Annotated in this window: 109 protein-coding genes, 1 tRNA gene and 1 pseudogene (2 of these 111 cut by a window edge); 63 read left to right on the top strand and 48 right to left on the bottom strand. The window is 73.3% G+C overall.

Annotated elements, in window-relative coordinates; genetic code table 11:
* A protein-coding gene (locus SM452_RS05065; protein WP_355508556.1) for a glycosyltransferase family 4 protein crosses the window boundary here: on the bottom strand, positions 1–439 show its start. The gene continues 821 nt to the left of window position 1, outside the view; 439 of the gene's 1,260 nt are visible here — the first part of the coding sequence; it begins with the start codon at positions 437–439; its stop codon lies off the left edge, out of view.
* Positions 440–519: 80 nt separating this feature from the next.
* Between SM452_RS05065 and SM452_RS05060 the strand changes: the two genes are divergently transcribed.
* The 5 genes from SM452_RS05060 (at position 520) to SM452_RS05040 (ending at position 5,990) form a co-directional block, all read left to right on the top strand.
* Positions 520–1,380: an Fpg/Nei family DNA glycosylase gene (locus SM452_RS05060; protein ID WP_355508553.1), complete on the top strand. Its 861-nt coding sequence runs from the start codon at positions 520–522 to the stop codon at positions 1,378–1,380.
* A 324-nt stretch (positions 1,381–1,704) separates the two neighbouring features.
* On the top strand, positions 1,705–3,213 hold the full coding sequence (locus tag SM452_RS05055) for a sugar transferase (protein WP_355508551.1): 1,509 nt from the start codon (positions 1,705–1,707) through the stop codon (positions 3,211–3,213).
* Positions 3,214–3,246: 33 nt separating this feature from the next.
* Positions 3,247–4,470, top strand: a complete 1,224-nt coding sequence (locus tag SM452_RS05050) for a histidine kinase (protein ID WP_262012984.1) — start codon at positions 3,247–3,249, stop codon at positions 4,468–4,470.
* Positions 4,467–5,234, top strand: coding sequence for a LytR/AlgR family response regulator transcription factor (locus SM452_RS05045; RefSeq protein ID WP_013289288.1), 768 nt, complete (start codon positions 4,467–4,469; stop codon positions 5,232–5,234). Before SM452_RS05050 ends, SM452_RS05045 begins: the two co-directional genes overlap by 4 nt.
* Before the next feature lie 93 nt (positions 5,235–5,327).
* A complete protein-coding gene (locus SM452_RS05040; protein WP_262012983.1) occupies positions 5,328–5,990 on the top strand; it encodes a DUF5701 family protein in 663 nt (220 codons plus the stop codon).
* 42 nt (positions 5,991–6,032) lie between these two features.
* Here the strand turns inward: SM452_RS05040 and SM452_RS05035 are convergent, their stop codons facing one another.
* Entirely contained in the window at positions 6,033–7,226 is a 1,194-nt protein-coding gene (locus SM452_RS05035; RefSeq protein WP_355508548.1) for a WD40/YVTN/BNR-like repeat-containing protein, read from the bottom strand.
* Positions 7,213–7,740, bottom strand: a complete 528-nt coding sequence (locus SM452_RS05030; RefSeq protein WP_355508545.1) for an RNA polymerase sigma factor — start codon at positions 7,738–7,740, stop codon at positions 7,213–7,215. Before SM452_RS05030 ends, SM452_RS05035 begins: the two co-directional genes overlap by 14 nt.
* A gap of 346 nt (positions 7,741–8,086) precedes the next feature.
* On the opposite strand from SM452_RS05030, the gene SM452_RS05025 reads away from it, so the two are divergent.
* Positions 8,087–8,437, top strand: a complete 351-nt coding sequence (locus tag SM452_RS05025; RefSeq protein ID WP_262013029.1) for a hypothetical protein — start codon at positions 8,087–8,089, stop codon at positions 8,435–8,437.
* Positions 8,437–10,077, top strand: coding sequence for a sodium/solute symporter (locus tag SM452_RS05020; RefSeq protein WP_262012980.1), 1,641 nt, complete (start codon positions 8,437–8,439; stop codon positions 10,075–10,077). The genes SM452_RS05025 and SM452_RS05020 overlap by 1 nt, the downstream gene beginning before the upstream one ends.
* A 45-nt stretch (positions 10,078–10,122) precedes the next feature.
* On the opposite strand, the gene SM452_RS05015 is transcribed toward SM452_RS05020, so the two are convergent.
* Together SM452_RS05015 and SM452_RS05010 are read right to left on the bottom strand one after the other, a co-directional pair.
* Positions 10,123–10,977: a hypothetical protein gene (locus SM452_RS05015; protein ID WP_357210221.1), complete on the bottom strand. Its 855-nt coding sequence runs from the start codon at positions 10,975–10,977 to the stop codon at positions 10,123–10,125.
* Positions 10,970–11,470, bottom strand: a complete 501-nt coding sequence (locus tag SM452_RS05010; RefSeq protein WP_262012978.1) for a SigE family RNA polymerase sigma factor — start codon at positions 11,468–11,470, stop codon at positions 10,970–10,972. The genes SM452_RS05015 and SM452_RS05010 overlap by 8 nt, the downstream gene beginning before the upstream one ends.
* Positions 11,471–11,621: 151 nt before the next feature.
* On the opposite strand from SM452_RS05010, the gene SM452_RS05005 reads away from it, so the two are divergent.
* From SM452_RS05005 to SM452_RS04995, 3 genes are read left to right on the top strand one after another with little or no spacing between them, the layout of a single operon-like run.
* Positions 11,622–12,386, top strand: coding sequence for an ABC transporter ATP-binding protein (locus SM452_RS05005; protein WP_135242523.1), 765 nt, complete (start codon positions 11,622–11,624; stop codon positions 12,384–12,386).
* A complete protein-coding gene (locus tag SM452_RS05000) occupies positions 12,371–14,059 on the top strand; it encodes an ABC transporter permease (RefSeq protein WP_463839357.1) in 1,689 nt (562 codons plus the stop codon). Before SM452_RS05005 ends, SM452_RS05000 begins: the two co-directional genes overlap by 16 nt.
* Positions 14,059–14,550: an SRPBCC family protein gene (locus SM452_RS04995; RefSeq protein WP_355508538.1), complete on the top strand. Its 492-nt coding sequence runs from the start codon at positions 14,059–14,061 to the stop codon at positions 14,548–14,550. The genes SM452_RS05000 and SM452_RS04995 overlap by 1 nt, the downstream gene beginning before the upstream one ends.
* A gap of 21 nt (positions 14,551–14,571) precedes the next feature.
* Here the strand turns inward: SM452_RS04995 and SM452_RS04990 are convergent, their stop codons facing one another.
* A complete protein-coding gene (locus SM452_RS04990; RefSeq protein WP_262012975.1) occupies positions 14,572–14,829 on the bottom strand; it encodes a hypothetical protein in 258 nt (85 codons plus the stop codon).
* Here SM452_RS04990 and SM452_RS04985 point away from each other — a divergent pair.
* From SM452_RS04985 to SM452_RS04930, 12 genes are all read left to right on the top strand, one after another.
* Positions 14,819–15,415 (top strand): flavin reductase family protein, encoded by a 597-nt coding sequence (locus SM452_RS04985; protein WP_355508536.1) that lies wholly within the window; start codon positions 14,819–14,821, stop codon positions 15,413–15,415. The two genes, SM452_RS04990 and SM452_RS04985, sit on opposite strands and share 11 nt — an antisense overlap.
* A gap of 247 nt (positions 15,416–15,662) precedes the next feature.
* Positions 15,663–16,031 (top strand): DUF485 domain-containing protein, encoded by a 369-nt coding sequence (locus SM452_RS04980; protein ID WP_013289297.1) that lies wholly within the window; start codon positions 15,663–15,665, stop codon positions 16,029–16,031.
* Positions 16,009–17,682, top strand: a complete 1,674-nt coding sequence (locus SM452_RS04975) for a solute symporter family protein (RefSeq protein WP_262012973.1) — start codon at positions 16,009–16,011, stop codon at positions 17,680–17,682. Before SM452_RS04980 ends, SM452_RS04975 begins: the two co-directional genes overlap by 23 nt.
* 67 nt (positions 17,683–17,749) lie before the next feature.
* Positions 17,750–18,727, top strand: a complete 978-nt coding sequence (locus tag SM452_RS04970; RefSeq protein ID WP_355508534.1) for an NAD-dependent epimerase/dehydratase family protein — start codon at positions 17,750–17,752, stop codon at positions 18,725–18,727.
* Positions 18,728–18,801: 74 nt separating this feature from the next.
* The gene (locus SM452_RS04965) at positions 18,802–20,049 is read left to right on the top strand and encodes an LCP family protein (RefSeq protein ID WP_355508532.1); all 1,248 of its coding nucleotides are present in this window, start codon (positions 18,802–18,804) and stop codon (positions 20,047–20,049) included.
* 203 nt (positions 20,050–20,252) lie between these two features.
* Positions 20,253–21,464: an LCP family protein gene (locus tag SM452_RS04960; protein ID WP_463839356.1), complete on the top strand. Its 1,212-nt coding sequence runs from the start codon at positions 20,253–20,255 to the stop codon at positions 21,462–21,464.
* 239 nt (positions 21,465–21,703) lie between these two features.
* Positions 21,704–22,579 carry an LCP family protein gene (locus tag SM452_RS04955; protein ID WP_463839355.1) on the top strand — a complete coding sequence of 292 codons (876 nt, stop codon included), beginning with the start codon at positions 21,704–21,706 and terminating at the stop codon, positions 22,577–22,579.
* A 28-nt stretch (positions 22,580–22,607) separates the two neighbouring features.
* Complete coding sequence (locus SM452_RS04950; RefSeq protein ID WP_262012969.1) at positions 22,608–22,943, top strand: rhodanese-like domain-containing protein; 336 nt, start codon at positions 22,608–22,610, stop codon at positions 22,941–22,943.
* A gap of 15 nt (positions 22,944–22,958) precedes the next feature.
* Positions 22,959–23,750: a glycerophosphodiester phosphodiesterase gene (locus SM452_RS04945; RefSeq protein ID WP_262012968.1), complete on the top strand. Its 792-nt coding sequence runs from the start codon at positions 22,959–22,961 to the stop codon at positions 23,748–23,750.
* A 76-nt stretch (positions 23,751–23,826) separates the two neighbouring features.
* Positions 23,827–25,281: a sensor histidine kinase gene (locus SM452_RS04940; protein WP_262012967.1), complete on the top strand. Its 1,455-nt coding sequence runs from the start codon at positions 23,827–23,829 to the stop codon at positions 25,279–25,281.
* 31 nt (positions 25,282–25,312) lie between these two features.
* Positions 25,313–25,762 (top strand): ATP-binding protein, encoded by a 450-nt coding sequence (locus tag SM452_RS04935; RefSeq protein WP_355508526.1) that lies wholly within the window; start codon positions 25,313–25,315, stop codon positions 25,760–25,762.
* An 86-nt stretch (positions 25,763–25,848) separates the two neighbouring features.
* Entirely contained in the window at positions 25,849–26,733 is an 885-nt protein-coding gene (locus SM452_RS04930) for a DUF5926 family protein (RefSeq protein ID WP_463839354.1), read from the top strand.
* Between the two features lie 10 nt (positions 26,734–26,743).
* Here SM452_RS04930 and SM452_RS04925 read toward each other — a convergent pair whose 3' ends face one another.
* Entirely contained in the window at positions 26,744–27,958 is a 1,215-nt protein-coding gene (locus SM452_RS04925) for an arginine deiminase (RefSeq protein ID WP_262012964.1), read from the bottom strand.
* Positions 27,959–28,120: 162 nt separating this feature from the next.
* Between SM452_RS04925 and SM452_RS04920 the strand changes: the two genes are divergently transcribed.
* The 4 genes from SM452_RS04920 to pheA all read left to right on the top strand — a co-directional run bounded on the left by SM452_RS04920 (position 28,121) and on the right by pheA (position 31,028).
* Positions 28,121–28,858, top strand: coding sequence for a hypothetical protein (locus SM452_RS04920; protein ID WP_194800337.1), 738 nt, complete (start codon positions 28,121–28,123; stop codon positions 28,856–28,858).
* A 144-nt stretch (positions 28,859–29,002) separates the two neighbouring features.
* Positions 29,003–29,452 (top strand): hypothetical protein, encoded by a 450-nt coding sequence (locus SM452_RS04915; protein ID WP_013289310.1) that lies wholly within the window; start codon positions 29,003–29,005, stop codon positions 29,450–29,452.
* Between the two features lie 72 nt (positions 29,453–29,524).
* A complete protein-coding gene (locus tag SM452_RS04910; RefSeq protein ID WP_262012963.1) occupies positions 29,525–30,061 on the top strand; it encodes a hypothetical protein in 537 nt (178 codons plus the stop codon).
* 10 nt (positions 30,062–30,071) lie between these two features.
* Positions 30,072–31,028 carry a prephenate dehydratase gene (gene pheA / locus SM452_RS04905; RefSeq protein ID WP_262012962.1) on the top strand — a complete coding sequence of 319 codons (957 nt, stop codon included), beginning with the start codon at positions 30,072–30,074 and terminating at the stop codon, positions 31,026–31,028.
* A 43-nt stretch (positions 31,029–31,071) separates the two neighbouring features.
* Here pheA and SM452_RS04900 read toward each other — a convergent pair whose 3' ends face one another.
* The 3 genes from SM452_RS04900 to SM452_RS04890 form a co-directional block, all read right to left on the bottom strand.
* On the bottom strand, positions 31,072–31,791 hold the full coding sequence (locus SM452_RS04900; protein ID WP_262012961.1) for an AIM24 family protein: 720 nt from the start codon (positions 31,789–31,791) through the stop codon (positions 31,072–31,074).
* Positions 31,792–31,886: 95 nt separating this feature from the next.
* The gene (locus SM452_RS04895; protein WP_262013027.1) at positions 31,887–32,231 is read right to left on the bottom strand and encodes a metallopeptidase family protein; all 345 of its coding nucleotides are present in this window, start codon (positions 32,229–32,231) and stop codon (positions 31,887–31,889) included.
* Positions 32,232–32,320: 89 nt separating this feature from the next.
* Complete coding sequence (locus tag SM452_RS04890; protein WP_013289315.1) at positions 32,321–32,749, bottom strand: OsmC family protein; 429 nt, start codon at positions 32,747–32,749, stop codon at positions 32,321–32,323.
* Positions 32,750–32,912: 163 nt separating this feature from the next.
* On the opposite strand from SM452_RS04890, the gene SM452_RS04885 reads away from it, so the two are divergent.
* The 3 genes from SM452_RS04885 (at position 32,913) to SM452_RS04875 (ending at position 35,403) form a co-directional block, all read left to right on the top strand.
* On the top strand, positions 32,913–33,602 hold the full coding sequence (locus SM452_RS04885; protein WP_262012960.1) for a hypothetical protein: 690 nt from the start codon (positions 32,913–32,915) through the stop codon (positions 33,600–33,602).
* Between the two features lie 167 nt (positions 33,603–33,769).
* The gene (locus tag SM452_RS04880) at positions 33,770–34,591 is read left to right on the top strand and encodes an HAD family hydrolase (protein ID WP_355508516.1); all 822 of its coding nucleotides are present in this window, start codon (positions 33,770–33,772) and stop codon (positions 34,589–34,591) included.
* Complete coding sequence (locus SM452_RS04875) at positions 34,591–35,403, top strand: HAD family hydrolase (protein WP_262012958.1); 813 nt, start codon at positions 34,591–34,593, stop codon at positions 35,401–35,403. Before SM452_RS04880 ends, SM452_RS04875 begins: the two co-directional genes overlap by 1 nt.
* Before the next feature lie 36 nt (positions 35,404–35,439).
* Here the strand turns inward: SM452_RS04875 and SM452_RS04870 are convergent, their stop codons facing one another.
* On the bottom strand, positions 35,440–36,030 hold the full coding sequence (locus SM452_RS04870; protein WP_135242545.1) for a bacterial proteasome activator family protein: 591 nt from the start codon (positions 36,028–36,030) through the stop codon (positions 35,440–35,442).
* Between the two features lie 57 nt (positions 36,031–36,087).
* On the opposite strand from SM452_RS04870, the gene SM452_RS04865 reads away from it, so the two are divergent.
* The gene (locus tag SM452_RS04865) at positions 36,088–36,915 is read left to right on the top strand and encodes an alpha/beta hydrolase family protein (RefSeq protein ID WP_355508514.1); all 828 of its coding nucleotides are present in this window, start codon (positions 36,088–36,090) and stop codon (positions 36,913–36,915) included.
* A 49-nt stretch (positions 36,916–36,964) separates the two neighbouring features.
* Positions 36,965–38,188: an ABC transporter substrate-binding protein gene (locus SM452_RS04860; RefSeq protein WP_463839353.1), complete on the top strand. Its 1,224-nt coding sequence runs from the start codon at positions 36,965–36,967 to the stop codon at positions 38,186–38,188.
* Positions 38,189–38,265: 77 nt separating this feature from the next.
* On the opposite strand, the gene ddaH is transcribed toward SM452_RS04860, so the two are convergent.
* Positions 38,266–39,099 (bottom strand): dimethylargininase, encoded by an 834-nt coding sequence (gene ddaH, locus SM452_RS04855; protein WP_262012955.1) that lies wholly within the window; start codon positions 39,097–39,099, stop codon positions 38,266–38,268.
* Between the two features lie 59 nt (positions 39,100–39,158).
* Here ddaH and SM452_RS04850 point away from each other — a divergent pair, with 59 nt between their 5' ends.
* Together SM452_RS04850 and SM452_RS04845 are read left to right on the top strand one after the other, a co-directional pair.
* Positions 39,159–39,617 (top strand): Lrp/AsnC family transcriptional regulator, encoded by a 459-nt coding sequence (locus SM452_RS04850; protein WP_013289323.1) that lies wholly within the window; start codon positions 39,159–39,161, stop codon positions 39,615–39,617.
* 61 nt (positions 39,618–39,678) lie between these two features.
* On the top strand, positions 39,679–40,635 hold the full coding sequence (locus SM452_RS04845) for a zinc-binding dehydrogenase (protein WP_463839352.1): 957 nt from the start codon (positions 39,679–39,681) through the stop codon (positions 40,633–40,635).
* Positions 40,636–40,642: 7 nt separating this feature from the next.
* Here SM452_RS04845 and SM452_RS04840 read toward each other — a convergent pair whose 3' ends face one another.
* The 3 genes from SM452_RS04840 to mobA all read right to left on the bottom strand — a co-directional run bounded on the left by SM452_RS04840 (position 40,643) and on the right by mobA (position 42,902).
* A complete protein-coding gene (locus tag SM452_RS04840; RefSeq protein WP_355508507.1) occupies positions 40,643–41,797 on the bottom strand; it encodes a T3SS (YopN, CesT) and YbjN peptide-binding chaperone 1 in 1,155 nt (384 codons plus the stop codon).
* A 65-nt stretch (positions 41,798–41,862) separates the two neighbouring features.
* The gene (locus SM452_RS04835; protein WP_013289326.1) at positions 41,863–42,120 is read right to left on the bottom strand and encodes a DUF6457 domain-containing protein; all 258 of its coding nucleotides are present in this window, start codon (positions 42,118–42,120) and stop codon (positions 41,863–41,865) included.
* A complete protein-coding gene (gene mobA, locus SM452_RS04830) occupies positions 42,117–42,902 on the bottom strand; it encodes a molybdenum cofactor guanylyltransferase (protein ID WP_463839351.1) in 786 nt (261 codons plus the stop codon). Before mobA ends, SM452_RS04835 begins: the two co-directional genes overlap by 4 nt.
* A gap of 281 nt (positions 42,903–43,183) precedes the next feature.
* On the opposite strand from mobA, the gene fdhD reads away from it, so the two are divergent.
* Positions 43,184–44,038: a formate dehydrogenase accessory sulfurtransferase FdhD gene (gene fdhD / locus SM452_RS04825; RefSeq protein WP_463839350.1), complete on the top strand. Its 855-nt coding sequence runs from the start codon at positions 43,184–43,186 to the stop codon at positions 44,036–44,038.
* Between the two features lie 74 nt (positions 44,039–44,112).
* Here the strand turns inward: fdhD and SM452_RS04820 are convergent.
* The 3 genes and pseudogenes from SM452_RS04820 to SM452_RS04810 all read right to left on the bottom strand — a co-directional run.
* Positions 44,113–44,400, bottom strand: a pseudogene (locus tag SM452_RS04820) (DUF4192 family protein); the annotation flags it as partial.
* A gap of 151 nt (positions 44,401–44,551) precedes the next feature.
* Positions 44,552–44,998 (bottom strand): hypothetical protein, encoded by a 447-nt coding sequence (locus SM452_RS04815; RefSeq protein WP_262013452.1) that lies wholly within the window; start codon positions 44,996–44,998, stop codon positions 44,552–44,554.
* Complete coding sequence (locus tag SM452_RS04810) at positions 44,980–45,639, bottom strand: HNH endonuclease family protein (protein WP_262013451.1); 660 nt, start codon at positions 45,637–45,639, stop codon at positions 44,980–44,982. Before SM452_RS04810 ends, SM452_RS04815 begins: the two co-directional genes overlap by 19 nt.
* Positions 45,640–45,747: 108 nt before the next feature.
* Between SM452_RS04810 and SM452_RS04805 the strand changes: the two genes are divergently transcribed.
* Entirely contained in the window at positions 45,748–47,187 is a 1,440-nt protein-coding gene (locus SM452_RS04805; protein WP_463839349.1) for an MFS transporter, read from the top strand.
* Positions 47,188–47,211: 24 nt separating this feature from the next.
* Here the strand turns inward: SM452_RS04805 and leuA are convergent, their stop codons facing one another.
* The 3 genes from leuA to SM452_RS04790 form a co-directional block, all read right to left on the bottom strand.
* Positions 47,212–48,957 (bottom strand): 2-isopropylmalate synthase, encoded by a 1,746-nt coding sequence (gene leuA, locus SM452_RS04800; protein ID WP_262013449.1) that lies wholly within the window; start codon positions 48,955–48,957, stop codon positions 47,212–47,214.
* Positions 48,958–49,195: 238 nt separating this feature from the next.
* Entirely contained in the window at positions 49,196–49,936 is a 741-nt protein-coding gene (locus tag SM452_RS04795; RefSeq protein WP_463839348.1) for an MFS transporter, read from the bottom strand.
* Positions 49,903–50,469, bottom strand: a complete 567-nt coding sequence (locus tag SM452_RS04790; RefSeq protein ID WP_463839347.1) for an MFS transporter — start codon at positions 50,467–50,469, stop codon at positions 49,903–49,905. The genes SM452_RS04795 and SM452_RS04790 overlap by 34 nt, the downstream gene beginning before the upstream one ends.
* 71 nt (positions 50,470–50,540) lie before the next feature.
* On the opposite strand from SM452_RS04790, the gene SM452_RS04785 reads away from it, so the two are divergent.
* Positions 50,541–51,527 carry a helix-turn-helix domain-containing protein gene (locus SM452_RS04785; protein ID WP_262013447.1) on the top strand — a complete coding sequence of 329 codons (987 nt, stop codon included), beginning with the start codon at positions 50,541–50,543 and terminating at the stop codon, positions 51,525–51,527.
* A gap of 10 nt (positions 51,528–51,537) precedes the next feature.
* On the opposite strand, the gene SM452_RS04780 is transcribed toward SM452_RS04785, so the two are convergent.
* The gene (locus SM452_RS04780; RefSeq protein ID WP_262013446.1) at positions 51,538–52,299 is read right to left on the bottom strand and encodes a hypothetical protein; all 762 of its coding nucleotides are present in this window, start codon (positions 52,297–52,299) and stop codon (positions 51,538–51,540) included.
* A 238-nt stretch (positions 52,300–52,537) separates the two neighbouring features.
* Here SM452_RS04780 and SM452_RS04775 point away from each other — a divergent pair, with 238 nt between their 5' ends.
* Entirely contained in the window at positions 52,538–53,803 is a 1,266-nt protein-coding gene (locus tag SM452_RS04775; RefSeq protein ID WP_135242401.1) for an aspartate kinase, read from the top strand.
* A gap of 6 nt (positions 53,804–53,809) precedes the next feature.
* Positions 53,810–54,871 carry an aspartate-semialdehyde dehydrogenase gene (locus SM452_RS04770; RefSeq protein ID WP_463839346.1) on the top strand — a complete coding sequence of 354 codons (1,062 nt, stop codon included), beginning with the start codon at positions 53,810–53,812 and terminating at the stop codon, positions 54,869–54,871.
* 33 nt (positions 54,872–54,904) lie between these two features.
* Here SM452_RS04770 and SM452_RS04765 read toward each other — a convergent pair whose 3' ends face one another.
* Complete coding sequence (locus tag SM452_RS04765) at positions 54,905–56,089, bottom strand: M23 family metallopeptidase (RefSeq protein WP_463839345.1); 1,185 nt, start codon at positions 56,087–56,089, stop codon at positions 54,905–54,907.
* A gap of 79 nt (positions 56,090–56,168) precedes the next feature.
* Entirely contained in the window at positions 56,169–57,626 is a 1,458-nt protein-coding gene (locus SM452_RS04760) for a GGDEF domain-containing protein (protein WP_355510938.1), read from the bottom strand.
* Between the two features lie 178 nt (positions 57,627–57,804).
* On the opposite strand from SM452_RS04760, the gene SM452_RS04755 reads away from it, so the two are divergent.
* The 5 genes from SM452_RS04755 (at position 57,805) to SM452_RS04735 (ending at position 63,280) form a co-directional block, all read left to right on the top strand.
* Positions 57,805–58,584, top strand: a complete 780-nt coding sequence (locus SM452_RS04755; RefSeq protein WP_355510941.1) for a phosphodiesterase — start codon at positions 57,805–57,807, stop codon at positions 58,582–58,584.
* Between the two features lie 12 nt (positions 58,585–58,596).
* Positions 58,597–59,211 (top strand): histone deacetylase, encoded by a 615-nt coding sequence (locus tag SM452_RS04750; protein WP_463839344.1) that lies wholly within the window; start codon positions 58,597–58,599, stop codon positions 59,209–59,211.
* Between the two features lie 81 nt (positions 59,212–59,292).
* Complete coding sequence (locus SM452_RS04745) at positions 59,293–59,805, top strand: SigE family RNA polymerase sigma factor (RefSeq protein WP_262013440.1); 513 nt, start codon at positions 59,293–59,295, stop codon at positions 59,803–59,805.
* Position 59,806: 1 nt separating this feature from the next.
* Positions 59,807–61,072: a hypothetical protein gene (locus SM452_RS04740; protein WP_357209493.1), complete on the top strand. Its 1,266-nt coding sequence runs from the start codon at positions 59,807–59,809 to the stop codon at positions 61,070–61,072.
* A gap of 465 nt (positions 61,073–61,537) precedes the next feature.
* On the top strand, positions 61,538–63,280 hold the full coding sequence (locus SM452_RS04735; protein ID WP_262013438.1) for a bifunctional metallophosphatase/5'-nucleotidase: 1,743 nt from the start codon (positions 61,538–61,540) through the stop codon (positions 63,278–63,280).
* Between the two features lie 94 nt (positions 63,281–63,374).
* On the opposite strand, the gene SM452_RS04730 is transcribed toward SM452_RS04735, so the two are convergent.
* Positions 63,375–64,661 (bottom strand): MFS transporter, encoded by a 1,287-nt coding sequence (locus SM452_RS04730; RefSeq protein WP_262013437.1) that lies wholly within the window; start codon positions 64,659–64,661, stop codon positions 63,375–63,377.
* Positions 64,662–64,771: 110 nt separating this feature from the next.
* On the opposite strand from SM452_RS04730, the gene SM452_RS04725 reads away from it, so the two are divergent.
* Positions 64,772–65,245, top strand: a complete 474-nt coding sequence (locus SM452_RS04725; RefSeq protein ID WP_463839343.1) for a hypothetical protein — start codon at positions 64,772–64,774, stop codon at positions 65,243–65,245.
* A gap of 37 nt (positions 65,246–65,282) precedes the next feature.
* On the opposite strand, the gene SM452_RS04720 is transcribed toward SM452_RS04725, so the two are convergent.
* The 4 genes from SM452_RS04720 to SM452_RS04705 all read right to left on the bottom strand — a co-directional run bounded on the left by SM452_RS04720 (position 65,283) and on the right by SM452_RS04705 (position 68,320).
* Positions 65,283–66,386 carry a calcium:cation antiporter gene (locus tag SM452_RS04720; RefSeq protein WP_262013435.1) on the bottom strand — a complete coding sequence of 368 codons (1,104 nt, stop codon included), beginning with the start codon at positions 66,384–66,386 and terminating at the stop codon, positions 65,283–65,285.
* Between the two features lie 76 nt (positions 66,387–66,462).
* The gene (locus SM452_RS04715) at positions 66,463–67,137 is read right to left on the bottom strand and encodes an HAD family hydrolase (RefSeq protein ID WP_262013434.1); all 675 of its coding nucleotides are present in this window, start codon (positions 67,135–67,137) and stop codon (positions 66,463–66,465) included.
* 82 nt (positions 67,138–67,219) lie between these two features.
* Positions 67,220–67,296, bottom strand: a tRNA-Pro gene (locus tag SM452_RS04710).
* Positions 67,297–67,426: 130 nt separating this feature from the next.
* Entirely contained in the window at positions 67,427–68,320 is an 894-nt protein-coding gene (locus tag SM452_RS04705; RefSeq protein ID WP_350815437.1) for a metallophosphoesterase, read from the bottom strand.
* A gap of 25 nt (positions 68,321–68,345) precedes the next feature.
* Here SM452_RS04705 and SM452_RS04700 point away from each other — a divergent pair, with 25 nt between their 5' ends.
* Positions 68,346–68,801 (top strand): GatB/YqeY domain-containing protein, encoded by a 456-nt coding sequence (locus SM452_RS04700; RefSeq protein ID WP_091330623.1) that lies wholly within the window; start codon positions 68,346–68,348, stop codon positions 68,799–68,801.
* Positions 68,802–68,877: 76 nt separating this feature from the next.
* On the opposite strand, the gene SM452_RS04695 is transcribed toward SM452_RS04700, so the two are convergent.
* Positions 68,878–71,322 carry a transglycosylase domain-containing protein gene (locus tag SM452_RS04695; RefSeq protein ID WP_463839392.1) on the bottom strand — a complete coding sequence of 815 codons (2,445 nt, stop codon included), beginning with the start codon at positions 71,320–71,322 and terminating at the stop codon, positions 68,878–68,880.
* Positions 71,323–71,724: 402 nt separating this feature from the next.
* Here SM452_RS04695 and SM452_RS04690 point away from each other — a divergent pair, with 402 nt between their 5' ends.
* Complete coding sequence (locus tag SM452_RS04690; RefSeq protein WP_043327856.1) at positions 71,725–72,045, top strand: WhiB family transcriptional regulator; 321 nt, start codon at positions 71,725–71,727, stop codon at positions 72,043–72,045.
* 9 nt (positions 72,046–72,054) lie between these two features.
* Here SM452_RS04690 and bagB read toward each other — a convergent pair whose 3' ends face one another.
* The 3 genes from bagB to SM452_RS04675 are packed head-to-tail and all read right to left on the bottom strand — an operon-like array spanning position 72,055 to position 74,860.
* Positions 72,055–73,203: an ArsA family ATPase gene (gene bagB / locus SM452_RS04685; RefSeq protein ID WP_355510960.1), complete on the bottom strand. Its 1,149-nt coding sequence runs from the start codon at positions 73,201–73,203 to the stop codon at positions 72,055–72,057.
* A 54-nt stretch (positions 73,204–73,257) separates the two neighbouring features.
* The gene (gene bagA, locus SM452_RS04680; RefSeq protein WP_030273789.1) at positions 73,258–74,232 is read right to left on the bottom strand and encodes an ArsA-related P-loop ATPase; all 975 of its coding nucleotides are present in this window, start codon (positions 74,230–74,232) and stop codon (positions 73,258–73,260) included.
* A 49-nt stretch (positions 74,233–74,281) separates the two neighbouring features.
* A complete protein-coding gene (locus tag SM452_RS04675; protein ID WP_262013429.1) occupies positions 74,282–74,860 on the bottom strand; it encodes an Rv0361 family membrane protein in 579 nt (192 codons plus the stop codon).
* Between the two features lie 337 nt (positions 74,861–75,197).
* On the opposite strand from SM452_RS04675, the gene SM452_RS04670 reads away from it, so the two are divergent.
* From SM452_RS04670 to SM452_RS04640, 7 genes are all read left to right on the top strand, one after another.
* Positions 75,198–75,638 (top strand): hypothetical protein, encoded by a 441-nt coding sequence (locus SM452_RS04670; RefSeq protein ID WP_355510964.1) that lies wholly within the window; start codon positions 75,198–75,200, stop codon positions 75,636–75,638.
* A 62-nt stretch (positions 75,639–75,700) separates the two neighbouring features.
* Positions 75,701–75,856, top strand: a complete 156-nt coding sequence (locus SM452_RS04665) for a DUF4177 domain-containing protein (protein WP_013289021.1) — start codon at positions 75,701–75,703, stop codon at positions 75,854–75,856.
* Between the two features lie 5 nt (positions 75,857–75,861).
* Positions 75,862–76,323 (top strand): RidA family protein, encoded by a 462-nt coding sequence (locus SM452_RS04660; protein WP_135242382.1) that lies wholly within the window; start codon positions 75,862–75,864, stop codon positions 76,321–76,323.
* A gap of 117 nt (positions 76,324–76,440) precedes the next feature.
* The gene (locus SM452_RS04655; RefSeq protein ID WP_436798900.1) at positions 76,441–77,235 is read left to right on the top strand and encodes an MBL fold metallo-hydrolase; all 795 of its coding nucleotides are present in this window, start codon (positions 76,441–76,443) and stop codon (positions 77,233–77,235) included.
* The gene (locus SM452_RS04650; RefSeq protein ID WP_463839342.1) at positions 77,232–80,813 is read left to right on the top strand and encodes an adenylate/guanylate cyclase domain-containing protein; all 3,582 of its coding nucleotides are present in this window, start codon (positions 77,232–77,234) and stop codon (positions 80,811–80,813) included. Before SM452_RS04655 ends, SM452_RS04650 begins: the two co-directional genes overlap by 4 nt.
* A 134-nt stretch (positions 80,814–80,947) precedes the next feature.
* On the top strand, positions 80,948–81,406 hold the full coding sequence (locus SM452_RS04645) for a hypothetical protein (RefSeq protein WP_194801984.1): 459 nt from the start codon (positions 80,948–80,950) through the stop codon (positions 81,404–81,406).
* A 30-nt stretch (positions 81,407–81,436) separates the two neighbouring features.
* Positions 81,437–82,909, top strand: a complete 1,473-nt coding sequence (locus SM452_RS04640; RefSeq protein ID WP_355510969.1) for a serine/threonine-protein kinase — start codon at positions 81,437–81,439, stop codon at positions 82,907–82,909.
* Here SM452_RS04640 and SM452_RS04635 read toward each other — a convergent pair.
* The gene (locus tag SM452_RS04635) at positions 82,896–83,360 is read right to left on the bottom strand and encodes a hypothetical protein (RefSeq protein WP_262013425.1); all 465 of its coding nucleotides are present in this window, start codon (positions 83,358–83,360) and stop codon (positions 82,896–82,898) included. The two genes, SM452_RS04640 and SM452_RS04635, sit on opposite strands and share 14 nt — an antisense overlap.
* A 235-nt stretch (positions 83,361–83,595) precedes the next feature.
* On the opposite strand from SM452_RS04635, the gene SM452_RS04630 reads away from it, so the two are divergent.
* The gene (locus SM452_RS04630) at positions 83,596–85,374 is read left to right on the top strand and encodes an alpha/beta hydrolase (protein ID WP_463839341.1); all 1,779 of its coding nucleotides are present in this window, start codon (positions 83,596–83,598) and stop codon (positions 85,372–85,374) included.
* 218 nt (positions 85,375–85,592) lie between these two features.
* Here the strand turns inward: SM452_RS04630 and SM452_RS04625 are convergent, their stop codons facing one another.
* From SM452_RS04625 to SM452_RS04585, 9 genes are all read right to left on the bottom strand, one after another.
* Entirely contained in the window at positions 85,593–86,756 is a 1,164-nt protein-coding gene (locus SM452_RS04625) for an acyl-CoA dehydrogenase family protein (RefSeq protein WP_262013423.1), read from the bottom strand.
* Positions 86,753–88,729 (bottom strand): acetyl/propionyl/methylcrotonyl-CoA carboxylase subunit alpha, encoded by a 1,977-nt coding sequence (locus tag SM452_RS04620; RefSeq protein WP_463839340.1) that lies wholly within the window; start codon positions 88,727–88,729, stop codon positions 86,753–86,755. The genes SM452_RS04625 and SM452_RS04620 overlap by 4 nt, the downstream gene beginning before the upstream one ends.
* Positions 88,730–88,797: 68 nt before the next feature.
* Entirely contained in the window at positions 88,798–90,405 is a 1,608-nt protein-coding gene (locus tag SM452_RS04615) for an acyl-CoA carboxylase subunit beta (protein ID WP_262013421.1), read from the bottom strand.
* Positions 90,402–91,541, bottom strand: a complete 1,140-nt coding sequence (locus tag SM452_RS04610) for an acyl-CoA dehydrogenase family protein (protein ID WP_013289010.1) — start codon at positions 91,539–91,541, stop codon at positions 90,402–90,404. Before SM452_RS04610 ends, SM452_RS04615 begins: the two co-directional genes overlap by 4 nt.
* Complete coding sequence (locus tag SM452_RS04605) at positions 91,538–93,214, bottom strand: acyclic terpene utilization AtuA family protein (protein WP_463839339.1); 1,677 nt, start codon at positions 93,212–93,214, stop codon at positions 91,538–91,540. The genes SM452_RS04610 and SM452_RS04605 overlap by 4 nt, the downstream gene beginning before the upstream one ends.
* Complete coding sequence (locus tag SM452_RS04600) at positions 93,211–94,005, bottom strand: TIGR03084 family metal-binding protein (RefSeq protein WP_262013418.1); 795 nt, start codon at positions 94,003–94,005, stop codon at positions 93,211–93,213. The genes SM452_RS04605 and SM452_RS04600 overlap by 4 nt, the downstream gene beginning before the upstream one ends.
* Positions 94,006–94,038: 33 nt before the next feature.
* Positions 94,039–94,650 carry a TetR/AcrR family transcriptional regulator gene (locus SM452_RS04595; RefSeq protein ID WP_013289007.1) on the bottom strand — a complete coding sequence of 204 codons (612 nt, stop codon included), beginning with the start codon at positions 94,648–94,650 and terminating at the stop codon, positions 94,039–94,041.
* Positions 94,651–94,756: 106 nt separating this feature from the next.
* Positions 94,757–95,500 carry a metallophosphoesterase family protein gene (locus SM452_RS04590; RefSeq protein WP_463839338.1) on the bottom strand — a complete coding sequence of 248 codons (744 nt, stop codon included), beginning with the start codon at positions 95,498–95,500 and terminating at the stop codon, positions 94,757–94,759.
* A 158-nt stretch (positions 95,501–95,658) separates the two neighbouring features.
* Positions 95,659–96,336, bottom strand: coding sequence for a Crp/Fnr family transcriptional regulator (locus tag SM452_RS04585; RefSeq protein ID WP_007466162.1), 678 nt, complete (start codon positions 96,334–96,336; stop codon positions 95,659–95,661).
* A gap of 219 nt (positions 96,337–96,555) precedes the next feature.
* Between SM452_RS04585 and SM452_RS04580 the strand changes: the two genes are divergently transcribed.
* From SM452_RS04580 to SM452_RS04555, 6 genes are all read left to right on the top strand, one after another.
* Positions 96,556–97,284, top strand: coding sequence for an adenosylcobinamide amidohydrolase (locus tag SM452_RS04580; protein ID WP_463839337.1), 729 nt, complete (start codon positions 96,556–96,558; stop codon positions 97,282–97,284).
* Between the two features lie 106 nt (positions 97,285–97,390).
* Positions 97,391–98,611, top strand: coding sequence for a CapA family protein (locus tag SM452_RS04575; protein ID WP_355511559.1), 1,221 nt, complete (start codon positions 97,391–97,393; stop codon positions 98,609–98,611).
* Entirely contained in the window at positions 98,608–99,450 is an 843-nt protein-coding gene (gene nth, locus SM452_RS04570; protein WP_463839391.1) for an endonuclease III, read from the top strand. Before SM452_RS04575 ends, nth begins: the two co-directional genes overlap by 4 nt.
* Positions 99,447–100,052: a TlpA family protein disulfide reductase gene (locus SM452_RS04565; RefSeq protein WP_402813603.1), complete on the top strand. Its 606-nt coding sequence runs from the start codon at positions 99,447–99,449 to the stop codon at positions 100,050–100,052. The genes nth and SM452_RS04565 overlap by 4 nt, the downstream gene beginning before the upstream one ends.
* Positions 100,049–100,741: an NUDIX hydrolase gene (locus tag SM452_RS04560; RefSeq protein ID WP_262013413.1), complete on the top strand. Its 693-nt coding sequence runs from the start codon at positions 100,049–100,051 to the stop codon at positions 100,739–100,741. The genes SM452_RS04565 and SM452_RS04560 overlap by 4 nt, the downstream gene beginning before the upstream one ends.
* A gap of 76 nt (positions 100,742–100,817) precedes the next feature.
* Complete coding sequence (locus SM452_RS04555; RefSeq protein ID WP_262013412.1) at positions 100,818–101,996, top strand: MarP family serine protease; 1,179 nt, start codon at positions 100,818–100,820, stop codon at positions 101,994–101,996.
* A gap of 15 nt (positions 101,997–102,011) precedes the next feature.
* On the opposite strand, the gene SM452_RS04550 is transcribed toward SM452_RS04555, so the two are convergent.
* The 4 genes from SM452_RS04550 to eccCa all read right to left on the bottom strand — a co-directional run bounded on the left by SM452_RS04550 (position 102,012) and on the right by eccCa (position 108,940).
* The gene (locus SM452_RS04550; protein ID WP_463839336.1) at positions 102,012–102,737 is read right to left on the bottom strand and encodes a phosphatase PAP2 family protein; all 726 of its coding nucleotides are present in this window, start codon (positions 102,735–102,737) and stop codon (positions 102,012–102,014) included.
* A gap of 30 nt (positions 102,738–102,767) precedes the next feature.
* Complete coding sequence (locus SM452_RS04545) at positions 102,768–103,559, bottom strand: phosphatase PAP2 family protein (protein ID WP_463839335.1); 792 nt, start codon at positions 103,557–103,559, stop codon at positions 102,768–102,770.
* 40 nt (positions 103,560–103,599) lie between these two features.
* The gene (mycP, locus tag SM452_RS04540; RefSeq protein ID WP_355511569.1) at positions 103,600–104,913 is read right to left on the bottom strand and encodes a type VII secretion-associated serine protease mycosin; all 1,314 of its coding nucleotides are present in this window, start codon (positions 104,911–104,913) and stop codon (positions 103,600–103,602) included.
* Positions 104,914–105,001: 88 nt separating this feature from the next.
* Positions 105,002–108,940 (bottom strand): type VII secretion protein EccCa, encoded by a 3,939-nt coding sequence (eccCa, locus tag SM452_RS04535; RefSeq protein WP_463839334.1) that lies wholly within the window; start codon positions 108,938–108,940, stop codon positions 105,002–105,004.
* Positions 108,941–109,045: 105 nt separating this feature from the next.
* Here eccCa and eccD point away from each other — a divergent pair, with 105 nt between their 5' ends.
* Entirely contained in the window at positions 109,046–110,428 is a 1,383-nt protein-coding gene (gene eccD, locus SM452_RS04530; protein WP_463839333.1) for a type VII secretion integral membrane protein EccD, read from the top strand.
* Positions 110,429–110,483: 55 nt separating this feature from the next.
* Here the strand turns inward: eccD and SM452_RS04525 are convergent, their stop codons facing one another.
* A complete protein-coding gene (locus tag SM452_RS04525) occupies positions 110,484–110,990 on the bottom strand; it encodes an inorganic diphosphatase (RefSeq protein WP_013288994.1) in 507 nt (168 codons plus the stop codon).
* A gap of 427 nt (positions 110,991–111,417) precedes the next feature.
* Here SM452_RS04525 and dacB point away from each other — a divergent pair, with 427 nt between their 5' ends.
* Together dacB and SM452_RS04515 are read left to right on the top strand one after the other, a co-directional pair.
* The gene (gene dacB, locus SM452_RS04520; RefSeq protein ID WP_436798911.1) at positions 111,418–112,932 is read left to right on the top strand and encodes a D-alanyl-D-alanine carboxypeptidase/D-alanyl-D-alanine endopeptidase; all 1,515 of its coding nucleotides are present in this window, start codon (positions 111,418–111,420) and stop codon (positions 112,930–112,932) included.
* A 66-nt stretch (positions 112,933–112,998) separates the two neighbouring features.
* Positions 112,999–113,031 carry the beginning of a zinc-dependent metalloprotease gene (locus SM452_RS04515; protein ID WP_120574100.1) on the top strand. The gene runs 1,035 nt beyond the window's last position, so 33 of the gene's 1,068 nt are visible here — the first part of the coding sequence; it begins with the start codon at positions 112,999–113,001; the stop codon falls past the right edge of the window.

The following is a 113,031-nucleotide window of genomic DNA, read 5'->3' as shown; positions in this document are numbered from 1 at the left end:
AGCGGTGCACGATCGCCGGCACGCCCAGCGCCCGGCCCCGGCAGTCCTGGCAGATCACGCCGTCGCGGAAGTACAGCCCGGAGGAGCAGACCTGCCGGTAGTTGTGCACCGTCTGCACCACCGGCACCCCGCGCTTGTGCGCGGTCCGCACCACCCAGGGCGAGAGCAGAGGATACGGGTTGTGCAGGTGCAACACGTCCGGCCGATGCTCGGTCAGCAGGCGGTCGAGGTCGTGCTGGGCCTTCGGTGCCCAGATCGGCGAGATCGGCAGCAGCGCCTTGGCCGGCTTGGACATCGACGGGATCTCGTCCGAGCTGCGCAGGAACGGCAGCACCTCCACGCCGGCGGCGGTGAGCTGGGCGATCTCCGCGTCGACGATGGTGTTCTCGCCGGAGGGCTGGGCTTCCCGGTACCGGTTGTGCGCCACCACGATTCTCACAGAGCTCGCCTTTCGTTCGCGACTGCGGGACTCGCAAGCTCATTCCTCGCGCTCACGGGAAAGAAGGCTACCGTTGGACGATGCCCGAACTACCGGAGGTGGAAGCGCTCGCCGGTTACCTGCGCGAGCGTGCGGTGGGCCGCCGCGTCGAGCGGTTCGAGGTCGCCGCGATCAACGCGCTGAAGACGTACGACCCGCCGCCGAGCGCGGTCGCCGCCCGCACCGTCACCGGCGCCGGCCGGTACGGCAAGTTCCTGGACGTCCGGTTCGACGAGGGACTGCACCTGGTGGTCCACCTGGCGCGGGCGGGCTGGCTGCACTACCGGGAGGCGTTCCCGTCGGCGGCCCCGCTGCGGCCCGGCAAGGGGCCGATCGCGGTGCGCGTACGCCTCGACGACGGCTCCGGCTTCGACCTGACCGAGGCCGGCACCCAGAAGAAGCTGGCCGCCTACCTGGTCACCGATCCGGCGCAGGTGCCCGGAGTGGCGAAGCTCGGGCCGGACGCGCTGGAGGCGGATCTCCCGACCTTCGCCGAGCGGCTGCGCAGCCGTAAGGGCCAGGTGAAGGGCGTGCTGACCGACCAGTCGGTGCTGGCCGGCGTCGGTAACGCGTACTCCGACGAGATCCTGCACGCGGCGCGGCTCTCGCCGTTCGCGATCACCGACCGGCTCACCGACGACCAGCTCGCCGGTCTGCACGCGGCGACGCGCACGGTCCTCGGCGACGCCGTACGCCGGTCGATGGGCCAGCGGGCCGCGGAGCTGAAGGGCGAGAAGCGCTCGGGCCTCAAGGTGCACGCCCGGAAGGGGCTGCCGTGTCCGGTCTGCGGCGACACCGTGCGGGAGGTGTCGTTCGCCGATTCGAGCCTGCAGTACTGCCCCACCTGCCAGACCGGCGGCAAGCCCTTGGCTGACCGAAGGTTGTCCAGGCTCGTACGGTGAGTAACCGGATTCGCCGGTTACCGAGCGGAATCGACCGGCGATCGCCTAAGGTCCGGTCCGCCCCTCTACCCGAGCCGTCATCCATCGGTATAGTGGCTCGGTCCCCGGCTTCACAACTGATTCGGAGCCGGCCAGATCTCACCGAGCACCAGCGGAACGGCTTCCTCGCGGGGGCCGGTCCAGGCCGGGCCCGCGTGGGAGACTGGGACGGTGAGCGACCCGGGCCCTCACGGCGAGTGAGGACGCGGGTCATGCGGGAGGACATGGGTTGAGGTGACGACAAGCCTCCAGCGCCCGGTAACCGACAGAGGCCGGAGCAAGAGCGTGCGGCACGTCGACAGCTTTGAGATCCAGCCGCCGACTCCGCCGTCGCACAACGGCGTACCGCGGTCGGCGTGGGCCCGCGCCCGCCGGCGGGTGTCCCGGTGGCACCGGCCCTACATCGCCCTCCTGCTGCTGCTGGACTTCGGTGCGGCCGCCCTGGCCAGCTTCCTGGCCGTGCAGATCTTCGAACAGGCCGACTCCGGCTTCCGCAACTCGCCGCAGGCCTGGTTCTACACAGTGGCGTTCGTGCTCCTGCCGCTCGGCTGGCTGCTCTTCCTCTGGGGCAACCGGGCCTATGACCGGCGCTACCTCGGTCTCGGTCCGGACGAATTCAAGCGGGTGATCCGGGCCGGCGTCGCGGTGGCGGCGGCGGTCTCGTTCATCGCATTCGCCACGAAGACCTACTCCCTGTCCCGGTGGACGGTCGGCTTCGCGCTGCTCGGCGCGATGATGCTGATCCTGCTCGGCCGCATGATCGCCCGGGCCTCGCTGCACGCGCTGCGCCGCCGCGCCGGCCACGCCGGGCACCGGATGGTGCTCGTCGGCACGCTTCCGGAGTGCCTGGAGGTCTACACCACTGTCACCCGGAACCCGTCCGTCGGCCTGGTGCCGGTGGCCATCCACCTCACCGACGGGTACGCCGCCGCGCGCGGCCTGGAGACCCCGGTGCCGGTGTACGCGGGCCGGGACGTCCTGGCCCTGGTACGTGAGGTCGGCGGCGACACCATCGCGGTCTGCGGCTCGGCCAGCGCCGAGCCGGGTGAGCTGCGCCGGCTGGCCTGGCAGCTGGAGGGCTCCGGCGTCGACCTGGTGGTCGCGCCCCAGCTCACCGACATCGCCGGTCCCCGGGTGCACATCCGCCCGATCGAGGGCCTGCCACTGCTGCACGTCGAGGAGCCGACCCTGTCCGGGCCGGCGCTGCTGGCCAAGAACCTGATGGACCGGGTCGCCGCCGGGCTGGGCCTGCTGCTGCTGGTCCCGCTCTTCCTCGCCGTCGCCGTGGCCATCCGGATCTCCGACCCCGGGCCGGTCTTCTTCCGCCAGCCCCGGGTGGGGCACGAGGGGCGGACGTTCCGGGTCTGGAAGTTCCGGACCATGTACGTCGACGCCGAGGAGCGGCTGGCCGGCCTGGTCGACCGCAACGAGACCGACGGCATGCTGTTCAAGATGAAGCAGGACCCCCGGGTCTTCCCGGTGGGCCGCTTCCTGCGCGCCACGTCGCTGGACGAACTGCCCCAGCTGATCAACGTGCTCTGGGGCGAGATGTCGCTCGTCGGCCCGCGCCCGCTGCCCGCCGACGACGGCGACTTCCTCGGCGACGTCCGCCGCCGGCTGCTGGTCCGGCCGGGCATGACCGGTCTGTGGCAGGTCTCCGGCCGTTCCGACCTGTCCTGGGACGAGGCGGTCCGGCTCGACCTCTACTACGTCGACAACTGGTCGCTGGCGTACGACCTCAGCATCCTGTGGCGGACCGTCGGCGTGGTGCTGGCCCGCAAGGGCGCGTACTAGCGCTACCGGGCCGCCACCCGGCAGGATCGCTGCGTGGGTGGCAACCTCTCCGCCGTCTTCGCCGTCGTCTCGCTGGTCACCGCGTTGGCCGCGGCGCTCTGGGCGGTGCTGCGGCTGCGCGGCCGGCGGGGCATCGCCACCGCCACGCAGCGGGCCACGTACGAGGTGCTGCACACCGCGGGGCTCGCCGCCGAGCCGCTGCGCGCCGGCCTGACCGCAGCGGACGCGGCGAAGGCCGTACGCCATCTGCGGGCCCTCGTCGGCGCGGCCGGCCTGGCGCTGACGGACCGGGACGCGTTGCTCGCCATCGACGGGCAGGGCGCGCATCACGGCGACCAACTGGTCGCGGCGGCCCGGCGGGCGGCCGACAGCGGGCGCTCGACGGTGCTGGGCGAGTCGGAGCTGCGCTGCGACCTGGTCGACTGTCCGGTACGCGGCGCGGTGGTGGCGCCGCTGCGCGCGGACGGGCGGGTGGTCGGGGCGCTGGTGGCGGTGGCCGACGAGCGCCCGGCCCCGGGTCTGGTGCAGGCGACGCTGGAGACCGCGCACTGGGCGGGTGACCAGCTCGCGCTGGCCGAGCTGGAGTCGTCGCGGGAGCGGCTGGCGCGGGCCGAGGTACGCGCGCTGCGCGCCCAGATCAGCCCGCACTTCATCTACAACGCGCTGACCGCGATCGGCTCGTTCGTGCGCACCGACCCGGAGCGGGCGCGGGAGCTGATACTAGAGTTCGCCGAGTTCACCCGCTACTCGTTCCGGGCGCACGGCGAGTTCACCACGCTCGCCGAGGAGCTGCGCTCGATCGACCGCTACCTGACCATCGAGCGGGCGCGCTTCGGCGAGCGGCTCCAGGTACGCCTGCAGATCGCACCGGAGGTGCTGCCGGTGACGTTGCCGTTCCTCTGCCTCCAGCCGCTCGTGGAGAACGCGGTCCGCCACGGGTTGTCCCGCAAGCCGGGCACCGGCATGGTGAGCATCGAGGCCCGGGACGCGGGCGCGGAGTGTCACATCACGGTGGAGGACGACGGGGTGGGGATGGATCCGACGACGCTTACCGCCGGCATCGCCGAGGTGTCGGGCGCGACCGGCGACCCGGCCGACGACCCGGGGCAGCACGTCGGCCTCTCGAACGTCGACGAACGGCTCCGGTCGGTCTTCGGGGACGGGTTCGGCCTGGTCGTGGAGACCGGCCTGGGTTCGGGTACGAAGGTCAGCATGCGCGTACCGAAGTTCCACCCCGGCGTCCGGGCGTCGTCGTGACCGTCACCGGCACCGGATTCCTCCGGGTGCTGGCGGTGGACGACGAGCCGCCCGCGCTCGACGAGCTGGCGTACCACCTGCGCGCCGATCCCCGGGTGGCCCGGCTGCACACTGCCGGGGACGCGACCGAGGCGCTGCGGGTGCTGCGCGACGACGACGTGGACGTGGTGTTCCTCGACATCCGGATGCCGGGGCTGGACGGCATGGAGCTGGCCCGGGTGCTGCGCCGGTTCGCCCGGCCGCCGGCGATCGTGTTCGTCACCGCGTACGACGACGGCGCGGTGGACGCGTTCGACCTGGGCGCCACCGACTACGTGCGCAAGCCGGTACGCGCCGAGCGGCTGGCCGAGTCGCTGCGAAGGGTGATCGGCTCCCGCGTGGTGCCGTCGCATCCGGCCGCGCTGGCCCGGGCGGAGGAGGATCCGACCATCCCGATCGAGCTGGCCGGCACCACCCGGATGCTGCCTCGCTCGGCGGTGCGGTGGGTGGAGGCGCAGGGCGACTACGCGCGGCTGCACACGGCGGAGGGGTCGCACCTGGTCCGGGTCTCGCTGGCGACGCTGGCCGAGCGCTGGGCCGACGCCGGGTTCGTCCGGATCCACCGCTCGTATCTGGTGCAGCTGCGGCTCATCGCCGAGCTGCGGCTGGTCAACTCCGGCTACGTGGTGGTGATCGACGGATCCGAGCTGCCGGTGAGCCGCCGGCACACCCGGGAGCTGAAGGACAAGCTGGTGCGTGCCGCGAAGCAGGACTGGAGTCGCTGAGGGGCCGGGTGCCGTCGGCGCGGTCGGCGGCTTGTCGCTGCCGCGCGCTGGCGTACAATGTACGGCAGACCGTACGACAGGGTGGGGGACCGCATGTCCGACGACCGCTTCGACGCCGCTACCGAATTCGACAGCCAGCTCGACCGCCTCGTGCAGCTCGGCTACCCGGCACTGGCCGGTCAGACCGAGGAGGAGTTCCGGACGCTGCTCACCCCGCTGCGCGACGCGGCGGTCACCGGTGCCGCCGGCTTGGCCGGGCCCACCGACGCGCGGGTGCCGTTCCTGCTGGTGACAACGCGGGAACTGGTGCCGGTGCCGGAACGGATCGCGCTCACCACGCTGGCGGGCAAGCGCAAGACCGGCGTCCTCGACCGCAACTTCCCCGCCGACGACCTGCCCACCTTCCACCCGATCAAGGAGCTCGAGGTGCCCGCCGGGCCCGCGTACCTGCTGTTCGACGTGGACCGGGGCGAGGAGTACCGCAACGTGCCGCCGTCGGCCGCGCTGGAGGACATGACCGCGAAGGACCGGCTGCCGATCACCATCGACGAGGGTCTGGCGTTCGTCACACTGCACCCGCAGGCGCTGGCGAGCAACAGGTGCTTCTCGCTCGTCGGGTCGCGCTGCGGCGACCGGCGGGTGCCCGCGCTGTGGATCAGCCAAGGTGCCCCGAAGCTCGGCTGGTGCTGGTTCGGCAACCCGCACACCTGGCTCGGCTCGGCGACCGCCAACCCGGTACGGGTGGGGCTGGACTGAGCGGTGGCCGGGGCGGGCCGACACGGTCCCGCCCCGGCACGGTCAGGAGGAAGCCAGCAGGATCCGCGTCCAGACCTGCCCGTCACGCGTGAGGACCAGATGGTCCGCCTCCCCGTCCCGGCCGTCGTCCCGGCCGAACAGCCACGCGTACCCCGGCGCGACACTCACCGAGGCGACCGGCATGCCGCCCGCCCGGGCCACGGCGAGACTCCGGCCGTCGTCGCGGCTGACCCGCACCTCCGCGACCCGGTGGTCGCCCGCACCGGTCTGGGTGACTGCCAGCAGGGATCCGTCCGATCCCACTGTCAGATCCCAGTGCGTCACCTCCGGCAGCCCGGTCACCGTGGTGGACCAGGTCGTCCCGCCGTCCTGGGTCCGCTCCAGCGTCACCGCGCCGTCCGCGTCCGCGACGATCTGGTAGCCCACCCGCCGGTCCACGCCGGCCAGCGCCAGAACCGTCCTCCCCGCGGCCGGCGTCCAGGTGTTCCAGGTCGCTCCCCGGTCGGCGCTACGGGCCCCGACCGTGGTCCCGTTGATCCCGTACGTGGTCCAGATGCTGCCGTCCGACGCGGGGTAGACGCCGGCGAGCGGCAGCGGCGACGGCGGCTGCCCGCTGAGCCGGTAGACGTCCCCCGTCGACGGGTCGACCGCGAGTGGCTCGGTCACCGCCGGCGACGCCAGTCCGCGCGGGACGGGCCGGGCGGCGGGCGGGAAGGCCCCCACGGCGGTGATCGCCTGCTCGGCGTCCCGCCAGGTGCGGCCGTAGTCGGTGGAGAGGCGACGCACCCCGCCGTCGTCGACCAGGTAGGTGCGGTCGCTCAGGACGGCGTACTCCAGGCTCTTCCCGCTGCGGGCCGGACCGGGCTCGCAGTCGGCGGCCCGGTAGCGCGCATCGTCCCAGTCGGTCCAGGTCCGGCCCCCGTCGACGGTCCGGGCGAAGCGCAACACGCATGTCGCGACACGGACGTCCACGCCGGAGGCCGGGCCGGTCAACGTGAAGTCGCCGGCCCTGCCCGGCAGGGTCGGCCCGGGCGGATCCGCCGATCCGAACTGTGCGGACCGGCTCGCCAGCGGCGTGGCGACCAGGGCCGCCAGCACCACCAGGGCGGTAGCGCCCAGGGCACCGGACCGACGCCGGCGGAAGTGGGCCACGGACCGCAGCTCGCCGAGCGGCGGCTGCCGGACGGCGGCGGCGATCGTGTCGACGTCGAAACCGGAGAGCCTACGATCGGACATCGATCCTCCCGTTGCTGGGGCTGCCGTTGGCGTCGGAGTCGGTGAGCAGCACCGCGAGGGCCTGCCGTCCACGGGAGAGCCGGGACTTCACGGTGCCGGCGGAGACGCCGAGGGTGGCCGCGATCTCCTCCACCGGCAGGTCGACCAGGTAGTGCAGAGCGAGCGCGGTTCGCTGCCCCTCGGGCAGTTCCCGCATCGCGGCCAGCAGGGCCAGGTGTTCCGGCGCCCGGTCGGCGACGGCGGGCGGAGGACCGATCCGGAGCAGCAGCCGGTCGAGGACCCGCCGACGCCGGTGCCGGCTGCGGGCGACGTTCACCGCGACCCGCCGCAGCCACGCCTCCGGGTTCTCCAGCCGGGCGAACCGCCCGGGCGCTACCAGCGCCTTGGTGAACGCCTCCTGGACCGCCTCCTGGGCCTCGCTCAGGTCACCGGTCACCGCGTAGAGCTGGACCACCAGCCGGCGGAAGGACCCCGCGTAGAGCTCCGCGATGAGATCACCGTCGGACACCGTCACCCCCTCTCCCCACCTGTTCACTCACGGGACGGCGGGAAGGTTCCGGGGGATCGTTCAGAAGATCTCGCCGACCGGCAGGACGAGCGTCCACAACGACTCCACGCCATCCACCGGGTTATCCACAGCCGTGAAGCGTTATCCACAGGTTGTGCACAGGGCTCGGAACCGTGCTCTTGACATTCCCGCTGAGCGGGCGAGACTGCCGGAGGTGACCGGAGCCGAGGAACAGCATCCATCGGGGCGGCCCGCCGAGGCCACCCCGGTTCCCGGCCCCCGCGCGTCCCCGCCCGGCCGCCACGAGCCGGGCAGCGGGGCGCCGCCGGCCGCCGCGCCGAAGCGGACCCGGATCGTGCTGGCCGAGGTCTCCCGGGTCGGCAATCCGGCCGACCGCACCCGCTCCGAGCTCACCCAGCAGACTCCGGTCGGTGAGACGCTCGTGCAGGGGCTGATGCGCGCCCAGCTCTCCCTGGCGCTGCGGCTCAGCCTGCTGGTGCTGATCGGGCTCGGCGGCCTGCCCTGGCTGTTCGCCATCGCGCCCACGGTCGGCCGGGTCACGGTGCTCGGGGTCAACCTGCCGTGGCTGCTGCTCGGCGTCGTGTCCTTCCCGTTCCTGATCGTGGTCGGCTGGGCGTACGTGCGGCTGGCCGAACGCAACGAGCAGGACTTCGTCGACCTGATCCGACGGCCGGAACGCTGATGGCCAACGACTACGTGGTCCCGGCGATCGTCGCCGTCACCCTGGTCACCGTCGGCATCGGCTTCTACGGGTTGCGGCTGGCCCGCACCACCTCGGACTTCCTGGTCGCGTCCCGGGCGGTCAGCCCGACCTGGAACGCCGCCGCTATCGGCGGGGAGTACCTGTCGGCGGCGAGCTTCCTCGGCGTCGCCGGGCTGATCCTCAAGTACGGCGTGGACGTGCTCTGGTACCCGGTCGGCTTCGCCGCCGGATACCTGGCGCTGCTGCTGTTCGTGGCCGCGCCGCTGCGCCGCTCCGGCGCGTTCACGCTGCCCGACTTCTGCGAGGTGCGGCTCGGCTCCCGCCGGCTGCGCACGCTCGCCACCGTCTTCGTGATCTTCATCGGCTGGCTCTACCTGGTGCCGCAGTTGCAGGGCGCCGGGCTGACCCTGGCCACGCTCACCGGCTCGCCGTATCCGCTCGGGGCGCTGCTCGTCGCCGTGGTGGTGACGGCGAACGTGGCGCTGGGCGGCATGCGGGCGATCACCTTCGTGCAGGCGTTCCAGTACTGGCTGAAGCTCACCGCGCTCGCCGTACCCGCGATCTTCCTGGCGTTGCAGTGGCAGGCCGACGCCCGCCCGGCGGTGACCCCGCCCGACGGCCCGACGTTCCGGACCGCGACCACCGTCGTGGTCGAGCACCGCGCGACGCTCACCCTGCCCGACGGCGACATCCGGGAGGTACGCCCCGGCGACCGCCTCGAGTTCGCCGCCGGTGACCCGGTGCCGGAGGTGTCCGGCGCGGCCACCGGAGCCACCGAGTGGCTGCTGCCGGACACCGCGGGCGAGGACGACAGGGGACTGTTCGCCACGTACTCGCTGATCCTGGCCACGTTCCTCGGCACCATGGGCCTGCCGCACGTGCTGGTCCGCTTCTACACCAACCCGGACGGCGCCGCCGCCCGCCGGACCACGCTCGTGGTGCTGGCGCTCGTCGGCGTCTTCTATCTGCTGCCCACCGTCTACGGCGTGCTGGGCCGCATCTACACCCCGCAACTGCTGGTGAGCGGCCAGACCGACGCGGTGGTGGTGCTGCTGCCCGGCGCGGCGCTGGGCGACGGCACCACCGGCCGGCTGCTCGCCGCGCTGGTCGCGGCCGGCGCGTTCGCGGCGTTCCTGTCCACCTCGTCCGGCCTGCTCACCAGCGTCGCCGGGGTGATCTCGACGGACGTGCTCGGCCGCGGCTCGGTACGCGGCTTCCGGCTCGCCACGGTGATCGCCGGTGGGGTGCCGGCGGTGCTCTCCCTGAACGTCTCCGGGCTGGACGTGTCGCAGGTGGTGGGGCTGGCGTTCGCGGTGGCCGCATCCAGTTTCTGCCCGCTGCTGGTGCTCGGCATCTGGTGGCGCGGCCTGACCGACCTGGGCGCCGCCGCCGGGGTGCTGGTCGGCGGCGGCGCAGCGGTCGGCGCGGTGCTGCTCACCGTGCTCGGCCCGCCGCTGACCGGCTGGCCGGCGACGCTGACCACCCAGCCGGCGGCGTGGACGGTGCCGCTGGCGTTCACGGTCATGGTGGTCGTGTCGATGGCGAGCCGGCGGCGGCTGCCCCGCGACGTCCGCGCGACCATGCTCCGCCTGCACACCCCGGAGTCCCTGCGCCTGTGAGGCGGGGCCCGCTCGCGCCGGCCCCGCCGCACACCCGAGCACCAGTCAGCAGGTGTCCGTGCCGGCGCAGAGGCGGTTGACCACCCACCCGACCACTCGCTTGGCCTCGCTCGGCGTGGTCTGGTGGTCGACCCGCAGTTGGGCGACCAGGTCGCCCTGCCGCACCACCACCCAGCGGGCAGGCGTCCCCATGTCGCCGCCCACGAGCACCGCGTCGTCGCCGCCGAGCGACTCCGCCATGATGGACAACGAGTCCTCCGGGCGCGTCGGCCGGCAGCCCGTGACCAACTGGCGGACCCGCTTCATGACAGTGTCGGCGGAGGTGCCCGAGTGCCGCGTCACCCGCTCGACGATCCAGTCGCTGGGTGAGTCGAACTGCACCGACCTGCTGGCCACCTGACCGGCGTTCAGCGCCGGCGACTCGTTCTCGCAGTAGATGGTCACGGACTCCAGGGACCAGTCCCCCTCCACCTTGGTCGTCATCGTGAAGCCCGTCGGCAGGTCGGCGAGCTGGAGCATCGCCGCCGCCGGAATCGTCCTGGTCGGCGCGCGGCCGGTCTCGCCGCCGGTCGTGCCGGGTGGCCGTCCGGTGGTGCGGCTCGGCGTCGGCGACCCGCTCTCGGACGGCTCGGCCGACGGCGTGGAACTCGGCGTGGGCGCCGGCGTCGGCGTCGGCGGGGTGGGAACGACGGTGGCCGGCGGCACGGGTGGCGGTGCGGCGTCGGGACGGGCCAGCGCCACACCCGACGCGACGACGCCCACCGCTACCGCGGCGGCCAGACCGGCGGCGATCCGGATACGCCGCGTCCGCTGCCGACCTCGACGCCGCACCTGCTCGGTGGGTGGCCAGACGAGGTGCTCGGTGTCCCGGTACAGGTCCGAGAAGATCGGATCAGGCATTGCGGATCTCCTCCGGCAGGGTCATGTCGAGCAGGGCGGCGAGGGCCTTGCGGCCCCGGGAGAGGCGAGCCTTGACCGTCCCGCTGGGTACGCCGGTCTGCGCGGCGATCTCCGCGACCGACAGGTCGGCCAGGTGATAGAGGACCACTGCCTGCCGCTGGTCCGCGGAGAGCTGCCGCAGTGCGGCGACCAGCGCCACCGTGTTCTCCGAGGGGGGCCGCACCGGTGGTGGTGGCCCGTGCCTCCGGTAGGCGACGACGCTGTTGCGCACCTTGCGCCACCGGTTGACCAGCAGGCGGTGACCGACCGTACGGACCCACGCCTCCGGGTCGTCGTACTCGCTGACCTGCGACCAGCGCTGCCAGGCCCGCGCGTACGCCTCCTGGGCGGCGTCCTGAGCCTCGGCCCGGTCACCGCCGAGCGCGTACAGCACCGTCACCACGCGTTGTCTGCTGCTCCGGTAGAACTCCTCGAACGCACTGTCCGCATCCATGTCTCTCCCCGCTGCCGTCCCTGGGACTGACACCCACCGCCCGGGTCGCCGGTTGCAGGCCGTCGGCAATGCGACTCGTACCTCTCAGGGATGATGCGAGATCATCCTGCCGTCCGAGCGGCCCCTGGCCGGAGCCCGATACGGTCGGACCATGACCGATCAGCACCCGGCGCTGTCCCTTCGTGGTCTGGCCAAGCGCTTCGACACCAAGGTCGCGGTGGCGGGCGTCGACCTCGCCGTGCCGACCGGCTCGTTCTACGGCCTGCTCGGCCCGAACGGCGCGGGCAAGACCACCACCCTCTCCATGGCCGTCGGCCTGCTGCGGCCCGACGCCGGTGAGGCGCGGGTGCTGGGGTACGACGTCTGGGCCGACCCGGTACGCGCCAAGAGCCTGCTCGGTGTGATGCCGGACGGCGTACGCCTCTTCGACCGGCTGAGCGGGGCGGAGCTGCTGGCGTACCACGGTCTGCTGCGCGGCATGGACCCGGCGGTGGTCGACCAGCGGGCGGCGGAGCTGCTCGACGTGCTGGCACTCTCCGACGCCGGCCGCACGCTCGTGGTCGACTACTCGGCGGGCATGAAGAAGAAGATCGGGCTGGCCTGCGCGCTGCTGCACGGTCCGCGCCTGCTGGTGCTGGACGAGCCGTTCGAGGCGGTCGACCCGGTCTCGGCGGCGCTGATCCGCGACATCCTGCACCGGTACGTCGGCGGCGGCGGCACGGTGATTTTCTCCAGCCACGTGATGGAGGTGGTCGAGCGGCTCTGCTCCCACGTGGCGATCCTGGCCGAGGGCCGGATCAAGCGGGTGGGCACGCTCACCGAGGTGCGCGGCGACCGGTCACTGGAGGACGTCTTCGTGGAGGTGGTCGGCGGCCGGACCGCGACCGGCGAGGAGCTGTCGTGGCTGTCCCGGTGACCGTGCCCGAGCGCCCGGTCCGGCGGGTGTCGCCCTGGCACTTCGTCCGGCTCAAGCTGCGGGTGCTCGGCAACAACTTCCGGGGCCAGACCTGGCGGGTCGCGCTGTTCGTCCTCGGCCTGCTGTTCGGGCTCTGGTTCGCCGCCGTCGGGTTCTTCCTGCTGGCCGCGCCGGGCCTGGCCGGTGAGTCCCGGTACGCGCTGATGATCGCCGCCTTCGGCGGTGGCCTGCTCACGCTCGGCTGGTTGCTCCTGCCGCTCGTCTTCTTCGGCGTGGACGAGACGCTCGACCCGGCCCGGTTCGCACTGCTGCCGCTGTCCCGCCGCACCCTGGTCACCGGCCTGCTCGCCGCCGCCCTGGTCAGCGTGCCGGCGTTGGCGACAGCGATCACGGCGGCCGGGCTGGTGGTCACCGCCGGTGCGCTCGGTGGATGGGCGGCCGCACTGGTCGGCGCGCTCGGCGTGGTCGTCGGGCTGCTCGTCTGCCTGGCCGGTGCCCGCGCGCTCACAAGTGCGTTCGCGACGATGCTGCGCTCTCGCCGGGTCCGCGACCTGGCCGCCGTGCTGCTCGCGGTGCTGGCCGCGCTGCTCGGGCCGTTGCAGTTGCTGGTGCTCGCCGCGGTACGGCAGACCGACTGGGACCGGCTGGACGGGGTGGCCCGGGTGGTCGGCTGGACGCCGTTCGGCGCACCGTGGACCGCCGGTCTGGACGTGGCCCAGGGGCGGACCGGCGCGGCGGTGGTGAAGCTGCTGATCGCGCTCGCGACGCTCGGCGTACTCCTGTTCTGGTGGTCCCGGTCGCTGGAGACGGCGATGGTGGGCGCGGCGAGCAGCGGCCCTGCGCGGACGCCGCGCGCTGTGGCCGGCGGCGCGGTCGCGCAGCTCTTCCCCCGCGCGGTGGGCTGGGCCCGGCGGGACCGGTTCGGCGCGCTCGTCGCCCGGGAGTGCCGCTACTGGTGGCGGGACGCCCGCCGCCGGGCCAACCTCATTACGGTCGCCGTGGTCGGCGTGTTCGTGCCGGTGATGGTCAACCTCGGCGGCGTGTCGTTCACCACCGAGGGTGGGGCGGAACTCGGTGGCGCCGATTCCTCACCGGCGCTGGTCAGCCTGTCCATGATCTTCGTCGGGGCGCTCGCGTCGCTGACGCTGGCCAACCAGTTCGGCTTCGACGGCAGCTCGTACGCGGCGAACGTGGTCGCCGGTGTGCCGGGGCGGGTGGAGCTGCGGGCGCGGATGGCCGCGTTCTCGATCTACGTGGTGCCGATGCTCGTGGTGATCGCGGTGGCGCTGGCGGTCGTCCTCGGCCGGCCCGAATGGCTCGGCGTGATGGGTGGCGCGTTGTTCGCCGCGTACGGCTGCGGGCTGGCGATCAACGCGTTCGTCTCCGTGCTCGGCGCGTACTCGCTGCCCGAGTCGAGCAACCCGTTCGCCCTGAACAGCGGCGCGGGCTTCACCAAGGGTCTGCTCACCCTGGTCTCCATGGTCGGCTCGGCGGTGGTGGCGGTGCCGTTCGTGGTGGCCGCCGCGCTGCTCGGCGACGTGTGGCTCTGGCTGGCGCTGCCGGTCGGCCTGGCGTACGGCGGGGGCGCGGCGCTGCTCGGCGCGTACATGGCCGGGGACACGCTCGACCACCGGCAGCCGGAGCTGCTGGCGAATGTCACCCCGAGGCGCTGATGCCTGTCGTCGAAGCGGTCGTCACCGTCCCGGTCCCCCCGGAGCTGGCGTTCGCCGTCTCCCAGACCACCGCCCCGGTGCGGTACCGCTGGGATCCGTTCGTCCGGGAACAGCACTTCGTCGACGGCGCGACGCGGCCCGGGCGGGGCGTGCGCACGTACACCCGCTCCCGGCACGGCCTGGTCATGGTCAGCGAGTACGTCTCCTGGTCGCCGCCGACGAACGTCGGCATGAAGATGGTGCGCGGACCGTGGTTCTTCGAGCGGTTTGGCGGCGGCTGGCGGTTCGCGCCCGGCCCGGATCCCGGCACCACTGTCGCGACGTGGCGGTACAACTTCCGCTGCCGCCCGGCGTTCCTGCGCCCGGTCGCCGAGCGGATCGGGGAGTGGCTGCTCGGGCGGGACATCCGGCGCCGGATCGCCGGGTACGCGGCCGGCTGCGCCGACCCGGAGGTGCTGGCCGCCGCCCGCCGGTTGCTCGCCGACGACTGATCCGCGCGTCTCGACCCGCCGTCAGGCAGTGCGGCGCATCGCCGCGTAGACGTGGTGGCCGTCGCCGACGCTGGTCATGGTGACCAGCTCCCAGCCGTAGTTGGACAGGTGCTCGACCGCTTCCATCAGCGGCTGGTACGCCCTGCGGCCCCAGGTGTTGTTCGCCCTGACCAGCAGGTGACGGTGTGGATAGGCACGCAGGTCGACCTGGCCGCCGAGGATGGCGTCGGCGGCGACGACCCGTTCCTGGGCGAGCTGCTGCGGGGGGATGAGATTCATGCCCGGCAGGGTAGGGCGTTCCGTCGAACCTCGCCCGGTGGCGGGCGGCACAATGTTTCACGTGAATCCAGAGCCGGGCGCGCAGATCCACTCCACCGACCCGTTCGCGGCGCCGGCCGCGCAACGCTCGCCGGTACGCCGGCTGCGCGGACGGCTGGCCGCCCCGGTGACGCTCTGGACCGCGCCCGGCCCCGCCGGGCTGACCGTCTCCTCCACGCTGGTAGCCGAGGGTGAGCCGGACCGGCTGCTCGGTCTGGTCGACGCGGAGTCGGACCTGTGGGCGGCCATCGAGGAGGCGGGACGGTTCGCGGTGGCCCCGCTGGGCCCGCAGCACCGGCAGCTCGCCGACCGCTTCGCCGGCCTGTTCCCGTCGCCCGGCGGCCTGTTCGCGCTGGACACCTGGACCGAGACGCCGTACGGGCCGGTGCCCGCGGACGCCGGTGGATGGGCGGGCTGCCGCCTGGACACCGCCCGCGAGTACGGCTGGGCCCTGCTGGTGGAGGCGACGATCGAATCGGTGGACCTGCCCCGGGACACGCCCCCGTTGCTGCACTACCGAGGCCGCTACCACGACCTCCCCGGCTGACCTCCGCTCCGCTTCGCTCCGTCGATCATGAGGTTGGCCGCGTTCCGCGTCCGATTCGTCGCCGCCAACCTCATGATCGACCGGGTGGGGGTGACCGGTTAGCGGAGTGACGTGGGTCACTGGGCGCAGTGGGGGTGCCGTTCGGCGCAGCCGTCCGCCGCCGGGCGGCGGAGCCTTCCCGGGCCGGGAGCGCGCTCTCTACCGTGCGCGAAACTCCCCCACGCCTTGCGAAGGTGGTGATCCACAGATGTCCACGGACACACCCGCGTCCGCACCCGCCGAGTCGGCGGCGGAACGGTACCTCGCCGTCCAGCGGTCGGACGAGTTCGCCGGGTTGCGGCGCACGCTGCGCGGCTTCGTCTTCCCGATGACCGTCGCGTTCTTCCTGTGGTACGCGCTCTACGTCATCCTCTCCGCGTACGCGCGGGGATTCATGGGCACGAAGCTGATCGGCAACATCAACGTCGCCCTGGTCTTCGGCCTGCTCCAGTTCGTCTCCACGTTCCTCATCGCCTGGTTCTACTCGCGGTTCGCCAGCCGCCGGATCGACCCGGTCGCCGACCGGATCCGCGACGAGATGGGGGAGGTGACCCATGAACACGGTCCTCGCGGCTGAGGCGGGCAGCACCACCGCCCGGAACCTCACCATCACGCTGTTCCTGGTCTTCGTGGCGATCACGCTGGCGATCACCGTCTGGGCCAGCCGGCAGACCAAGACCGCCACCGACTTCTACGCCGGCGGCCGGTCCTTCTCCGGCTTCCAGAACGGCATGGCGATCGGCGGCGACTACATGTCGGCGGCGTCCTTCCTGGGTATCGCCGGCATCATCGCGCTCTACGGCTACGACGGCTTCCTCTACTCGATCGGCTTCCTGGTCGCCTGGCTGGTGGCGCTGCTGCTCGTGGCCGAGCTGCTGCGCAACTCCGGCCGGTACACGATGGCGGACGTGCTGGCGTTCCGGATGCGGCAGCGGCCGGTCCGGACCGCGGCGGCGGTCTCCACCATCACGGTGTCGATCTTCTACCTGCTGGCCCAGATGGTCGGCGCCGGCGCGCTCGTCGCCCTGCTGCTCGGCATCAAGCCGGGCACCACGTTCCTCGGCATGGACGCCGACACCGCCAAGGTCGCCACCATCATCATGGTCGGCGCCCTGATGGTCATCTACGTGACGGTCGGCGGCATGAAGGGCACCACGTACGTCCAGATCGTCAAGGCGTTCCTGCTGATGGGCGGCGCGCTGGCGATGACGCTGCTGGTGCTCGCCAAGTACAAGTTCAACCTGTCCTCGCTGCTCGGCGACGCGGCCAGCGCCTCGGGCAAGGGAGCGGCGTTCCTCGAACCCGGGTTGCGCTACGGCGTGGAGACACCCGGGGACGCGCTGAAGACGTTCTACAGCAAGATGGACCTGCTCTCGCTGGGCATCGCGCTGGTCCTCGGCACGGCCGGCCTGCCGCACATCCTGATCCGCTTCTACACCGTGCCGACCGCGCGGGCGGCCCGCAAGAGCGTGCTCTGGGCGATCGGCATCATCGGCACGTTCTACCTGCTGACCCTGGCGCTGGGCTTCGGCGCGGCGGCGATCGTCGGCGGGTCGGAGATCACCGCACAGGACAAGGCCGGCAACACCGCGGCGCCACAGCTCGCCGAGAAGCTGGGCGAACAGTTCCTCGGCGGGGACCTGGGCGGCGCGACACTGCTGGCGATCATCGCAGCGGTCGCGTTCGCCACGATCCTCGCGGTGGTCGCCGGGCTCACCCTGGCGTCGTCGTCCAGCCTGGCGCACGACTTCTACGCCAACGTGATGAAGAACGGGCAGGCGTCGGAGCGGCAGGAGGTGACAGTCGCCCGGGTCTCCGCGCTGGTCATCGGCGCGATCTCGATCGTCCTGTCGATCTACGCGCAGAACCTGAACGTGGCGTTCCTGGTCGCGCTGGCGTTCGCGGTAGCCGCGTCGGGCAACCTGCCGGCGATCCTCTACAGCCTGTTCTGGAAGCGGTTCAACACCTCGGGCGCGGTCTGGGCCATCTACGGCGGCCTGCTCGCCGCCGTGGTGCTCGTCTTCTTCTCGCCGGTCGTCTCCGGCGCGCCGACGGCGATGTTCCCCGACCACGACTGGCAGTGGTTCCCGCTGTCGAACCCGGGCATCATCTCGATCCCGTTCGGCTTCCTGTGCGGCTGGCTCGGCACGATCCTGTCCAAGGAGAGCGACGAGGAGAAGTACGCGGAGCTGGAGGTGCGCTCGCTCACCGGAGCCGGCGCCCACTGAGCACCACAGTCGAGCGGGGCCCCTGCCTTACGCGGGGGCCCCGCCTCGCGTGTATAGGCTGACCGCCATGAAGGTCGCTCCCCGCTTCGGTTCCGGACACCGCATCCTCGTCACCGGCGGCGCCGGTTTCGTCCCGTCCCACCTCGTCGACCGGCTCGTCGAGCGCGGCTGCACCGTCGTGGTGCTGGACAACTTCGTGACCGGGTCCAAGGACAACGTGGCCCACCTGCTGGACGAGCCGACCTTCACGCTCGTCGAGGCGGACATCTCCGACGGGCTGCCGCAGCACCCGGCGATGGCCGAGCGGTTCGACGCGATCCTGCACATGGCGTCCCCGGCCAGCCCCACCGACTTCGAGAAGCTGCCGGTGGAGATCCTCCGGGTCGGCTCGGTGGCGACGCTGGCGCTGCTGGAGCGGGCCACCGACGACGGCGCGCGGTTCCTGATGGCCTCCACCTCCGAGGCGTACGGCGACCCCAAGGAGCACCCGCAGCGCGAGACGTACTGGGGCAACGTCAACCCGATCGGCATCCGGAGCGTCTACGACGAGGCGAAGCGCTTCTCCGAGGCGGCCACCATGGCCTACCACCGCAGCCGGGGCACCGACACCGCGATCGTGCGGATCTTCAACACGTACGGCCCGCGGATGCGCCCGGACGACGGCCGCGCCATCCCGACGTTCATCTCCCAGGCGCTGCGCGGCGAGCCGATCACCGTGCACGGCACCGGCAACCAGACCCGTTCGATCTGCTACGTCGACGACCTGGTGCGCGGCATCCTGCTGCTGCTCGACTCGACCCAGACCGGGCCGATCAACTGCGGCACCGAGCACGAGATGTCGATGCGGCAACTGGCCGAGACGATCGTGTCACTCACCGGAAGCACGTCCGAGGTGAGCTACATCACTCGTGCCTCCGATGACCCGGAGATGCGCCGTCCGGACCTGACCCTCGCCCGCGAACTGCTGGGATACGAGCCGAGCGTCACGCCCGAAGACGGCCTCCGACGCACGATCGAGTACTTCCGCGGGCGTCTCGGGTACTGAACCCGCCGGGGACGCGGCTGACATCGGCGCGCGTACGAGGGCGTCGGTGGCCCGGCCGACCTACCCTCGGTTACATGTCAGCGACCTCGTCTGCCGGCGCCCCGATCCCCCGACACCTCAGCCGGGGCGCGGGCCGCGCCTCGGTTCCCGGCTCCGACCGGGCCGCCACCGGGCGCGCCCGGCCCTCGGAAACCAGGTGGTACCCCGCACACGACGAGGCGCCCCGCTCCGGCGGTCCCGGCGGCCCGGCCGGGCCGACCGGGCCCGGTGGTCCGGGCGGTGGCGGTCCGGGCGGGTCCGGGCGGCGTGGCCCCCGGCCGCGCTGGGGGCGCATCGGCTTGGTGGCGGGTGTCGCGGTGCTGGTGCTGGCGCTGCTCGGCGGCCTCGGCGCGTGGTTCTACGCCCGCAACCTGGACGACGACCTGGCGCGCACCGACCCGTTCGCCGGGATCACCGGCGGCCGGCCGGCCAAGCAGGTCGAGGGCGCGTTCAACATCCTGCTCGTGGGCAGCGACTCGCGGGATCCGGACGCCCCTGTCGACGGTTCCGGCAAGTGGCGCGCGGACACCGTGATCGTCATGCACATCCCGGCCGACCACAAGAGCGCCTACCTGGTCTCGGTGCCGCGTGACCTGTACGTGCCGATCCCGGAGAGCGCCGGCGCGTCCTGCGACTCGGGCTCGCGCAACAAGATCAACGCGGCGTTCGCGTTCGGCGGCCTGCCGCTCGCGGTGAAGACCGTGGAGTGCTTCACCGACGTACGGATCGACCACGTCATGGCCATCGACTTCGGCGGTTTCAAGGAGGTCACCGACGCGCTGGGCGGGGTCGACCTCAAGGTGGAGCGGACCATCACCTCGATCCACAAGCCGTACCGGACGTTCACCAAGGGCGTGAACCACATGAACGGCGCCGAGGCTCTGGACTGGGTCCGGCAGCGCAAGCAGTTCCCGGACGGCGACTTCGCCCGGATGCGGCACCAGCAGGAGTTCCTGAAGGCGCTGATGGACAAGGCGGCCAGCACCGGGACGCTCACCAACCCGAAGAAGCTGAACGACTTCCTCAAGGCGGTCACCGCCGCCGTCACGGTCGACCAGGGATTCTCGTTGACCGACATGGCAGTGCAGTTCCGCAGCCTGCGGGGCGAGAACCTGACGTTCGTCACCAGCCCGCACCTGGGCGGCCAGACCATCGACGGCCAGTCGGTGGTGGTCTCCGACCGGGAGAAGGCGCTGGCGATGTACAAGGCGATCGCCGCGGACCGGATGGCCGAGTGGATGCAGGCCAACCAGAAGGGTTCGGGCGACAACGCGGGCGGCTGACGCCGACACGACATGACCGGCAACGAGCGCTAGGGCCTCGCCACCACGGAGGCCAACCGCCGACCGGCTCCTTACCCCTGCCCGTTCGGCCACAACCCGAGGATGTAGGCCGGTATTGACGGGAATTGCGAGCCTACGAGGTCGCGAATACGGGAACAGATACGTAAAGTGGTCCCGCCCCCGATCACCGAGCTGGAGCACGCATGTCGGTCCAGACCAGCCGTCGCCCGCAGTCACCGGCACCCGGATCATCCGGGCGGGTCCCTCCGGTCATCCCCACACAGCCCGGCTCCGGCGGTCGCGGTCCCGGTGGTGGCAAGAAGAAGCGCACCAAGCGCAAGGACCCGCTCTGGGCGAAGCTCACGCTGGTGCTCGGCGCCGTGCTGATGGTGACCAGTGGCGTCGCGATCGTCGGCAGCAAGGCGGTCATCGGCCAGGCCACCAGCAACATCGCCCAGCGCAATCTTCTCGGCGAAGCGGGCAAGACCGAGGCCGAGGGCGGCAGCAGCCTCGAAGGCCCGATCGACATGCTGCTGCTCGGCGTGGACGCGCGGGCCCGCTGGGCCGCCGACGACGTCCGGTCGGACACGATCATCGTGTTGCACATCCCGGCCAGCCACGACCAGGCCTACCTGATCTCGATCCCCCGGGACACCGAGGCCCGCATCCCGGCCTTTGAGAAGAGCGGATACCGAGGCGGCGTCGACAAGATCAACGCCGCCTTCTTCCACGGCGCACAGAACGGCGGTGGCTGGGAGGGCGGTGCCCAGCTCATGGCCAAGACGATCAAGGGCATGACCGGCATCAGCTTCGACGGCGCCGCGATCATCAACTTTGGCGGCTTCAAGAATGTCATCGACGCGATCGGCACGGTCAACATCTGCGTGACCCAGGACGTCTCTTCGCTGCACATGTCGTACGTCGACGGCAAGCCGATGTGGAACGCGGACGCCAAGAAGACCGGCAAGAGGATGAAGCCGGTGAGCTACAAGAAGGGTTGCCAGGAGATGGAGGGGTGGCAGGCGCTGGATTACTCCCGGCAGCGCAAGACACTCCGCAACGGCGACTACGACCGGCAGCAGAACCAGCAGCAACTGATCAAGGCGATGGCGAAGAAGGCGAGCCAGAGCGGGACGTTGACCAACCCGATCAAGCTGAACGCGCTGATCAAGGCGGCCGGCAAGGCGTTCGTCCTGGACACTGGCGGTGTGTCGATCGAGGACTTCATCTTCACCATGAAGGGTGTGACCGGCAACGATTTGGTCATGCTCCGCACCAACGGCGGCACCTTCAACGGCAACGGCAACCGGGAGATCCTCAACGAGGTCAGCATGGACATGTTCAGGGCGGTCAAGAACGACAAGCTGGCCGAGTTCGTGGTGAACAACCCGGACGTCCTCTCCACCCGTAAATGACCCGCTGACCTGCGCGAAAGCGATACCGGTCGGCCGATCCCCCCGTAGCCTGACGTGAGCGGGTCTCTTGTCGCGGCTACGGGGGGATCGTCACGTCCAGGCCAGCACGGAACCGACGCGGGCGGGGTGGACCCGCCCGCTGGGCCCGATTCCTGCTCGGCGCCGGGCTCGCCCTGGTCCTGCTCGCCACGCTCGGCGTCGCCGGGCTGCACTGGCTCACCTCGCGCTACGACCGCACGGTGGCCAAGGAGCAACTGCTCGACCCGGCCGCCCGGAAGAAGCGGACGGACCTGGACGGCGCGCTCAACTACCTGCTGATCGGCTCCGACCACCGGCCCGGCGCCAACCCGGAGGACCAGCGCTCGGACAGCATCCTGATCGTGCACGTACCGGCCGGGATGCGGCAGGCGTACCTGATCTCCGTACCGCGCGACCTGCTGGTGGCGCTCCCGCCGGCACCGGGCTTCCCCGGCGGCCAGGACAAGGTCAACGCCGCGTACGAGCACGGCGGCGGCGGTGAGGGTGGCGCGCGCCTGCTCAGCACCACCCTGAACCGGCTCACCGGGATCCGCTTCGACGGCGCGGCACTCGTCGACTTCTCCGGCTTCAAGGAGGTGATCGACCAGCTCGGCGGCATCCGGATGTGCGTGGACACGCCGGTGCGCTCGATCCACACCCGGTACCAGTTCGACGCCGGCTGCCAGCAGATGGACGGCGCGCGGACGCTCGACTACGTGCGGCAGCGCTACGACCTGCCCGGTGGCGACTTCGACCGGCAGCGGCACCAGCAGCAGATGCTGCGGGCGGTGCTCGACCGGGCGGGCGAGACACGGCTGCGCAGCGACCCGGTCAAGCTGGACCGGGTGCTGCGCGCGGCCGGCGGGGCACTGACCGTGGACACCAACGGCGTACCCCTGGACGAGCTGTTGTTCGCGCTGCGCGGCCTGCCCGCGGACGCCCTGCGCGGGGTCCAGGTGCCCTCCTACCCGCAGACCATCGACGGCGTCTCGTACGTCGTGCTGGACGACGGCGGCGCCGGGCTGTTCGGCGCGCTGCGCGACACGCGCGTGCCGGAGTGGGCCGGCGCCAACCCGCGCTGGGTCAACCGGCTGTGAGCGCCGCGGGCGACTAGGCTTGGTTACCGTGTTCGGAGCCTCACTACCCAGCGTGCCCGCGTCGGCCGTGCCCGACGACATTTACCTGCTCGACGTCCGCGAGGACGACGAGTGGGCCGCCGGCCACGCGCCGGCCGCCCACCACCTGCCGATGACCGAGCTGCCCGCCCGGATCGCCGAGATCCCGCAGGACCGCGACGTGGCGGTGATCTGCCGCTCGGGCGGCCGGTCCGCCCAGGTGGTCGGCTACCTCATGCGCAACGGCTGGGACCAGGTCCGCAACGTCGACGGCGGGATGGGCGACTGGGCCGCCGCGGGCCGTCCGGTGGTCACCGACGACGGGCAGCCGGGTCGGGTCGCCTGAGCCGGTGACGCGGCCATGACCGTCCCCCTGGTCTTCGCCCATCGCGGCGCCTCGTACGACCTGCCGGAGCACACACTCGCCGCCTACCTGCGCGCCCTGGACGAGGGCGCGGACGGGCTGGAGTGCGACGTCCGGCTGACCCGCGACGGGCACCTGGTCTGCGTGCACGACCGCCGGCTGGACCGCACCAGCAACGGCCACGGCCTGGTCAGCGCGCGGACGCTCGCCGAGCTCGAGGCGCTGGACTTCGGTTCCTGGCACCGGGCCGCGACGCTCGCCGAGGACGACGTGCCGCTCGACGAGTCGCACACCCGGCTGCTCACGCTGGAGCGGCTGCTCGACGCGGTGCTGGCCGCCGGGCGGCCGGTCCGGCTGCTGATCGAGACCAAGCACCCGTCGCGCTACCGGGGCGAGGTCGAGCGGCGCCTGGTCGAGATGCTGCGCCGGTACGGGCTGGCCGAACCACGGCCGGAGCATCCGGTCCAGGTGACGGTGATGTCGTTCTCGCCGCTCGCCGTACGCCGGGTCCGGGAACTCGCGCCGGCGCTGCCCACCGTGCTGCTGCTGGAGGTGCTGCCGCGCCTGCTGCCGCTGGGCCGGCTGCCGTTCGGCGCCCGGATCGCCGGCCCCGGCGTGGACCTGGTCCGGGCCCGCCCCCGCCTGGTCCCCTCGCTGCGCGCCGCCGGCAACTCGGTGTACGTCTGGACCGTCAACGAGCCGGAGGACCTGGAACTCGTGCTGGAAGCGGGCGTGGACGGGGTGATCACCGACCGGCCGGCCCACGCGCTGGCCCGGTTGGGCCGGTGAGCCCCGTCGATCGGTACCGGAGACGGTCGACCGGCCGGGGGTGTCCCGGACGCGGACGGCGCGGCACACTCGGGACATGCCGGAGCGAACCGACTACCCCGCCTTCATCGCCGGCCACACCGCAGTGATCAACATGATCAACTCGGGCGAGTCCGGCCTCGCCGTCCTCACCCGCCTGCTCCGCGAGGTCGAACCCGCGGTCGGCGCGGCCGGCCTGGTCTTCGTGGAGTTCACCCCCGCCGGCGGACGGGTCGTCGCCGCGACCGGCAGCGCCGAGTTCGTCCTCGGCCGCCCGCTGCCCGCCACCGACCCGGCCACCGTCTGCCTGCTCGCCGGCCCGCCGGTACGGGAGGTCCGGGTCGACGCGATCCCCGGTGCGCTCGCCGACGAGGTCGCCGGCCGGGGCCTCTGCCGGATGATCGTGGCGCGCGCCGAGATCGGCGGGCTCACCATCGGCAGCCTGCACGCGCTCTACCCGCTGGGCGAACCGCTGCAACCCTCGCAACGCGCCGTCATCGGCTACATCGCCGCCTGCATCGCCCACATGTACGGCGACCAGACCGGCCTGCCCGTACACGGGGACGGCCCGGTCGTGGCGGCGCTCGCCGACGGCCTCGCGGTGGTGGACCGGGACGGCCGGGTCCGGCTGTGGAACCCGGCCGCGGTCGAGGTGACCGGCCGGCCGGCGGACGAGGCGCTGAGCCGGCCGCTGCCGTTCCCGCTGCCGCCGCCCGGCCAGGTGCTCGACCACCGGCTGCCGGACGGCCGCTGGCTGCGGATCACCTCCGGCGAACTGCCCGGCCCGAACGCGCTGCGCGTGGTCAGCTTCCGCGACACCACCGACCAGCAGCGCCGCGACCACGACCGGGACCTGTTCGTCGCGGTGACCAGCCACGAACTGCGCACCCCGGTCACCGTCATCAAGGGGTACGCGGACACGCTCACCGACCACTGGGACTCGCTGAGCGACGGCGACCGCAGGCAGGCCGCCCGGATCATCGGCCAGCGCGCCAACGAACTGGCCCGCCTGGTCGACCGGCTGCTGACCACCGCCACCGAGAACCGTCCGGGCGGTGAACCGGCCGCGCCGTTCGACCTGGTCGACGCGCTGCGCGCGGCGGTCGTGGACCTGCCGGCGGACGTCCGGCACCGGGTCGTGCTCGACCTGCCCGCCGACCTGCCCAAGGCGCTCGGCGACCGGCACAGCCTCGCCACGGTGCTCACCGAACTGGGCACCAACGCCGGGAAGTACTCGCTGCCGGACACACCGATCGAGATCACCGCCGAGGCGAACGAGCGGACCGTCTCGTTCCGGGTCGCCGACCGGGGCATCGGCATCCGGCCGGAACACGTGGAGCGGGCCTTCGACCGGTTCTGGCAGGGGGAGTCCGGCGACCGCCGCCGGTATCCCGGTGCCGGGCTCGGTCTCTATCTCGTCCGCCAGATCGTTGAACAGCAGAATGGATGGGTATCCCTCCGGCCCAGACCCGGTGGCGGTACGGTCGCAGAGGTGCGGCTGCCCCGGGGTTGACCGGGGCGCTCACGGGCGGGGAAGGAACGACGTGTCGACTGGTCCGGCCGAACGGTCGTGGTGCGTGGTGGTGCCCCACGACGCCACCGGCGCGCGCCTGGCCCGGCATCGGCTCGCCGACGAGCTGACCGGTGTCGTACCCCCGGGCCTGGTGGCCGACCTGGTCGCGGTCCTCGCCGAGCTGGTCGGCAACGCGGTCCGGCACGCCGACTCCCTGCCCGGCGGGGTGGTGCGGGTCGCCTGGCGGCTGCGCCCGACCGAGCAGGGGCCGAGCGTCGAGCTGCGGGTCACCGACGGCGGTTCCGGTGCCGGCCCGTGCATGCGTACCGCCTCGCCGGACGCGGCCGACGGCCGCGGGCTGCACATCGTCGCCGGGCTCGCCAGCGGCTGGGGCGTGGAGCGCGACGGCTTGGGCCAGAGCGTGTGGGCGCGGTTCGAGCCGGTCCCGGCGCAGCGGACCGACCTGGTCGCCGCCGGCTGACCGACGCGGCGGACGGGTCCGGCCCCCGCCGCCGAGACCCGGCATCTAGGCTGTCTCGCCATGACCGAGCGGAGCGGAGCGGGCGCATGAGCAAGCGTCGGAAGAACCAGCGGGCCGGCGAGGCCACCCCGAAGCGGGAGAAGGTGCGCGACGTCTTCGTGCCCCGGCCGTTCGAGGGCCTGGCGGACGAGCCGGAGTGGATCGCCCTGCGCGAGCTGGTCCCGGCGGCGTCCGCGCCGCTGCGGCTGACCCCGGAACTGATCGAGGAGTACGGCGACCGGCCGGTCACGCTGGCGACTGTGCTGCCGATGGCCGCACCGGCGATGACCAAGCCGGACGGGCGGGTCTTCATCGGCCTGCAGCGGCACCAGCAGTCCGGCGACGTCTCCCGCGACCTGGCCGACGCGCTGATCTCCGCGCTGCGCACCGAGCCGGGCAGCCAGGTGAGCGTGCCGCCGCTGCCCGGGCCGGGCCCCCGCCTCCAGGACATCCTGGTGGACGGCCCGCTGGAGATCACCATGCACGACGGGTTCGACTTCTGGCTCGACCCGGGTGCCGCCGACGACCCGAACGTCCAGGCGTCCCTGGAGCGGGCCAACTCGGCCATCTACCCGACCGTCAAGCTGGCCGCCGCGCCGGCCGCGTACTGGTGCCAGGTGCCGGAGAAGGCCCACGTGCGCCTGGTCCTGCCGGAGGACGAGGACACCGCGCTCGACGCGTTGTCCCGGCTCGCCGCGGCGGGCGCGCTGACGCTCGGCGACGACACGAAGTTCGCGGGCATGTTCCGGGCGCACGGGCGCCTCGCGCCGGTCTGGGACCTGCCGGAGGACACCCCGGCCGCCGAGTGGGAGGCGCCGGTGGCGGAGTTCGCCAAGCGCTACGCCGAGGCGGTCGCGGAGCGGGAGCCGCTCGACGCGGCCGGCCGCCGGGCCCGCCAGGGCCTGCTCGGCCGCCAGCTGACGCTGCGCTGACGTCTCCGGGTCAGGCGGCCCCGCCCTTCTCCCGCACCAGCGGGCAGGACATGCAGCGCGGGCCGCCCCGCCCGGAGCCCAGTTCGGACCCGGCGATCGCGATCACCTCGATACCGGCGCGTTCCAGTTGCGCGTTGGTCTCCACGTTGCGCTCGTAGCCGACGCACAGCCGGGGCGCGAGCGCGAGCGTGTTGTTGCCGTCGTCCCACTGCTCGCGTTCGGCGGTGACCGGGTCCAGACCGGTGTCGATCACCCGGAGCTGGTCCAGGTCCATCGCGTCGGCGGCGGCTCGCAGGAACGGCGCGGGGCCGTCGACCCGCAGGTCGTCGCCGTCCGCGCCGGCGATGACCGTGTACGCGGACAGCTCGTGGGCGACGTTCGGGTACATCAGCACGGCGTCCACGTCGACCATCGTGCAGATGGTGTCCAGGTGCATGGTGGCGCGTTCCTGCGCGATCGGCACCACCAGGATGGTGTGCGCCAGGCCGGCCGCGAACACCTGCCGGGCCAGCCGTTCCGCGCCGGCCGGGGTGGTGCGTTCGCCGACGCCGACGGCGAGCACCCCCGGCGCGAGCAGCAGCACGTCGCCGCCCTCCAGGTGCTCCATCCGGGGGTGGTAGACGAACTCGGTGCCGACGAAGCGCGGGTGGTAGCGGTAGATCGCGTCGGTGAGCGTGGTCTCCCGCCGCCGGGCCGGCATGGCCAGGCTCGTCACGCCGACCCGGTCGCCGATCCAGACCGACGAGTCGCGGGTGAACAGCAGGTTGGGCAGCGGGTCGATGACGAAGTCGTGCCGGTCCATGAGCGTCCAGACCAGGCCGCCGGGGCGGTCGGCGCCGAGCCGCAGTTCCTCGTGGGCGAGCCCGGCGGTGAGCACGTCGGCCAGCCCGGCCGGATCGAGGTACGCCAGATGGTCGGCGACGCGGCGCCGCAGGGTGTGGCCGAGCCGGCGGGACCGCAGCACCTGCTCGGTCAGTTCGGCCCGGGCGTCGGGTACGGCGAGCGTCTCGGCCAGCAGGTCGGCCAGATAGAGCACCTCGACCCCGCGGGACCGCAACGCCGCCGCGAACGCGTCGTGCTCCTCCTGCGCGCGTCCCACCCATGGGATAGCGTCGAACAGAAGGCTGTCGTTGTTGCGTGGGGTGAGGCGGGCCAGTTCCGGTCCCGGGCGGTGCAGCAGCACCGTCCCGAGCCGGGCGACTTCGCTGTCCACATAGTGGGTCACCCACGCAGCCTAGGGCAGGCTTACGCACCATCCGGAAAAGAAGTGTGAATGAATATGGCATTCATCCGCACTCACTCCGGCGGTCCAACTTGCCGAGCCCCCGGGGGCGCAACGTAGGGTAGTGGAGACATAACTTCGAGAGACCTTTTGCCGGAGGTCGCGATGACTGTCTTTCCCGCTCGTCAGGCTGTACCGAGCAGGGCACTGCCGCCCCGCACGGTGCCGCACTCCCGAGTCGAGCCCACCTCGGTGCTCGAGCCGGCCCGACCGACTCCATTGGAGTGGGCCCGGCGTCGCCGGGCGGAGCGGGGGGCCCGCCGGTTGGAAGCGGCAGGGGCTCGCGCCCTGGGCCAACTCGACCACCTCGGTCCCGCCTGGCACGTCATCGAGTGGCCCCGGACGGACCCGGCCGACATGCTGCTCGACCGCGGCCGCGACGACCGGGCCGGGTTCCTGGCCATCGGCCCGAGCGGTCTGTTCGCGGTCACCATCGCCGACCACGGCCGGGCCCGCGTGCTGGTGGCCGGCGACGTGGTCCAGATCAACGGCAAGCGCCCGCCGTACGTGCAGGAGGCCCGCCGGGACGCCAAGCGCGCCAGCAAGGCCCTCTCCGACGCGGTCGGCCTGCCGATCCCGGTGACGCCGGTGCTGACGTTCGTCGGCTCCGGGGTGATCAGCGTCTACGGCCTGCCGAAGGACTGCCTCATGGCCACCCACCGCGAGCTGGACCGCCTGCTCGTGGCCGGTGGGAACCGGATCAGTCCGGCCACCGCCGAGAAGCTCTCCCGCGTCGCGCAGGCGCCGGCCACGTGGTTCAACGGCACGTACCGTCCAACCGCCGACTACCGGTGGTATGACGAGGGCCGAACGGCCGCTGACAAGCGGGCCGCCCGCCGGTAACGTCTCCGGCGACGCCACGCGGCCCACGGCACCGCCCCCGACTGGTTCCGTCGGTCCGCGCCGTCGCCGGCCGCCCGGCAGCCGATGCTTCCGCCGCACCGACCGGCTAGCGTGGACAGACCGTCGGTGTACATAGGAGGCGCGGTGGCCCACGTCGAACTCTCACTCTCGGAAGTGTTCGCGCCCGCGGCATCCACCGAGCAGGAGTCCGACAACTTCGGGCAGTGGTCCGGCATGGTCTCCCGGGCCGCCGAGCCGTGCCTGCTGATCGACGCCGGCACCACCGTCGTGGCGATCTCCTCGTCCGGCTGCGACCTGCTCTGCCTGGGCGCCCCGGAGGACGTGATCGGCCTGCCGCTGCTGGAGGGCGGCCTGCGCCTCGTCGACTTCACGGCGAGCCCGAGCGAGCTGACCGAGCAGGAGACCGACAAGATCCCGCCGCTGCTCGCGCTGCACTCCGGGCGGCTCGCCCGCGGCCTGCTGCGGGTGCAGGGGCCCGGCTCCGACGCCGGCCGGACCGTCGACGCCATCTCCACGCCGGTGCTCACCGACGGCGCGGTGGCCGGGTCGCTCACCTTCCTCTCCGCCGTCTGACCCGGCGCGCTTCACCCGGGCCGGTCCTGCTCCTACGATGGCCTCGGCCCCACCGTACGACGACATCCCTCGATGCCCGAGGACGCCCCCGTGCCCCGCACCCCTCACCCCCGACGCCGCCGGCGCCCGCTGGCGCTGCTGACGCTGCTCGCCCTCGCCTCCTGCGGCACCCCGCCCGAGCTGCGAGCCCCGCCACCCGCCGCCGCCACTCCGGTCCCGTCGGCGTCCGCCTCGCCCAGCCCGAGCGCCACGCCGACCCCACCCGTACCGGTTCTCCCGTCCACGCTCTCCCCGTCCGCGCCGGCGTCTGCGGCGCCCTGCCGGGGGCGGCCCTCCGGCGACCGGATCGTCGCGCTGCTGCGCGGCTCCGCCGGCGTGCTGCCCCGCGACGTCCGGGTCACCGTGTCGACCGGTCCGCTCTGCGCCGACGGCTGGCAGTACACCGTGCTGTCGGTCACCGGGCACGAGGAGTTGCAGGTGGTCACGCGCGGCGAGAGCGGCACGCCGCGGCTGGTCACCGCCGGCACGGACGTGTGCGGCGTCGAGGTGCGGACCGTGGCGCCGGCCGGCATCCGTACCCTGGCCTGCGACGGTACGCCGGGTGCGTAGGCTGGTCGGCATGCCGGGAACACCGCCGACCCGCTTCGTCTACCTGGGCCCCGAGGGCACCTTCGCCGAGCAGGCCCTGCGTACGGTGCCCGCCGCCGAGCGCGGGGACCGCACGCCGGCCCGCAGCGTCGGCGAGGCACTCGACGCGGTACGCGCCGGAGAGGCGGACGCGGCGCTGGTGCCACTGGAGAACTCCATCGGCGGCGCGGTCGGGGTGACGCTCGACGAGCTGGTCGAGGGCGACCCGCTGGTGATCACCCGCGAGGTGGTCCTCCCGGTGGAGTTCGTGCTGGCCGCCCGCACCGGCACCACGCTGTCCGACGTCCGTTCCGTCGCGGCCCACCCGCAGGCGTCCACCCAGTGCCGGGGCTGGCTGCGGGAACACCTGCCGGACGCCACAGTGGTCGACGTGCTCTCCAACGGCGCCGCCGCGGCCGGGGCGGCGAGCGGCGAGTACGACGCCGCCATCTGCGCCCCGATCGGCGCGAGCCGGCACCGCCTGGCGGTGCTGGCCGACAAGATCGCCGACCACCCGGACGCGGTGACCCGGTTCGCGCTGGTGTCCCGCCCCGGGCCGCCCCCGCCGCCCACCGGAGACGACCTGACCTCGCTCGCGGTGTGCCTCGCCCACGACCGGGTGGGCGCGCTGCTGGCGGTGCTGATGGAGCTGGCCGTACGCGGCGTGAACATGACCCGGATCGAGTCCCGCCCGACCGGCGAGGCGCTCGGCCGCTACGTGTTCTTCCTGGACTGTGCCGGGCACGTCGCCGACGTACGCCTCGGCGAGGCGTTGCAGGGGCTGCGCCGGGTCTGCGCGGACGTTCGGTTCCTGGGGTCGTACCCCCGGCACCGCTGGAGCACGGCGGCGGGTGACCAGCAGACGCCGGTGCCGCCGGGGCTCACCGACGCCGACTACGCCGACGCGGCGGCCTGGGTGGCCCGGCTGCGGGCCGGTGAGCTGAGCTGACCGGCCCGGGGCGACCTCGGCGGACGCCCCGGGCACCGGACGGTCACTGCAACAGGCCGCCGAGCACGCCGCCCTGCTGCTGGGAGCCGCTGCCGGCCACCGGAGGCTCCTCCGAGGGCTGGACCACGACGAAGCCCTGACCGGCGAAGCTCATCGTGAACGCCTCACCGGTGCTGCGGCCGAGCAGCGTGCCGAGGCCGAGCTGTTCGGCACGGTGGTAGCCGGTCTGGAGGTTCGCCGACCAGCAGACGGCCGCCTGCGGGTCCACGTACGTCGGGGCGTCCACGTTGAGCACCACCGGAGTGCCCTTGGTGGTGATGGCGATCCGGCCGTGGCCGGTGAAGACGCAGTTGAACAGGCCGGACGAGGACGCGAAACCGGCACCGCCGACCATCTTGATGTCGTACTGGAGCGTCGAGTCGAACGCCAGCACGCTGGAGCCGTTGATGGACAGCGCGTCGCCGGGCTCCAGGTCGATGATGTGCACGTCCTTGGCGAAGTCGGCGAGGAAGACGTCACCGCGCCCGGAGACCTTCATCAGCGGCACGCCCTCACCGGTGAGCCGCTGCTTGATGAACTTGCCGATGCCGCCGGAGCCGAGCGCCTGGAACTGCACCTGCCCCTGGTAGGCGACCATCGACCCGACCCGGGCCATCGCCTCGCCGTTCAACTCGATCTTCAGCATCTTGGAGTTCTGCAACCGCATGCCCGGCTGCTGGGACTCCTTCTCAAGGTTCTCCGCGGAGAACAGCGCGCTGCGCATGGGTTTTCCTCCTGCATCAGGATCTGCCTGATCCGCAGGTTAGGGGACCGGCGCAACCGCCGGGATCAGCCGGGCGGGGACGCGCCGGAGGCCGGTCAGCCCCAGCCCAGGGCGTGCAGGCGCTCGTCGTCGATGCCGAAGTGGTGGGCGATCTCGTGCACCACTGTGATCGCGACCTCGTCGACGACGTCGTCGTCGGTGTCGCAGATCGCCAGGATCGGGTTTCGGTAGATCAGGATGCGGTCGGGCAGCACGCCGGAGTAGTCCCAGCCGCGAGAGGTGAGCGCGTGCCCCTCGTACAGGCCGAGCAGGTCCTCACCCGGCGGCGGGTCGTCCTCCACCAGGATGACCACGTTGCTCATCAACCCGAGCAGTTCCTCGGGTACCTCGTCGAGCGCCTCGCCGACCAGTTCCTCGAACCGGTCCCGGCTCATCTCCACGGCCACGCGGCCCGGTCACTCCCTCCGGATCGGGCACACCGCACGGCGAGGGCGTCCCGCAGGACACCCCCGCCGTGCCGTACGCGATGTCAGGCCAGACGGGCGTTCAGCGTGATCTGCGCGCCCGGCGACAGCAGCCGGGAGATCGGGCAGTTCTCCTTGGCCGCCTCGGCGAGCTTGGTGAACTCGGCCTGGTCGATGCCCGGAACCTGACCCACGGTCTCCAGGTCGATGCGGGTCACTGTCATGCCGGCGTCGGTCTTGTCGAAGTGCACCTTGGCGGTGGTCTCCACCGCCGTCTCCTGGGCGCCGGCGTCGGCGAGCTGCTTGGAGAGGGCCATCGAGAAGCAGCCGGCGTGCGCGGCGCCGATCAGCTCCTCGGGGTTGGTGCCCTCGCCCTCCTCGAAGCGCGACTTGAAGGAGTAGTTGCCGGACAGGCCGCCCTTGCCGGTGCGGACGGTGCCGGACCCCTCGGTGAGGTTGCCCTGCCAGCGAGCGGATGCGGTACGGATAGGCATGGCACCGACGCTAACCGAAAGCGGGCCGCCCCGCACCGGACCCCGGGGTCGCGATCCGGGCCGGCGGGAGCGGGCTGTGCCATGATTCGACGCAGGCCCGCGTACGGGAAGGGTGGCCATGTCGCAGGATCTCCCCGTTCCCCGGCAGGACAAGCGAATCCCCATGCAGGACACCAGGTCCGACGACACCACGATCGTCGAGTGGGGCGACACCGAGCCGGAGTCGTCCGGCCGGGCCGCGCGCTCGCTCGCCGCGCTGGGCCGGGACCGCCGTCTGCCGCCCGTGCTCACCGGGCTCGGCGCGGTGGCCGCGCTGGCCTCGCTGATCGGCGAATGGCTGACGATCACCGTGCCGGCCGAGACCCGGGGCGAGGACGCACCGGCCCGGTTGACCAGCGGCATCTCCGAGATCGGCGGGCTCGGTACGGCGTACCTGGTGGGCCTGCTCGGGCTGTCGGTGGCGGTGGGGCTGGCGCTGCGCGGTGCCCCGGCGGTGCGGCAGCACGCCCGGCTGGCCGGGCTGGGTCTCGCGGCGGCCGTGCTCGGGGTGCTGGTCGCGACCGCCGCCTCCCTCGAACAGCTGGCCCGGCGCATTCTGTTCTTCGTCAGCGAGCAGAGCCTTCAGGTCGAGCACGGACGCGGCCTGGTCAGCGCGTTCGTCGCTGTCGCACTGCTGGCGGCCGCGCTGCACCTGGCCGGCCGGGCGGCCGGCGTGACCTCCACCGACGGGGAGCCGGACGAGGACCGGCCCGAGCGCCGCCGCCGGGCGGACGAGGACGACGTGCCCCCGGGCCCGGCGGACCTGACGGTGCAGCCCACGGTGCCGTTCGCCGGCCCCGAACGGGCGTACTGAACCAGCTCCGGCAGCGCGTCCGGCGGCCACCGGAGCTTCGCCGCCGATTCGCCGGAAAGCTGTGGTTGCCGTCCGTTCCGCGAGATACGGTTGCTGCCCGCCGTCCCATGGTCGCGGCACCGAGGACCTGGTCGGCCGGCGTGACGGCGGCGGGCGAAGGAGGAACCATGACCCGCCCGGGACTGCCCAAGCTGATCGCCACCGACCTGGACGGCACGCTCGTCCGCAGCGACGAGACCGTCTCCGCGTACACCCATCGGGTGCTGGACCGGGTGCGGTCCGCCGGGATCCCGGTGGTCGGCGCGACCGGCCGCGGACCGCGCCTGACCGAGCTCACCCGTAACGACATCCGGGCCGCCGACTTCCTGGTGATGGCCGGCGGCGGCCGGGTGGTGGACCAGAGCGACCCGGAGGGGCCCCTGGTGCTGCGGGACGAGCGGCTGCCCGGTGAGGTGCTGGCCCGGATCCTCACCGACCTGGAGTCGGCGGTGGGCCCGCTCACCGTGATGGTGGAGGCGTCGGACGAACACGACGCGCCGCTCTGGGGCGACTACCACCCGAGCTGGCCCTACCCGGACCGGTTCGAGGCCCGCAGCCGGGTCGAGTGCCTGTCCTGCGACGTGATCAAGGCGTTCGCCCGTACCGCCGACCACCACGTGGACGAGCTGCTGGCCGCGGCGCGGGCGATCGTGCCGCCGGACGTGGCGACGCTCACCCAGGCCGGGCTCGACTTCGTCGAGATCTGCCCGCCGCGCACCGACAAGGCCAGCGGGCTCAGCGTCATCGCCGAACGGCTCGGCGTGGACCCGGCCGACGTGCTGGTCTTCGGCGACCAGCCGAACGACCTGCCGATGTTCGGCTGGGCGGGATGGGCCCGGGTGGCGGTGGCGAACGCCCACCCGGAGGTACGCGCCGCGGCGGACGAGATCACCTTGCGCAACGACGACGACGGCGTCGCGGTCTACCTGGACCGGCTACTCTCCCGGTGATGGAAGATCCACCTCGGCTCGTCGCCTCCGACATCGACGGCACGCTGCTGCGCGACGACCGGACGCTCAGCCCGCGTACCGCCGCGGTGCTGGCCCGCATCGCCGCCGCCGGCACGCCGGTGGTCCTGGTCACCGGCCGTCCGATCCGCTGGCTCCAGATGGTGTACGAGCAGCTCGCCGAGCCGTTGCCGGCGATCTGCGCCAACGGCGCGGTGGTGTACGACCCGGCCACCGACCAGGTGCTGCGGGCCGACCCGCTCGCCCCGGAACTGCTGGCGGAGGTGGCCCGGCGCCTGCGCGCCGAGGTGCCCGGGGTGAGCTTCGCGGTGGAGATCGTGGACAGCCGGCAGATGCGGCACGAGGCGCACTACCCGCTGCGCTGGGACGCCGACCTCGACGCGATCCGGGCCGTCGAGTCGCCGGAGGAGCTGCTGGCCGCGCCCGCGGTGAAGCTGCTGGCCCGGGCCGGTGAGCAGGACCCGGACGTCTTCGTCCAGGTGGTGGCGGGCGCGCTGGAGGGGCTGGCCGAGGCGACCCACTCGTCGTACAGCGGGCTGATCGAGATCTCGGCCGCCGGTGTGACGAAGGCGGCCGGCCTGGCCTGGTACGCGGAGCGGCTCGGCGTCGACGAGCGGGACGTGGTGGCCTTCGGCGACATGCCCAACGACGTGCCGATGCTGGCCTGGGCCGGACGGGCGGTGGCCGTCGCCAACGCCCACCCGGCGGTACGGGAGATCGCCCACGAGGTCACCGGGCCGAACACCGAGGACGGTGTGGCCGCGTACCTGGAGAAGGTCTTCGAGCTGGGCTGAGCGGCCGGGGCACCGCGCGGCGCCCCGGCCGACGGGTCACAGGTACTGGCCGGGCGCGTGGCCCTCGCCGGCGCCGGGCATCCCCGGCATGCCCGGCATCACGCCGCCCGGGCCGCTGGGCAGCGCCTGGCGGCCGGATCGCATCTGTTCGAGCTGGACGCGGGCGGCCATCTGCTGGGCCACCAGCGCGGCCTGGATGCCGTGGAACAGCCCCTCCAGCCAGCCCACCAGCTGGGCGTGCGCGATGCGCAGCTCGCCCTCGCTCGGCGCCTGCTGCTCGGTGAACGGCAGCGAGATCCGCTCCAGCTCCTCGCGCAGCTCGGGGGCGAGGCCCTCCTTCAGCTCGACGATCGAGCGCTCGTGGATCTCCCGCATCCGGTGCCGGCTCGCGTCGTCGAGCGGCGCCGCCTTCACCTCCTCCAGCAGCTGCTTGATCATGCTGCCGATCCGCATCACCTTGGCCGGCTGCTCGACCAGACGGGTCGGGTCCTCGCCCTTGCCCTCGTCGGTCTGCACCGTGCCGACCGGGCGGCCGTCCGGCCCGACCACCACCACGGTGCCCGGGATGCCATCGTTGCCCTGTTCGTCGTCGTGTCCGGCGGAGTGCGCTTCGGTCATGGCACCCATCTTTACCCACGCCGACCATGTGCACGCGGCCGGTCCGGGGGACGCTACGGTCGCCGCATGCTCTCCGACCCGCGCGAGGTGCTGACCCGCCCGTCCCCGCCCCCGGATGCCACCGTCTCCTACGGCGACCACCCGGACCAGTGCGCCGACCTGCGGCTGCCGGCCGGTGACGGGCCGCCCCGGCCGCTCGTGGTCGTGGTGCACGGCGGTTTCTGGCGGGCGGAGTACGACAGGGCCCACACCGGACCGATGGCGGCGGCGCTGGCCGCGCTCGGCCACCCGGTCGCGCAGATCGAGTACCGGCGGACCGGCCGGCCGGGCGGTGGCTGGCCGCACACGCTGACCGACGTCCGCGCCGGGATCGCCGCGCTGCCGGCACTCGCCGCCGCCGCGCTGCCCGGACGGGTGGCGCCCGTACCGCCGATCCTGGTCGGTCACTCCGCGGGCGGGCACCTGTCCCTGTACGTGGCCGCGCACGCCCCGGAGACGGTCGGCGGGGTGCTCGCGCTGGCGCCGGTGGCCGACCTCGCGCAGGCGTACCGGCTGGACCTGGACGAGGGTGCGGTGGCCGCGTTGCTCGGCGGCGGCCCGGACGACGTGCCGGACCGGTACGCGGCAGCCGATCCATCGGCATTGGTACCCATTCGAACACGCACAGTAGTCATTCACGGTGATCAAGATATTCAGGTCCCGATCGCGATCAGCCGGTCCTGGGTGGCCGCAGACCACGCTGCCGGGGGCTCCGCCACGCTCGTTGAGCTGCCCGAATGCGAGCATTTCGGGCTGATCGCACCGGGCTCCACCGCGTGGCCCCAGGTGGTGGCGGCGTTGCGGTCGCTTCACGATGATCTTCAAGGCATTGACGCAGTGTCGTCGACCAGGTAGAACGCCGAAGGGGTGTGCACCATGGCCACCCCGTCGGGAAGGAAATTCGGTGGCACAGATGAACCGCAGGCGGGCGCTGCAACTGCTGGCCGCGCTGGGTACCACCGGACTGGCGGCGGGTTGCGGCTCCGGGGACGACGAGTCCGGGGACCAGGCCGGATCCGGCAGCCCGATCAAAGTCGGGCTGATCGTGCCCGGCAGTGGAGCGAACAAGGCCATCGGTGACGAGATCACCAACGGCTTCCAGCTCTTCCTCAGCATGCGCGGCCAGCAGATCGCCGGCCACCCGGTCACGCTCGTGACCGCCGAGGAGGGCGACACCGCCGCCACCGGAAAGGCCGCCGTCGACCGGCTGCTCAAAGAGGGCGTGCTCGCGCTCACCGGCGTGGTCAGCCCCACCGTGATGACCGGCATCAAGGACGCGGTCGAGGAGGCCCGGGTGCCCCTGCTGGGCTCCAACGCCTCCCCGTCGACGCTCCAGGGCGTCGTCTACATCTGGCGTACCTCGTACGTGCTGACCGAGCCCGGCGAGGCGCTCGGCGAGTACCTGCGCCAGAAGCTGGACGCCTCCAGCCGGATCGCCATCTTCGGCACCCGCGGCTTGGACAGCCAGGACGTCATCGAAGGGCTGCGGCGCGCATACGAGCGGGGTCGCCGGCTCACCGAGGACCCGATCTTCACCGAGGACGACCCCAACCCGTCCCGGACGCTCTACTCGGGGCCGATCCGCAAGGCGCTCGAACGCAAGCCGGACGCCGTGTTCTGCCACTACTCCGGGGCGCAGGCCGTGCAGTTCGTCAAGCAGCTCTACGCCCAGGGCTACCGGGGACCGATCTACGCCCCCGGGTTCCTCACCGAGGGCACCGCGCTCGACCAGCTCGACGACGGGGAGAAGGGCCGCGAGCGCAAGCTCATCCAGACGTACGGGATCGAGACCGCGTTGAACTACTCGGCCGACCTCAACAACACCGCGAACCGGATCTTCGCCTCGGCGTACCGGAAGACGTTCAACTCGGCGCCCACCACGTACGCGATGGCCTCGTACGACGCCGCGCTGGTGCTGGACAAGGCGATCCGGCTGGCCGGGGGGAACCCCTCACCGCAGCAGGTCAACCTGGCGCTCGGCAAGGTCGGCCAGGTGGACAGCCCACGCGGCACCTGGCAGTTCAACCAGACCCGCACCCCGCAGCAGAAGTGGTACCTGCGCCGGGTGCAGACCGACGGCCGGCTGCTCTCCAACGTCGTGATCAACGAGCTGGCGACGCTGGGCTGACCGGCCCCGTACGCGCGCAAGGGCGGTCTCCCACCGGGAGGCCGCCCTTCGCGTCGAGGCGTGACGTCGAGCGTGGCTCAGTGCCGCAGCTCGGCGATGCAGCACTTCACGCTGCCACCGCCCTTCTTCAGCTCGGCCAGCTCCACCGGGACCGGGTGGTAGCCGGCCGCCTTCAGCTTGCCGGCGAGCCGGGTCGCCTCGTTGTTCAGCACCACGTTGAGCCCGTCGCTGACCAGGTTCAGGCCGAACGCCAGCGCGTCCTCGTCGTCCGCGACGATCGCGTCCGGGAAGAGCTGGGCCAGCACCTTCTGGCTGGCGGCCGAGAAGGCGCCCGGGTAGTAGACGACGTTCTCGTCGTCGATCGAGGCCAGCGCCACGTCCAGGTGGTAGAAGCGCGGGTCGACCAGGTGCAGCGAGACCACCGGCCGCCCGAGCGCCTCCTGCGCCTCGGCGTGCGCGGCCGGCTCGGTCCGGAAGCCGTACCCGGCGAGGACCAGACCGCCGTGCGCCTCCGGCAGGTACGCGAAGTCGCCCTCACCCTCGTTCGTCTCGCTCGGCGCGATGAACCGCCAGCCCCGCTGCTCGTAGAACGCCCGGTGCGCGGCGGCCTCGGCGGACCGCTGCTCGTGCTTGAACCGGGCGCCGTAGACCGTGCCGTCGACCACGAACGCGCCGTTTGCGGCGTAGACCATGTCGGGCAGGCCCGCCTCGGGAGTCAGCAGGTGCACCTCGTGGCCCAGCCCGACGAGCGTCTCGCGCAGCCGGTCCCACTGCTTGACCGCCAGGTCGGCGTCGACCGGCGTGGTCACGTCCATCCACGGGTTGATCGCGTACTCGACCGTGAAGTGCTCGGGCGAGCACATGAGATATGTCCGCTTTCGCGAGACTCGCTGCTGGTTCACGGTCACCAAGAGTAGGTACGGTACAACTTTGGTAACAGCCACAAGCATTGCTTCCCGGGAGCGGAACGTTGCAGATAGATGCAGTCGACCAGCGAATCATTGCGTTACTCGTCGCGGATGCTCGCGCCTCGTACGCGGACATCGGCAGCCGGGTGTCACTCTCCGCCCCCGCCGTGAAGCGACGCGTCGACCGCCTCCGATCCGCCGGGGTGATCCGGGGATTCACCGCCGTCGTCGACCCGGCCGCCGTCGGCTGGACCACCGAGGCGTTCGTCGAGCTGTTCTGCGCCGGGCGGACCACACCGGCACAGATCGGCGCCGCTGCCCGCCGCCACCCCGAGGTGGTCGGCGCGTACACCGTCTCCGGCGAGGCGGACGCGCTCGTGCACCTGCGCGCCGCGGACATCTCCCACCTGGAGGAGGCACTGGAACGGCTGCGCGCCGAATCGTTCGTCACCTCGTCCCGCAGCACCATCGTGCTCTCCCGGCTGGTCGAGTCCCCCGGCGTCGGCCCGTCCACGCCTTGACCTCAACCCCGCTTCATGTCGTGCACTGACACCCGTGACCGGCGAGACGCGAGGGGGCGGTATGCGTGCGGTGTGGCTGCGGGAGTTCGGCGGACCGGAGGTGCTCGTGCCCGGGACGGCACCCGACCCGGCACCCGGACCGGGCCAGGTGCTCGTCGACGTGGCACACGCGAACATCACATTCGTCGAGACGATGTTCCGGGCCAGCGGCTTCGGGCCGTTCGGCACCGAACTGCCGGTGATCCCCGGTAACGGCGTCGGCGGCACGATCACCGCGCTGGGACCGGACGTCGACCCGGCGCTCGCCGGCCGCGTCGTGGTCACCGCCACCGGCGGCACCGGCGGGTACGCCGAGCGCGTCGTCGTCGACCGGGGCGCGCCTGTCCCCGTACCCCCGGGGTTGCCGCTGGACGCGGCGGTGGCGCTGATGGCCGACGGCCGGACCGCCCTGATGCTGGCCCGGGCGGCCGGGCTGCGGCCGGGCGACCGGGTCCTGGTCGAGGCGGCGGCCGGCGGCGTCGGATCGCTGCTGACGCAGCTCGCGGCGGCCGCCGGCGCGACGGTGGTGGCCGCCGCCGGCGGCGACCGAAAGGTGGGCCTGCTCCGCGCCGCCGGCGTCGACGTGGTCGTCGACTACCGGCAGACCGGCTGGACCGGCCGGGTCCGGGACGCCGTGGGCGCCGTCGACGTGGTGTTCGACGGCGTGGGCGGGCCGCTCGCCCGGGAGGCGTTCGACCTGCTGGACCGCGGCGGGCGGATGCTCAGCTTCGGGCTGGCCGGCGGCACCTGGGCGGACATCCCGGCCGAGTCGGCAGCCGCGCGCGGGGTGACGCTGCTGCGCCCCCGGCCCGGCCCGGACGAGCTGCGCGCCCTCACCGAGGCGGCGCTCGCCGAGGGCGCGGCCGGGCGGCTGCGGCCGCTGATCGGGCAGCGCTTCCCGCTGGAACGGGCCGCCGCCGCGCACGCCGCGATCGAGGCCCGTCAGACCGTGGGCAAGACGCTGCTCGACGTACGGTGAGCCGCCCTCAGAGGTACATGCCGGTGCGGTGCTCCTCGACCCGGGCCGGCTTGTCGCCCTCGCCGAAGAAGCGCTTGCCGCCGAACTCGCCGTGCAGACGGTCGTCCAGCTCGTCGGCGAGACCGGTCATCACCTGCACCGCGAGCATCAGGTGGGTGGCCTGGAAGTTGCGGCCGAACACCGGGATCGAGGCCCACACCGTGTCGTCGGCGCAGTACAGCCGGCCGATCGGCATCCGGTTGGTCAGCTCGGAGAGCTTCACGTAGAGGCGCTCGGTCGGCTCGACCTCGGTCAGCACCGGCGAGAAGACGTCCACGAGCGGCGGGTTGTCGCGCACCCGGACGAAGACCATGGCCGAGCCGGCCCGGATGTTGATGTCGCCGTCGGAGTCGACCTGGAGCTGGTCGGACGCGGACTTCAGCATCGTCGACACGACGGTGCGGACCCGCTCCTCCAGGGCCAGCACGTCGTTCTCGCCGGACTGCGCGGCCGCCGCCGCGGCCAGCGCCTCGTCCAGGTCGGCCTCGACGTCGCGGTCCGGGCCGAACTCGCTGCGCGCGGTACCGAGCGGCTCCACGGGAAGCGCCTCGCCCTCGGCGTCGTGCACGAGGTAGACGAGGAAGGCCGGGTGCGGGGCGCCGTAGACGTCGCGCAGCGTGCGGGACAGCACCGCGGCCAGCCGGGTCGCCTCGTCGGTGCCGCAGTCCAGCCCGAACTGCTCGCCGGAACCCGGCACCACGCCCGGCGGCGACCAGCCGAGCGCCACCATGTCGGCCACCGCCGCCCGGTCCAGCCGGTAGCCCTGCGGCAGCGTGGCGTTTCCGACCGCGCGGGCCGAGAGACGCCCCTCCTCGCCCGCGTCCACGCTCACCGAGTAGACGGCGTCCCCGGTGCCCGAGGCGGTCGGGTCGAGCGTGACCTCCAGGTGCCCGCCGGAGGGCAGCCCGCGCAGCCGGTCGGCGAGCGCCCGGGCGAACTCGCGCCAGGCCTCGGTGACCTTGGCCCGCAGATCAGCAGTGGTCGGCTCGTCGAGCAGGATCGACTCGTGGTGCTCCGGCGTACCGCCGGTGGCTTGATGCGCCGACGTCGCGCCGGTGGCGTGGTGCTCCGGCGCGCCGCCGGCAGGCTCGTCGACCGGCTCCGAGGGGTGGTCTGCCGTCATGATCGCCTCCGTCCGTTCCCGCCACCCTACCCAGGCGCCAAGGGGACCGAATCCCGCGCGAGGCGCTAATCCTCAGGCGTGGAACCACCCAGGTCCACCGGCCAGGAACCGGCCAGCGCACTGAGCCGCTCGGCCGCCGCGGCCGGGTCCGCGCCGCGCCCCACCGCCAGCCCCAGCAGGTACGCGGTGACCGGCGCGCCCGGCCGGACCACCTGGTGGGCCACGTCCCGGGCCACGTCGAGCACCGTCGGCACGGGCACCCCCGCCGGGTCCAGGTCCAGCTCGGCGCAGACCGCCGTGACCCAGTCGTCCAGCACCGTCATCTCGTCCACTCCTCCGCCCGGCGTACGTCCTCGTCAGTGTCGCAGTCGAACCAGGGCGGCGGCCCCGAGCCGGACCAGGACACCTCGCGTACGGCGAGGTCGGCCAGCAGCCCGCGTACCGGCGCCCCGTCGAGCGAGCCGCCCCGCGTCGCGGCGAGCCGGTCGACGGCGGATCGCAGGGCCGATAACCGCCAGAGGGCGCAGAGGTGCTGGCGTCGGCCGTCCCCGTCCACGTAGCAGGCGAGCGCGGCGGACCGGCCGTCCAGCGCCTCCCGCCAGGCGGCGGGTACGTCTTCCGGCCCGGCGGCTGCAGGTGCGTCTTCTGGCCCGGCGGCTGCAGGTGCGTCTTCTGGCCCGGCGGCTGCGGCGCCGAGCGCGGGCGGCGGGTAGTCGCGGGAGTGAGCGGCGGCGAGCGCGGGCGGTGGATCGTCGCGGGAGTGAGCGGCGGCGAGCGCGCGTCGCAGCTCGGCCACCGCTGCGGTGGTGAGCAGCGGCAGGTCGGCGGCGAGCACTGCGACTGTCGTCGTACCGGGGTCGAGCAACGCCAGCCCGGCTGCCGTAGCGGCCACCGGGCCTCCCCCGGGCGGCTCTTCCCGGGCCGTCCGGACTCCCCTGGGCAGCGGGCCGGACGAGCCGACCACGATCCGCTGGTCCGCGTCGGCCACCGCGTCCAGCACCCGGTGCAGCATCGGCCGGCCGCCTACTGCCCGGGCCGGCTTGTCCACCCCGCCCATCCGCCGGGCCGCGCCACCGGCGAGCAGGATCGCCGCGTACCCCGTCACCACCTCACAGTAGCCACAGCCACGTCGCCGCATCCCGGCTCGGACCTCTGCCCGGCGCTGTCGGCGGTTTTCCGACGTTGATCGACTGCTTTCCGCCGAAGTGGTGGCATCCAGGGCCCTCCGACACCGCCACTTCGCCGAACTGGTGTCGATCATCGGGCCCGGGGCCGGCCCTGGCCGGCCGGGGTGGGTGGCCGGGGTGGGTGGGTGGGGTGGGTGGGTGGGGGTGGGAAGACCTGGGGCGACGTGCGGGCGGCGGGGTGGCCGGGGAGGATGGCGGCATGGGACGGGCGACTGATCGGCGTGGTGTGCTGCGGATCGACCTCGACGCGGCCGGGGACGGCCGGGGGCGGATCCGGCGGCAGGACACCCTGGCCGTGGAGGAGCCGCTGGAGATCCGCGTCGGCGCGGCCGGGCCCGGCCGGCGCAGGCCGCTGGCGGTGACGATGCGTACGCCCGGCGACGACCTCGACCTGGCGATCGGCTTCCTGCTCACCGAGGGGCTGATCCGCTCGGCGGAGGACGTGCACACCGCGCAGCTCTGCGCCGGGGCGGAAACCCCGAACACCTACAACGTGGTCGACGTGGTGCTCTCGCCCGGCGTGCCGGAACCCGTCACCGACCCTTCGCGCAACTTCTACACCACCAGCTCGTGCGGCGTGTGCGGCAAGGCCAGCATCGACTCGGTACGCACCCGCTCGCAGTTCGCGGTGCGGGACGACCCGCTGGTGGTCACCGCCGACCTCCTGGCCGGGCTGCCGGACCGGCTGCGCGCCGCGCAGCGCGCCTTCGACCGCACCGGCGGCCTGCACGCCGCCGGCCTCTTCACCCCCGACGGGGAACTCGTCGTGCTGCGCGAGGACGTCGGGCGGCACAACGCGGTGGACAAGGTGCTCGGCTGGGCCACCCGGGAAGGGCGGCTGCCGCTGGCCGGGCACGTGCTGCTCGTCTCCGGACGGGCCAGCTTCGAACTCACCCAGAAGGCCTGGATGGCGGGCGTGCCGCTGCTCGCGGCGGTGTCCGCGCCGAGCACGCTCGCGGTCGAGCTGGCCGAGGAGGCCGGGATGACGCTTGTGGGCTTCCTGCGCGGGCCGACCATGAACGTCTACACCGGGGCGGGGCGCGTCGGCGGCTGACGGCCGGGCAGCACCGGGCATCGGCGTGACGGGCGTCGGCGGCCCGGTGGCCGGCCCGGCAGGCGCGTGAGCGCTCACCGGCGTGGCCGGCGTCGGCGGCGCCGCAGCACCGCGCCGTCGTTCGAACCGCCCCGGCCGTCCAGCGCGGACGGGGCGACGCCGCGCCGGAGCGCCTCGTCGAGCAGCACCGCGAGCGAGTAGCCGGGACGGGCGGACAACACCCGTTCCAGGGCGACAGCGGCCAGTGCCCCGTGCCCGGAGCGCCACGCGGCGAACGCGAGCAGGCAGCCCGGCGCGGCGATCAGGTCCGGCTCGGCGCGTCGCAACACGTCCGTCCAGAGGCTGATGTCCTCGTCCCGGCCGTGGGGGGGGGCGCCCGCGGGGGGGGGGGCCCCCCCCGGGGCGCGCGGCCCCGTGACGCCGCGCCCCCCCCCCCCGCGCCCGCGGCCCCCCCCCCGCACCCGCCCCCCGGCCCCCCCCCCGGCGGGGGGGGGCCCCCCGCTTCGTCGTCGGTCAGCCCTCGGGGCGGTTGAGCAGGCCCACCGCGATCGTGTGCACGGCGTCCAGCGCGGCCGGGTCGGCCAGCGGCGCGGAACCGCCGGTGACCGCGTACCACTCGTCGGCGTCCTTGTACTGCACCCGCAACGTCACCCGGCCGTCGGCGTGCTCGGTGCGCAGCGTCAGCTCGCCGGTCACCACGCCCACCTCGTCGGTCATGACCCCGCCCGGACCGGCGGTGATGTCGGTGGTGCGGTCCGCCGGTCCGGCCGGCGCGCCCCCGGCCGGAGCACCCGGCACCGCGTCGGCGGTCATGCCCGCCCCGGCCACGTCCGCGGACGCCGGCTGCCGGCCGTCCGCCGTCATCCCGGCCGAGGCCGGACCGGCGGGTGCGGCGTCTGTCTCCGGCGTGCCCGCCGGGGCCGGTGTGGCGTCCGGCCCGGTCACGGTTTGCTCGCCCATGTGCAGCCCTCCAGCATGTCGGTGAGAGCGGCCTTCTCGGCACTTGTCACAGTCAGCCGCCAGTAGTGCTTGACCGTCACCCAGTCCGCCGCGTACTGACACCAGGACGACCGGTTCGGCGGCTTCCACTGGGACGGATCCTGGTCACCCTTTGCCCGGTTGGACCGCGCCGAAACCGCGATGAGCTGCGGCCGGGTCAGGTCGTTGGCGAAGTCGCCGCGCTTCGAGTCGTCCCACTCGGCCGCGCCCGAACGCCACGCGGCGGCCAGCGGGACGGTGTGGTCGATGTCCACGTCCGACGGGTCGTTCAGCACCACACCGTCGTAGACGCTCTCCCACCGGCCGCCCACCACGTTGCAGCCGGACAGCTTGATGCCCTCGCCGTCGCGTTGCAGCACGCTGTCGCGGACGTCGCAGTTCTTGCCGGTGCCGCGCCAGTGCGGGAAGCGGGAACGGCTGTAGCCCTTCATCGACCCGGCCGTGGCCACTGTGAGCTCACCGAGCTGCTTGTTGACGTTCCCGGCGGCGCTCGGCGGCGCCTCCGGCTCGGTGACCGACACGTCGCAGCCGGCCACGCCGAGGGCGAGCACCGCGCTCAGCGCGGCCGCCAGCCCGGCTCGGGCTCCTGATCTCGTACGCACAGACGACACCTCTCCAGCTTGCGTGCTCCGGGCGAGTCCGCACAGTACCCGGCGGCGGTTTCCGTGATTCGTGGCGTCGAGGATGGGCGGCGGGCAGAGTGGTGAGACGTGACCGCACCCGCTCCCGCGCTGCGTACCGGCTCCGCCGCCGGACGCGGCACCCTGCTCGCCGCGATCCTCGCCTCCGGCATGGTGTTCCTCGACAGCACTGTCGTCAACGTCGCGCTGCCGCGCCTCGGCGCCGAACTCGACGCCACAGTCGCCGGTCTGCAGTGGACCGTGAACGGCTACCTGCTCATGCTCGCCGCGTTCGTCCTGCTCGGGGGTGCGCTCGGCGACCGGTTCGGGCGGCGGCGCGTCTTCCTGCTCGGCGTGGTCTGGTTCGCCGTGGCGTCGGTGCTCTGCGGGCTGGCCCAGGACACCGGATGGCTCGTCGCCGCCCGGTTCCTCCAGGGTGCCGGCGGGGCGCTGCTCACCCCCGGGTCGCTGTCCGTGCTCCAGGCCAGCTTCCACCCCGACGACAGGGGCCGGGCCATCGGCACCTGGTCCGGACTGTCCGGGGTGTCCACCGCGCTCGGCCCGCTGCTCGGCGGCTGGCTCATCGACACGCTCTCCTGGCGGTGGATCTTCTTCGTCAACCTGCCGCTCGCAGTCGGCGTGGTGCTCGCCGCGATGCGCTGGGTGCCGGAGAGCCGGGACGAGGAGGTCTCGCGTACCGGGGAGGGGCGGCGGTTCGACGTGGCCGGCGCGCTGCTCGGCGCGCTCGCGCTCGGCGGCGTCACGTACGCGCTGATCGACGCCCCGGCGCGCGGCCTGGACTCCCCGGCGGTGCTCGCCGCGGCGGTGCTCGGGGTGGTCGCCGTGGCGGTCTTCGTGCTGGTCGAGCGGCGGCGCGGTGACACCGCGATGCTGCCCACCGGGCTGTTCTCCAGCCGGCTGTTCTCCGTGCTGAACGTCTTCACAGTGGTGGTGTACGCGGCGCTCGGCGGGTTCACCTTCTTCCTCGCCGTCTACCTGCAGAACGTCGTCGGCTGGTCGGCGCTGCTCACCGGCCTGGCCACCGTGCCGATGACGGTGCTGCTGCTGGTCGGCTCGCCGCGCGCGGGTGCGCTGTCGGCCCGCATCGGCCCCCGGCTGCCACTCACCGTCGGCCCGGTGATCGCCGCCGTGGGCCTGCTGCTGTTGCGCCGGGTCGGGCCGGGCGCGTCGTACTGGGTGGACGTGCTGCCGGGCGTGGCGCTGTTCGGCGCCGGGCTCACGCTCGTGGTGGCGCCGCTGACCACGTCGGTGCTCGGCGCCGTGTCGGACCGGTTCGCCGGGGTGGCGAGCGGCTTCAACAACGCCGCGTCCCGGGCCGGTGGCCTGCTCGCGGTGGCCGCGTTGCCGCTGCTGGTCGGGCTGTCGGGCACCGGGTACGAGCAGAAGGGCGCGCTCGCAGGCGCGTACCGGGGGGCGCTGGCGTGGTGCGCCGGGCTGCTGCTGGCAGGCGCGGTGCTCGCCGCAGTGCTGATTCACCGCCCGCCGAAGCAGAGCGGGGGCCCGGCCTGAAGCCGGACCCCCGCGTCGCCGGAATCAGGCGCGGGTGCGGTTCACCGCGCTCGTGACCGCCTTGATCGAGGCGGTGACGATGTTCGCGTCCACCCCGACGCCCCACACTGTACGGCCGTCCACCTCGCACTCGACGTACGCGGCGGCCTGCGCGTCCCCACCGGAGGACAGCGCGTGCTCGTGGTAGTCGAGCACCCGTACCGCCACGCCCAGGGACTGCAACGCGTTGACGTACGCGTCGATCGGACCGTTGCCGACGGCGGTCAGCGCGCGGGTCTCGCCGCCGAAGCCGACGCGGGCGTCGATCTCGACCTTGCCGTCGACGGTGCCGATGGTGTACTCGGCCAGCTTCACGGCCGGGTCCACCTGGTGGTCGACCAGGTAGTTGCGGGCGAAGATCTCCCACATCGCGCCCGGCTCGACCTCGCCGCCGTCGTTGTCGGTGACCTGCTGCACCACGCCGGAGAACTCGATCTGGAGGCGGCGCGGCAGGTCGAGCTGGTGCTCGGTCTTCATGATGTACGCGACGCCGCCCTTGCCGGACTGCGAGTTGACCCGGATGACCGCCTCGTAGGTGCGGCCCAGGTCCTTCGGGTCGATCGGCAGGTAGGGCACGGCCCAGGTGAAGTCGTCGACCGGCACCCCGGCCGCCGTCGCGTCGGCGTGCAGCGCGGCGAAGCCCTTGTTGATCGCGTCCTGGTGGGAGCCGGAGAACGCGGTGTAGACCAGGTCGCCCGCGTACGGGTGGCGCTCGTGCACCGGCAGTTGGTTGCAGTACTCGACGGCGCGCTTGATCTCGTCGATGTTCGAGAAGTCGATCATCGGGTCGATGCCCTGGGAGAACATGTTCAGGCCCAGCGTCACCAGGTCGACGTTGCCGGTGCGCTCACCGTTGCCGAACAGACAGCCCTCGATCCGGTCGGCGCCGGCCAGCAGGCCCAGCTCGGCGGCGGCCACGCCGGTGCCCCGGTCGTTGTGCGGGTGCAGGCTCAGCACCAGGCTGTCCCGCCGGGGCAGGCGCCGGTGCATCCACTCGATCGAGTCGGCGTAGACGTTCGGCATCGCCATCTCGACGGTGGCCGGCAGGTTGATGATCAGCTTCCGGTCCGGCGTCGGGTCGATCACGTCGATGACCGCCGAGCAGACCTCCAGCGCGTACTCCAGCTCGGTGCCCGTGTACGACTCCGGCGAGTACTCGTAGTGGATGTCGGTGTCCGGGGTGTGGATCTCCGCGTACTTCTGGCACAGCCGCGCGCCCTGGGTGGCGATGTCGGTGATGCCGTCGCGGTCCAGGCCGAAGACCACCCGGCGTTGCAGCGTCGAGGTGGAGTTGTAGAAGTGCACGATGGCCCGGTGGGCGCCGCGCAGCGACTCGAAGGTCCGCTCGATCAGGTGCTCCCGGCACTGGGTCAGCACCTGGATGGTGACGTCCTCCGGGATCAGGTCCTGCTCGATCAGTTGCCGTACGAAGTCGTAGTCGGTCTGGCTGGCCGACGGGAAGCCGACCTCGATCTCCTTGTAGCCCATCTGTACCAGGAGCTGGAACATCCGCCGCTTACGCTCGGGCGACATCGGGTCGATCAGGGCCTGGTTGCCGTCGCGGAGGTCGACTGCGCACCAGCGGGGCGCGGCCTCGACGCGGCGGGTGGGCCAGGAGCGGTCCGGCAGGTCGACGCCGAACTCCCTGTCGTACGGGACGTAGCGGTGGACCGGCATCCGGCTGGGGCGCTGGCTGGCGAACGGATCGGTGGCGGTGACAGGTTGAGCCATCTCGGAGTGCTCCCTGGAACATGTGGCGTCAGCAGATCGGAAAGGTGTCGGCGGGCTGCCGGGCGACGGTGCGCGGCGGTGCCGAGAAGAAGATCGGATGTGCTGGACGGCGCGTAGCGACTCCGCGACGAGGTGCCGGCCGGTCAGGCCTCGTCGCGGCAGCCAAGGAGAAGGTACGCGCGCCACATGACAAGGTCACCCTACGTGGTGGGACGGGCGGTGGGAAGGCCCGTCCGGACTATGGGATCAGAGTCACCGAGTCGGCGGACCTGGACACGCCCGGTAGCCGAGGCGTCCGCTCCGCCCGGGCCACCGCCGGCACGATCGCCAGCCCGACCAGGACGAACAGCGCCGCGGCCGGGTACCAGCCCCAGCCGCCGGTGCTCACGCCGAGCGCGGTCAGCCCGGCCGGAGCGATCAGGAACTGCACCTGGGAGCCGAGCCCGAACGCGCCGACGTACGCGCCGCGCTGGGCGGCGGGCGGCAGCGTGGCGGTCAGTCCCCAGGCGCCCGCCGACTCGATCAGCTCGGCCAGGATGAGCAGCGTCGCGGCGCCGACCAGCACCGCCACGGTGAGCGGTCCCCGGGTCGCGCCGGAGATCGGCAGGACCAGGCAGAACCCGGCGATCAGCACCGCGCCCCGGCGGGACGCCCGGGCCGCGCCCGGCGCGTCGTCCGCGCCCCGGCTGGCCCGCACCTGGAACAGCACGATCAGCACGGTGTTGAGCAGCACCAGCGCGGCGATGATCGTCTTCGGTGCGTCGGTACGGGTGAGGATCCACAGCGGCATCACCGTCAGGTAGAGCGTCTGGTGCGCGGTGAGCAGCCCGGACAGCAGCGCGACTGTCATGAACGGCCGGTCCCGCAGCACCGCCAGCCGGCTCATCGGTTCGGCCGTGCGGGTCACCTCCGGCAGCCGGGGCAGCCGGTGCACGAAGGCGGCGGTCACCAGGAAGACCACGGCGATGAACCAGACCACCCGCGGTACGCCCAGATCGTGTCGACGGCCAGCACCAGGCCGCTGATCAGCGCGCCGAGCCCGAAGCCGACGTTCAGCGAGGAGCGCTGGTAGGCCATCGCGGTGACCCGTTCCTCCGGGCGCAGCACGTTTATCGAGTAGACCTGGCGGGCGACGCCGGTCGCCGCGCCCGTCACGGCCAGCGCGATCACCACCGCGAGGAACCCGGCGAATCCGCCGACGAACGGGTACGCGGCGAACAGCGCCGCGTCCAGCAGCAGGCAGACGATCCACACCCGCTGCGGCCCGTACCGGTCGGTGAGCCCGCCCAGCGGCACGGTGCCGAGCAGGGACGCCCCCGCGGCGAGGGAGAGGCCGAGACCGACCTGGGCCGGACTCAGTCCGAGCGCCCGGGTGAAGAAGACGGCGCTGCCCGCCTGGAACAGGCCGGTGCCGACGGCGTAGACCATCGCCTGCACGGCCAGGGCGCGGGTCAGCCCGGCCGGTGGTACGACGTCACGGACGGCGGTGCGGATGCTCTCTCTGGCCCCCATGACCGGTGAGCAGATCGTGCCCCCCACGCGAGGGGCGAGCCTTTTAGGCTGAGCCGAATCGGGGGGTGCGCATGTCCGAGTTGCGGTTCACGCTGGCCGACGTCGCGGGCGTGCGGTTCGGTGTGTCGCCGGCCAACGAGACGGTCATGAGCATGTGGGCGCTTGCCGCTCCGGCCCGCTATCCGGTGCACCTGCCGTGGATCGACCGGGCCCGGGCGACGCTGCGCCGCCCGGAGGTGGCCGAGCGCGTCGCTCCGCTGGTGCATCTCACCCTGCCGCGCCGCTGGCTGCCCGACTTCCTCACCCCGGCGGCCCGCCCGGGGGTGGAGATGAACGGCCAGCTCGACCAGATCGCCGCGACGCCGCCCGACGTGGTGGTCCGGGACCTGCTGGCGACCACGCCGAGCGGGCCGCTGCGCCCGTTCGGGCGGGCGTTGCTCGCCGACCCGACCGAGCTGTTGCCGCGGCTCGTCGAGGCGATGCGCGTCTGGTACGACGAGGCGATCGCCCCGGACTGGCCGCGGATGCGGGCGGTGCTCGATGCCGACGTCGCGTATCGGGCGGCCCAGCTCGCCGAGGGCGGGACGGGGAAGCTGTTCGAGCGGCTCCATCCCGACCTGCGGTGGCTCGGCGACCGGGTGGTCAGCGACGACCCGTTCGAGCGGGACTTCGACCTGCGGGGGCGAGGGCTGGCGTTGAACCCGAGCGTGTTCAGCCGCCAGCGGGTGCTGTGGAACCTGCTGGAGGACTCGTTGCCCGCCGCGGCGTACCCGGTGCGGGCGGTCGGGACGCTGTGGGAACGCGGAACCGAACCGGTCGGCGACGCGCTCGCCCGGGTGGTGGGTGCCGGCCGGGCCGCGTTGCTGCACCTGCTCGACGCGGCGACGACCACCACGGACCTCGCCCGGCTCACCGGGCTGTCCGCCGGGAACGTGTCCCAGCACCTCTCCGCGCTGCACGCCGCCGGTCTGGTCACCCGGTCCCGGGCCGGGCGGCACGTGCTCTACCGCAACACCGAGGTCGGTGCCGCGTTGCTGCGCGCGGCGCGGGGCGGCTGAGCGGGACGCGTCAGGGCGTGCCGGGGCTCGGGGCGTCCCGGCTGACCGGCTCGCCGTCGGTCACCGCGCCGGCCAGCTCGACGGTGCCCGGCGCGGCGCCGGGCTCGCCGGTCAGCGTCAGCGTGCCGAACCCGGCCCGTACCGCCGCCGGTGTGCCGTCCTCCCGGAAGCAGTAGATGCCCACGTCGAGCGGCGCGTTCAGCGACGCCGAGGTGCTGTCGACCGTGTAGCAGGGGCCGTCGGCTCCCGGCAGCGGATCGGCCGGGGAGACGGCGAGCGGCGCACGCCTGTCGGTCAGCACCTCCAGCCAGTCGGTGAACGGGTGCTGCACGCGGGGGTCGAGCCGGCGCGGCACCGCGTCGTCGGCGTCGCCGAGGCGGACGCAGGTCGCCGCCTGCGGCCAGCCGGCCGAGGGGAGCGCGCACTGGAACAGCCCGTCGGAGGTGCCGGCGAGCGAGACGTCGACCGTGCCGGCGTGCCCCCAGCCGGGCACGTCGACCCGCCAGCTGCCGTCGTTGGCGCTGGTGAAGGCCACCGTGCGGGGCGTGCCCTCGGCGGGCGCGAACGCGTACGTGGCGGTGAGGTGGCGGTCCTGCGCCGCGGCGGCCAGCCCGGCCAGTTCCTCGCGGGCGGCGTCGACCTGCACCGGGACCGGGTCGGCGGTGCCGGTGGGCGCCGCCTCGGGGTTGCCGCCGTCGCAGGCGGCCAGCAGTACCGGCAGGGTGAGCGCGAGCACGCCGGTCAGGCGGGCCGCACGTCGATGAGCGTGCACCGGCTCATTCTGCGTCGTGGGGAGGGTCCAGGTCAGCCCACCGTACGGCTGTACCGCTTGGCGTGTCGCGTCCTTCGGGGCTGGTGAGCCGCCCCACGCCGGGGCCGGATGGTGGGATCACCCGACCCGGCGTCACGGGCCGCCCGATAGGCTGAGGCGGTCTGACACGCGCCGCCGGACCGAGAGCACCGGCGGCGTCGGCACGCTCAGGGTCGTCGCTGGGAGGGAGTGCACCGTCGTGGCACTCGTGGTGCAGAAGTACGGCGGGTCCTCCGTCGCCAACGCCGAGCGGATCAAGCGGGTGGCCGAGCGCATCGTGGCCGCCCGCAAGGCCGGCGACGACGTGGTAGTCGTGGTGTCCGCCATGGGCGACACCACCGACGAGCTGCTCGACCTGGCCAACCAGGTCAGCCCGCTGCCGCCGGGCCGCGAGCTGGACATGCTGCTCACCGCCGGGGAGCGGATCTCCATGGCGCTGCTCGCCATGGCCATCCACAACCTGGGGTACGAAGCCCGCTCGTTCACCGGTTCCCAGGCCGGCGTGATCACCACCTCGGTGCACGGCCGGGCCCGGATCATCGACGTCACCCCGGGGCGGCTCAAGGGCGCGCTGGACGAGGGCGCGGTGGTCATCGTCGCCGGTTTCCAGGGTGTCTCGCAGGACACCAAGGACGTGACCACGCTCGGGCGGGGCGGCTCGGACACCACCGCCGTGGCGCTCGCCGCCGCACTGGAGGCGGACGTCTGCGAGATCTACACCGACGTGGACGGCATCTTCAGCGCCGACCCGCGCATCGTGCCGAACGCCCGGCACATCAAGCAGATCACCTACGAGGAGATGCTGGAGCTGGCCGCCTGCGGCGCGAAGGTGCTGCACCTGCGCAGCGTCGAGTACGCGCGGCGCGCGGGCTTGCCGATCCACGTCCGTTCGTCATACTCGACCAACACCGGCACGATGGTCACCGGATCGATGGAGGACCTTCCTGTGGAACAGGCACTGATCACCGGGGTCGCCCACGACCGCAGCGAAGCGAAGATCACGATCGTCGGCGTGCCCGACGAGCCGGGCGCCGCCGCGTCGATCTTCGACACCGTGGCCGGCGCGGAGATCAACATCGACATGATCGTGCAGAACGTGTCCACCGAGGGCACCGGCCGCACGGACATCTCGTTCACGCTGCCCAAGGCCGACGGCCCGACCGCGATGACCGCGCTCAGCAAGATCCAGGAGTCGGTCAAGTTCAAGGGCCTGCTGTACGACGACCACGTCGGCAAGGTGTCCCTGATCGGTGCCGGCATGCGCTCGCACCCGGGCGTGGCCGCCGGCTTCTTCGCCGCCCTCGGCGCGGCCGGCGTCAACATCGAGATGATCTCCACCTCGGAGATCCGGGTCTCCGTGGTCTGCCGCGACACCGACCTGGACAAGGCGGTCCGCGCCATCCACGACGCCTTCGAGCTGGGTGGTGACACCGAAGCCGTCGTCTACGCCGGCACCGGGCGGTAACGCGCCGTGGCGTCGCTGCCCACCCTCGCCGTGGTCGGGGCGACAGGTGCCGTCGGTACGGTGATGTGCCAGATCCTCTCGTCCCGGCGCAACGTGTGGGGCGAGATCCGGTTGCTCGCCTCCGAGCGGTCGGCCGGTCGGCGCATGCAGTGCCGGGGCGAGGAACTGACCGTCCAGGCGCTCACCGCCGACGCGCTCGACGGCGTCGACGTGGCGATGTTCGACGTGCCGGACGACGTCTCCGCGCAGTGGGCCCCGGTCGCCGTCGCACGCGGCGCGGTGGTGGTGGACAACTCCGGCGCGTTCCGGATGGACCGCGACGTCCCGCTCGTGGTCACCGAGATCAACCCCGAGCAGGTACGCAACCGGCCCAAGGGGATCATCGCCAACGCCAACTGCACCACGATGGCGATGATCGTGGCGGTCGCGCCGCTGCACCGCGAGTACGGCCTGCGCGAGCTGGTGCTCGCGTCGTACCAGGCGGTCTCCGGGGCGGGGCAGGCCGGCGTGGACGCGCTGCACCTCCAGCTCGGCAAGATCGCCGGCGATGGGGTGCTCGGGTCCCGGGCCGGCGACGTGCGACAGGCGGTCGGCGACGAGTTGGGTCCGTTCCCGGCGCCGCTGGCGCTCAACGTCGTCCCGTGGGCGGGCTCGCTGGCAGACGGCGGCTGGTCCTCCGAGGAGATGAAGCTGCGCAACGAGTCGCGCAAGATCCTCGGGCTGCCCGACCTCAAGGTGTCCGCGACCTGCGTACGGGTGCCGGTGGTGACCGGTCATTCGGTCGCCGTGCACGCGGTCTTCGCCACCGAGGTGGACGCCGAGGGCGCCCGCGAGGTGCTGCGCAACGCGCCGGGCGTGATCCTGGTCGACGACCCGGCGGCCGGGGAGTTCCCGATGCCGATCGACGCGGTCGGCACCGACCCCTCGTGGGTGGGCCGCATCCGCCGAGCGGTCGACGACCCCCGCGCCCTGGACCTCTTCGTGACCGGCGACAACCTCCGCAAGGGCGCCGCCCTCAACACCGCCCAGATCGCCGAACTCCTGGCCAAGGAACTGACCCGCAGCTGAGCGGTGTCCGCTCGCGGCGACCGGGGCGGTGCGTCAGCACGAACCGTTCACCGGGTTGGCCGATCCGGTGTACAGGTACGAGTCCGGGATCCAGGTGCCGTCGGTGAGCTTGTTCCACAGCGTGCTGGTGCCCCAGCGGCCGGTCACTGAGGTGCCGCTCGACGAGCAGGCGACGGCCGCCGTGGCGCCGTCCGCGATCGAGCCGACGACCCCGTACCCGGTGCCCGGCCCGGACCGCCGGCTGACCGACGTGCCGCCGTAGCTGTCGACGATGCCCTCGGTGAAGCCGAGCGCCCCGTAGTTGTACAGCGATCCGCCGACGTTGACGCGCTTCGAGCCGTGCAGCGCGTAGCCCTCGTAGGCCGTGCTGCCCTCTCTCGGCACCCACTTGCCCAGGTTGTGGGTGGCGATCGCCACGTACGCGCCGTTCTGCCGGAATCCCAGGTGCACGTGCCGGCTGCTGGCGGAGCCGCCGCAGGTGATGTCGGTGCCGGTGTCGCCGAGGTAGGTGCCCGCGCTGACCGACGCCCCGTCGACGTCGATGTTGTTCCAGAGGTGGTAGTAGTCGGTGGTGTAGCCCCGGTCGTGGACCACCCGGACCCAGCCCTTGCACATCGTGTACGCGGTGCCGGCCCGCACGGCCAGCACCCGCTGGTCACCGCCGAACAGGTCGATCGAGCTGAACGGTCGCGGGGAGCCGGACCAGCCGTGCGGGCCACCCCTGAGGGTCCACGACTGGCCGAGGGCGAACGGCAGGCGCATACCGGTGCGGTAGTCCCCGTTGGCGGACAACGTGCCGAGGGTGGTGAAGGCGTCCCGCTCGCCGCGGGCGAGGACGGACGCGGGCGCCGCAGCGGCCAGTTCGGCGAAGGTGGCCTCGCCCTCCAGGGCGACCTGCCAGTCGCCGCGCTGCTGCCGGGCGATGAAGATCCAGCCGGACGGGTACAGCCCTTCCTCCCGCGGGGCGACGAGCACGGCGGTGCCGAAGGCCCAGGCCCGGCCGTCGCGGCGGGTGACAGTCACCCGGGTGTCCTCCACGCCGGCGGCGCGGATCTCCTGGTCGGCCGCGACCGCGGCTTCTTCGAGAAGTTTGTGCCGTACGGCGGTGGTGACGTCGTCGGCCGGTGCGGCCTGGGCGCTGTTCGGCACGGTGCCGATCACTGCGGCGACGAGCAGGATCGCGGTGGCGGTGCCGAGCCGGCGTCGCGTTTTGATCATGTCCTCTCCCAGGGGGGTCGAGAGGCTGACGCGTGTCCGACGGACGATATCTGAACAATTTACATGTGTCTATGTTTTGTCAGGCGGCGGAGAGGTGTACGCCGTCCCGGCCGTGGCGCTTCACCGCGTAGAGGGCCTGGTCGGCGCGGTGCAGGGTGCGCTCGGGGGACTCACCGGGCCTCGGCAGGGCGACGCCGACGCTGATCGTCCGGCCGGTACGGCGGGCCGCCTCGGTGAGCCGTTCGGCGATCCGGACCGCCTCCTCCGGGCGGCTCACCTCGATCACCGCCACGAACTCGTCGCCGCCGGTCCGGTACAGCTCGTCGCCCTGGCGCAACGCGCCTTCGAGGGCCCGTGCCAGACCCACCAGCAGCCGGTCGCCGGCCTGGTGGCCGTACGTGTCGTTGACGTCCTTGAACCCGTCCACGTCGATCGCCAGCAGCGCGGTACGACCCGGCGTGGCGGTGGCGATCCGCTGCCCGAACGGCCCGGTGTGCCGCAGGCCGGTGAGCGGGTCCGAGCTGGCCTGCTCGCGCAGCCGGGCGAGCGTACGCAGCCGGTCCAGGCAGGTCCACGCCTGCCCGGCGAGCAGCTCGATCAGGTTGACGGTGGTCGGGTCGGGGCGCAGGCGCTGCTCGTCGGCCACGAGCAGCACGCCACCGGAGGCGGGTGTGCCGACCGGCACCGCCACCAGCGTGCGCGCGCCGGCCCGGGTCAGCGGCAGGTACTCCTCGGTGGGCGGGTGGCCCGCCTCGCCCAGCGTGTACGCCGAGCCGTACCGGTGGGCCCGGTCGATCATGCGGTCCAGCGCTACCGGTCCGGCCTCGTCCAGCTCGGCTCGGATGCGCGCCTCCAGCGCCCCCGGGGTGCCGGTGGGCGCGCCGAGGCGCGGGCCACGTCGGCCGGTGAGCACCAGTACGGCGGCGGAGAGAGCTGACACGTCCCGGGCCGCGGCGAGCGCGGCGGTCATCAGGTCCCAGTCCGTCGGCGCGGCGGTGAACGCGGCGGCGTGCCGCAACAGCTTCTCGCTGCGGCTCTCGGCCGGCGGCCCGCCGAGCGCGGCGATCCGCCCGCCGAGGCGGTCGGCCACCAGCTCTGCTGTCTCCCGCCACGCGGCGAGCACGACCGGCTCGCTCCACTGGAGGTCGAGCACGCCGATCGGGCGGCCGTCCGGGTCGCGTACCGGCACGCAGAGTTCGGCGGTGACGTCCGGGCGGACCTCGAGGTAGTCGGGGTCGGCGCCGACGTCGGGCACGGCGGCGGTGATCCCGGAGGCGTAGACCCGCCGTACCACCGAGGGTTCGGGCCGGTGGCGGCCCGGCGGGGTGCCGTCGGCGGTGGCCGGCACGTGCGAGAAGACCTGCCAGGCGCCGGTCGCGGCGACGCAGCGCAGACGGTCGTGGACGCGCAGCAGGACGGTGGCGGTCGCCGGGGTGTGCCGGGCGAGCGCGGCGACGGTCCACTGGCACGCCTCCGGGACGGTCGACGCCGTGGGGAGGCGCACCGTGACGTCGCGGAGGACTCGCTCGTGGTCCACGTCGTTCCTGCTCGGAGGGGGTCGGGTCGCGATCAAGGGTACTCAGCGCAACCGCCGCCGACCTTCGTACACATGTGCTATCCACAGGCTGTGGACGCAGCCTGTGGGCAGAAGCGGGCCTGCGCGGGGAGGGTGTGCGGCGATAGCGTGAGGGCCCGGGCACCCGAGGAGGCGGCCGATGCTCATCGCCCAGCTCAGCGACCCGCACGTGACCACCGGCCCGCTCGCGGCCGACCCGGCGTCCGGGCTGCACCGGGCGCTCGGCACGGTGCTCGCGCTGCGGCCCCGGCCCGACTGCGTGGTGATCACCGGTGACCTCACCGCCAACGGCCGGCCGGACGAATACCTCGCCCTGCGCGAGATCGTCGGCGCGTTCCCGCTGCCTGTTCACCTGGTGACCGGCAACCACGACGACCGCGAGTCGCTGCTCGACACGTTCGGCGGCACCCCCTACCTGGCCGGTGGCTTCTCGGCGCACTACCACGTCGACCTGCCGGACGCGACGCTCGTCGTGCTCGACTCGCTCACCCCGGGCAGCCCCGGCGGGCGGCTCGGGGACGAGCAGCTCGCCTGGCTGGACGGGGTGCTCGCCGGGCGTGCCGACGCGCCCGCCGTCGTGTGCCTGCACCATCCGCCGGTCACCGTGGGCGTGCCGGGCATGGACGCGATGGGCCTCGCCGACGCCGACGCGCTCGCCGCCGTGGTCGGCCGTCACCCCCATGTCGTACGCGTCGCGGCGGGTCACCTGCACCGCCAGGTGACCAGCGCGTTCGCCGGTACGGTGCTGACCACCGCGCCGAGCACCTGGATCCAGGTGAGCCTGAGCATGACCGAGGAGGAGGAGCCGGGGTTCGTCGCCGAGCCGACCGCCTTCCTGCTGCACCTGATCGCCGACGGCGGCTGCGTGACGCACACCGTCCAGGTCAGCCACGCCGCCGGGCGCACCTGCTGGTTCTGAGCCGCGCCGCCGATGCTCTGGTACGTCGCGTACGGCTCGAACCTGCACGCCGCGCGGCTCGACTGGTACCTGCGTGGCGGGTGCCCACCGGGCGGGCTGCGCACGTACCCCGGCTGCCGGGACCGCCGGCCACCGCGCCGGACGGTTCCGGTGCTGATCCCCGGCGGCGTCTATTTCGCCGGTGAGTCGAGGGCCTGGACCGGCGGCATGGCGTTCTACGATCCGCTGCTGCCCGGCCGGGCGGCGGCGCGCGGCTACCTGGTGACAGTCGAGCAGTTCGCGGACGTCGCCGCGCAGGAGATGTACCGGCCGCCCGGCGCCGACCTGGCCGGGATCCTCGCGGCGGTCGAGACCGGGCGGGCGACGCTCGGGCCGGGCCGGTACGAAACGCTGCTGCGCGTCGGCGTCCACGAGGGCCTGCCGATGCTCACGTTCACCGCGCCGCACCGGGCGGTGGAGGTGCGGTGGACCCGGCCCGCCCCGGTCTACCTCGGGATGCTGGCGCGCGGGCTGCGCGAGGCGCACGGCTGGGACGCCGCGCAGACCGTCGGCTACCTGGCGGGCCGGCCGGGGGTCGCCGGGCGGTGGACCCGGCCGGCGTTGCGCAGGCTGGTCGCCGCCGACTGAAGGCCGTGGCGATTTGTCCTGATGCAACCGCCCTCGGCGTCCCTCGCGTCCATCAGCCGTAGGGTCCCGGGAAGGAGCGGCATGCGGGCCGAGGACGAGACCGAGTACGTGGCGTACGTGCGGGCACGGCTTCCCGCGCTGCACCGCACCGCGTACCTGATCTGCGGTGACGCGCACCTGGCGGACGACATCGTGCAGACGACGCTGACCAAGCTCTACCGGTACTGGCGGCGGGCGGCCGCGGCGGACGACACCGACGCGTACGTCAGGCGGATCCTCATCCACACCTATCTGGACGAACGCCGGCGCGGGTGGTTCCGGATCCGGCTGCTGCCGCAGGCGCCGGAACGACCGGCCGCCGCGCCGCCGGACGTCGAGGAACGCGACGGCGTCCAGGATCTGCTGGCCGGCCTGCCACCGGCCCAGCGGGCCGTGCTGACCCTCCGTTTTCTCTGCGACCTTCCCGTCGCGGAGGTGGCGAGCCTGCTCAACTGCTCGACCGGCAACGTCAAGAGCCACACCTCTCGCGGCCTCGCGAAGCTGCGCCGCCGGCTCGACCTGGAGACCTGCACCGACAACCGAGCGGGAGGATGACATGACCTGGGACGAGGACCGGGCGGGTGCGATCGTCCGCCGGGAGTTGACCCGGGTCGAGGTTCCGCCGAGCCGGATCGACCCGGGTGCGGTGCTGATCGCCGTACGCCGGGCCGAGCGGCGGCGTCGCCGGCTCACCGTCGGCCTCGCGGCGGCCACGGTGCTCGCGATCGGGCTCGGGTCCGCCGTGGCGCTGGGCGGCGACGGCCGCGACCGGGGCATGGACGACATCGTCGGCCGGCCGTCCCCGGGCCCGACCGAGACCCGCGCCGTGCCCACCGTGGACCAGGTGCGGGTACGGGTGAGCACGAGTCCGGCCGAGTGCACCTCCGAGCAGTACGACACGCCGGACGAAGCGTACTTCCCGAGCCTGGGCGCGGTGGACCCGAGCGGCCGGTTCCTCGCGGGGACCTCTTCGGCGGAGGACTGGCGGAAGACGGGTTTCCGCACCTACCTGGTGATCTGGGACCGGGGGAAGGCGAGTCTCGTGGAGCTGTCACGTGCGTTCCAGGCCACCGTGACCGCGATCAACTCCGCGGGTGTGGCAGTCGGCAACCGGTGGGACGGCGTGAGCCGGCCCGACGTGCCCTGGGTCTATCGGGACGGGCAGGTGCGCAACCTTCCCCTGCCCGAGGGCTACCGGGACGTCCGTCCGGTCTCGGTCGACGCCGCCGGGGAGATCCTGGGAGTCGCCGGCGGCAACGGCGAGAAGGCGGTACTGGTCCGGTGGGACGCCGCGGCGCAGACTCCTCCCCGGGTCGTCACGGACCCCTTCGGTGCCTTCCTCGGCTGGGCGCCCGACGGCACGGTCACCGAGAGCGTGACTCCCGCCGGGGAGACGGCGGCCGTCCGGATCTCCCGGCCGGACGGCGGCACTCTGGTGCAGCCCGCCGCGCCCGGCTGGCATCTCCGCCGGGACGCTGCGTTGCAGGGCGACTGGCTGGCCGGAACCGTCAGGGGCGTCGGTACCGAGAAGTCGTCACCGGCGCAGTGGAACGTCCGGACGGGCCGGCTCACGGTGTTCGCCGGTCTGGACACCCACCGGCTCGACAACGTCTCCACCGACCGGAACGGGCGCCTGCTCGTCTGGATGCCGCGGCAGGACTGGTTCCTGGTCGAACCGGACGGGACGGCGCGGCGGATACCGAGGAGCCTGACGGGCGAGGGCCTGACGAGGGGAATCCTCTTCGACGACGCGGGACGCATCTACGGCGGGGCGGTCGACGAGAACGGGCGGCAGTGGCCGGTCGTCTGGCAGTGCCGGTGACCGGCACGCCCGGCAGTGAGTCGAGTTCGGACAGTTCGCTCGATATGCCGAGCCGTCGTACATGAACGACCGTTCGGTCCGCGATGGGTGACCGGCAGGAGGTGATTCCGGCAAGGACGGTTGCCAGCGCAACGAATTCCGCGTGACATGAGCGTCGGCGCCGGCTCCCTGTCCCTGGGAGCCGGCGCCTTCGACGGCGGCGGGCATCGACACGTGCGCCGCGCGGAATTTCACCTGACCGTCATGTCCGACTCGTCCGGCAGACCGGTACGGGCCGCCCGAGACAGCGACGATTCCTGATGCCACCCCGTTCGACCTGGCGGCCGGTGGATGAGAAGCTACCCCGGCGGGGCGGCGTTCCCCCGAGTACCGCCCTCCGCGATCGACACCTGTCACGGCACGGACCAGGGTCGCCGGGCGCACCATCGCCCGGACGCCACATACCGGCATCTCACGAGGAGTTCCATGTCCGTCACCGGGATGCGACGCCGGGCCGCCGTCGGCCTGGCCGCACTCGCCGCGACCGCGTTCACCGCTGTCGCCGTCACCCCCGACCAGGCCGAGGCCCGCCCGAAGCCGGTCGACGTCCAGTTGCTCGCGATCAACGACTTCCACGGCAACCTGGAGCCGCCGACCGGTTCCAGCGGCAGCATCGACGGCCAGCCGGCCGGTGGCGCGGAATACCTGGCCAGCCACCTGAAGTCGATGCGCGCCGAGGCCAAGGCGCAGGGCAAGGGCACCGTCACCGTCGCCGCCGGTGACCTGATCGGCGCCTCGCCGCTGCTGTCCGCCGCGTTCCACGACGAGCCCACCATCGAGGAGATGAACCTCGCCGGGCTGGAGTTCGCGAGCGTCGGCAACCACGAGTTCGACGAGGGCGCGGCCGAGCTGCTGCGCATGCAGCGCGGCGGCTGCCACCCGGTGGACGGCTGCGCCGACGGCACCCCGTTCGGTGGCGCCAAGTTCTCGTACCTCTCGGCGAACGCCTTCAAGACCTCCACCGGCCTGCCGCTGATGCAGCCGTTCGGCATCAAGATCGTCAAGGGTGTCCCGATCGGTTTCATCGGGATGACCCTGGAGGGCACCCCGAACATCGTCAGCCAGCAGGGCGTCGCCGGCCTGCGGTTCACCGACGAGGCCGACACCGCCAACAAGTACGCCAAGATCCTGCGCCTGCTCGGGGTCAAGAGCATCGTCGTGCTGCTGCACGAGGGCGGCGTGCAGAACGGCGGCGGCATCAACGACTGCACCGGCTTCAGCGGCCCGATCGTCGACATCGCCAACCGGATGGACCCGTCCATCGACGTGATCGTCAGCGGGCACACCCACGCCGCGTACAACTGCAACATCAACGGCAAGCTGGTCACCAGCGCCAGCTCGTTCGGCCGCCTGGTCACCCAGATCGACCTGAAGATCGACCCGCGTACCCGCGACGTGGTCACCGCGTCCGCGAACAACGTGGTGGTCACCCGGGACGTCGAGAAGGACCCGGCCTCGACCGAGCTGATCAACCGGTACAAGACCGCGCTCGGCCCGGTGGCCGACCGGGTGGTCGGCGAGACCACCGCCGCGATCACCAAGACCCAGGAGAACCTGTACCAGACCGGGGTCGACGTCAACGGCAAGCCGACGTACCAGACCGGTGAGTCGCCGCTCGGCAACGTGATCGCCGACGCGCAGCTCGCCGCCACCGACACCGAGCAGAACGCGGTCGCCGCGTTCATGAACCCCGGTGGCGTCCGCGCCGACCTCGACGCCGGCCCGGTCACCTACGCCGAGGCGTTCACCGTGCAGCCGTTCGCCAACAACCTGGTGACGCTGGACCTGACCGGCGCGCAGCTCTACTGCATGCTGGAGCAGCAGTTCACAGTCGCGCGTGTGCTCTACGCGTCCTCGACCGTCAACTACGTCGTGGACGTCAACGGCACCACCGCGCCGGCCGGCACGCCGTGCGCCGGCACCCGCGTGGTCCGGGGCAGCCTCACCATCAACGGCACCCCGGTGACCGACACCGCCACCTACCGGGTCACCGTGAACAACTTCCTCGCCGGTGGCGGCGACGGCTTCAGCGTCCTGACCGGCGGCACCAACGCGGTGACCGGCCAGATCGACCTGGACGCCTTCACCGCGTACCTGACCGAGAAGTCGCCGGTCTCCCCGCCGGCGCTGGACCGGATCCGCACGACCACCGAGGTCGCGGCCGGCTGACGGCCGACCGCACCGCCGACGGGCCCCGAAGCGTTCGCTTCGGGGCCCGTTCGTGTCGGGCTGCCCGCCTCGTCCCAGGCCGCCGGCTTCGATGTCAGGCCGTCGCCCGCGCGGGCTCCGGCGTCGCGGCGGCCGTCACGCGGCCGTCCTGTGCGGCGGTGAGCAGCGGACGCAGCGACAGCGCGAGCACCGAGGCGGCCAGGCAGCCGCCCACCACCACCGCCACCCAGACCCGGCCGTTCGCCGCGCCGATCAGCGGGCCGGCGGTGACCGGGCCGACCACGCCGCTGATCCCGAAGATCATCGAGCTCATCGCGTTGTACCGGCCGCGCAGCTCGTCGGTGGCGAGCGCGTTGGTGATCGCGGGCATGACCGGCGACAGCATCGTCTCGCCGAACCCGAAGATGGCCGAGCAGGCCACCACGCCGAGCGCCGCGAGCACCGCGTTGCCGCTGCCCACCACGCCCGCCGCGCCGAGCACCAGCCACGCGCCGGCGAAGACCGCACCGACGGTGGCGAGTGCACGGGTACGGCTGCGCCCCTCCAGCCGCCGGATCACCAGCAACTGCGAGAGCACGATCATCACGGTGTTCGCGGCCAGCGCCCACGCCACCACCCGGGGCGTCACCTCGACCACCCGGACCGAGTACGCCGCGAAACCCACCTCGATCTGCGCGTACCCGCAGGTGGTGAGCACCAGGCCGAAGACGACCAGGCGGCGGAACGGCCGGTCCCGCAGCACCGTGAGGTAGCCGCCGGGCCTCCCGTCGGCGGACTTCGCGCCGGCGGCCACGGCCGGGCGGCGTCCGACGTGCGGCAGCGTGAGCAGGATCAGCGCGGGGGTCAGGTAGCTCACCGCGTCCAGCAGGTAGATCACCTCGAAGGTGATCGGACGGGCCACGTCGACCACCGCGCCGGAGATCAGGCCGCCGGTGCCGATACCCAGGTTGAGCAGCGCGAAGTTGAGCCCGAAGACGCGCTGCCGCTCGCCGTCGTCGGTCAGCGACGCGAGGATCGTGTTCTGCCCGGCCCAGATCGCCGAACTGCCGACGGCGATCAGCGTCATCACGCCGAACGCCGAGGCGGTCGAGTCGACGAGCGCCAGCGAGCCGGTGCCGATCGCCTCGATCACCAGGCAGGGCAGCACCACCCGGCGCGCGCCGAACCGGTCGATGAACGTGCCGGCCAGCGGCGAGAGAGCCAGCGTGACAGCGCCGAACCAGCCGATCACCAGCCCGGCCCGGGTGTCGGTCAGGCCGCGTACGTCGGTGAGGTAGATGAACAGGAACGGCAGGGTGAGGCCGCGCCCGACAGCGGAGAACAACGTGCCGAGCAGGATCCGGCGGGCTTCGGGACGGGCGGGCAGGGCGCGGCGCAGCATGGCAGGGATTCTGTTCGGCGGGTACGACGACCGCGACCCGTTTACCCCTTACACACGCGGTCGCCGGGCCGGAAGGTGAGCGAGCACACGTGCTCTGCCATGCTGACCCGGTGACGACGACCTGGCGGCACCTGCCCGCACCGGCCCGCGAGATCGCCGAGACGGCCACCGACGCGGTGGCCGCCGCGCAGGCCCGCGACGCCGAGGCGTACGCCCCGGCCGTCGAGCGGCTGGCCGCCGCCGACCGGTCCGGGCTGGTGCTCGGCGGCGTGGTCCGGCTGCTGCTGGAGGAGGGGCACCCGGACGGGCTGGACGGCGACGACGTACGCCAGGTGCTGGAACAGTGCGTCCGGTCGGCGGCGACCTGGTGGCCCGACGTCGACCCGCACGTGCTGCTGGTGCTGCTGGCCGGCGCGCTCGGCGTCTACGACCCGGGTGACGACGAGAACCCGCCCGACCCGGCGGCGATCGCCCGGCACGCGCCGCTGCTGGTGGCCGACCTGCTGGCGGTCACCGGGCGGCCGTTCGCCGAGTACCTGACCGCCGCGTTCGCCGAGGTGGCGCGGACGGAGATGCACGACTGACGGTTCTTGCCGGCGCGCGGCTCGGCAGTGGGCCCGCTTACGGGCTGGCGGCCAGGAAGACGAACGCGGCGAGCAGCACCAGGTGCACGCCGCCCTGGAGCACAGTCGCCCGGCCCGGCACGACGGTGAGCACCGCCGTCACCGCGGTCAGCGCCAGCAACGTCATCTGGGTGCCGCCCAGGCCCAGCATCAGCGGCCCGTCCAGCCAGATCGAGGCGATCGCGATGGCCGGAATGGTCAGGCCGATGCTGGCCATTGCCGAGCCGAGCGCGAGGTTGAGGCTGATCTGCACCCGGTCCCGCCGGGCCGCCCGGGCCGCGGCGAGCGTCTCCGGCAGCAGCACCAGCAGCGCGATGACCACGCCGACGAACGCCTGCGGCAGGTTCGCCGCGCTGACCGCCGTCTCGATCGCCGGGGAGATCGTCTTCGCGTCGCCGACCACCGCGACGAGCGCCACCACCAGCAGCGCCAGGCTGGCCAGCGCGGTACGGGTGGACGGCGGCTCGGCGTGCCCGTCGCCGGTCTTGTCCTCGGCGAGGATGCTGCCCTCCTGCGTGACCGGGAGGAAGTAGTCGCGGTGCCGGCCGGTCTGCACCATGACGAACAGCAGGTAGAGCGCGAGCGAGGCGACCGCCGCGAAGGCGAGCTGCGCGGGGGAGAACTCCGGGCCCGGCCGGCTCGTGGTGAACGTCGGCACCACCATGCTGAGCGTGGCGAGCGTGGCCACCGTGGCGAGCGCCCCGCCGGTGCCCTCCGGATTGAACACCGCCACCTTTCGCCGCAGCGCGCCGAGCAGCAGCGACAGGCCGAGGATGCCGTTGCAGGTGATCATGACGGCGGCGAAGACGGTGTCCCGGGCCAGCGCCTGTGTCTTGTCGCCGCCGCTGATCATCAGCGTGACGATCAGACCGACTTCGATCACGGTGACCGCCACCGCGAGCACGAGTGACCCGTACGGCTCACCGACCTTGTGCGCGACCACCTCGGCGTGGTGGACAGCCGCCAGTACGGCCGCCGCGAGCAGGCCCGCCACCACGAAGATGAGCGGGCCGGGCAGCTCCCGTCCCCAGGTCATCACGAGCACGAGCACCGCGACCAGGGGCGCGACGGTGGTCCAATCGGTCAGGCGGGATCGGATCATCGGCGGCATGCGCATACTTTGCCAGGCAGCGGGGTCAACCGCGCGTGGCGGGGTGGCTTCGGGCAGTCCTGTCGATCTATCCGGTGGAGGCCGGCTGCTCCAGATGGGCGGACAGGTCACGGAGGTTCGCGATCACCGGTCCGATCCAGCCGGGATCGGTGTCCTGGTGTTCGGTGGTCCGGAGCACCGTCATGCCGACCGCCGCCGCACCGGCCAGTTCGCCGTCAGCGCCGTCTCCCACGTACACGCAGTCGGCCGGCGCGACGCCCAGCCGCTGCGCGGCGGCGCGGTAGATCGCCGGATCCGGCTTGGCCAGCCCGGCCTCGCAGGAGAACACCGTGACGTCGAAACGCCGGGCGAGCGGTCCGCCCGGCCACGCCTCGGCCGTCTCCGACGTGGCGTTGCTGATCAGGGCCAGCCGGTGCCCGCGCTCGCGCAGCGCGTCGAGCACGTCCAGCGTGGCAGGCGAGACGCGGCCCAGCACCCGGTGGGCGAGGGCCAGCCGGCGCGCGGCGGCGCGGGCCACCTGCTCATCCGTAGGCGAACCACCGAGGCGCTCGGCGAGGATGCGGACGGTCTCCGCCGCGTTCCAGCGGACGAGGCGGTCCCGCCAGGTCGCGTGGTACGCGGCGACGAGCGCCGCCGGATCCACCCCGACGACGAGCGCCATCTCGCCGACCACGCGGTCCCGCTCGTCGTCGGCGCCGTGGACCAGGGTGTGGAAGAGGTCGAAGACGACCGGCCGTGGCATGGCGGGATCCTACTGCGACGGTGACCGGTGCCGGGGAAACGCAGAGGGCACATCCGACGGATCGGATGTGCCCTCTTACCTCTGGTCGGGGTGGCCGGATTCGAACCGACGACCTCTTCGTCCCGAACGAAGCGCGCTACCAAGCTGCGCCACACCCCGAGGCGTGCCGACAAATAGTAGCCCACCCGCCCGCACGGTCAAACTCGGTACCCCCCGCCCCGCGTACCCGGCAGATCTTGGTACGGATCGGCCCCGGGAAGGGCGGGCGCGTACCAAGATCTGCCGGGGGTCAGCGGGGGATCAAGGTGAGGATGCTGGCCTCCGGAGGGCAGGCGAAGCGGATCGGGGCGGTGGGGTGGGTGCCGAGGCCGGCGGAGACGTGCAGCCAGGAGTCCGAGCCGGGCCAGCGGTGCAGCCCGCGCGCCATCGAGCGGGGCAGTCCGCAGTTGGTCACCAGCGCGCCGTACCCGGGCACGCAGACCTGGCCGCCGTGGGTGTGCCCGGCCAGCAGCAGGCCGAAGCCGTCGGCGGCCATCCGGTCCAGCACGACCGGCTCGGGGGAGTGCGACAGCGCGATGGACAGCGCCGCGTCGCGGCTGACCGGGCCGGCCACGGCGTCGTAGTCGTCCCGTTCGATGTGGGGGTCGTCGACGCCTGCCAGCTCGATCTCCCGCCCGCCGGCCTTGAGCGTGGTGCGGGCGTTGTTCAGGTCGGCCCAGCCGGCGCCGGTGAGGATGTCGCGCAGCTCCTCGTACGGCAGCGGCACACCCTCGGTGTACTCCCGGTCGGGCAGGAAGTAGGTGAAGGGGTTCTTCAGGACCGGCCCGGTGTAGTCGTTGGAGCCGAAGACGAACGCGCCGGGCAGGTCGAGCAGCGGTTGCAGGGCGCGCAGCACGCCCGGCACCGACTCGGGGTGCGCCATGTTGTCGCCGGTGACCACGACCAGGTCCGGGTCGAGTGCGGCCAGGGAGGCCACCCAGTCCTGCTTGCGTCGCTGGCCGGGCATCATGTGCAGGTCGGAGAGGTGCAGCACCCGCAGCGGTTCGGCGTCGGTCGGGAGCACCGGCACGTCGTACCGGCGGAGGGTGAACATGTTGCGCTCGACGAGCGACGCGTACGCCAGGGTGGCCGCGCCGGCGGCGACGGTTCCGGCCGCGAGCCGGAATAGTGTGCGCTTTCGCATGGCGTTCAGGGTAGTTTCACCGTCCATGAGCACGCTGAAGGACCGTCTCACCGCCGACATGCGCGCCGCTCTCAAGGCGCGCGACGAGCTGACCACCTCCACGCTGCGGATGGCCCTGGCCGCCGTGGGCAACGCCGAGGTCGCCGGCCGGGAAAAGCGCGAGCTCAGCGACGACGAGGTGCTCGCCGTGCTGACCAAGGAGGCGAAGAAGCGCCGCGAGGCGGCGGTGGCGTTCGCCGACGCGGGGCGCGCCGAGCAGGCCGGCAAGGAGACCGCCGAGGGCGAGGTGCTGGAGCGCTACCTGCCCAAGCAGCTCTCCGACGAGGAGCTGGCCGAGCTGGTCTCGGGGGCGCTCGCCGCGGGCGGCTTCACCGGTAAGGCGCAGATGGGCCCGGCCATGAAGGCGGCCCAGGCCGCGGTGGCCGGCCGGGCCGAGGGTGGTCGGGTGGCCGCCGAGGTACGCCGCCAGCTCGGTCTCTGACCCGGCGCTCCCGTAGCGCGGAAACGACGACGGCCACCTCCCGGAGGAGGCGGCCGTCGCTGTCTGCTGTCCGGGATCAGTTCCCGGGTCGTCCCGGTCTGCCGTTACCCGGTCCGCCGGGGCCACCTGGCCGGTCCGGTGTCGCGGTGCCGCCCTGCTCCGGGGTGCCGCCCTGGCCGGAGCTGACCTCGATCATCACCACGCCGCCCTTGATGGTGCGCCCGTCGGGGCTGGTGCCGGCCGCGGTGCCGGCCGGGCACTCCGACGGCACCTTGTTGCTGGAGACCACCGGCTCGAAGCCGGCACCCTTCAGCCGGGACTTCGCGGTCTCGATCGACTCGCACTTCACGCCCGGGATGGAGCGCTGGTCGCCCAGGACGATCTTGCCGCTGGGCGGGGTGAAGTTCTTCCGCTCCTTGCCCTTCATGGCGTCACGCAGCGTCTGGTAGACCGCCGGGTTGATGCCCTGTGGCGTCTCGTCGTGGCCCATCTTCTGGTTGGTCTGCGGCCAGTCCGGGTCGGCCATGATGCCGGCCACCGCGTACTGCTTGGTCATCGCGACCAGGGCCGAGGTGCGGTCGGAGTCGGTGGTGCCGGACTTGCCGGCCACCGGCGCGTCGACGATGTTGCGGACGTTGCCGGCGGTGGCGGGGCCGCACTTGGTGGTGGCGGAGCGGTCACCGACCGGGCAGCGCGCGGCGTCGACGGCGGCGCGGGCCACCTCGGTGCTGACCCGCTGCTCGCAGCGGGGGTTGGCGACGTCCAGCTTCTCGCCGTCCGGACCGCGGATCTCCTGCACCGGGATCGGCTCGCAGTACTTGCCGTCGGCGGCGAGCGTGGCGTACGCGTTCGCCAGCTCCAGCGGCGTGGTCTGGGAGACGCCGAGGCTGAACGCGCCCCACTGGTGCGGGTTGGCGGCGAGCTGCGCGTCGCTCGACGAGCGGAACGTGATGCCGAGCTTCTGCGCGGCCTTCACCACGTTCTCCGCGCCGACCCGCTGCTGCAGGTCGATGAAGAACGTGTTCACCGAGAAGCCGAAGCCGCTCCACATGTTGTGCATGCCGGCCATCGCGGGGTTGGCGTTCTTCGGGCAGTACTTGCTGGTGCCCGGGCAGGCGGCGGGGGAGTTGAACTCGACCGGGTAGTCCGACTTGAACACCGGCTGCGCGTTGATGGGGTAGCTGAGCGGGTAGCCCTTCTCCAGCGCGGCCACCAGCGTGAAGATCTTGAAGGTCGAGCCGGCCTGGTAGCCGGCGATGCCGGGACCACCGGTGACCAGCGGGTTCACCGTGTTGGGGTAGTTGCCCCGGATCTTCTTCTTGGCCTTCTTCGGGTCGCTGGAAATCTTGTTCTGCGGGTCGGCCGGGTCGTCGAGCTTGAAGTTCCGGTTCACCGCCACGGCACGGACCCGGCCGGTGCCCGGTTCGACGGCGGCCACCATCCGGGCCGCCTTGCTGCTCTCGCCGAGCTTGTTGCGGACGGCCTTGTCGGCGCCCTTCTGCGCCTGGACGTCCAGCGTGGAGATGATCGTGTAGCCGCCGCTCTTGAGCCGCCGCTCACGGTCGTACGAGGTGGCGCCGAACGTCTCCTGCTGGAGCCACCAGCGGTAGAGGTAGTCGCAGAAGAAGCCCCAGGAGCGGGTGGTGGTCTGGGTGCAGCCGTTCGGGGTGCGCTTGCCCCTGACCTCGAGCTTGATCTTCCTGGCGGCGTCCGCCTCCTGCTGGGTGATCGCGCCGATCTGCACCATGTTCTGGATGACGTAGTCGCGCCGGCCGACCGCCTCCGGGTAACCCGCCTTGGTGGTCGGGTCGAACGCGGTGGGGGCCTTCACCATGCCGGCGAGCATCGCCGACTCCTGGATGTCGAGCTTGCTCGGCGGCTTGTTGAAGTAGACCTGGCTGGCCGCCCAGATGCCGTACGCACTGTTGCCGAACGCGGCGATGTTCAGGTAGCGCTCCAGGATCTCGTCCTTGGAGAGCTCCTTGTCGACCTGGAGCGCCAGGCTCATCTCGCGCAGCTTGCGACCGCTGGTGTCCTCGGTCGCGGCGACGACGTCGGCCGGGTGCGTGGCCGAGTAGGAGATGGCCAGCCGGACGTACTGCATGGTGAGCGTCGACGCGCCCTGCCGGGAGGCGCCGGAGGCCTGGTTGTTGACGAAGGCCCGCGCCACACCGTTGATGTCCACGCCGTTGTGCTTGTAGAAGTCGTGGTCCTCGGCCGCGATGATGGCCTTCTGCATGTACGGCGAGATGTCCTTGAGCTTGACGTCCTTGCGGTTCTCGTCGTACATCGTGGCCAGCACGGTCTTGCCGTCGGCCGCGAGCAGCTTGGTGATCTGGGGTGCCCGGGCGACTGTCAGCTCCTTGGGCAACGCCTCGAACGTCTCCGCCCCGGCCTTGGCGGCCAGTCCGGACATCGCTGCCACGGGGAAGGCCGCCGCAGCGACCACCACTCCGGCCAACAGGCCGCAGATCAGCAGCGATGCGGCGTTGGTCAGCACGTTGTGGTCACGTTTCCGCATCCAGGTCACCTCGACAGGGTACGCGAGTAGGAATCGGCGGGCGCGCGGGGAACTTTCCCCATTTCCTGCACGCGCCGGCCTCGTTGTGCTAAACGCACGAGCCCTGGTCCGAGGTTGCGTGGGATCCGGCGGAAGTCTCGCCGAACTCCGGGAGCGGCGCAGCGTTTTCACGTAGTCGGGCGGGGTAGTCGCGGGGCGAAAGCCCGGGAAGCCGGGAGTGTCCGGAATGATGGATTTCGCCGACAACGTTGCGTAATCGGGCGACTACACAGCATGATGGTGGCGGCGACCGCAGCCAGTGTCGTTCGTGCCGCCCTGGGGAGGCCGGGGCGAACGACCGGGGGGAAGTACGAGGGCTGCTCGCGCGAAGTCGGTAGGTACTGCAAGGGGGGACGTGTACAGATGGGCATGATCACTGACTGGCCGTCACTGGCGGCGTGTCAGAACGGAGACCCGGACGCGTTGTTCGTACAGGGCGCCGAACAGAACGTGGCGAAGAGGATCTGCCGGAGCTGCCCAGTTCGGTACGAGTGCCTGGCCGACGCGCTCGACAACCGGATCGAGTTCGGCGTGTGGGGTGGCATGACCGAGCGCGAGCGCCGGGCGTTGCTGCGCCGTCACCCGCAGGTCACCAGCTGGCGCAAGATGTTCGAGGCGGCCATGAAGAAGAACGCCAAGGAGAAGGCCGGCAAGGACAAGGTCCTGGTCACCACGGCCACCTGACCGCACCGGTCAGCTCCGGCTGATCGCCTCGCCGATCGTCCGCAGCCCGTCGACGTCGTGCACGTCGGCGGGTTGCGCCGTCACCGACACCGCCGGCACCGCCGGGAACGCCTCGGTGAACCGGGCCGCCACCTGCTCCTCGCGCACCGCCTGCTGGGCCAGCGCGGCGTGCGCGCGCAACACCTCGACGGTGCCCTCGTGCCCACCCAGGCCGGCCAGCCGCTCCGCGGCGGCCAGGCTCTCCGCCGCGGACAGGTCCGCGGCCGGCCGGTGCACCCGGTTGAGTACCAGCCCGGCCAGCGGCATCCGCTCCTCACGCAGGCGGCCGGCGAAGTAGGCGGCCTCCCGGACCGCGTCCGGCTCCGGCGCCGCGACCAGCAGGAACGCCGTCTCCCGGGCCTGGAGGATCCGGTACGTCTGCTCGGCGCGCTGCCGGAACCCGCCGAACATCGAGTCGAGGGCGGCCACGAAGCCGGACAGGTCGGTGAGCAACTGGGCGCCGATCACCTTCTGCACCACCTTGGAGAACATCCCGAAGCTGGCGGTGACCAGGCTGAACATGCTCCGCCCGCCGCTGCGTGCCGGAGCCAGCAGCAGCCGCAGCATCCGGCCGTCGAGGAACCGGGACAGCCGGGCCGGTGCGTCCAGGAAGTCGAGCGCGGACCGCGACGGCGGCGTGTCCACCACGATCAGGTCCCACTCGCCCCGGGCGTGCAACTGGCCCAGCTTCTCCATCGCCATGTACTCCTGTGTGCCGGCGAAGGTGGAACTCATGGCCTGGTAGAAGGGGTTCGCGAAGATCTCCGCGGCCTTCGCCGGGTCGGTGTGCTGGAGCACCACGTCGTCGAACGTGCGCTTCATGTCGAGCATCATGGCGTGCAGTTCGCCGCCGCTGGCCTCGACGTCGATGCCCTTGACCTGCCGGGGTGTGTTGTCCAGCTCGGTCAGGCCGAGCGACTGGGCCAGCCGGCGGGCCGGGTCGATGGTGAGCACCACCGTCCGCCGGCCGTGCCGTTCGGCCGCCCGCAGCGCCAGCGCCGCGGCGGTGGTCGTCTTGCCCACGCCGCCCGCCCCGCAGCAGACCACGATCCGTACGCCGTCGTCGGCGAGGATCTGGTCGACGTCAAGCGGAGGCGCCGCGTCTTCGGAAGGCACCAATCGAGCGTATCGGTCCCGAGGGCCTCTCTGCTCCGTGCCGGCCGCAGGTGTGAGTCAATCCGCCCGGACGAGGGCCTCGGCGAGCGTCTCCAGCCCGGCCCGGTCGACCCCCTCGGGCAGCAGCGGCAACTCGACCAGGGGCAGGCCCAGATCCACCAGGTCACCCCGCAGGGAGTCCTCCAGCTCACGGCGTACCTGCTGGTCACGAGCCTCCTCGACGAGCCCGGCCACGGTCGGGCCGTCGGTCGGCAGGCCGGCGGCGGCCAGCCCGCGCTTCAGCTCGGCCGCTGTCACCGCGCGCCCGGCCGGCACCGGCGGACGGACGCCGTTGACGATCACCCGGCCGACCGGGAAACCGAGCTGGGTCAGCTCCGCGACCGCGTCGAGCGTCTCCTGGACCGGCATCTCCTCCAGCAGCGTGACCACGTGCACAGCGGTCATCGGGGACCGGAGCAGCGCGGAGACGCCCTCGCTCTGGGTCTTGATCGGGCCGACCTTCGCCAGCCGGGCGGTCTCCGCCGTCACGTTCAGGAAGCGGCCGATCCGCCCGGTCGGCGGCGCGTCCAGCACCACCGCGTCGTACGTCCGGCGCGACCCGCTGGTGCGGGTGGTCGCCTCCTTGACCTTGCCGGTGAGCAGCACGTCGCGCAGGCCCGGCGCGATCGTGGTGGCGAAGTCGATCGCGCCGAGCTTGCGCAGCGCCCGGCCGGCCGCGCCGAGCTTGTAGAACATGTCCAGGTATTCGAGGAGCGCCTCCTCGGCGTCGACCGCCAGCGCCCGCACCTCACCGCCGCCGGGCGCGTCGGCGAGGTGCCGTTCCTCGTACGGCAGCGGGTCGGTGCCGAAGAGCTGGGCGATGCCCTGCCGGCCCTCCACCTCGACCAGCAGGGTGCGCCGGCCCCCGGCGGCCAGGCCGAGGGCCAGCGCGGCGGCCACGCTGGTCTTTCCGGTGCCGCCCTTGCCGGTCACCACGTGCAGGCGGGCCGGCCATCTGCCGGCGGACTCGGCCGGCTGCTCACTAGCTGCCACCCGTCGAGCCTAACCAGCCGTTGGGACCAGCCCTGTCCGGCCGGCGGGATCAGCCGACCTCGCAGACCCACCAACCCGTCTTCCGCACCACTGTGAAACGCAGCGCCTGCTCGGCGACCTTCTCGTCGGCGGTGGTCATGGTCACCCGCGCGGAGACGGTGGCCCGGTCCCCGGTCTGGTTGTCGACGGTCGGGGTGGGCCAGCGGAAACGGGGGTTCTGGTACTGCGCGACGTACTCCCGCACCTCGGTGACCTTGGCGGCGATCTTCTCGTCGTCACGGGCCGCCGAGCAGACGAACGCGGCCGCCTTCTCGGCGTCGCGCTCCTGGTAGACGGCCTTGAGGAAGCCGTCCACGGCTACCTGCGGTTCTTTCGCGCCCTGGCCGTCCTCGCTGTTGCGTAACGCGAGGAACGCGGCAGTGCCCCCTCCGCCGCAGAGCAGGACCGCGGCGGCCAGCACCAGCGAGACGATCAGCACCGCCGGTCGCTTTCGCGGCGGGGTGCCGGACGGATACGCCGGCGGACCGGCTGCGGGTGCGGATCCCGGCGGCGCGCCGCCGACGGGCGGCGGTTGCGGATTCGGGTCGCCGGGCGTGCCGGTGTCGCCACCGGCGGGCGGTTGGGTCATCTGTCTCCCCCGGGTTGCGGCTCCCGTCGCCGCCCCAGGCGACGGGCACGGGTCGAGGTGTGCGGGCGCGCGTCGGCGCGCGTCCAGTCCGGAAGGGTATCGGTCGGCGGTGCGCTTGCCAGCCCCGCGTACGCGCCCCGCCGGGCGGACACGGCTACCGCGTTCCCGACCAGCCTTGTGTCGCAAATGTGACTGGAGGTGACGAGGAGTGCGCGTCCCGTTGCCGGGACTTGTCGAAGGATCTACGTTCGTCCCCGACGCGGAGAGCCCGGGCCGGGGACGGCTCCGAGCCGGATGGCGGTGTTTGTTGAACAGGTACGACGCCCGGAGGCGACGGATGCGCGACGCGGAGAACAGTCCCCGAGGCCAGTTCCCCGGTGACCGGGCCGGACGGCCGGGTGAGGCCGAGGTGCCGGGCGCGCCGTTCAACGAGCGCTCCTACGGCCCGCCGGCCGAGGCGGTCCGGACGCTGCCCCGATCCGGCGGGAAGGGGCGGGACGAGGACGAGCCCGGCTACGTCATCCACCTCCAGGTCCGGGTGCCCGACCTGGACGCGGCCACCGCGCTCGCCGGCACCGTGGCCACCTCGCTGGGCTTCCTGATGGAGCTGGACGCGGGCGAGACCACCGTCTCCACCGCCGACGACCAGAACAACAGGCACCGGGTCTTCTGCGACCTGCTGCTGCCCGACCGCAGCCGGTGCCCGCAGCGCTTCGAGCACGAGGGCCCGTGCGGCGAGCCGCCGCCGGCACCGGAGCCGCGTCCCGCGTCCTGGTGACCGCGGCGGACCGTAGGCTGTGCCTGACCGAAGTCCAAGTCAGGCAAGGGAGCCCTCCTCCGATGCAGAAGTGGGAATACGCCACGGTGCCGCTGCTGGTCCACGCGACCAAGCAGATCCTCGACAACTGGGGCGAGGACGGCTGGGAACTGGTCTCCGTGGTCCCCGGCCCGAACCCGGAGCAGCTCGTCGCGTACCTGAAGCGTCCGAAGGGCTGACCTCGATGAGCAACGGACCCCACGCGAAGCTCGCCGAGCTCGGCCTCGAACTGCCCGAGGTGGTGCCGCCGGTGGCCAGCTACGTGCCGGCCGTCCAGTCCGGGCAGCACGTCTACGTGTCCGGCCAGCTGCCGATGGCCGAGGGCAAGCTGCTCGCCACCGGCAAGGTCGGCAACGGCGTCTCGGCCGAGCAGGCCAAGGACCTGGCGGAGCGGTGCGCGCTGAACGCGCTCGCCGCGATCGACGCGCTGGTCGGGCTGGAGAACGTGGTGAAGGTCGTGAAGCTGACCGGCTTCGTGGCCAGCGCACCCGGCTTCACCGGCCAGCCCGGCGTGATCAACGGTGCCTCCGACCTGTTCGGCGCCGTGTTCGGCGAGGCCGGCCGCCACGCCCGCAGCGCCGTGGGCGTGGCCGAGCTCCCCCTCGACGCCCCGGTAGAGGTAGAGGTCATCGTCGAGGTCGCGTAACGCTGGAGCCCGCGATCTTGCGGTTGTGGCCCCGGCAGAAGCCCCAGACGGGGACAAAGCTCGGGCCGGAACTGCAAGATCGCGGGGAGTGGCGGGCGGAGTCGTACGATCGCAGCCATGGGTGGGCGTATGGCCGGTGCGGCGGGGGCGCTTGCGGACGGGCTGCCGGGGTGGGTGACGCTGCTGCGTGCGCCGAACCCGGGGCCGATGACGCTCGACGGGACCAACACGTGGGTGCTGCGGGCCGGGCCGGACGCGCCCGCCGTCGTGGTCGACCCGGGTCCCGCCGACGAGGGGCACCTGGCCGCGATCGCGGCGCAGGGACGCATCGGATGCGTGCTGATCACGCACGGGCACGCCGACCACACCGAGGGCGCGCCCCGGTTGCGCGAGCTGCTCGACGGCGTACCGGTGCTCGCCGCCGACCCGGCGCACACCGCCGGAGGTGAGCCGCTCACCGCCGCCACCACCATCGACGTGGGGCTGGACCTGCGACTGCTGCCCACCCCCGGGCACACCGCCGACTCGGTCTGCCTGGTCGCCGCGCACGACGGCGAACACGTGGTGCTGACCGGTGACACCATCCTCGGCCGGGGCACCACAGTGGTCGCCCACCCGGACGGGCACCTCGGCGACTACCTGTCGAGCCTGGAGCTGCTCTCCGCGTACCGGGGGATCCCGGCGCTGCCGGGCCACGGCCCGGCGCTGGCCGACTGCGGTGTGGCGGCCGACTTCTACCTGGCCCACCGGCGGGCCCGGCTGGACCAGGTGCGTGCCGCCGTCGCCGCGGGCGCCACCACCGCCGCCGAGGTGGTCGCAGTGGTCTACGCCGACGTCGACAGGTCGCTGTGGTGGGCCGCCGAGTGGTCGGTCCGGGCCCAGCTCGAACACCTCGGAGTGGAGCAGCCGTGACCTGCCCGGTGTGCGGAACCGTAGCCGTGCCCGGGGCGCGGTTCTGCCACAACTGCGGGGCGGCGCTTCCGGCTGCCGCCACACTGCCCGCCGCCGAGCGCCGCGTGGTGACTGTGCTCTTCGGTGACCTGTCCGACTTCACCTCCTGGTCGGAGGACCTGGACCCGGAACGGGTCGGCGCGGTCACCGACCGGGTGCTGGCCGCCCTCGCGGGCGCGGTCAAGACGTTCGGCGGGCACGTCGACAAGCTCACCGGCGACGGGATCATGGCGGTCTTCGGCGCGCCCGTGGCGCACGAGGACGACGCCGAGCGGGCGGTCCGCGCCGCGCTGTCCATGCAGCGTGCGGTGCGGCGGGTGCTCGACGACGAGCGCGGCGGCGGCGCGCCGCTGGGCCTGCGCGTCGGCCTCAACACCGGGGACGTGATCGCGGGCATCCAGGCGGCGATCGAGTACACGGTCATCGGCGACACGGTGAACACCGCCGCCCGGCTGGCCGACGCCGCCGCCGTCGGTGCGGTCTACGCCGGTGCGCGCACGTCCGCCGCCACCCGGCACGTCGCCTCCTGGCGGGCGCTGCGCCCGCTGCGGCTCAAGGGCAAGCGGGAACCGGTCGAGGCGTACGAGCTGCTGGGCCTGCTCGACGCGCCCGGCACCCGGTCCGGGCTCGGTGACGAGGCGCCGTTCGTGGGCCGGGAGACCGAGATCGGCCGGGTCGCCGGCCGGCTCGCCGAGGTGATCGACAGGGGCGAGCCCCGGGTGCTGCTGATGACCGCCGAGGCGGGGATCGGCAAGTCCCGGTTCGCGGCCGAGGTGGAACGCCTCGCCGCCGGCTACGACGTCGGCGCCGGGCGGTACGCGGCGCACACCGGCGCCCGCGTCCTCTCGGTGCGCTGCGCGGCGTTCGGCGAACGGCGCCGGCTGGCCCCGCTGGCCGACCTGGTCCGGGCCGCCGTCGGCCTGCCCGGCGACGCGGCCACCGCGGTCACCCGGCCGGCCGTCGAGGAGCGGCTGCGCCGCCTCGGCCAGCGCCTGTCCCGGCTCCCCGGCGACCCGCCGCCGATCGCCGTGGACCAGCTCCTGGCCCTGCTCGGGTACGCCGAACTCCCGCCCGCCACCGAGAACGGCGAGTGGAACGCGGCCGGACCCCCGCCGGACGACGAGGCGGTGCCCACCGCCGTGGCGGACCTGCTCAGCGCGCTCGCCGGTGAGGCGCCGCTGGTGATCGTGGTGGACGACCTGCACGACGCCACCGCCGAGACGCTCAAGGCGCTCGCGCTGACCCTCAACCGGCTCAGCGGGCCGGTGCTGGTGCTGCTGCTCGGCCGCCCCGAGCTGGTACGGACCGCCGGCGCGCTGACCCGCGTCGCGGACGCCGAGGTGCACGCGCTGCCGCCGCTGCGCGGCGCGGACGCGTCCCGGCTGCTCACCAGCTACCTGTCCGGTGGCCGGATGCCCCAGACCGACGCGGACCGGCTGCTCGCCACCGCTCAGGGCAACCCGTTCTACCTGGCCGAACTGGTCACGCTGCTGATGGAGCGCGGCGCGCTCACGGCCGGGCCGGGGCGGGGCTCCGACGTCGGCTGGCGGCTCGCCCCGGGCTCGCTCGGCAGCCGGCTGCTCTCCCGGGACCTGGCCGCGGTGCTCGCCGCGCGTATCGACGCGCTGCCGCCCAACGCCCGCTCGGCGCTGCGCGACGCCGCGGTGGTGGGCGACACCGTACCGGCGGGCGCGCTGGAGGCGCTGCGGGAACAGCGGGTCGGGCAGGACGGGCGGCCCGCCGCGGTGGCCGCCGTCGAGCTGGACCGGGCCGTGGAGGAACTGCTGCAACGGCGCATGCTGCACCGCACCCGCAGCGGGTTCGCCTTCGCCACCCCGCTGATGCGGGAGGCCGCGTACGCCGGGGTGAGCAAGGCCGAACTGGCCGAGCGGCACGCGGCGCTGGCCCGCTGGGCCGCGCCGGAGAGCGTCGACGAGACCGGCGGCGCACCCGGGGGCGCGTTCACCGAGGCCGCCCGGGACGACTTCGTCGCCGAGCACGTGGAGCGGGCCACAGCGCTCGCCGACGCGGTCAAGCTGCGCCCGGACGCGCCGGCCCGGGCGGTCACCCCGCTGGGCGTGGCCGCGCTGGGCCGGGCCGCCCGCCGGTCGCTGCGGTCGGGGGAGCCGGCTCTCGCCGTCGAGTACGCCGAACGCGCGGCCGAGCTGGCCCGCGACGGGGTGCCCGCGGCTGACCGGGTGGTGCACGCCCGGGCGCTGCTCCAGGTCGGCCGCCCGGCCGACGCGCTGGCGTTCGCCGAGAAGATCGCCGCGAACACCGGCGACCCGGCCACCCGTACCGCCGCGTTGCTGCTCGCCGGGCAGGCCCAGCAGACCCTCGGTGACGCCGAGCGGGCCGAGTGCAACTGGCAGGAGGCGTTGCAGGTGGCGACCGACGCCGACCTGCCCACGCTGCGGGCCTCGGCGATGCGGCGGCTCGGCATGGCCGACTTCATCGCCGGCCGGCTCGGGCAGGCGAGCAGCCGGCTGGCCGCGTCCTACCAGGTCAGTCTCGCCGCGCGGGATCCCCGCGGGCAGGCGTGGTCGTTGCAGAACCTGGCCTGGGTGACCACCACCCGGGGCGACTTCGCCGGCACGGACGCGGTGCTCGGCCGGGCCGCCCGGCTCTTCGCCGAGCTGAAGGACCCGTACGGGCGGGCCTGGCTGCGCGGCACCACCGCGTTCGCCCGGCTGCTCGCGGGCCGGCTGCGAGAGGCGTGCCGGATGGCGCGGGTGTTCCTGCCGTTCGGGGAGCGGGTCGGCGAGGCGTGGGCGGTAGGGACGCTGCGCGCTGTCGAGGCGTACGCCACCGCCGAGCTGGGCGACCTGGCCGAGGCGGACCGGGCGGCGCGGCGTGCGTACCGGGACTTCGCCGAGGTGGGCGACGACTGGGGGCAGGGCTTCGCGCTCGTGGTGCGCGGAGTGGTGGCGCGCGGGCTGGGCGAGCCGGAACACGCGGCCGACCTGTTCACCGACGCGCTCGAGTACGCCGACCGCACCACCCACCCGCTGCTCACCGGCATGGCCGGGACGCTGCGCGGCTTCGTGGCGCTGGACATGGGCGACCACGAGGCCGCCGAGCGGGAGGCACGGTCGGTGCTGACCCGGGTGGAGCCGCACAACCCGCAGGCGCCGGCCCAGGTCGCGCCCCGGGTGCTGCTCGCCATGGCCCGCCTCGCGGCCGGTGATCCGGGGACCGCCGTGGGGCTGCTCGCCCCGGTCGCCACCGGCGCGGCGAACGCGCCCTCGCTGTTGTTCTCCCGGCGGCAGACGATGGCCCGGTACGCCGCCGCGCTGCTCGCCCACGGCCAGCGCGAACAGGCGCTCGACTGGGCGCAGCGGTCCATCACCGCCCCGGCGGAGGACGTCCGCAGCCAGGTGGTGGCGCTGCTCGTGCTGGCCGAGGCGCTCGACGCCTGCGGTCGGCGGGCCGAGGCGCTGACGCACGCGGAGGCGGCGGTACGCCTCGCGTACGCCACCGAGCAGCGCAGTGAGCGGATCGTCGCGGACGCGTTGCGGGTGCGCCTCTCCGGGGGCTGATCGCCCGTGTTCTGACGGTTCCGGGGATGTGTTCGTCGGTGGAGCCGGTTAGCGTGGGGCGGCCACAGTCGTGGATCGACTGTGGCCGCCCGGTGCGCGCCTGCGTCACCGGCAGATCACGCTGGGGAGGAACGATGAGGCTGCCGCGCTCGGGCGCCGGCTGGACGATCGCGGTCTTCGGGCTCCTCGCGCTGCTGCTCGGCGCGCTCGGTCTGATCTGGCCGGAGACGCAGCTGCGCCTGCTCGGCTTCGAGGTGCCGGCCGAGCGCGCTCCGGGCGACTACACCGGCACGTTCCTCACCGCGTCCTCGATGGCCTCGTTCAACATGGGGGTCTACTACCTGCTCGCCGTCGCCACCGAGTGGCGGCCGTTCTACCGGTTCACCGTGTGGTTCCGCCTGGTCACCTTCACCGTGTTCACCATCGCGGTGCTCTCCGACGTCGCGCCGGACCGCTTCTTCGCGGTCGCCGCGTGGGAGGGCCTGGGCGCGCTCGCCACGGCAGCCGGCCTGTGGTGGGACGCCCGCCGGGCGGCTCCCGCCGGTGCCGTGTCCGCGCCGGAGCCGGCGCCGGCCACCGACGCGGCGCGCTGACGGGTCCGGATCGTTGGGTATTTTCGAGTCGTGACCGAGACCCCGCCCGGCGCCCTGCGGCTGCCCATCGTGCCCGGTCTGACCGATCTGCAGGTGTTCGCCCGGGGCGGCTACGCCACCATCTACCGGGCCACCCAGATCTCGGTGGGACGCGAGGTCGCGGTCAAGATCGAGAACCGCACACTGGACAGCGAACGCGACCAGGCCCGCTTCCTGCGCGAGGCCCGTGCCGCCGGGCGGATGTCGTCGCACCCGCACGTCGTCGACCTGTTCGACGTCGGGGTCACCGTCGACCAGCACCCCTACCTCATCATGGAGCTGTGCGACGGCTCGTACGCCGAGCGGATGCGCACCTCCCCGCTGGGTCCGGCGGAGACCCGCGACCTCGGCGTGAAGATCGCCGACGCGCTGGCGCACTCGCACGCGGCGGGCGTCCTGCACCGCGACGTCAAGCCGGCGAACATCCTGCACTCCGAGTTCAACTCGGCGGTCCTGGCCGACTTCGGCCTGGCGGTGCTCGCCGAGTTCCGCGACTCCTCGGTGATGCTGGAGGCGCTCACCCCGGCGTACGCGCCGCCGGAGACGTTCAACCACAGCCCGCCCACGCCCGCCGTCGACGTCTACTCGCTGTGCGCCACGCTCTACGCGCTGATGTACGGACGTCCGCCGCGCTGGCACTCCGAACGCAACCCGAGCCTGGTGACCGTGCTGGAGATGTTCCAGCAGCCGATCCCGGGTCTGCCCGGCGTGCCCGGCGAGCTGATCGACGTACTCCGGCTGGGCATGTCGAACGACCCGGGCGCGCGGCCCTCGGCGGTCGAGCTGCGCGGCCTGCTCGCCTCGCTGCCGCTCGACGGCGCCCCGGCGACCGGCGGCCTGTACGACGGCGGCACCGGCGACCGGTTCCACCGCACCGGCGGGCCGAACCCGCGACCGCCCGCGGACGACGACCACCCGACGGTGGCCTCGCGCCGGCGCTGGCCCAAGCGCTGGTTCCTCGGCGGTGCCGGCGTGCTGGCGCTTGCGGCCTCGGCCGGCGGTGGCTGGGTCGCCGGCGGCCACGCTCCGGCCGCCCTGCCGACGCCGGCGGCCAGCGGGGTGGCCGGGGTGGCGCCGGTGCCGGGATGCGCGTCCGCCGACGTGCGGCTGCCCGCCGGGGCGCGCTGCGCGACGGAACTGGAGTGCTTCGGTCCGGTACGGCTGCGCCGCGACCGGGCCGAGGCGAGCCGGGTGCCGTGCGACGGCCAGCACACGTGGGAGACCTACGCCGCCGGTGACCTGCCGGCCGCGCTCGCCGGGGCCCGGCACGAGACGGTCGCGGCCGACCCGGCCGTCGGCAGGGTGTGCAACGCCGACACGTTCCGGCTGGTCAGCGGCGGCAAGTCGGCGAGCGGGTGGAACCTGGAGGTGCTGCCGCCGGAGGCCGAGGCGGACCGCACCTACCGCTGTCTGGCCGGCCGGGGCGTCAACGCGCTCGCCGGTCCCACGCTCACCGGTCGCTGAGCCCGTTCACGGTCCGGCCCTGCCGCACCGATCGCGGGTCGAGCGTCTCCAGCGTGTCCGCGTCCACCGCCGTCGGCGCCCGCATGCCGCGTACCACGCGCGGGTCCAGCGTCTCCAGCGTGTCCGCGTCGATCGGCTGACCCGCCGGGGTGCGCAGGTTCCGCACCGCGCGCGGGTCGATCGCCTCCAGCGTGTCGGCGTCCACTCCGTACCCCTGGTGGGGGACCGGCCAGGTCTCGGCCTGCGGGGTGGGCCCGCCGGTGCCGCCGGGCTGGCGCGCGGCGGTGATCGTCACTCCCGTGATCATGGCGAGCAGCACGCAGACCAGGGCCAGTACGACCGACAGGATGCCGGGCGGACGCCACACGGCGAGGGTCACCACCGCCGCCACCGTCGCCAGGGACGCGACGACGGCCTTCGCCCGCGCATCGGGCTTCGGGAACGATCTCACCCGACAAGCATGGCCCAGCGCGTCCACCTGTCAACCGGCGGGATGAGACGGCTTCCCGTCACCGACGCTCCACTTCGGAGTCGCAGGTAGCGACGATCGAGAAAGAATCGTTACATCATCTGGTCGTTTGCCGTATCGGTCCACGTTTGGGGGTCACTAACGTGGGCGTCGATCCCTACAGTGACGGGGGTCGAGGTCTCCTCGACGGAACTGTTCCCCGACGGAAGGCAGCCTCATGCCCCGTGCAATCCGATCCCTGGCCGCAACCGGGATCGCCGGCGTCCTCCTCGCCGGACCGGCCGTCGCGCCCGCCGCGGCGGCGACTCCGCAACCACCCGCGCACGACAGGACCACCGCCGCCGAGGCGCGCCGGGTGGACCGCGTGCCGACGCCAAAGCTCGACTGGTACGCCTGCTACGACTACGCCGAGTGCGCCACGGTCCGGCTCCCGCTGGACTACGACAACCCGAAGGGCGCCACCACCGAGGTCGCACTGCTCCGGGTCAAGGCCCGCGACCAGCAGCGCAAGGTCGGCAGCCTCTTCCTCAACCCGGGTGGCCCGGGTGGCTCCGGCACGAGCATCGCGCTCGCCGCGCCCTACTTCCTCGGCGACGACCTGCTCGACCGCTTCGACATCGTCGGCGTCGACCCGCGCGGCGTCGAGGCCAGCGAGAACATCAAGTGCTTCCGCTCGGTGAAGGACCAGACCCGGGCGTACGCCGGGCTGAACGTCGCGTTCCCGTGGACCAAGGCGGAGGAGAAGGCGTACGTCGCCGCGTCCAAGGCGGTCGGCAAGGCGTGCTCCACCACCGGCAAGCCGCTCACCGGGGCGGCCTCCACCGCCGAGGTGGCCCGCGACATGGACGTGCTGCGCCGCGCCGTCGGCGACAAGTTGCTCAGCTACCTCGGCTTCAGCTACGGCACCGCGCTGGGCCAGTACTACGCCAACATGTTCCCGGACCGCTTCCGCGCGCTCGTCGTCGACGGCGTGCTCGACCCGAACGCCTGGGTCGGCCAGGGCAGCACCCGCAACCAGCTCCAGGAGACGCGGCTGCGCAGCGCCGACGGCGCGTACCGGGCGCTGCGGGAGATCCTCGTCCGCTGCGGCAAGGCCGGCGCCGAGAAGTGCGAACTCGCCGCCACCGGCAACCCGCTGGCCGCGTACGACACGGTGGCGAAGCGACTCCGCAAGAAGCCCGTGGTGATCGAGGACCCGGACTTCGGCTCCTTCACCGTCAGCTACGCCGACTTCGTCGGTGCCACGCTCGGCGCGCTGTACGACCCGTACGGCTGGCAGTCGGTCGTCGACATCACCGTGCAGCTCCTGGCCGCCACCGATCCGGCCGCTGGCAAGGCCGCCACCGCGTCGGCCCGCCAGGCGCTCGCCGCCCGCGCCGCGCAGGCACGGCAACAGCGGGGGTACGACTTCCCGTACGACAACGGGCTGGAGACGTTCCTGACCGTCGACTGCACCGACGCGTACCACCCGAAGAGCGCCGACGCCTGGCCGGCGCTGTCGGCGAAGGAGGACAAGCGGGCGCCGTACTTCGGGCGCGCGTGGGCCTGGGGCACCTCGCCCTGTGCCCGCAACACCTGGACGGTGCGGGACGAGGACGCCTGGACCGGGCCGTTCAACCGGGTCACCGCCGCTCCGGTGCTCGTCGTCGGCAACTACTGGGACCCGGCGACCAACTACCAGGGTGCGGTCAGCTCGGCCGAGCTGCTGCCGAACAGCCGCCTGCTGAGCAGCGACAGCTGGGGCCACACCGCGTACGGCACCTCGGCGTGCGTGACCGGCCGGATCGACGCGTACCTGCTGACCGGCAAGCTGCCGGCCAAGGGCACGCTCTGCGTCGGTGACGCGCAGCCGTTCCAGGAGGACGCGGCGGCCGGCCGGGCGGACGCGTCGAAGAGCGAGCTGGCCCGGGCGGGCGAGCCGCGCCGGGGCGAGCCGAAGCGGCTGCCGCCGGTGGCGACGCCGCGTCCGGCGGTCGGCACGCTGACCGTCCGCTGACGGACCCCCGGGGTACGGCGGGTGATCGGGCACCCGCCGTACCCCGGGCCGCAGGCGCGTAGCCGACTGGTCCGGCCGCTCGCCTCGATCACCGAGGCGGCGGTGCTGGCCATGCTGGTCTGGGCCGCGTTGCCCGCCCCGCCCCGGCCGGGTGGAACGTCATGGGTGTCTCGGAGGCGTTTTGACACCCATGACGTTCCACTCACCGCAGGCGCTGGTCAGTAGGACTTGTCCTGGCCGAGGACGTGCTGGGCGACGAAGTTGAGGATCATCTCCCGGCTCACCGGGGCGATCCGGCCCGCGCGTACCGCGCCGAGCAGCGTCGCCACGCCGTACTCGGTGGTCATGCCGGCCCCGCCGAGCGCCTGGACGGCGGTGTCGACGGCGAGCGCGGCGGCCTCACCCGCCGCGTACTTGGCCATGTTGCCGGAGATGCCGGCCTCCAGGTCGCGGCCCGCGTCGTAGAGCGTGGCCGCCTTGTGGATCATCAGCCGGGCCAGCTCGACCTGCACTGCGGCGTGCGCCAGCGGGTGCGCCACACCCTGGTGCGAGCCGATCGAACGCCCGCCCCACACCTTGCGGGTGGACGTGTAGTCGCTGGCCTTCTCGATCGCGTACCGGCCGGTGCCGGCGCCCATCGCGGCGACGGTGATGCGCTCCGGGTTGAGCCCGGCGAACAGCGCGGGCAGCCCGGCGTCGAGCGACTCGCCGACGAGCGCGTCGGCGGGCAGCCGGACGTCGTCGAGGAAGAGCAGGAACTGGTTCTCCGGCGACAGGATCTCCATGTCCAGCTTGGACTTCTCTAGGCCGGGCGCGTCGGTCGGCACGATGAACAGCGCCGGCTTCAGCTTCCCGGTGGACGCGTCCTCGGTACGTGCCACCACGAGCACGTGGCCGGCCTCGTCCACCCCGGAGATGTAGATCTTCCGGCCGCTGAGCAGCCAGTCGTCGCCGTCGCGCCGGGCCACAGTGGCGAGGCGGTGGAAGTTCGAACCGGCGTCCGGCTCGGTGATCGCGAAGACGATCTTCTGGGAGCCGTCGGCGAGGCCGGGGAGGTGCTTCTTGCGCTGCTCCTCCGTACCGTGCTTGTTGATGATCGTGGCCGCGATGGCGGGGGAGACCACCAGGAGCAGCAGCGGGCAGCCGGTCGCGGCCAGCTCCTCGCACACCAGCGCCAGCTCGGTGATGCCGCCGCCCCCGCCGCCGTACTCGGTGGGGATGTTCACGCCCAGGTAGCCGAGCCGGCCGGCCTCGTGCCACAGCTCGTCGGTGTGCCCGCCGGACTTGGCCTTCTCGACGAAGTAGGAGTGGCCGTACTTGCGGCCCAACGCCCGTACGGCGTCGCGGAGCTGGTCCTGCTCGGGGGTCAGGTCGAAGTTCACTGCGGGTCCTCCTCGGGGTCCACCACGGCAAGTACGGCACCCGTCTCGACCTGGCCGCCGGCCGGCACCGGCAGCTCCGTCACCACGCCGTCGGCGGGGGCGAGCACGGGATGTTCGAGCTTCATCGCTTCCAGCGTCAGCAGCAGGTCACCGGCGGCGACCCGCTGACCGACCTCGACGTGCACCCGGGTCACCGCGCCGGGCAGCGGCGCGAGCAGCGACCCGGCCGCCAGCTCCGCGGTGGGCAGGGGCAGGCGGGGCAGCTCGGTGAGGCTCGCCGCCCCGTCCGGGCCGTCCACGAAGACCGACGACCCCGCCCGGTGTACGCGGAACGCCCGCCGCACCCCGTCCACGTCGAGCACCACCCGGTCCGGGGTGGCGTCGACGACCGTCACGGCCGGGGTGGCGTCGGACGACGACACCGACCATTCAGCGAGCCCACCGGTGCGGTCGAGCCGGTACCGGACCTCGATCTCCTCGTCGCCCGGGCCGGTGAAGCGGGTGACCTGCGGGAAGGACGGCACGTTGCGCCAACCCGACGGCAGCCCGGCCAGCACCGGTGCGGCGGCCCGGCGCGCGGCGGCCCCGGCCAGCGCGGCGGCCAGCGCCGCGACCGGAAGCTGCTCGGCAGGCAGCAGCGGCGCGAACACCTCCGGGTGCCGGTCCAGGAAGCCGGTGTCCACGTCCACCGCGGCGAACTCCGGGCTGCGAAGCACACGGACCAGCAGGTCCCGGTTGGTGGCCACGCCGTGCAGTTCGGCGCGGGCCAGCGCGCCGGCCAGGGCGCGGGCCGCCTCGGTGCGGGTGGGCGCCCAGGCGACGAGCTTCGCCAGCATCGAGTCGTAGTGCACGCTCACCGTCGAGCCGTCCACCACACCCGAGTCCAGGCGCAGCCCGCGGGCCGGACCGAACTCGGCGGCGACCCCGGGGATCGCGAACCGGTGCAGCGTGCCGGTGGCCGGACGGAAACCCTGAGCCGGGTCCTCGGCGCACAGCCGTACCTCGATGGCGTGACCGTCGGCCGGCGGCGTGGTGGTGACCGGCAGCGGCTCGCCCTCGGCGACGAGCAGTTGCAGCCGGACCAGGTCCAGCCCGGTGGTCAGCTCGGTGACCGGGTGCTCCACCTGGAGGCGGGTGTTCATCTCCAGGAAGTGCACCTGACCGTCCGGCGCGAGCAGGAACTCCACGGTGCCCGCGCCGACGTAGTCGACTGCGCGCCCGGCCGCCACCGCCGCCTCGTGCAGTGCCGCCCGCACGTCGTCGGGCAGCACACCCGGTGCCTCCTCGACGATCTTCTGGTGACGGCGCTGGATGGAGCAGTCGCGTACCCCGAGCGCCACGACGGTGCCGTGGGTGTCACCGAAGATCTGCACCTCGACGTGGCGGCCGCGTTCCACGTACCGCTCGATGAAGACCGTGCCGTCGCCGAACGCCGCCGCCGCCTCGCGGCGCGCGCCAGCGACGGCCTCGGCCAGCCCGGCCGCGTCGCGGACGATCCGCATGCCCCGGCCGCCGCCACCGGCAGCGGCCTTGACCAGCACCGGGAAGGCGGCGACCTCGGCCGGGTCGGTCCAGGTGGGCAGCATCGGCACGCCCGCGTCGGCGAGCAGCGCCTTGGCGGCCATCTTGTCGCCCATCGCCGCGATCGCCTTGGCCGACGGACCGATCCAGGTCAGGCCCGCGTCGGTCACCGCCGCGGCGAACTCGGCGTTCTCGGCCAGGAACCCGTAGCCGGGGTGGACGGCGTCCGCGCCGGAGCGCCGGGCCGCGTCGAGGATGGCGTCGATGCGCAGGTACGTCTCGGCCGGCGTGTTCCCCGGCAGCCGGACGGCCTGGTCGGCGTCTGCGACGAACGGCGCGTCGGCGTCCGCGTCGGAGTGCACGGCGACGGTGGCCACGCCGAGGGCGCGGCAGGTGGCGAAGACCCGGCGGGCGATCTCGCCCCGGTTCGCAACCAGAAGCTTCGTGATCATTGGCGCTGAGCCTGCCTTTCGTTCGCGACTGCGGGACTCCGCTTCGCTGCGTTCCTCGCGCTCACAGGTCACATCCGGAAGACGCCGAAACCGTCGGCGCCCTTCACCGGTCCGTTGTGGATCGCCGACAGGCACAACCCGAGGACGGTACGGGTGTCCCGGGGGTCGATCACCCCGTCGTCGTAGAGCCGCCCGGACAGGAACAGCGCGCCGGACTGCGACTCGATCTGCTGCTCGACCATCATCCGCATGGCGGCGTCGGTGTCCTCGTCGTACTCGCGTCCCCGGGCCGCGGCCGCCTGCCGGGCCACGATGGACAGCACCCCGGCGAGCTGTGCCGGGCCCATCACCGCCGACTTCGCGTTCGGCCAGGTGAACAGGAACCGGGGCTCGTACGCCCGGCCGCACATGCCGTAGTTGCCGGCGCCGTAGGAGGCACCCAGGTTGACAGTCAGGTGCGGCACCTTCGAGTTCGACACCGCGTTGATCATCAGGGCGCCGTGCTTGATGATGCCGCGCTGCTCGTACTCGGTGCCGACCATGTAGCCGGTGGTGTTCTGGAGGAAGACCAGCGGTGTGTCCGCCGCGTTGGCGAGCTGGATGAACTGGGCCGCCTTCTGCGCCTCCTGGCTGAACAGCACGCCCCGGGCGTTCGCGAGCACACCGACCGGGTAGCCGTGCAGCTCACCCCAGCCGGTCACCAGCGCGGTGCCGTAGCCGGGCTTGAACTCGTCGAACGCGCTGTCGTCGAGCACCCGGGCCAGCACCTCGCGCGGGTCGAACGGCACCTTCAGGTCGGCGCTGGCGATCCCGAGCAACTCCTCCGGGTCGTACCGGGGTGGCAGCGGGTGGGGGTTGCGCGGCGGCGGGCCGTGCTTGCGCCAGTTGAGCCTGCGGACGCACTGCCGGGCCAGCCGGATGCCGTCGCGCTCGTCCTCGGCGAGGAAGTCGGCCAGGCCGGAGGTGGTGGCGTGCATCGCCGCGCCGCCGAGCGACTCGTCGTCGGTGACCTCGCCGGTGGCCATCTTCACCAGCGGCGGTCCGGCCAGGTAGACCTGCGAGCGGTCCCGGATCATGACGGTGAAGTCCGACATGCCCGGCACGTACGCGCCGCCGGCGGTGGCGTTGCCGAAGACCACGCTCACGGTCGGGATCCGCTGCGCGGACAGCCGGGTCAGGTCACGGAACACCCGGCCGCCGGGAATGAAGATCTCCGCCTGGGTGGGCAGGTCCGCCCCGGCCGACTCGACCAGGTTCACCATCGGCAGCCGGTTGGCCGCCGCGATCTCACCCGCCCGCCGGGTCTTCGCCAGCGACCACGGGTTGATCGCGCCGCCGCGTACCGTCGGGTCGTTCGCCACGATCAGGCACTCGACGCCCTCGACCACACCGATGCCGGTCACGGTGCTGGCGCCGACCGGGAAGTCGGTGCCGTACGCGGCCACCGACGACAACTCCAGGAACGGGCTGTCCGGGTCGAGCAGCAGCTCGATCCGCTCCCGGGGGAGCAGCTTGCCGCGACCGTGGTGGCGGGTCACGTACTTCTCGCCGCCACCGCCCCGGGCCTGGTCGAGCGCCTCCTCCAGCTCGGCCAGGCGTTCCAGCAGCGCCTCCCGGTTGGCGGTGAAGGCGGGCGCGGACGGGTCGATGGTGCTCTGCAGGACAGTCGTGCTCATAGGCCCATGCCCTTCGCGATGATCTCGTTCATGATCTCGGTGGTGCCGCCGCCGATGCCGAGCAGACGGGCGTCCCGGTAGTGCCGCTCCACCTCGGCGTCACGCATGTAGCCGAAGCCGCCGTGCAGTTGCAGCGCGGCGTCGACCACCCAGTCGCAGGTGGCCACCGCCACGTTCTTCGCCATCGCCACCTCGGTCACCACCGGCTGGCCGGCGGCCACCCGCTCGGCGACGTCGTGCACGTACGCCCGGGCCGCGTCGGTACGGCTGTGCATCTCAGCCAGCTTGTGCCGGACCACCTGGCGCCCGACGAGCGGACGGCCGAACGTCTGGCGGTCGCGGCACCACTGCACGGCCAGGTCCACGCAGCGCTGCGCGGTCGCGTACGCCTGGGTGGCGAGCGACAGCCGCTCGTTGGCGAACTGCTGCATGATGGCGAGGAATCCGGTGTCCTCCGGGCCGACCCGGTTCGTCACCGGCACCCGCACGTCGACGAAGGACAGCTCGGCGGTGTCGGAGCAGTGCCAGCCCAGCTTCTCCAGCCGCCGCCCCACCGTGAACCCGGGCGTGCCCTTGTCGATCACCAGCAGGCTGACCGAGCCCGAGCCGGGGAACTCGGTGCAGACCGCAGTGGTGACGAAGTCGGCGCGGACCCCGCTGGTGATGTACGTCTTGGAGCCGTTTACGACGTAGTGGTCGCCGTCGCGTACCGCACAGGTGCGGATGCCCGCCACGTCCGAGCCGCCGTCCGGCTCGGTGATCGCCAGCGCGCCGATCATCGTCCCGGCGAGCGCCGGCCGGACGTACTTGTCGATCAGCCCTTCGTCCTGGGTCTCGACCATGTGCGGCAGCGCGATGCCGTGCGTGAACAGCGCCGCGACCAGCCCGGACGACCCGCCCGAGCGGATGATCTCCTCGGTGACGACCATCGAGTCGAGCAGGTCACCGCCGCTGCCGCCGACCGACTCCGGGAAGCCGATGCCGAGCAGGCCGATCTTGGCGGCGGTCTCGTGCAGCGACCGGGGCACCTCGCCCGCCCGTTCCCAGTCGGACAGGTGCGGCAGCACCTCCCGGGTCACGAACGAGCGGGTCAGCTCGCGCAGTTGCCGGCGTTCCGGCGTGTCCACGATGGTCATGCCGGAGCCTCCGTCGGAAGATCGACGACTCGCGAGCGCAGCAGCTCGCCGAGTGCCTTGGCCTGGGGGTCGAACCGGGTGGATGCGGCCACGCCCTGCCCGAGCAGTCCGCGGATCACGAAGTTGACAGCGCGCAGGTTCGGCAGCTCGTACCGCTCGACGGTGAGCGCCGCGGTCTCCGGCAGCAGCTCGGCCAGCCGCTCCACGGTCAGCCAGTCGCGCAGCCACGGCCAGGTCGCGTCGGTACGCGCCCAGACGCCCAAATTCGCGTCGCCACCCTTGTCGCCCGACCGCGCGCCGACCAGCTCACCCAGCGCCCCCCGCCGCGTCCCGTGCAAGGAAGGGCCCCCTGTTGACGCCTCATGTCGTACAGGGGCCCCCTGCAAACCGCCCGTCACCGGCGGCGGCGCGATCGGCACCCGCTCGCCGGAGGGCAGCACCGCGACGTGCTCGACAGCGTCCTGCGCGATCGTGTCGGCGGTGAACACCCCGTACGGCGTCGCGTCGCCCGGCAGCGTGGTCAGCGTGCAGCCCGGGTAGGAGGCCAGCGCCAACTCGACCGCCGCCGCCGAGAACGCCCGCCCGGCCCGCGACTTGTCGCCGTCACGCAGGTGTACGTGCAGCAGCGCGCTCGCCGCCTCGGTGTCGCCGGTGTCCGGGTGGTCGGTACGGGCCAGCGTGAACTCCAGCCCCTCCGTGCCGACCGACTCCTCGATCTGGCCCCGGACCAGTGCCGCCTTGGCCGGGATGTCCAGCCCGCACAGCACGAACGTCATCGAGTTGCGGAAGCCGCCCAGGTTGTTGACGCCCACCTTGAGCGTGTCCGGAGGCGGCGTGCCGCGCACCCCGGAGACGCTTACCCGGTCCGGGCCCTCCTGCGCCAGCCGCACCGTGTCCAGCCGCGTCACCACGTCCGGGCCGAGGTAGTCCGGCCCGCCCACCTCGTACAGCAGCTGGGCGGTGACCGTCTCGACGGTGACCGCGCCGCCGGTGCCGGGGTGCTTGGTGAGCACCGACGAGCCGTCCGGGTGCAGCTCGGCGATCGGGAAGCCGGGGCGGTGCCCGCCGTCCGGCAGTTCGGTGAAGAAGCTGAAGTTGCCGCCGGTGACCTGCGCGCCGCACTCGATCAGGTGCCCGGCCACAGTCGCGCCGGCCAGCGCGTCGAGGTCGTCGCGGGTCCACCCGAAGCGGGCGATCGCCGGGCCGACAGCCAGCGAGGCGTCGGTGACCCGCCCGGTGACCACCACGTCCGCGCCCGCGTCGAGGCAGGCCGCGATCCCGAACGCGCCCAGGTAGGCGTTCGCGGTCAGCGCGTCCGGCCGCTGGATCGCGTCGCCCTCGACGTACCCGACCCGGACCTGGAGGCCGAGCCGGTCGCCGAGCGACCGGATCGCGTCGGCCAGCCCGGCCGGGTTGAGGCCGCCCGCGTTGGTGACCAGCGTGACGCCGCGCTCCAGCGCGGTGCCGAGCACGCCCTCCGCCTGGCGCAGGAACGTCTTGGCGTACCCGAGCGACGGGTCGCGCATCCGGTCCCGGCCGAGGATGAGCATGGTCAGCTCGGCCAGGTAGTCACCGGTCAGCACGTCCAGCTCGCCGCCGTCGAGCATCTCCCGCCAGGCGGCGAAGCGGTCGCCGTAGAAGCCCGACGCGTTCCCGATCCGCAGCACGCTCATGAGGAGGTTCCGTTCGCCGGTTCGCGCTTGTCGCCGGGCGGGCCGGCGAACGCCTGGGCCACGTCCAGCCATTCGTCGGCCACCGGCCCGGTGGCGGTCAGGGCCAGGTCCGCGCGGTGCCGGCGCTGCGTGACGAGCAGGCAGAAGTCGAGTGCCGGGCCGGTCACCCGGTCGGCCGCGTCGGCCGGCCCGAACTCCCACACGTCACCGTCCGCGGGCGCGGTCAGCTCGACCCGCACCGGCACCGTGGGCACCTCGCGGCCGTGGGCGGCGAAGCCGTGCCCGAGGGTACGGACGCCGAGGTGCGCGATGTGCCGCAGGCGCTCGGTCGGGGTACGGCTGACGCCCAGCGCGTCTGCCACGTCCTCGCCGTGCGCCCACGTCTCCATGAGCCGTGCGGTCGCCATCGAGGTGGGCGACATGCTGGTGCCGTACCAGGGGATCTTCTGCCCGGCCGGGACGGCGGCGAGCGCCCCGGCGAGCGCGGACCGGCCGGAACGCCAGCGGGACAGCAGCGCGGGCGGGGGCGCGAGGAAGGACTCGGCGCCGTCCTCGACCAGGCGCGACGGGTCCGGCGCGGCCATCACCGAGGCGAAGAACGCGGACTCGTCGGTGGCCGCCAGGTAGGCGACGTGGTCGGTCCAGGCCAGGTGCGCGACCTGGTGTGCGACGGTCCAGCCCGGGGCCGGTGTCGGCCGCTCCCATCCTTCCGGCGGCAGGTCCGCGACGAGCGCGTCGAGCTGTTCGGACTCGGCGGCCAGATCCGCGAGCAGGGCTGTCAGGTCGACCATTGTGCCTCCGGGCGGGGGTGGGGCGTCAGGGGATCAGTGCCGCTCGCTCTCGGGGGTGAGCAGCGCGGCGAGCTGGCGTTTCCAGGTGTGCAGCAGGGCGGCGCGGCGGGGCGAGTCGTCGCTGAGCAGGTTGGCCACGCCGAGGCCGCGCAGCAGGTCGAGGGTGGCCTGCACCGACTCGCGTACGCCCGGCTTGCGCTCGTCCACACCGAGCAGCTCGACGGTGAGCCGGTGCATCTCGCGGCCGATCCGCGCCTCCAGCGGCACCAGCGCGGCGCGCAGCTCGGCGTCGGTACGCGCGGCCACCCACAGCTCCAGCGCGGCCACGAACAGCGGGCCGGTGAAGGAGGCGGCGAGCAGGTCGACCACGCCGTCGAGCCGCTTCGGGCCGACCGGCAGGTGCGCCGCCTCGGCGCGCAGCTCGGCCGCCCGGCGCTCGGTCAGGTGGGTGACGGCGGCGGTCACCAGCGCGGCCTTTGTGGGGTAGTGGTGCAGCTGGGCGCCCCGGGAGACGCCGGCGTGTGCCGCCACCACTGTCGTCGTGGTGCCGGACCAGCCGTGCTCCACCAGGCACTCGACGGTCGCCTCCAGCAGCCGGGCCTGGGTGGCACGGCTGCGCTCCTGCTGCGGAACTCGGCTCGACACGCAGACAGCGTGCCCCGCCCAAAACAAACAGTCAAGCCTGACTTTTTTGAAAGGAGGGGGCCCTTGTTGACGCCTGCGGTAGAGGATAGGGCCCCTTTTTAACGCCTCAGCGGCCGTCGCGCGGAGCGAAGACGGTGAGCGCGTCGGCGTCGGAGTGGCGGGAGCGGACGTACTCGTCGGCCCAGGCCGCCGCATCCGGGAACGTGGACTCGGCGGCGACCCGGGCGCAGGCGACGTCCACGTCGAAGCGGGTCCGGCGCAACTGCACGCCCGGGCCGAGCAGCGCCCACCAGGCGCCCGCGCCCCCGTACGGCATGCCGACGCTGCCCGGGTTCACCACCAGGCGACGGTCGACCAGCCGGGTGAACGGCATGTGCGTGTGCCCGCAGACCACCGTGCCGACCTCGGCCGGCAGGCCGGCGAAGACCTCGGCCCAGCGGTCCAGCCGCGAGTCGACGAGCACGACCTCCTCGTCGTCGCGCGGGGTGGCGTGGCAGAACAACACGTCGCCCAGGCCGGTGACCGGCAGCGTGACCGATGGCGGCAGCGCGGCCAGCCGGGCCACCTGGTCGTCGCGGAGCTGCCCGGCGGCCCAGTTCGAGACCTCGATCGGGGAAGCCTTCCCGGCCCGGGCCTGCACCAGCTCCCGGTCGGCGTTCCCGCCGACCCAGCAGGCCCGGTCCCCGAGCGCGGTCAGCAGGTCCAGCACCTCGACCGGCTGCGGACCGGCGGCCAGGTCACCGGTGAGGACGATCAGGTCGGCGGCTGCCACGTCCGGCTCGGCCAGCACTGCTTCCAGCGCGGGCAGCACACCGTGGATGTCGGAGAGGACGGCGACGCGATCGGGCATCGTCCCAGCCTGGCGGCACCGGGGCGGGAGCACCAAGCGATTCTGCGGCGGGCAGAGCCGGCTCGCTCAGAGGCGACACCGGCCCGGCCTGTGCAGCAGAACGGCATCGACCCGGCTCCGCGCGGTGGCGGGCCGGGCCGGGAAGCCGGTACGGAGGATCAGACCCGCGCGCGGCGGGCCAGGCGCTCCGGGTCGAGGATGATGATGCTCTTGCCGTCCAGCCGTAGCCAGCCGCGCGAGGCGAAGTCGGCCAGCGCCTTGTTGACGGTCTCCCGGGACGCGCCGACGAGCTGGGCGATCTCCTCCTGGGTGAGGTCGTGCGTCACGCGCAGCACGCCGCCGTCGCGGGTGCCGAACCGGCCGGCCATCTGGAGCAGGTTCTTGGCGACCCGTCCCGGCACGTCGGTGAAGATCAGGTCGGCGAGCGAGTCGTTGGTCCGGCGCAGCCGGCGGGCCAGCACCCGCAGCAGCTGCTCGGCGATCTCGGGCCGGTTGTTCAGCCACGGCCGCAGCGCCTGCTTGCGCAGCCGGACCAGACGGGTGTCGGTGACCGCCGTGGCCGTCGCCGTACGCGGACCGGGGTCGAAGAGCGACAGCTCACCCACCATGTCCGACGGGCCCATCACGGCGATCAGGTTCTGCCGGCCGTCCGCCGCGCGGCGACCCACCTTGATCTTGCCGGACAGGAGGATGTAGAGACTGTCGCCGGGCTCGCCCTCGTTGAACACGATCTCGCCCTTGCGGACCTCGATCGTCTCCATCTCCTTGGCGAGCGCCTCGGCAGCCTCCGGGTCGACACCCTGGAAGATCCCGCTGCGGGCCAGTACCTCGTCCATCGCGCACCTCCGCCTGCGCGTGCCGTCCGTCGGCCGGGTCCGCCGTCCGCTGATCCCTCGCGCGCCGCCAGTCTAGGCGCACATGAGCAGGAATCAGAGGTGCACCCCTGGAATCTTGATCGTTGGGCGTAACCCACCCGACCTGGGGAGCGGCTAAGATCCCGCCTCCGGCCCGGGCCGGCGCCACCCGTTCCCACCTGTGATCGTAGGGTGACCGGCGTGCTGTGTGAGCCGTTCCTGACCAGCCGGTCCGAATCCGGCTGGGACATCCCGCTGCTGGCGTGGCGGGCCGAGTCGCCGCTGCTCGCGGTCGGCTCCGCGCCGCTGGGCGGGGGGATCGGCGTCCGCCGGTGGGTGCTGAACGCGACGGTCCCCATGTCGTACGACCGGGACGACCCCGCCGCGCACCTGGCCGAGCTGGCGCACGGCCTCGACCTGGACGGGCCCGGGGTCGGGCTGCTGACCGGCGTGGACGTGAGCGAGGTGGTCCGCCGCACCGACGGCGGCGTCCGGGTCTGGGCGACTGTCGGCCTGGGCACGCCGGTCTGGGCCGCCGCCCCCGAGCCGTCCGCCGCCGCGCCCCACCCGTCCGCAGCCGCACCCGGGCCGGCGCCGTCGGCCGCGAGCGAGCCGGCCCGGCCCGCGCAGCACGTCGGCACCGTCAACATCGTCGTGTACGTCCCGGTGCGGCTCGGCGACGCCGCCCTGGTCAACGCCGTGGCCACCGCCACCGAGGCGAAGGCACAGGCGATCTGGGAACTCGGACTGCCCGCCACCGGCACCCCCACCGACGCGGTGACCGTGCTCTGCCCGGCCGACGGCGATCCGGCCCCGTACGGCGGTCCCCGGTCGGCCTGGGGCGCACCGCTGGCCCGGGCCGTGCACGCCGCCGTCCGCTCCGGCGGCGCCGGGACCGTGGTGCCCTGGTCCGACCGGCGGGCGGGCTGACGTGGGCCCGGCACACGCGACACGCCGGGTTTTCCGACCGATCGGCCCTCGTCGCGGCGTTCCGGGGACGGTAGCGTCGCCGACGATGTACGCTTCCGCCCGCTCTGTGCCCCGTACCCTCCGCGCCGCCGTCGCCGGACCGCCCGCCGCCGTGCCCGGCCCGCGTCGCGCGGTGCTCGGCCGGCGCCTGGCCGCGTTCGCCGCGCTCGTCGCCGTCCTGTTCGTCGCCGGCTGCGGCGGCGACGCCGGCGGGTCCGGCGGCGACCCCCGGTGGCAGGCGGGACAGGGCGGCGGGTCGACCGGCTCGGCCGGACCCGAGACGGGTGACCAGCCGGCCGCGCCGGACGCGTCGAAGGAGCCCTCGATCTCGCTCACCGCGACCGGTGACGTGATCATGGGCAACGCGCCGGACCGGCTGCCGCCCAACGGCGGCAAGGGCTTCTTCGACGACGTGAAGTCGGCGCTCAAGGGCGACCTGGTGATGGGCAACCTGGAGGAGCCGCTCACCGACGACACCGGCGCCGGCAAGTGCGGCCCGGAGCCGAAGAACTGCTACCAGTTCCGCGCGCCGCCCGGCTACGCCGCGCACCTGCGCTCGGCCGGGTTCCAGCTGCTCAACCAGGCCAACAACCACGGCTACGACTACGGCCGGCAGGGCTACGAGAACACCCAGTCGGCGCTGGAGGCGCACGGGCTCAAGCACACCGGCGCGCCGGGCGAGATCACCGTGGTGGACGTCAAGGGCATCAAGGTCGCCGTGGTGGGCTTCTCGTCGTACCCCTGGTCCAACAGCCTGGTCGACCTGAACGCCGCCAAGCAGGTGGTCGAGATGGCCAAGGAGCAGGCGCAGATCGTGGTGGTGCAGGTGCACATGGGCGCCGAGGGGGCGGACAAGACCCGGGTCAAGCCGGGCACCGAGATGTTCTTCGGCGAGAACCGCGGCGATCCGATCCGCTTCTCCCGCACCGTCATCGACGCCGGCGCCGACCTGGTCATCGGGCACGGTCCGCACGTGCTGCGCGGGATGGAGTTCTACAAGGGGCGGCTGATCGCGTACAGCCTGGGCAACTTCGCCGGCGGCGGGAAGTCGCTGAACAGCTCGGGCCGGCTCGGCTGGGGCGGCGTGCTCAAGGTGTCGCTCACCGCCGAGGGGACGTTCGTCGGCGGCACGTTCACCTCCACCGTGATGAACGGCGTGGGCCGTCCGTCCGTGGACCGGCAGAACCGCGGCCTCGGACTGGTCCGTGACCTGAACCGGTCCGACTTCCCGGACACCGGCGCGAAGCTCGACGGGACCGGCAAGATCACCGCACCGGCGGGTGGCTGAGCGCACCCCGGCCGCGCCGAGCCGCCGGAGCGTCGGCCCCGCGACGTAGGCTGGCCGACGTGACCACGCGTTCCCCCGAGACCGACCTCGGTCGTACGCGCCGCGCCCGGCGCATCGGCCGCGTGCTGACCGAGACGCACCCCGACGCGCACTGTGAGCTCGACCACGCCAACGCGCTCGAGCTCGCGGTGGCGACGATCCTGTCCGCCCAGTGCACCGACAAGAAGGTCAACGAGGTCACGCCGAAGCTGTTCGCCCGCTACCGCTCCGCGGCCGACTACGCCGCTGCGGACCGCGTCGAGCTGGAGGAGCTGATCCGGCCCACCGGGTTCTACCGCAACAAGACCAGCTCCCTGATCAACCTGGGGCGGGCGCTCTGCGAGCGGTACGACGGCGAGGTGCCAGGGCGGCTCGACGACCTGGTGACCCTGCCGGGGATCGGCCGCAAGACCGCGAACGTCATCCTCGGCAACGCCTTCGGCGTCCCCGGCATCACCGTCGACACCCACTTCCAGCGGCTGGTGCAGCGGTGGCAGCTCACCACCGAGACCGACCCGGTGAAGATCGAGCACGCGATCGGCGCGCTCTACCCGAAGCGCGACTGGACGATGCTGTCGCACCGGGTGATCTTCCACGGCCGCCGGGTCTGCCACGCCCGCAAGCCCGCCTGCGGCGCGTGCACGCTGGCGAAGCTGTGCCCCGCGTACGGCACCGGGCCGACCGAGCCGGCCGCCGCGGCCAAGCTGCTGAAGGGCCCCCGGGCCCGCGACCTGGCGGTCGCAGTCGGCCTCGACCCCGACCTGGTGCCGCAGCAGGCGGCAGCGGCGGACGTGCCGTGATGCGCCGGTTCGCGTACGTGCTCGTCCCGCTGCTGCTGGCAGCAGCGGGCTGCACCGCCACGACCGAGGAGCCGGAACGTCCGGCGCCGGCGACCCGGGCCGAGCGCCCCTCGCCGTTCGCCGACTGCGCCCCGCTGACCGTCGCGCCGGCCGCCGCGTCTCCGACGCCCGCCGGGAAGGCCGGGGACCAGCTCCCCGACCTGACGCTGAACTGCTTCACCGGCGGCGCACCGGTGAACCTGCGCGACGTCAAGGGCCCGGCGGTGATCAACGTGTGGGCGTCCTGGTGCCCGCCGTGCCGCAAGGAGCTGCCCGCGTTCCAGCGGCTCAGCGAGCGGGCCGACGGCCGGTTCCAGGTGATCGGCGTGAACAGCCGGGACAGCCGCGGCGGCGCGCAGTCCATCGGCGAGGACTACGGCGTCGACTTCCCGATGCTGCTCGACCAGGGCGACGCGTTCCAGCGCGCGCTGGAACGCAACGCGTTCCCGCTCACAGTGCTCGTCGACGCCGACGGCCGGATCCGGCACACCGACGCGACCGGCGCGCTCGACGACGCCCGCCTCGCCGCGCTGCTCGAACGTCACCTCGGGGTGCGGGTATGACCCGACGGCCGCCGGTGTGGTTCGACCCGCTGCTGGGCCGGCTCGGCACCGCGCGGGCGGAGGACTTCACCCGCATCGTCACGCCGGAAAGCGGCGGCCGGGAGAGCGCCGTGCTGGTGCTGCTCGGCGAGGAGCCCGGTGCCGGGCCGGACGTGCTCGTCCTCCAGCGCGCCGCGACGCTGCGCAACCACGCCGGGCAGCCGGCCTTCCCGGGCGGGGCGGCCGACCCGGAGGATGCGGACGCCCGCGCCACCGCGCTGCGCGAGGCGAACGAGGAGGTCGGCCTCGACCCGGGCAGCGTCACAGTGCTGGCCGAGCTGCCCCGGCTGTGGATCCCGGTCAGCGACTTCGTGGTCACCCCGGTGCTCGCCTGGTGGCACGACCCGCACCCGGTGCACCCGCGCGAGCCGGCCGAGGTCGCCCACGTGGCCCGGCTGCCGGTCAGCGAGCTGGTCGACCCGGACAACCGCATGCGGGTACGCCACCCGAGCGGCTGGATCGGTCCCGCCTTCTCCGCACGCGGCATGCTCGTCTGGGGCTTCACCGCAGGCGTGATCGACCGGCTGCTGGAGATGGGCGGCTGGTCCCGGCCCTGGCCGCACTCGCGTGTGGTGGACCTGCCGCCTGTCGACGCCACGCCCGCTCCGTCGGCCGGCACCGAGGCGGCCGACGAGAGCCCGGTGCGGTGATCACCCGTACGCATCCCCGGGTCACGTTCCGCGAGCGCTGAGCCGAGCACGGGCCCCGTGCCCGTACCCTTGGGGCGTGTCCGCCGTGGATCTCGTCCTTCTCCTGCTCATGCTCGTGTTCGCGATCAGCGGATACCGCCAGGGTTTCGTCATCGGGGCCCTGTCGTTCTCCGGCTTCTTCCTCGGAGCGCTGCTCGGCCTCCAGGTCGGGCCGCTGATCGCACAGCAGTTCGCGGCGAGCGGCACCCGCGTGCTGATCTCCCTGGTGGCGATCTTCGGGCTCGCGGTGCTGGGGCAGGCGCTGGCGGGCTGGCTCGGCTCGAACCTGCGGGCCGCCATCACCGGCCCGGCCGGCCGGAAGATCGACGACGTCGGCGGCGCGTTCATCTCGGTCGTCGCGGTCATGCTCGTGGCGTGGCTGGTCGCCGTGCCGCTCGGCTCCTCCTCGGTGCCGTGGCTGGCGTCCTCGGTCCGCAACAGCGCGCTGCTCACAGTCGTCGACCAGGTGCTGCCGGACAAGGCGCAGGACCTGTCCACCGCGCTGCGCGACACGGTCGACACCAACGGCTTCCCGGACGTGTTCGGCGACCTCGCGCCGACCCGGGCCCGGCAGGTCGCACCGCCCGACCCGGCGCTGGCCAACTCCCAGGTGGTGCAGAACAGCAGGCGGTCGGTGGTGAAGGTGCTCGGCTCCGCGCCGAGCTGCTCACGCCGCATCGAGGGCTCCGGTTTCGTGTACGCGGACGACCGGGTGATGACGAACGCGCACGTGGTGGCCGGCACCCGCTCCGTGGCGGTGGAGCTGCGCGGCGAGCGGTACGACGGCGAGGTCGTCGTCTACGACCCGGACCGGGATCTGGCGGTGCTCTACGTACCCGGGCTGCCCGGGCCGTCGCTGCGCTTCGCCGCCGGACCGGCCGCCACCGGCGCCGACGCGATCGTGCTCGGCTTCCCGCTCGACGGCCCGTACGACGCCCGCCCGGCCCGGATCCGCGACGTCGACCGGATCACCGGCCCGGACATCTACTCGGCCGGTGACGTCAACCGGGAGATCTACACCATCCGGGCGCTGGTACGCAGCGGCAACTCCGGCGGCCCGCTGGTCTCCTCGAACGGTCTGGTGCTCGGCGTGATCTTCGCGGCGGCGGCGGACGACCCGAACACCGGCTTCGCGGTGACCGCGGCCGAGGCGCGACCGGTGGCGCTGGCGGGCGCGGAGCGTACCCGGGGAGTGGACACCGGCGACTGCACCTGAGCCGGCCGGCGGCGCTCAGCCGCCCGCGGACGCTCCCGCCGGTGTCGCCTCGTCACCGGAGCGGGACAGCGGCAGGTGGGCGCGGCCCCAGGTGAGCGTGCGGTCGAGGACCGCCCGGGCCATGATCGCGACGCAGACGCCGCCGTTGAGGAACGAGGCGACCACGTCGCTGGGGTGGTGCATGCCCCGGTACATCCGGGTGAGCGCCACGCCGATCGGCACCAGCACCAGCAGCGTCCACCAGCCGACCTTGGCCGGGGTGCTGCGCGCCCGCAGTGCCAGCAGCACCGCGAGGCCGACGTAGAGCGCGGTGGCCGCCGAGGTGTGCCCGGACGGGAAGCTGGACGTGGGCGGCGAGGCGTCCATGTGCGCCACGGCCGGGCGGTTCCGGTCGATGACCATCGTGGTGAACAGGAAGATCAGCGCCTGCGCGGTCACCGCCGCGCACAGGAACAGCGGCTCCCGCCAGCGGTGCAGCACCAGCCGCAGCACCAGCGCCGCCAGCACGGTGACCACGACGATCATCTGGGTGCTGGCGAGCGTGCTGAACACCAGCGAGACGTCGTTCCACCCCGGCGTCCGGTCGCCGGCCAGCTCCCGGTTGACCGTGTCCTCCACGGTGAACGGCCAGGTGCGCGCCAGTACCCGGGTCACCAGCAGGCCCAGGCCCACCATCAGCGCGAAGAGCAGGGCCAGCGGCAGCAGGACACGCCGGGTGACTCGGATCACGACATCGGACATGGGCTCGCCTGTACCCCGTTGCGGGCCCGGCTACGCCCGGCCGCCCTCCGGCCGCTGGTCGGCCAGCTCCGGCTCGACCCCCTCGCGCAGCGGCCGCGCGGACGGCCGTCCGGACCCGCTGCGCCAGGTGGCGAACGCCGCCGCTGTCGCGGCCACCACGGCGGTCCCGAGCACCCAGCCGCCCACCACGTCGCTGGTCCAGTGCACGCCGAGCGCGATCCGGCTGATCCCGGTCACCACCGTGACCAGCAGGGCGGCGGTCCACAGCGCGATCCGGCCCGGGCGGCTGTCCCGCACGAACGGCAGGAACACCAGCAGCAGCACCCCTGCGGCGAGCGTGGCGTTGAGCGCGTGGCCGGACGGGAAGGAGTAGCCGGCGGCCCGGGCCACCGGGTCGAGCAGATCCGGCCGGTCCCGGCCGACGAGCAGCTTGAGCAGCGCGCCGAGCAGCCCGCCGGCGAGCATGGTGACCACCACCCAGACCGCGAGCCGGGGCGCGCCGCGGCGGACCAGCCAGACCACCACCACGACAGCTGCCACCCGCAGCGGGCCGGGCCCGAACACGTGCGTCCAGACCGTCATCACCGCGACCCATGCGGGATGGTCCTGCGCGTACCCGTGGAACGCGTCGGTGATCGAGGCGTCCAGCCGCAGCAGGGGCGGCCAGGCGCCGAGCACCAGCAGCGCGATCAGGGCGAACGGCACCAGCACCAGGAACGCCGCGACCACCGTCAGGGTGAGCCGCAGCCCCAGCGAGTGATCGCGGTCGAGGCGGCGGTGCCGCCACGACCGGCGCGTGACCGTCGCCCCGGTGGTGTCCATGGGCATTCCCCTACCCACCGGAGGGCAGGGTCAGACCGGTTCAGCGACGGGTCTGCCGGAACCGGCGCACCATCAGCGCGGTGCCGGTGACGAGCGCGACGAACAGGGCCAGGCCGGTCCAGAGCCGCTCCGGGGCGGAGACGTCCGTCTGCCCGGCCGGCCGGGCGGTCCAGCCCTCCGCCGTACGCCCGAGCGGGTCGCCGCCGCGGCCCGCCGCGGCGGCCCGGGTGTCCGGTCCGTCGCCGGGTGCCGGCCCGAAGCCCACCACGCCGGGGGAGGCGTTGTCGTCGAGCGGGTTGTGGGCCACCGACGGCACGTCACCGGTGAGCGCGGCCACCGGGTCGACCAGGCCGTAGCCGAACCGGTCGTCCCGCCCGGTCGGGCCCAGATCCCGGGCGGTGCTGATCAGCCGGTTGACCACGTCCCCGGCCGGCATCTTCGGATACCGCGAGCGGACCAGGGCCGCCGTCGCGGCGACGAGCGGCGCGGCGAAGCTCGTCCCCTGCACCCGCCAGTAGCCCTCCGGGCGGGCGCCGTAGAGCCCGGTGGCCGGGGCGCTGAGGACCGTCTCGTGACCCGTGATCGAGCCGGACCAGAGGTTCTCGCTGGTCCGCTCCAGCCCGGTGACCGCGAGCACGCCCGGTTCGCGGGCCGGGTACCAGACGTCGGTGGTCGTCGAGGTGGCCAGGTTGCCGGTGCAGGCGACCACCACCACGTCCCGGGCGAACGCGTAGTCGAGCGCCGCGGCCAGGGCCGGGTTGTCGCTGCTGCCGCCGAGCGACAGGTTGACCACCTGGGCGCCGTTGTCCACCGCCCAGCGCACCGCCTTGGCGATGATCAGCGCGTCGTCGTAGCGGTTCTCGGCGTCGAGCACCCGGACCGGGAGGATCTTGGCGTCCGGCGCGAGCCCCACCACGCCCCGGTCGTCGTCGGACCGCCCGGCGATCAGCCCCGCCACAGTGGTGCCGTGCCCCACCGGGTCCGCGCCGTCCGAGCCGTCCGGCGTCACCAGATCCAGGCCGGGCAGCACCTGCCCGGCCAGGTCGGGGTGGGAGCCGTCGACACCGGAGTCGATCACCGCGACCACCACGCCGCGCCCGGTCGACGTGCGCCATGCGGTCTTCGCCCGCAGCTCCTCCAGCTGCCACTGCTCGTCGCGTACCTGGTCGGTGCGCAGCGGACGGTCGGGGGCCGACCAGGGCCGCGCCACGGCGGTCGAGGCGGCGGGCGCGGCGTGTGCCGGCGGTGCCAGCGGACCGGCCACGGTGACCAGTGCCGAGGCGGCGGCGAGCAGCGCGCGTCCGGCGAGACGCCGGGGCGGCCCACCGGGCGGTCCCTGCCGATCCCCTGTCACATTCCCCAGCCGTTCGGTCGCGTCAGACACATGCTGCACGGAGATTACCGGTTGCCCCGGCCGTCACGGGGCAACTCGGCCAGCCTGATCACCCGGGCGGGAGATACGCCAACTGCACCAGGCGCACCCCCTCCCGGCGGGTGACCAGACGCGCCCGCCCCGGCGGCAGCGGCCCGGCCTTCACCTGGCCGACGAGCGTGCCCTCCTCCGGCCCGCCCGACATCACCAGCCCGGCGGTGGACAGCTCGCGCAACCGCTGCACGATCGGCTCGTACGCGGTCCGCCCGGCACCGCCGGTGCGCCGCGCCAGCACCAGGTGCAGCCCGACGTCCCGCGCGTGCGGCAGGTGGTCCTCAAGCGCCCGCAACGGGTTCGTCGGCCCGCCCGCCACCAGGTCGTAGTCGTCCACGAGCACGAACAGCTCCGGTCCCGTCCACCACGACCGGCTGCGCAACTGCGCCGGTGTCACCTCGGGCCCCGGCTGCCGCCCCTGGAGATAACCGGCGGCCGACTCGATCAGCTCGGCGGTGTGCGGCGCTGCGGTGCCGTATCCGATCAGGTGCGGCGTCTCGATCACGCCCATCAGGCTGCGCCGGTAGTCCACGAGCATCACCCGTGCCTGCTCCGGCGTGAACCGGTTGACGATCGAGGTGGCGAGCGCCCGCAGGAACGACGACTTGCCGCACTCGGCGTCGCCGAAGACCAGGAAGTTCGGCTCGGTGGCGAAGTCCAGCACCACCTGGGACAGGTCCGCCTCGGCCACGCCGATCGGGAACGCGGGCCCGCTCGTCGCGCTGTGGTCCAGTTCGGCGTACGGCAGCACCGGCGGGAGCAGCCGCACCCGGGGCGCGGGCGGACCGCTCCACGCGCCGGCGACCGCCTTGACCAGGTCGGCGGTCTCCGCGCCGAGCGCCTCGACGCGCGGTTCGGCGGTGAGGAAGTGCAGGCCGCCCGCGGTGATGCCGCGCCCCGGCCGCTCCTCCGGCACGGTGGCCGCCAGCGCGCGCTTCACCACCACCGAGTCGGCCGGGTCGCCGAGACGCAACTCCAGCCGGGAGCCGAACAGGTCGCGGATCGCCGGGCGGAAGTCCGACCAGCGCAGCGCGCTCGCCACCACGTGCACCCCGTACGCCAGGCCCCGGGTGGCGAGCTCGGTGACCAGGGGTTCCAGGTCCTCGTACTCGCCGCGCAGCGTGTTCCAGCCGTCCACCACCAGGAACACGTCCCCGAACGGGTCCGGCGCGCCCGCCGCCCGCCGCCGTCGCCACACGGCCATCGACTCCACACCGGCCTCGGCGAAACGCCGCTCCCGTTCGGCCAGCAGACCGGCGACCTCGCCGACGGTACGGCGCACGGCGGTGCCGTCGGTGCGCCCGCTGACACCGCCCACGTGCGGCAGGTCGCGCAGCGTGCCGAGCGTCCCGCTGCCGAAGTCGAGGCAGTAGACCTGCACCTCGGCCGGGGTGTGGGTGAGCGCGAGCGCGCAGACCAGGGTGCGCAGCAGACTGGACCGGCCACTGCGGGTGGTGCCGACCACCGCGACGTGCCCGGCCGCGCCGTCCAGCGCCAGCCAGAGCAGGTCGCGCCGCTGCTCGAACGGCTTGTCGACCACCGCCACCGGCACCTGCAGCGCACCGTGCAGCTCCGGATTCGCCACCGTGAGCCCGCGTAGCGGGTCGGCGCCGACCGTTCCGAGCAGCTCGTCCAGGGCGGGGGAGGCGTCCAGCGGCGGCAGCCACACCTGGTGCGCGGGCGGGCCCTGCCCGGCCAGCCGGTCCACGAGCAGGTCCAGCAGCGTCTCGCCGCTGTCGTCCTCGGCGGGCGGCTCGACGGGCGCGGGCGGCTCGGGCACCGGGACCAGGTGGGTGGAGAACGCGAGCACCCGAGCCTCGCCGGCGCCGGACGCGCCCGCCGCCCCGCCGCGACGGCGGACCGTGCCGGAGACGTACGCGGCCTTGAACCGGACCAGCGGGTCGGTGCCCGAGCGCAGGTAACCGTGCCCCGGGCTGCGCGGCAGCTCGTGCGCGTCCGGCACGCCCAGCACCGTCCGGGACTCCAGCGCCGAGAACGTCCGCAACCCGATCCGGTACGACAGGTGCGTGTCCAGCCCGCGCAGCCGCCCCTCCTCCAGCCGCTGGCTCGCCAGCAGCAGGTGCACACCCAGCGACCGGCCCAGCCGGCCGATCTGCACGAACAGGTCGATGAAGTCGGGCTTGGCGGAGAGCAGCTCGGAGAACTCGTCGCAGATCAGCAGCAGCGACGGCAGTGGGGCCAGCGGCGACCCGGCCGCCCGGGCCCGCTCGTAGTCGCGCACGCTCGCGAAGTTGCCGGCCCGGCGCAGCAACTCCTGCCGGCGCATCAGCTCCCCGTTTATCGCGTCCACCATCCGGTCCACAAGCGGCAGCGCGTCGGCCAGGTTGGTGATCACGGCGGCGGTGTGCGGCAGCCGCTCGAACGGCGCGAACGTGGCGCCGCCCTTGAAGTCGACGAGCACGAAGTTGAGCTGCTCCGAGCTGTGCGTGGCGGCCAGCCCGAGCACCAGTGTGCGCAGCAGCTCCGACTTGCCCGAGCCGGTCGCGCCGATCAACAGGCCGTGCGGGCCCATGCCGTCCTGCGCCGACTCCTTCAGGTCCAGGTCGATCGCCCCGCCGTCGGCGCCCACCCCGATCGGCACCCGCAGCCGGTCCCGCGCGGCCCGGGGCGCCCAGCCCTGCTCGGCGGTGAAGCTCTCCGGGTCGCCCAGACCCAGTAGCTCGGGCAGGCCCAGCTCGGCGCCGGGCGGCGCGTCCGGTCCGCGTACCGTGCCGGCCAGCCGCAGCGGCGCGAGCCGCCGGGCCACCGCCTCCGCGTCGGCGGGCGCCAGCGCGTCGGCGGCGCCCACCTCGGCGTGCCCCTCCGCGGAGTGCGAGTGCAGCCGGCCGTCGACCAGGTCGAGCAGCAGCGCGTACCGGTCGAGCAGCCGGGGCGGCGGAGTGTCCAGGTCGAGCACGGTGACCGCGTCGATGCCGCCGTCACCGGCCAGGTCGGTCGCGCCGGTCAGGTCGCCGCCGTCGAGCACCACCACTACGTGCGGCCCGTCGGTCGCGGTGCCGTGCGGGCTGAACCGGGACCGGGCGCCGAGTACGTCGTCGAGCAGCCGTTCCAGGTCGGCGGCGGCGCTGGTGACCAGCCGCACCGGGCCCAGCGCGTCGGTACGCGCCGGATGGTGGGCGTGCGGCAGCCACTTCACCCACTCCCAGGCGTTGCGGCGTTCCGGCCCGGCGCAGACCGCGATCAGCAGTTCGTCCGGCGCGTGGAAGACGGCGAGCTGGGTGAGCACCGCCCGGGCCAGCGCCTGCGCGGCGGGCGAGCCGGCACCCCGTACCGGGCCGGCCGGGCCGCGCACGAAGACCCGGGCGAAACTGCGCAGCGACAGCGCCACCGGCAGGTCCGGCACCACCGAGTACGCGTCCAGGAAGCGCCGCAGCGCCCCGGCGGTCATCGGCTCCAGCTCCTCCAGCGGGCGGGTGACCGGCGGGACCAGCGGGGTGGCCAGCGTCTGCGGGCCCACACCGACCCGGACCACGGCGAAGTCCGGGTCGCCCGGCCGGCGCTCCCAGACCCGATGACTGTCGACTGTCGACCAGAGCCGCCCCGGCTCGGGATGGCGGTAGGACAGCCCGGCCCGCTGGGCGCCGGCGGTCTCCCGCACCCGGCGCCGGAGCGTGGCCAGGTGACGCAGGTACTCCCGGCGGGCGGCCATCAGCTCGGACTTCTTCGGCCCGGCGCTGCCCCAGGTGGTCACCAGCATCGCCAGCGAGGAGAGGCCGAACATGCCGCCCACCACGTACGAGTAGGCGCCGCCGCCGCGGCCGAACATCATCGCCATGGCCACCGTCCCGCCGAGCATCGGCAGCACCATCAGCGCCTGCTGCCAGCGCCCACCGGCGGCGGCGGGGATCTCCGGCGGCGCCTCGACGGGCAGCTCACCGACCGGGATCTCCGGTGCCGGGCGGCGTGGCGGCCGCTTGATGACGACAGTGGACACTCACCCTCCCCGGAAGTGGCTCTGGGTAACCCGAGCCTGGCTCATCGTAGGTAAAGTCCTCTCGTCCGTCAGCCCACTCCCTCCGCTCGATATGGAGATGCCTCGATGACAAGCGGGCTCGCCCGGGTCACGATCAGCGCGCCCAGGCGGCGGGTCGACGTGGCCCTACCGGAGCAGGTGCCCCTGGCCGAGTTGCTGCCCGAGGTGCTCCGGCACGCCGGGGAGGGACTGGCCGACGACGGGGAACGGCACGGCGGGTGGGTGCTGCGCCGGACCGACGGCGCGGTGCTCACCACCGCCCAGGCGCTGCTGCCGCAGGGCGTGCGCGACGGCGAGGTGCTGCACCTGGTGCCGGCCCGCGCCCAGTGGCCCGAGCTGGAGTACGACGACGTGGTCGAGGCGATCGTGGACGGCGCCCGGCGCCGGGGTGCCGCCTGGTCCGGCCGGGCCACCCGGGCCGCGGCGCTCGCCGGTGCCGCCGTACCCCTGGCCGTCGGCCTGGTCGCCGTGGTCGCGGCCGGGCCGGGCGCGCGCGGCTGGCCGGTCGCCGCGGCGGTCGCCCTGGTCCTGGTGCTCACCGCCACCGCGGCGTCCCGGGCGTACGGGGACGGCCCGGCCGGCGCCACGCTCGGCGGGTACGCGCTGCCCTGGGCCGCGGTGGCCGGTGCGCTCGCGGTCGCCTCCGGCGATCCGGTCGGCCCGATCCCCGGCCTGCGCTGGGTGGGTGCCCCGGAACTGCTGGTCGGCTCGGTGGCGCTGCTGCTGGTGGCGGTGCTCGGCCTGCTCGGCGTGGCCAGCCGGTCCCGCGTCTTCGTGGCCGGGGTGACAGTCGGCCTGGCGGGCGTGGCGGCAGCGCTCGGCGGGCTGCTGCTCGACCCGGACGGCACCGCCGCCGTCCTGCTCGCCGTGCTGGTGTTCGCGCTCGGCGGGCTGCCGCTGCTGGCCATCCGGGTCGGCAAGCTTCCGCTGCCGCCGCTCACCCTGCCCAGCCCGGCCGGCACCCGGGACCTGCCGGACCGGGGCCGGGTGCACGCGGCGGTGGCGCGCGCCGAGGAGGTGCTCACCGGGATGCTGCTCGGCCACGCGGTGCTCGCCGTCGGCGCGGTCGCGGTGCTCGTCTCCGTCGGCCGGACCGCCGGGCTGCTGCTCGCCGCCGTCGCCTGCGGGGTGCTGCTGCTGCGCTCCCGCCTGTTCGTGGCGGTACGGCACCGGGTGCCCGCGATCGTCGCCGGGTTGACCGGGTTCGCGCTGCTGGGGGTGGTGCTGGCCGGCCGGGCCGGTCCGGGTGGGCGGCTCGCGCTGACTGTGGGCGGGCTGGCCCTGGCCCTGACGGCGGTCACCGCCGGCGCCACGTACGCCCGGCGGCCCGTCTCCCCGTACCTCGGCCGGCTGGCCGACCTGACCGACACCGCGCTCGTGGTCGCTGTGGTGCCGGTGGCCTGCGCGGTGCTCGGCCTCTACGACCGGGCCCGCGACCTGCTCGCCTGAACACGCGGAGGCCCGGGTCGCGACGCGCGACCCGGGCCCCCGGCAAGCATGATCGTCAGTGCAGCGTCTCGCCGCGCTCCTCGGCCTCCTTGGCGCGCCGGTACGACGCGGCGATCTCCGCCTCGGCCTCGACCCGGCCCACCCAGGTCGCGCCCTCGACCGACTTGCCCGGCTCCAGGTCCTTGTAGACCTCGAAGAAGTGCTGGATCTCCAGCCGGTCGAACTCGCCCAGGTGGTGGATGTCGCGCAGGTGCTCCTGACGCGGGTCCTCGTAGGGCACGCAGAGGACCTTGTCGTCGCCGCCCTTCTCGTCCGTCATCCGGAACATGCCGATGGTGCGGCAGCGGATCAGGCAGCCCGGGAACGTCGGCTCCGGCACCAGCACCAGCGCGTCCAGCGGGTCGCCGTCCTCGCCCAGGGTGCCCTCGATGAACCCGTAGTCGGCCGGGTACTGCGTGGAGGTGAAGAGGGTGCGGTCCAGCCGGATGCGGCCGGTCGCGTGGTCTACCTCGTACTTGTTCCGGTGACCCTTGGGGATCTCAACCGTGACGTCGAAATCCATCTTCCACGCTCCCTCGTTTGCCCACGCTGGCTAACGGAAACCAGCGGCTCACCCCCGGCGCGGGGTGAACGCCCCCCGTCGGCTCCGGCCGCCGCATAGTGTTCGGACCGAAGTAGTGTCGCCCAAGGCGATTTCGAGCGGGGAGGAGGGGGCCGTGGGGAGGGAAGATTCACACTACCGCCCCGAGAGGGTTGACGGGCGCGGGTCCGCCGGTTCCGGTTCCGGCGGGGCCACCGGGCGGGTGTCCGTCCCGGGGGCCAACGTCCCTCATCGTCCCTCTCCGGCCACCGGGTCCGCCCGCGTCGGCCCGCCCCACCACGGCCCCGGCCCGCTGCATCACGGCTCCGGCCCGGCGAGCGGCTCGGCCCGCGTCGGGCCGCCGCACGATCCCACGGCTGCGCTGAACCGGCCCGGCGCGCCGGACTCGATTCCGGTCAGCCCGCCGGTCCCACCGGTCGGCGCCGCGCCGCCCGCACCCTCCGGGCCGCCCCCGGGCCGGCCGCGACGTCGCCTGCGGCTCGTCGCGGCGCTCGCCTGCGTGCTCGTGCTGGCCCTGGCGGTGGCCGGGCTCGCCGTGCTGCGCCCCGGCCCGGTCGCCGGGTGGCTGGGCGATGTCGACAGCACGGGTACGGCGGTCGCCGCGCCGCCCGAGCCCACGCCGCCGGCCGTGCTGGCCGGTCCGGACGGCAACGCCCCGCTGCCCACCGAGGCCGGCATCCGTACCGCCCTCGACCCGCTGGTCCGCGCCGCCGCGCTCGGCGACCGGGTGCACGTGTCGGTGGCGGACGTGAGCACCGGCCAGGCGCTCTACGGCAGCGGCCAGGACACGCCCACCGTGCCCGCCTCGGTGACCAAGCTGGCGACCGGGGTGGCGGTGCTCGCGGCGCGCGGTCCCGCCTACCGGATCCCGACCCGGGCCGTGGCCGGCACCAACCCGGGCGAGGTGGTCCTGGTCGGCGGCGGTGACCCCACGCTCGCCGTGGACAAGAACGGCTTCTACCCCGGCGCGGCCCGGCTGGACGACCTCGCCGCCCAGGTGCGCGACGCGCTCGGCGGCACCGCCCCGACCAAGGTGATCGTCGACTCGTCGCTGTTCAGCGGCCCGGTCTTCGAGCCCGGCTGGGACGCCGACATCCCCACCGGCGGCTTCGGCGCGGCGATCACCGCGCTGATGACCGACGGCGCCCGGAAGAACGCGGCGGAGGCGCGGCGCACCGCCGAGGAGACCAACCACGCCGCCGAGCGGGTGCCGCAGCCCGACCTGACCGCCGGCCGCCAGTTCGCCAAGTTGCTCGGCCTGACCGGCGGCGCCGCCCCGGTGAGCCGGGGCACCGCGCCGGCCGCGTCCGGCGCCACGGGTACGGCCCCCGGCGCCGAACTCGGCACTGTCGAGTCCCTACCGATGATCCGGCTGGTCGACATCATGATCAGCGACAGCGACAACGTGATCGCCGAGGCGATGGCCCGCCAGGTGGCGCTCGCCAAGGGCAAGCCCGGCTCGTTCGTCGGCGGCGCGGCGGCCACCGACCAGGTGCTCGGCGAGCTGGGCCTGCCCGCCGGCGAGATCAGCCTGGCCGACGGCAGCGGGCTGTCCCGCACCAACCGGATCAGCCCCTCGCTGCTCACCGACCTGATCACGCTCGCCGGCAACGGCAGCCACCCCGAACTCGCGGCGATCTTCGGCGGACTGCCGGTCGGCGGCTGGTCCGGCACGCTCGACGAGCGCTACCGGGCGGCGGCGACCCGCGCCGGAGCGGGCGTCGTCCGGGCCAAGACCGGCACGCTGAGCGGCGTCAACGCGATCGCCGGCACGGTTACCACAGCCGACGGCCGGCTGCTCACGTTCGCCGTGCTCACCGACCGGACCCAGGGCTCGCTGGACGAGACCCGGGCGGCGCTGGACCGGATCAGCTCGGCGCTGGCCGGGTGCGGCTGCCGCTGACCGACGGGCGTCGATCGGCCGGCGCGAGCCCGGGTGGGGGTGTTCCGGCGCGGGTACGGTGGGTTCATGGCGCAGTTCGTGGACTGGGATCTGGCCGCC

The sequence above is a fragment of the Micromonospora sp. SYSU B005 genome, from assembly GCF_055362685.1.
Note: the sequence above shows the minus strand (reverse complement) of the source record. Positions and strands in the feature narration are given on the sequence as shown.

Bases quoted from the DNA above. Each gene is read 5' to 3' on its own strand.
- SM452_RS05060 (WP_355508553.1), top strand. From the start codon at position 520: ATGCCCGAACTACCGGAGGTGGAAGCGCTCGCCGGTTACCTGCGCGAG.
- SM452_RS05040 (WP_262012983.1), top strand. From the start codon at position 5,328: ATGTCCGACGACCGCTTCGACGCCGCTACCGAATTCGACAGCCAGCTC.
- SM452_RS05035 (WP_355508548.1), bottom strand. From the start codon at position 7,226: ATGTCCGATCGTAGGCTCTCCGGTTTCGACGTCGACACGATCGCCGCC.
- SM452_RS05020 (WP_262012980.1), top strand. From the start codon at position 8,437: ATGGCCAACGACTACGTGGTCCCGGCGATCGTCGCCGTCACCCTGGTC.
- SM452_RS05015 (WP_357210221.1), bottom strand. From the start codon at position 10,977: ATGCCTGATCCGATCTTCTCGGACCTGTACCGGGACACCGAGCACCTC.
- SM452_RS05010 (WP_262012978.1), bottom strand. From the start codon at position 11,470: ATGGATGCGGACAGTGCGTTCGAGGAGTTCTACCGGAGCAGCAGACAA.
- SM452_RS05005 (WP_135242523.1), top strand. From the start codon at position 11,622: ATGACCGATCAGCACCCGGCGCTGTCCCTTCGTGGTCTGGCCAAGCGC.
- SM452_RS04995 (WP_355508538.1), top strand. From the start codon at position 14,059: ATGCCTGTCGTCGAAGCGGTCGTCACCGTCCCGGTCCCCCCGGAGCTG.
- SM452_RS04985 (WP_355508536.1), top strand. From the start codon at position 14,819: ATGAGATTCATGCCCGGCAGGGTAGGGCGTTCCGTCGAACCTCGCCCG.
- SM452_RS04990 (WP_262012975.1), bottom strand. From the start codon at position 14,829: ATGAATCTCATCCCCCCGCAGCAGCTCGCCCAGGAACGGGTCGTCGCC.
- SM452_RS04980 (WP_013289297.1), top strand. From the start codon at position 15,663: ATGTCCACGGACACACCCGCGTCCGCACCCGCCGAGTCGGCGGCGGAA.
- SM452_RS04975 (WP_262012973.1), top strand. From the start codon at position 16,009: ATGAACACGGTCCTCGCGGCTGAGGCGGGCAGCACCACCGCCCGGAAC.
- SM452_RS04970 (WP_355508534.1), top strand. From the start codon at position 17,750: ATGAAGGTCGCTCCCCGCTTCGGTTCCGGACACCGCATCCTCGTCACC.
- SM452_RS04965 (WP_355508532.1), top strand. From the start codon at position 18,802: ATGTCAGCGACCTCGTCTGCCGGCGCCCCGATCCCCCGACACCTCAGC.
- SM452_RS04960 (WP_463839356.1), top strand. From the start codon at position 20,253: ATGTCGGTCCAGACCAGCCGTCGCCCGCAGTCACCGGCACCCGGATCA.
- SM452_RS04945 (WP_262012968.1), top strand. From the start codon at position 22,959: ATGACCGTCCCCCTGGTCTTCGCCCATCGCGGCGCCTCGTACGACCTG.
- SM452_RS04940 (WP_262012967.1), top strand. From the start codon at position 23,827: ATGCCGGAGCGAACCGACTACCCCGCCTTCATCGCCGGCCACACCGCA.
- SM452_RS04930 (WP_463839354.1), top strand. From the start codon at position 25,849: ATGAGCAAGCGTCGGAAGAACCAGCGGGCCGGCGAGGCCACCCCGAAG.
- SM452_RS04920 (WP_194800337.1), top strand. From the start codon at position 28,121: ATGACTGTCTTTCCCGCTCGTCAGGCTGTACCGAGCAGGGCACTGCCG.
- SM452_RS04910 (WP_262012963.1), top strand. From the start codon at position 29,525: ATGCCCGAGGACGCCCCCGTGCCCCGCACCCCTCACCCCCGACGCCGC.
- pheA (WP_262012962.1), top strand. From the start codon at position 30,072: ATGCCGGGAACACCGCCGACCCGCTTCGTCTACCTGGGCCCCGAGGGC.
- SM452_RS04900 (WP_262012961.1), bottom strand. From the start codon at position 31,791: ATGCGCAGCGCGCTGTTCTCCGCGGAGAACCTTGAGAAGGAGTCCCAG.
- SM452_RS04890 (WP_013289315.1), bottom strand. From the start codon at position 32,749: ATGCCTATCCGTACCGCATCCGCTCGCTGGCAGGGCAACCTCACCGAG.
- SM452_RS04885 (WP_262012960.1), top strand. From the start codon at position 32,913: ATGCAGGACACCAGGTCCGACGACACCACGATCGTCGAGTGGGGCGAC.
- SM452_RS04880 (WP_355508516.1), top strand. From the start codon at position 33,770: ATGACCCGCCCGGGACTGCCCAAGCTGATCGCCACCGACCTGGACGGC.
- SM452_RS04875 (WP_262012958.1), top strand. From the start codon at position 34,591: ATGGAAGATCCACCTCGGCTCGTCGCCTCCGACATCGACGGCACGCTG.
- SM452_RS04870 (WP_135242545.1), bottom strand. From the start codon at position 36,030: ATGGGTGCCATGACCGAAGCGCACTCCGCCGGACACGACGACGAACAG.
- SM452_RS04865 (WP_355508514.1), top strand. From the start codon at position 36,088: ATGCTCTCCGACCCGCGCGAGGTGCTGACCCGCCCGTCCCCGCCCCCG.
- SM452_RS04845 (WP_463839352.1), top strand. From the start codon at position 39,679: ATGCGTGCGGTGTGGCTGCGGGAGTTCGGCGGACCGGAGGTGCTCGTG.
- SM452_RS04840 (WP_355508507.1), bottom strand. From the start codon at position 41,797: ATGACGGCAGACCACCCCTCGGAGCCGGTCGACGAGCCTGCCGGCGGC.
- SM452_RS04835 (WP_013289326.1), bottom strand. From the start codon at position 42,120: ATGACGGTGCTGGACGACTGGGTCACGGCGGTCTGCGCCGAGCTGGAC.
- fdhD (WP_463839350.1), top strand. From the start codon at position 43,184: ATGGGACGGGCGACTGATCGGCGTGGTGTGCTGCGGATCGACCTCGAC.
- SM452_RS04815 (WP_262013452.1), bottom strand. From the start codon at position 44,998: ATGGGCGAGCAAACCGTGACCGGGCCGGACGCCACACCGGCCCCGGCG.
- leuA (WP_262013449.1), bottom strand. From the start codon at position 48,957: ATGGCTCAACCTGTCACCGCCACCGATCCGTTCGCCAGCCAGCGCCCC.
- SM452_RS04790 (WP_463839347.1), bottom strand. From the start codon at position 50,469: ATGGGGGCCAGAGAGAGCATCCGCACCGCCGTCCGTGACGTCGTACCA.
- SM452_RS04785 (WP_262013447.1), top strand. From the start codon at position 50,541: ATGTCCGAGTTGCGGTTCACGCTGGCCGACGTCGCGGGCGTGCGGTTC.
- SM452_RS04765 (WP_463839345.1), bottom strand. From the start codon at position 56,089: ATGATCAAAACGCGACGCCGGCTCGGCACCGCCACCGCGATCCTGCTC.
- SM452_RS04755 (WP_355510941.1), top strand. From the start codon at position 57,805: ATGCTCATCGCCCAGCTCAGCGACCCGCACGTGACCACCGGCCCGCTC.
- SM452_RS04750 (WP_463839344.1), top strand. From the start codon at position 58,597: ATGCTCTGGTACGTCGCGTACGGCTCGAACCTGCACGCCGCGCGGCTC.
- SM452_RS04745 (WP_262013440.1), top strand. From the start codon at position 59,293: ATGCGGGCCGAGGACGAGACCGAGTACGTGGCGTACGTGCGGGCACGG.
- SM452_RS04740 (WP_357209493.1), top strand. From the start codon at position 59,807: ATGACCTGGGACGAGGACCGGGCGGGTGCGATCGTCCGCCGGGAGTTG.
- SM452_RS04735 (WP_262013438.1), top strand. From the start codon at position 61,538: ATGTCCGTCACCGGGATGCGACGCCGGGCCGCCGTCGGCCTGGCCGCA.
- SM452_RS04730 (WP_262013437.1), bottom strand. From the start codon at position 64,661: ATGCTGCGCCGCGCCCTGCCCGCCCGTCCCGAAGCCCGCCGGATCCTG.
- SM452_RS04720 (WP_262013435.1), bottom strand. From the start codon at position 66,386: ATGATCCGATCCCGCCTGACCGATTGGACCACCGTCGCGCCCCTGGTC.
- SM452_RS04715 (WP_262013434.1), bottom strand. From the start codon at position 67,137: ATGCCACGGCCGGTCGTCTTCGACCTCTTCCACACCCTGGTCCACGGC.
- SM452_RS04705 (WP_350815437.1), bottom strand. From the start codon at position 68,320: ATGCGAAAGCGCACACTATTCCGGCTCGCGGCCGGAACCGTCGCCGCC.
- SM452_RS04700 (WP_091330623.1), top strand. From the start codon at position 68,346: ATGAGCACGCTGAAGGACCGTCTCACCGCCGACATGCGCGCCGCTCTC.
- SM452_RS04695 (WP_463839392.1), bottom strand. From the start codon at position 71,322: ATGCGGAAACGTGACCACAACGTGCTGACCAACGCCGCATCGCTGCTG.
- SM452_RS04690 (WP_043327856.1), top strand. From the start codon at position 71,725: ATGGGCATGATCACTGACTGGCCGTCACTGGCGGCGTGTCAGAACGGA.
- SM452_RS04675 (WP_262013429.1), bottom strand. From the start codon at position 74,860: ATGACCCAACCGCCCGCCGGTGGCGACACCGGCACGCCCGGCGACCCG.
- SM452_RS04670 (WP_355510964.1), top strand. From the start codon at position 75,198: ATGCGCGACGCGGAGAACAGTCCCCGAGGCCAGTTCCCCGGTGACCGG.
- SM452_RS04665 (WP_013289021.1), top strand. From the start codon at position 75,701: ATGCAGAAGTGGGAATACGCCACGGTGCCGCTGCTGGTCCACGCGACC.
- SM452_RS04660 (WP_135242382.1), top strand. From the start codon at position 75,862: ATGAGCAACGGACCCCACGCGAAGCTCGCCGAGCTCGGCCTCGAACTG.
- SM452_RS04655 (WP_436798900.1), top strand. From the start codon at position 76,441: ATGGGTGGGCGTATGGCCGGTGCGGCGGGGGCGCTTGCGGACGGGCTG.
- SM452_RS04645 (WP_194801984.1), top strand. From the start codon at position 80,948: ATGAGGCTGCCGCGCTCGGGCGCCGGCTGGACGATCGCGGTCTTCGGG.
- SM452_RS04630 (WP_463839341.1), top strand. From the start codon at position 83,596: ATGCCCCGTGCAATCCGATCCCTGGCCGCAACCGGGATCGCCGGCGTC.
- SM452_RS04620 (WP_463839340.1), bottom strand. From the start codon at position 88,729: ATGATCACGAAGCTTCTGGTTGCGAACCGGGGCGAGATCGCCCGCCGG.
- SM452_RS04615 (WP_262013421.1), bottom strand. From the start codon at position 90,405: ATGAGCACGACTGTCCTGCAGAGCACCATCGACCCGTCCGCGCCCGCC.
- SM452_RS04610 (WP_013289010.1), bottom strand. From the start codon at position 91,541: ATGACCATCGTGGACACGCCGGAACGCCGGCAACTGCGCGAGCTGACC.
- SM452_RS04605 (WP_463839339.1), bottom strand. From the start codon at position 93,214: ATGAGCGTGCTGCGGATCGGGAACGCGTCGGGCTTCTACGGCGACCGC.
- SM452_RS04600 (WP_262013418.1), bottom strand. From the start codon at position 94,005: ATGGTCGACCTGACAGCCCTGCTCGCGGATCTGGCCGCCGAGTCCGAA.
- SM452_RS04590 (WP_463839338.1), bottom strand. From the start codon at position 95,500: ATGCCCGATCGCGTCGCCGTCCTCTCCGACATCCACGGTGTGCTGCCC.
- SM452_RS04585 (WP_007466162.1), bottom strand. From the start codon at position 96,336: ATGGACGAGGTACTGGCCCGCAGCGGGATCTTCCAGGGTGTCGACCCG.
- SM452_RS04560 (WP_262013413.1), top strand. From the start codon at position 100,049: ATGACCCGACGGCCGCCGGTGTGGTTCGACCCGCTGCTGGGCCGGCTC.
- SM452_RS04550 (WP_463839336.1), bottom strand. From the start codon at position 102,737: ATGTCCGATGTCGTGATCCGAGTCACCCGGCGTGTCCTGCTGCCGCTG.
- SM452_RS04545 (WP_463839335.1), bottom strand. From the start codon at position 103,559: ATGGACACCACCGGGGCGACGGTCACGCGCCGGTCGTGGCGGCACCGC.
- eccD (WP_463839333.1), top strand. From the start codon at position 109,046: ATGACAAGCGGGCTCGCCCGGGTCACGATCAGCGCGCCCAGGCGGCGG.
- SM452_RS04525 (WP_013288994.1), bottom strand. From the start codon at position 110,990: ATGGATTTCGACGTCACGGTTGAGATCCCCAAGGGTCACCGGAACAAG.